This window comes from Myxococcus sp. XM-1-1-1 (genome assembly GCF_020037095.1).
Lineage (GTDB): Bacteria > Myxococcota > Myxococcia > Myxococcales > Myxococcaceae > Myxococcus > Myxococcus fulvus.
The window spans coordinates 113206-228548 of record NZ_JAIQDH010000002.1 but is presented as its reverse complement, the minus strand read 5'-3'; the positions used below and the strand labels follow the sequence as shown (position 1 = coordinate 228548).

Annotated in this window: 89 protein-coding genes (1 of these 89 running past the window's edge); 51 read left to right on the top strand and 38 right to left on the bottom strand. The window is 71.2% G+C overall.

The window, feature by feature from the left end; genetic code table 11:
* Positions 1 to 456 precede the first annotated feature (456 nt).
* On the top strand, positions 457 to 1479 hold the full coding sequence (locus tag K8640_RS05045; protein WP_223746031.1) for a heparin lyase I family protein: 1023 nt from the start codon (positions 457 to 459) through the stop codon (positions 1477 to 1479).
* A 145-nt stretch (positions 1480 to 1624) separates the two neighbouring features.
* Here K8640_RS05045 and K8640_RS05040 read toward each other — a convergent pair whose 3' ends face one another.
* The 3 genes from K8640_RS05040 to K8640_RS05025 all read right to left on the bottom strand — a co-directional run bounded on the left by K8640_RS05040 (position 1625) and on the right by K8640_RS05025 (position 5050).
* The gene (locus K8640_RS05040) at positions 1625 to 3166 is read right to left on the bottom strand and encodes a DHA2 family efflux MFS transporter permease subunit (protein WP_223746030.1); all 1542 of its coding nucleotides are present in this window, start codon (positions 3164 to 3166) and stop codon (positions 1625 to 1627) included.
* A 2-nt stretch (positions 3167 to 3168) separates the two neighbouring features.
* On the bottom strand, positions 3169 to 4419 hold the full coding sequence (locus K8640_RS42825; protein ID WP_305070640.1) for an HlyD family secretion protein: 1251 nt from the start codon (positions 4417 to 4419) through the stop codon (positions 3169 to 3171).
* 109 nt (positions 4420 to 4528) lie between these two features.
* Positions 4529 to 5050, bottom strand: a complete 522-nt coding sequence (locus K8640_RS05025; RefSeq protein ID WP_223746029.1) for a MarR family winged helix-turn-helix transcriptional regulator — start codon at positions 5048 to 5050, stop codon at positions 4529 to 4531.
* A gap of 114 nt (positions 5051 to 5164) precedes the next feature.
* Between K8640_RS05025 and K8640_RS05020 the strand changes: the two genes are divergently transcribed.
* The 6 genes from K8640_RS05020 to K8640_RS04995 all read left to right on the top strand — a co-directional run bounded on the left by K8640_RS05020 (position 5165) and on the right by K8640_RS04995 (position 9977).
* Entirely contained in the window at positions 5165 to 5398 is a 234-nt protein-coding gene (locus K8640_RS05020; RefSeq protein ID WP_223746028.1) for a hypothetical protein, read from the top strand.
* Positions 5399 to 5432: 34 nt separating this feature from the next.
* On the top strand, positions 5433 to 5978 hold the full coding sequence (locus tag K8640_RS05015) for a metal-dependent hydrolase (protein ID WP_223746027.1): 546 nt from the start codon (positions 5433 to 5435) through the stop codon (positions 5976 to 5978).
* A gap of 141 nt (positions 5979 to 6119) precedes the next feature.
* Positions 6120 to 7181: a nicotinate-nucleotide--dimethylbenzimidazole phosphoribosyltransferase gene (gene cobT, locus K8640_RS05010; protein ID WP_223746026.1), complete on the top strand. Its 1062-nt coding sequence runs from the start codon at positions 6120 to 6122 to the stop codon at positions 7179 to 7181.
* A 54-nt stretch (positions 7182 to 7235) separates the two neighbouring features.
* Positions 7236 to 7976, top strand: a complete 741-nt coding sequence (gene cobS / locus K8640_RS05005; protein WP_223746025.1) for an adenosylcobinamide-GDP ribazoletransferase — start codon at positions 7236 to 7238, stop codon at positions 7974 to 7976.
* Positions 7977 to 8002: 26 nt separating this feature from the next.
* Positions 8003 to 8623 carry a histidine phosphatase family protein gene (locus K8640_RS05000; protein WP_223746024.1) on the top strand — a complete coding sequence of 207 codons (621 nt, stop codon included), beginning with the start codon at positions 8003 to 8005 and terminating at the stop codon, positions 8621 to 8623.
* A 100-nt stretch (positions 8624 to 8723) separates the two neighbouring features.
* Complete coding sequence (locus K8640_RS04995) at positions 8724 to 9977, top strand: cytochrome P450 (RefSeq protein ID WP_223746023.1); 1254 nt, start codon at positions 8724 to 8726, stop codon at positions 9975 to 9977.
* Between the two features lie 519 nt (positions 9978 to 10496).
* Here the strand turns inward: K8640_RS04995 and K8640_RS04990 are convergent.
* From K8640_RS04990 to K8640_RS04980, 3 genes are read right to left on the bottom strand one after another with little or no spacing between them, the layout of a single operon-like run.
* Positions 10497 to 11438: an iron ABC transporter permease gene (locus K8640_RS04990; protein ID WP_223746022.1), complete on the bottom strand. Its 942-nt coding sequence runs from the start codon at positions 11436 to 11438 to the stop codon at positions 10497 to 10499.
* Positions 11435 to 12229 (bottom strand): ABC transporter ATP-binding protein, encoded by a 795-nt coding sequence (locus K8640_RS04985; protein ID WP_223746021.1) that lies wholly within the window; start codon positions 12227 to 12229, stop codon positions 11435 to 11437. Before K8640_RS04985 ends, K8640_RS04990 begins: the two co-directional genes overlap by 4 nt.
* Positions 12226 to 13095, bottom strand: a complete 870-nt coding sequence (locus tag K8640_RS04980; RefSeq protein ID WP_223746020.1) for an ABC transporter substrate-binding protein — start codon at positions 13093 to 13095, stop codon at positions 12226 to 12228. Before K8640_RS04980 ends, K8640_RS04985 begins: the two co-directional genes overlap by 4 nt.
* Before the next feature lie 69 nt (positions 13096 to 13164).
* On the opposite strand from K8640_RS04980, the gene K8640_RS04975 reads away from it, so the two are divergent.
* The 7 genes from K8640_RS04975 (at position 13165) to K8640_RS04945 (ending at position 24801) form a co-directional block, all read left to right on the top strand.
* Positions 13165 to 14637 (top strand): cobyric acid synthase, encoded by a 1473-nt coding sequence (locus K8640_RS04975; RefSeq protein WP_223746019.1) that lies wholly within the window; start codon positions 13165 to 13167, stop codon positions 14635 to 14637.
* 69 nt (positions 14638 to 14706) lie between these two features.
* Positions 14707 to 15939: a hypothetical protein gene (locus K8640_RS04970; protein WP_223746018.1), complete on the top strand. Its 1233-nt coding sequence runs from the start codon at positions 14707 to 14709 to the stop codon at positions 15937 to 15939.
* 8 nt (positions 15940 to 15947) lie between these two features.
* Positions 15948 to 18041 (top strand): carbamoyltransferase C-terminal domain-containing protein, encoded by a 2094-nt coding sequence (locus tag K8640_RS04965; protein WP_223746017.1) that lies wholly within the window; start codon positions 15948 to 15950, stop codon positions 18039 to 18041.
* Entirely contained in the window at positions 18038 to 20017 is a 1980-nt protein-coding gene (locus K8640_RS04960) for a TonB-dependent receptor domain-containing protein (protein ID WP_223746016.1), read from the top strand. The genes K8640_RS04965 and K8640_RS04960 overlap by 4 nt, the downstream gene beginning before the upstream one ends.
* Entirely contained in the window at positions 20014 to 21597 is a 1584-nt protein-coding gene (locus K8640_RS04955; RefSeq protein WP_223746015.1) for an MXAN_6577-like cysteine-rich protein, read from the top strand. Before K8640_RS04960 ends, K8640_RS04955 begins: the two co-directional genes overlap by 4 nt.
* Before the next feature lie 370 nt (positions 21598 to 21967).
* Positions 21968 to 23449, top strand: coding sequence for a sensor histidine kinase (locus K8640_RS04950; protein WP_223746014.1), 1482 nt, complete (start codon positions 21968 to 21970; stop codon positions 23447 to 23449).
* Positions 23431 to 24801: a sigma-54 dependent transcriptional regulator gene (locus K8640_RS04945; protein ID WP_223746013.1), complete on the top strand. Its 1371-nt coding sequence runs from the start codon at positions 23431 to 23433 to the stop codon at positions 24799 to 24801. Before K8640_RS04950 ends, K8640_RS04945 begins: the two co-directional genes overlap by 19 nt.
* On the opposite strand, the gene K8640_RS04940 is transcribed toward K8640_RS04945, so the two are convergent.
* The 6 genes from K8640_RS04940 to K8640_RS04915 all read right to left on the bottom strand — a co-directional run bounded on the left by K8640_RS04940 (position 24798) and on the right by K8640_RS04915 (position 29861).
* Positions 24798 to 25574, bottom strand: a complete 777-nt coding sequence (locus tag K8640_RS04940; RefSeq protein WP_223746012.1) for a glutaminyl-peptide cyclotransferase — start codon at positions 25572 to 25574, stop codon at positions 24798 to 24800. The genes K8640_RS04945 and K8640_RS04940 overlap by 4 nt on opposite strands.
* A gap of 120 nt (positions 25575 to 25694) precedes the next feature.
* Positions 25695 to 26195 carry a peptidylprolyl isomerase gene (locus K8640_RS04935; protein ID WP_141326829.1) on the bottom strand — a complete coding sequence of 167 codons (501 nt, stop codon included), beginning with the start codon at positions 26193 to 26195 and terminating at the stop codon, positions 25695 to 25697.
* Between the two features lie 153 nt (positions 26196 to 26348).
* The gene (locus K8640_RS04930; RefSeq protein WP_407940283.1) at positions 26349 to 26834 is read right to left on the bottom strand and encodes an imm11 family protein; all 486 of its coding nucleotides are present in this window, start codon (positions 26832 to 26834) and stop codon (positions 26349 to 26351) included.
* Between the two features lie 100 nt (positions 26835 to 26934).
* Positions 26935 to 28233, bottom strand: a complete 1299-nt coding sequence (locus tag K8640_RS04925) for an AHH domain-containing protein (protein ID WP_223746010.1) — start codon at positions 28231 to 28233, stop codon at positions 26935 to 26937.
* A 149-nt stretch (positions 28234 to 28382) separates the two neighbouring features.
* On the bottom strand, positions 28383 to 29333 hold the full coding sequence (locus K8640_RS04920; RefSeq protein ID WP_223746009.1) for a lysylphosphatidylglycerol synthase domain-containing protein: 951 nt from the start codon (positions 29331 to 29333) through the stop codon (positions 28383 to 28385).
* Positions 29334 to 29405: 72 nt separating this feature from the next.
* Positions 29406 to 29861, bottom strand: a complete 456-nt coding sequence (locus K8640_RS04915) for a response regulator transcription factor (protein WP_141333523.1) — start codon at positions 29859 to 29861, stop codon at positions 29406 to 29408.
* A gap of 440 nt (positions 29862 to 30301) precedes the next feature.
* On the opposite strand from K8640_RS04915, the gene K8640_RS04910 reads away from it, so the two are divergent.
* Positions 30302 to 31795, top strand: coding sequence for a Do family serine endopeptidase (locus tag K8640_RS04910; RefSeq protein WP_223746008.1), 1494 nt, complete (start codon positions 30302 to 30304; stop codon positions 31793 to 31795).
* Positions 31796 to 31872: 77 nt separating this feature from the next.
* Here the strand turns inward: K8640_RS04910 and K8640_RS04905 are convergent, their stop codons facing one another.
* Complete coding sequence (locus K8640_RS04905; RefSeq protein WP_223746007.1) at positions 31873 to 32226, bottom strand: DUF1428 domain-containing protein; 354 nt, start codon at positions 32224 to 32226, stop codon at positions 31873 to 31875.
* A gap of 50 nt (positions 32227 to 32276) precedes the next feature.
* Positions 32277 to 32411: a hypothetical protein gene (locus tag K8640_RS42450; protein WP_255652667.1), complete on the bottom strand. Its 135-nt coding sequence runs from the start codon at positions 32409 to 32411 to the stop codon at positions 32277 to 32279.
* Between the two features lie 131 nt (positions 32412 to 32542).
* Here K8640_RS42450 and K8640_RS04900 point away from each other — a divergent pair, with 131 nt between their 5' ends.
* Complete coding sequence (locus tag K8640_RS04900; protein WP_223746006.1) at positions 32543 to 36571, top strand: serine/threonine-protein kinase; 4029 nt, start codon at positions 32543 to 32545, stop codon at positions 36569 to 36571.
* A 105-nt stretch (positions 36572 to 36676) separates the two neighbouring features.
* Here the strand turns inward: K8640_RS04900 and K8640_RS04895 are convergent, their stop codons facing one another.
* Both K8640_RS04895 and K8640_RS04890 read right to left on the bottom strand, forming a co-directional pair.
* Positions 36677 to 38452, bottom strand: a complete 1776-nt coding sequence (locus tag K8640_RS04895; protein WP_223746005.1) for an OPT family oligopeptide transporter — start codon at positions 38450 to 38452, stop codon at positions 36677 to 36679.
* Positions 38453 to 38472: 20 nt separating this feature from the next.
* Positions 38473 to 40734: a PAS domain S-box protein gene (locus K8640_RS04890; RefSeq protein ID WP_194869594.1), complete on the bottom strand. Its 2262-nt coding sequence runs from the start codon at positions 40732 to 40734 to the stop codon at positions 38473 to 38475.
* Between the two features lie 282 nt (positions 40735 to 41016).
* Between K8640_RS04890 and K8640_RS04885 the strand changes: the two genes are divergently transcribed.
* The 4 genes from K8640_RS04885 (at position 41017) to K8640_RS04870 (ending at position 46170) form a co-directional block, all read left to right on the top strand.
* Positions 41017 to 42420, top strand: coding sequence for a serine/threonine-protein kinase (locus K8640_RS04885; protein ID WP_223746004.1), 1404 nt, complete (start codon positions 41017 to 41019; stop codon positions 42418 to 42420).
* 244 nt (positions 42421 to 42664) lie between these two features.
* Positions 42665 to 43654 carry a hypothetical protein gene (locus K8640_RS04880; RefSeq protein ID WP_223746003.1) on the top strand — a complete coding sequence of 330 codons (990 nt, stop codon included), beginning with the start codon at positions 42665 to 42667 and terminating at the stop codon, positions 43652 to 43654.
* Between the two features lie 134 nt (positions 43655 to 43788).
* Positions 43789 to 44970 carry a serine/threonine-protein kinase gene (locus K8640_RS04875; RefSeq protein ID WP_223746002.1) on the top strand — a complete coding sequence of 394 codons (1182 nt, stop codon included), beginning with the start codon at positions 43789 to 43791 and terminating at the stop codon, positions 44968 to 44970.
* A gap of 207 nt (positions 44971 to 45177) precedes the next feature.
* On the top strand, positions 45178 to 46170 hold the full coding sequence (locus tag K8640_RS04870) for a sensor histidine kinase (protein ID WP_046711070.1): 993 nt from the start codon (positions 45178 to 45180) through the stop codon (positions 46168 to 46170).
* Here K8640_RS04870 and K8640_RS04865 read toward each other — a convergent pair.
* Positions 46109 to 46681 (bottom strand): cysteine dioxygenase family protein, encoded by a 573-nt coding sequence (locus K8640_RS04865; RefSeq protein WP_223746001.1) that lies wholly within the window; start codon positions 46679 to 46681, stop codon positions 46109 to 46111. The genes K8640_RS04870 and K8640_RS04865 overlap by 62 nt on opposite strands.
* A 124-nt stretch (positions 46682 to 46805) precedes the next feature.
* On the opposite strand from K8640_RS04865, the gene K8640_RS04860 reads away from it, so the two are divergent.
* From K8640_RS04860 to K8640_RS04850, 3 genes are all read left to right on the top strand, one after another.
* Entirely contained in the window at positions 46806 to 48287 is a 1482-nt protein-coding gene (locus K8640_RS04860) for an FAD/NAD(P)-binding protein (protein WP_223746000.1), read from the top strand.
* 118 nt (positions 48288 to 48405) lie between these two features.
* Positions 48406 to 49695 (top strand): hypothetical protein, encoded by a 1290-nt coding sequence (locus K8640_RS04855; protein WP_223745999.1) that lies wholly within the window; start codon positions 48406 to 48408, stop codon positions 49693 to 49695.
* A 266-nt stretch (positions 49696 to 49961) separates the two neighbouring features.
* Complete coding sequence (locus tag K8640_RS04850) at positions 49962 to 51416, top strand: hypothetical protein (RefSeq protein WP_223745998.1); 1455 nt, start codon at positions 49962 to 49964, stop codon at positions 51414 to 51416.
* Between the two features lie 4 nt (positions 51417 to 51420).
* Here K8640_RS04850 and K8640_RS04845 read toward each other — a convergent pair whose 3' ends face one another.
* Positions 51421 to 52206 (bottom strand): 2-keto-4-pentenoate hydratase, encoded by a 786-nt coding sequence (locus K8640_RS04845; protein WP_223745997.1) that lies wholly within the window; start codon positions 52204 to 52206, stop codon positions 51421 to 51423.
* A gap of 233 nt (positions 52207 to 52439) precedes the next feature.
* On the opposite strand from K8640_RS04845, the gene K8640_RS04840 reads away from it, so the two are divergent.
* Positions 52440 to 53048: a hypothetical protein gene (locus K8640_RS04840; RefSeq protein WP_223745996.1), complete on the top strand. Its 609-nt coding sequence runs from the start codon at positions 52440 to 52442 to the stop codon at positions 53046 to 53048.
* 71 nt (positions 53049 to 53119) lie between these two features.
* On the opposite strand, the gene K8640_RS04835 is transcribed toward K8640_RS04840, so the two are convergent.
* Positions 53120 to 53902: an SDR family oxidoreductase gene (locus tag K8640_RS04835; protein ID WP_223745995.1), complete on the bottom strand. Its 783-nt coding sequence runs from the start codon at positions 53900 to 53902 to the stop codon at positions 53120 to 53122.
* A gap of 48 nt (positions 53903 to 53950) precedes the next feature.
* Entirely contained in the window at positions 53951 to 55687 is a 1737-nt protein-coding gene (locus K8640_RS04830; protein WP_223745994.1) for a HAMP domain-containing sensor histidine kinase, read from the bottom strand.
* Positions 55688 to 55969: 282 nt separating this feature from the next.
* On the opposite strand from K8640_RS04830, the gene K8640_RS04825 reads away from it, so the two are divergent.
* The 7 genes from K8640_RS04825 to K8640_RS04795 are packed head-to-tail and all read left to right on the top strand — an operon-like array spanning position 55970 to position 62773.
* On the top strand, positions 55970 to 57412 hold the full coding sequence (locus K8640_RS04825; protein ID WP_223745993.1) for an aldehyde dehydrogenase: 1443 nt from the start codon (positions 55970 to 55972) through the stop codon (positions 57410 to 57412).
* Between the two features lie 21 nt (positions 57413 to 57433).
* Positions 57434 to 57862, top strand: coding sequence for a RidA family protein (locus K8640_RS04820; protein WP_141324887.1), 429 nt, complete (start codon positions 57434 to 57436; stop codon positions 57860 to 57862).
* Positions 57863 to 58387: a 3-hydroxyanthranilate 3,4-dioxygenase gene (nbaC, locus tag K8640_RS04815; protein ID WP_223745992.1), complete on the top strand. Its 525-nt coding sequence runs from the start codon at positions 57863 to 57865 to the stop codon at positions 58385 to 58387.
* The gene (locus tag K8640_RS04810; RefSeq protein WP_223745991.1) at positions 58384 to 59400 is read left to right on the top strand and encodes an amidohydrolase family protein; all 1017 of its coding nucleotides are present in this window, start codon (positions 58384 to 58386) and stop codon (positions 59398 to 59400) included. Before nbaC ends, K8640_RS04810 begins: the two co-directional genes overlap by 4 nt.
* Complete coding sequence (gene kynU / locus K8640_RS04805) at positions 59397 to 60674, top strand: kynureninase (RefSeq protein WP_223745990.1); 1278 nt, start codon at positions 59397 to 59399, stop codon at positions 60672 to 60674. The genes K8640_RS04810 and kynU overlap by 4 nt, the downstream gene beginning before the upstream one ends.
* The gene (locus tag K8640_RS04800) at positions 60667 to 62058 is read left to right on the top strand and encodes an NAD(P)/FAD-dependent oxidoreductase (protein WP_223745989.1); all 1392 of its coding nucleotides are present in this window, start codon (positions 60667 to 60669) and stop codon (positions 62056 to 62058) included. The genes kynU and K8640_RS04800 overlap by 8 nt, the downstream gene beginning before the upstream one ends.
* Entirely contained in the window at positions 62036 to 62773 is a 738-nt protein-coding gene (locus K8640_RS04795) for an SDR family oxidoreductase (RefSeq protein ID WP_223745988.1), read from the top strand. Before K8640_RS04800 ends, K8640_RS04795 begins: the two co-directional genes overlap by 23 nt.
* A 54-nt stretch (positions 62774 to 62827) precedes the next feature.
* On the opposite strand, the gene K8640_RS04790 is transcribed toward K8640_RS04795, so the two are convergent.
* Positions 62828 to 63307, bottom strand: a complete 480-nt coding sequence (locus K8640_RS04790; RefSeq protein WP_223745987.1) for an SRPBCC family protein — start codon at positions 63305 to 63307, stop codon at positions 62828 to 62830.
* Entirely contained in the window at positions 63304 to 63642 is a 339-nt protein-coding gene (locus K8640_RS04785) for a helix-turn-helix transcriptional regulator (RefSeq protein WP_223745986.1), read from the bottom strand. The genes K8640_RS04790 and K8640_RS04785 overlap by 4 nt, the downstream gene beginning before the upstream one ends.
* 227 nt (positions 63643 to 63869) lie before the next feature.
* Between K8640_RS04785 and K8640_RS04780 the strand changes: the two genes are divergently transcribed.
* The gene (locus K8640_RS04780; protein WP_223745985.1) at positions 63870 to 65924 is read left to right on the top strand and encodes a thaumatin family protein; all 2055 of its coding nucleotides are present in this window, start codon (positions 63870 to 63872) and stop codon (positions 65922 to 65924) included.
* 10 nt (positions 65925 to 65934) lie between these two features.
* On the opposite strand, the gene K8640_RS04775 is transcribed toward K8640_RS04780, so the two are convergent.
* On the bottom strand, positions 65935 to 66741 hold the full coding sequence (locus K8640_RS04775; protein ID WP_223745984.1) for a S9 family peptidase: 807 nt from the start codon (positions 66739 to 66741) through the stop codon (positions 65935 to 65937).
* Between the two features lie 289 nt (positions 66742 to 67030).
* Here K8640_RS04775 and K8640_RS04770 point away from each other — a divergent pair, with 289 nt between their 5' ends.
* On the top strand, positions 67031 to 68470 hold the full coding sequence (locus K8640_RS04770; RefSeq protein WP_223745983.1) for a glutamine synthetase family protein: 1440 nt from the start codon (positions 67031 to 67033) through the stop codon (positions 68468 to 68470).
* Here K8640_RS04770 and K8640_RS04765 read toward each other — a convergent pair.
* A complete protein-coding gene (locus tag K8640_RS04765; protein ID WP_223745982.1) occupies positions 68467 to 69711 on the bottom strand; it encodes an APC family permease in 1245 nt (414 codons plus the stop codon). The two genes, K8640_RS04770 and K8640_RS04765, sit on opposite strands and share 4 nt — an antisense overlap.
* A 350-nt stretch (positions 69712 to 70061) precedes the next feature.
* Between K8640_RS04765 and K8640_RS04760 the strand changes: the two genes are divergently transcribed.
* The 7 genes from K8640_RS04760 (at position 70062) to K8640_RS04730 (ending at position 82468) form a co-directional block, all read left to right on the top strand.
* Entirely contained in the window at positions 70062 to 71594 is a 1533-nt protein-coding gene (locus K8640_RS04760; protein ID WP_223745981.1) for a hypothetical protein, read from the top strand.
* A 263-nt stretch (positions 71595 to 71857) separates the two neighbouring features.
* On the top strand, positions 71858 to 72349 hold the full coding sequence (locus tag K8640_RS04755; RefSeq protein ID WP_223745980.1) for a hypothetical protein: 492 nt from the start codon (positions 71858 to 71860) through the stop codon (positions 72347 to 72349).
* A gap of 5 nt (positions 72350 to 72354) precedes the next feature.
* Complete coding sequence (locus tag K8640_RS04750; RefSeq protein ID WP_223745979.1) at positions 72355 to 73035, top strand: hypothetical protein; 681 nt, start codon at positions 72355 to 72357, stop codon at positions 73033 to 73035.
* A gap of 80 nt (positions 73036 to 73115) precedes the next feature.
* Entirely contained in the window at positions 73116 to 74948 is a 1833-nt protein-coding gene (locus tag K8640_RS04745) for a sigma 54-interacting transcriptional regulator (RefSeq protein WP_223745978.1), read from the top strand.
* Complete coding sequence (locus tag K8640_RS04740; RefSeq protein ID WP_223745977.1) at positions 74945 to 79705, top strand: protein kinase domain-containing protein; 4761 nt, start codon at positions 74945 to 74947, stop codon at positions 79703 to 79705. Before K8640_RS04745 ends, K8640_RS04740 begins: the two co-directional genes overlap by 4 nt.
* Positions 79706 to 79865: 160 nt before the next feature.
* Positions 79866 to 81356: an ADYC domain-containing protein gene (locus tag K8640_RS04735; RefSeq protein ID WP_223745976.1), complete on the top strand. Its 1491-nt coding sequence runs from the start codon at positions 79866 to 79868 to the stop codon at positions 81354 to 81356.
* A 35-nt stretch (positions 81357 to 81391) separates the two neighbouring features.
* The gene (locus tag K8640_RS04730; protein ID WP_223745975.1) at positions 81392 to 82468 is read left to right on the top strand and encodes an oxidoreductase; all 1077 of its coding nucleotides are present in this window, start codon (positions 81392 to 81394) and stop codon (positions 82466 to 82468) included.
* On the opposite strand, the gene K8640_RS04725 is transcribed toward K8640_RS04730, so the two are convergent.
* The 11 genes from K8640_RS04725 to K8640_RS04675 all read right to left on the bottom strand — a co-directional run bounded on the left by K8640_RS04725 (position 82431) and on the right by K8640_RS04675 (position 93044).
* Entirely contained in the window at positions 82431 to 83330 is a 900-nt protein-coding gene (locus K8640_RS04725) for a MerR family transcriptional regulator (protein ID WP_223745974.1), read from the bottom strand. The genes K8640_RS04730 and K8640_RS04725 overlap by 38 nt on opposite strands.
* Before the next feature lie 13 nt (positions 83331 to 83343).
* Positions 83344 to 84210: a MerR family transcriptional regulator gene (locus K8640_RS04720; RefSeq protein ID WP_223745973.1), complete on the bottom strand. Its 867-nt coding sequence runs from the start codon at positions 84208 to 84210 to the stop codon at positions 83344 to 83346.
* Complete coding sequence (locus tag K8640_RS04715) at positions 84207 to 84884, bottom strand: lysophospholipid acyltransferase family protein (RefSeq protein WP_223745972.1); 678 nt, start codon at positions 84882 to 84884, stop codon at positions 84207 to 84209. The genes K8640_RS04720 and K8640_RS04715 overlap by 4 nt, the downstream gene beginning before the upstream one ends.
* Entirely contained in the window at positions 84881 to 85237 is a 357-nt protein-coding gene (locus K8640_RS04710; RefSeq protein WP_046711043.1) for a lycopene cyclase domain-containing protein, read from the bottom strand. The genes K8640_RS04715 and K8640_RS04710 overlap by 4 nt, the downstream gene beginning before the upstream one ends.
* The gene (locus K8640_RS04705; RefSeq protein WP_223745971.1) at positions 85234 to 85614 is read right to left on the bottom strand and encodes a lycopene cyclase domain-containing protein; all 381 of its coding nucleotides are present in this window, start codon (positions 85612 to 85614) and stop codon (positions 85234 to 85236) included. Before K8640_RS04705 ends, K8640_RS04710 begins: the two co-directional genes overlap by 4 nt.
* Positions 85611 to 86738 carry a glycosyltransferase gene (locus K8640_RS04700; protein WP_141330947.1) on the bottom strand — a complete coding sequence of 376 codons (1128 nt, stop codon included), beginning with the start codon at positions 86736 to 86738 and terminating at the stop codon, positions 85611 to 85613. Before K8640_RS04700 ends, K8640_RS04705 begins: the two co-directional genes overlap by 4 nt.
* An 82-nt stretch (positions 86739 to 86820) precedes the next feature.
* Positions 86821 to 87744, bottom strand: a complete 924-nt coding sequence (locus K8640_RS04695; RefSeq protein WP_141330961.1) for a carotenoid 1,2-hydratase — start codon at positions 87742 to 87744, stop codon at positions 86821 to 86823.
* Complete coding sequence (locus K8640_RS04690) at positions 87744 to 89201, bottom strand: NAD(P)/FAD-dependent oxidoreductase (RefSeq protein ID WP_223745970.1); 1458 nt, start codon at positions 89199 to 89201, stop codon at positions 87744 to 87746. The genes K8640_RS04695 and K8640_RS04690 overlap by 1 nt, the downstream gene beginning before the upstream one ends.
* A 180-nt stretch (positions 89202 to 89381) precedes the next feature.
* Positions 89382 to 90398: a phytoene/squalene synthase family protein gene (locus tag K8640_RS04685; protein WP_141330951.1), complete on the bottom strand. Its 1017-nt coding sequence runs from the start codon at positions 90396 to 90398 to the stop codon at positions 89382 to 89384.
* A complete protein-coding gene (locus K8640_RS04680; RefSeq protein ID WP_223745969.1) occupies positions 90395 to 91951 on the bottom strand; it encodes an NAD(P)/FAD-dependent oxidoreductase in 1557 nt (518 codons plus the stop codon). The genes K8640_RS04685 and K8640_RS04680 overlap by 4 nt, the downstream gene beginning before the upstream one ends.
* Before the next feature lie 7 nt (positions 91952 to 91958).
* On the bottom strand, positions 91959 to 93044 hold the full coding sequence (locus K8640_RS04675) for a polyprenyl synthetase family protein (RefSeq protein ID WP_141330955.1): 1086 nt from the start codon (positions 93042 to 93044) through the stop codon (positions 91959 to 91961).
* 112 nt (positions 93045 to 93156) lie between these two features.
* Between K8640_RS04675 and K8640_RS04670 the strand changes: the two genes are divergently transcribed.
* From K8640_RS04670 to K8640_RS04655, 4 genes are all read left to right on the top strand, one after another.
* Positions 93157 to 93732, top strand: coding sequence for a peroxiredoxin (locus K8640_RS04670; protein ID WP_141330957.1), 576 nt, complete (start codon positions 93157 to 93159; stop codon positions 93730 to 93732).
* Positions 93729 to 94637 (top strand): TIGR01777 family oxidoreductase, encoded by a 909-nt coding sequence (locus K8640_RS04665; RefSeq protein ID WP_223745968.1) that lies wholly within the window; start codon positions 93729 to 93731, stop codon positions 94635 to 94637. Before K8640_RS04670 ends, K8640_RS04665 begins: the two co-directional genes overlap by 4 nt.
* Before the next feature lie 75 nt (positions 94638 to 94712).
* A complete protein-coding gene (locus K8640_RS04660; protein WP_223745967.1) occupies positions 94713 to 95777 on the top strand; it encodes an alpha/beta hydrolase-fold protein in 1065 nt (354 codons plus the stop codon).
* A 167-nt stretch (positions 95778 to 95944) separates the two neighbouring features.
* Positions 95945 to 96565, top strand: coding sequence for a hypothetical protein (locus tag K8640_RS04655; protein ID WP_223745966.1), 621 nt, complete (start codon positions 95945 to 95947; stop codon positions 96563 to 96565).
* 137 nt (positions 96566 to 96702) lie between these two features.
* On the opposite strand, the gene K8640_RS04650 is transcribed toward K8640_RS04655, so the two are convergent.
* Positions 96703 to 97335, bottom strand: a complete 633-nt coding sequence (locus tag K8640_RS04650) for a hypothetical protein (RefSeq protein ID WP_223745965.1) — start codon at positions 97333 to 97335, stop codon at positions 96703 to 96705.
* 37 nt (positions 97336 to 97372) lie between these two features.
* Between K8640_RS04650 and K8640_RS04645 the strand changes: the two genes are divergently transcribed.
* The 3 genes from K8640_RS04645 (at position 97373) to K8640_RS04635 (ending at position 103314) form a co-directional block, all read left to right on the top strand.
* Entirely contained in the window at positions 97373 to 100720 is a 3348-nt protein-coding gene (locus tag K8640_RS04645; RefSeq protein WP_223745964.1) for a HEAT repeat domain-containing protein, read from the top strand.
* 210 nt (positions 100721 to 100930) lie between these two features.
* Positions 100931 to 102343, top strand: coding sequence for a reverse transcriptase family protein (locus K8640_RS04640; protein ID WP_223745963.1), 1413 nt, complete (start codon positions 100931 to 100933; stop codon positions 102341 to 102343).
* Complete coding sequence (locus K8640_RS04635) at positions 102340 to 103314, top strand: TIGR02996 domain-containing protein (RefSeq protein ID WP_223745962.1); 975 nt, start codon at positions 102340 to 102342, stop codon at positions 103312 to 103314. The genes K8640_RS04640 and K8640_RS04635 overlap by 4 nt, the downstream gene beginning before the upstream one ends.
* A 61-nt stretch (positions 103315 to 103375) precedes the next feature.
* Here the strand turns inward: K8640_RS04635 and K8640_RS04630 are convergent, their stop codons facing one another.
* On the bottom strand, positions 103376 to 107731 hold the full coding sequence (locus K8640_RS04630; RefSeq protein WP_223745961.1) for an RCC1 domain-containing protein: 4356 nt from the start codon (positions 107729 to 107731) through the stop codon (positions 103376 to 103378).
* A 240-nt stretch (positions 107732 to 107971) separates the two neighbouring features.
* On the opposite strand from K8640_RS04630, the gene K8640_RS04625 reads away from it, so the two are divergent.
* From K8640_RS04625 to K8640_RS04610, 4 genes are all read left to right on the top strand, one after another.
* The gene (locus tag K8640_RS04625) at positions 107972 to 109228 is read left to right on the top strand and encodes a metallophosphoesterase (RefSeq protein ID WP_223745960.1); all 1257 of its coding nucleotides are present in this window, start codon (positions 107972 to 107974) and stop codon (positions 109226 to 109228) included.
* Between the two features lie 38 nt (positions 109229 to 109266).
* Positions 109267 to 109938: a TIGR02269 family lipoprotein gene (locus tag K8640_RS04620; protein ID WP_223745959.1), complete on the top strand. Its 672-nt coding sequence runs from the start codon at positions 109267 to 109269 to the stop codon at positions 109936 to 109938.
* 13 nt (positions 109939 to 109951) lie between these two features.
* Positions 109952 to 110665 (top strand): double-CXXCG motif protein, encoded by a 714-nt coding sequence (locus K8640_RS04615; protein WP_223745958.1) that lies wholly within the window; start codon positions 109952 to 109954, stop codon positions 110663 to 110665.
* Between the two features lie 67 nt (positions 110666 to 110732).
* A complete protein-coding gene (locus K8640_RS04610) occupies positions 110733 to 111374 on the top strand; it encodes a TetR/AcrR family transcriptional regulator (RefSeq protein WP_223745957.1) in 642 nt (213 codons plus the stop codon).
* A 65-nt stretch (positions 111375 to 111439) separates the two neighbouring features.
* Here the strand turns inward: K8640_RS04610 and K8640_RS04605 are convergent, their stop codons facing one another.
* Positions 111440 to 115343: the 3' portion of an amidohydrolase family protein gene (locus K8640_RS04605; RefSeq protein ID WP_223745956.1), read on the bottom strand. The gene runs 611 nt beyond the window's last position; the window shows 3904 of its 4515 coding nt (coding positions 612-4515); the start codon falls outside the window, past its right edge — the gene reads right to left on this strand; its stop codon occupies positions 111440 to 111442.

Below are 115343 nucleotides of genomic sequence, written 5' to 3'. Positions count from 1 at the left end.
CCCCCTCGGGTGCTGTCTCCCCCAGACAGGCGCCCACCGGTCGGGTTCTACACCAACCCTCCGGCTGGCGACGACTCCAGGCCCACACCGGACCTGTCGCCTCTGTACGAACGCACATCCCACCGGGTCCTTGGGCGCCGGCATTTCTTGGGCGAATTTCCCGCGTGGGCGCAGGCACGGAAGAAGACGCCGCGTCCCCGGGCCGCACAGCGGGCGAGCGCCGCGGGAGCCCAAGGTGCCGCGCGCTCCCACTTCCGGCGCGTCGCTTCATCCTCCGGGAATCATTGCGGTGGACGGCAAGCGACGAGCGGGGCCGAGGGCGCCCCGACTCCTCGTGCCCCACCGGGCGGCGGAGCGGGGGCTGGGACCTCAGGGGCTTGGCGGGCGAGCGGGAGCGGGAAGTAGCACGGCCGGCCGGATGTCCCAATGCGCCAACCCGGAATGAAAGGACCTCGTTTGACCGCATTCCTTCGACTCGCCGCCCTGGTGTTGCTGGTTCCCCCCCTCGCGTCCGCGGAGGTGGTGTGGAAGGGCGACTTCGAGACCGGAAACATTTCGCAGTGGACGCGCTCGCAGAGCGTCGCGAACAGCCGCCTGCAGGTGGTGTCGGACGTGGTCCGTGAGGGCCGCTATGCGTTGAAGGCCACGGTGCGTCAGGGCGATGACCCCATCGGCGCCAGCGGCAACCGCAACGAGCTGCTCTACATCAGCGAGGAGAAGGCGGGCTCCACGTACTTCTACAAGTGGAGCACGATGTTCCCGTCGAACTACCCCATCTCGGATGGGTGGCAGGTCTTCGCGCAGTGGCACCAGGAGGGCTGCTGTGGCTCGCCGCCGCTGGAGTTCTTCGTGAAGGGGGACCAGATGCACCTGCGCGTGGGTGGCGCGGACGGTGACATCCCCTGGAAGGGGCCCCTCAACAAGGGCCAGTGGCACGACTTCATCCTGCAGGTGAAGTGGTCGTCCAACGCGAAGGTCGGCTTCGTGCAGCTGTGGCACAACGGCAAGCTGGTGTTGCCGAAGACGATGGGGGCGACGCAGTTCGGCAAGGAGATGAACTACCTGAAGCTCGGGCTGTACCGCGAGGACAGCATCCGTCCCGAGGCGAGCGTGTACCACGATGGCTTCACCATGAGCACCGCGCTGGAGGACGTCCTGCCGCCTCCGCCCGCGCCGGAGCCCACCCCGGAGCCGACGCCCGAGCCCACGCCCACCCCGGAGCCGACGCCCGAGCCCACGCCGACGCCCACCACGCCGCCCATCGTCAACGTGCCCACGCTGCCGGGCACGGGCACGCCGCGCGTGGGTGTCATCGACACGGATGACGGCACGGACAATCCGCAGGCGGCGCAGGGCTGCGGTGCGACGGCGACGGGCGGGGCTCCGTTCATCGCCGCCACGGGCCTGCTCGCGTTCGCGGCGCTGCTGAGCCGTCGGCGCAAGCCGGCGACGGTGCGTGCTCGCGGCGCGCGTCGCTGAGCCACCGCGACACCGTGAAGGTCCACAGCGGGTCCGTCCTCCAGCAGGGCGGGCCCGCTTCGTCTTTTCAGGAAGGCGCCCACGAAGAAGCGGGTCCACCCCAGGAGGGAGGACCCGCTTCATCGACCCAGCCAGCGCCCAGCCCTCAGTGCGCGCCCTCGACCTTCACGTTGGGGTCGGCGCGGCGCAGCATGAACACCAGCACCAGTGAGCACGCGAAGATGGCCGTGAGCACGGTGAAGTTGGCGTTGAAGGCCCGCACCAGGGCCTGCAGGTTGATGCGCTGGCTGAACAGGCCATAGGCCGCGGCCAGGGGGTCCGTCACCCGCGAGGCCACCGTGGCCTGCATCGCGGCGAGCTGCTCCTGCGTCACCTGGCTGTACGCATCCACATGCGACGCCAGCGCCGTGTTGTTCACCTGCGTCAGCCGGTTGAGCGCGCTGCTCATCCACGCCGTGCCAATGGACCCACCCAATTCACGCGTCAGGTTGAACAGCCCCGCCGCGTTGCCTCGCTGGTCCGGACGCAGGTTGCTCAGCGCCATCACCGACAGCGGCACGAAGATGAACCCCATCGAACACGCCCGGATGAACACCGGCGCAATCAGCGCCGCCTCGTCCGCCGTGCTGCTCAAGTGCCCGTTCGTCCACAAGGACAGGCACATCCCGAGGATGCCCACCCCCACCAGCATCCGCCCGTCCACCTTGCCACCGAACTTCCCGATGAGCGGCATCAACAACACCTGGATGAAGCTGCCCTTCAAGAACACCAGCCCGATGTCGAGCGCCGAGTAGCGCATCACCGTTCCGCAGAAGAGGCTGAACAGGAACGACCCGCCGAACAGCGCCGTGCCGATGAGGAAGTTCACCCCCGTCGCCGCCGCGTACGAGCGGTTCGCGAACACCCTCAAGTCCACCACCGGCTGCGGGGTCTCCAGCTCGTGCACGATGAACGTGATGAGCGCCACCCCCGCCACCACCGCGAGCACGGTGATCTTCATGCTGTCGAACCAGTCCTCGCGCGTGCCCTCCTCCAGCACGAACTGCAGCGCGGCCATGCCCACCGCCAACAGGCCGATGCCCCAGCGGTCCACCCGCTCGTGGGACACCTCGAAGTCCTTCTGCTCGATGTGACGCCACGCCATGTACGCGGCGAACAGGCCCACCGGCAGGTTGATGAGGAATATCCAGTGCCAGCTCGCCACCTCGATGAGCATCCCGCCCACCGTCGGGCCCAGGAGCGGCCCCGTCACCGCGCCCAGCCCGAAGAGCGCGCCGGCCATGCCGTGCTCCTTCTGCGGATAGCGCGCGAAGAGGATGGCCTGCGACGTGGGGATGATGGCGCCGCCCCCCACGCCCTGGAGGATTCGGAAGACCACGAGCGACGGCAGGTTCCACGCGAGCCCACACAACAGGCTGGCCGCCGTGAAGATGAGGATGGACGCGGTGAAGTAGCGCCGGAACCCGAACCGACGCTGCAGCCAGCCCGTCATCGGGATGACCACCACGTTGGCCATCATGTAGCCGGTGGAGACCCACGCAATCTGGTCCATCGGCGTGCCGAAGCTCGCGCGGATGTCGCTGAGCGCGACATTCACAATCGAGATGTCCAGCACGGACATCAACGCCGCCGCCATCGCGGCGATGGTGATACCGGCCTTCGAGCCGGTGATGACGTCGCCCTTCACGACTACTCGCCCCTCGTGTTCACCGTGACGACGGCGCTCATGCCCGGCTTGAGGGCCACGTCCTTCGCGTCACCGTCGAAGCGGATGAGCACGGGGATGCGCTGCACCACCTTCACGAAGTTGCCGGACGCGTTGTCCGGAGGCAGCAGCGCGAAGCGCGCCCCGCTGGCCCCCGCCAGGCTGTCCACGTGGCCCTTGAAGTGATGACCGCTGAAGGCATCCACCTCCACGTCCACCGCCTGCCCCGCCTTCATCTCGCCGACCTGGTCCTCCTTGAAGTTCGCCACCACCCACACGTCGTCCTGCGGCACCACCGCCATCAGCGGACGCTCCGGCCCCACCATGTGGCCCACCTCCACCGTGCGGCGGCTCACCACGCCATTCGTCGGCGCGCGGACCTTCGTGTACGACACCGCCAGCTCCGCCAGGTGCAACGCCGCCTGGGCCTGCTTGAGCTTCGCGTCCGCCAGCTTCACCGCCGCCTGCGCGGCCTGCACCTGCACCGGCCCCGTCTCCGCGGCGGCCAGCTTGCCCTGCGCCGTCTCCAGGCCACCGGAGGAGCCCTGCACGCCCGCCTCCGTGGACGTCAGCCGCGCCTTGGCCACGTCCAGCGCCGCCTTCGCCTGGTCATGCGTGGACTGCCGCGTGTCCAGGTCCGCCTGCGTCACCGCGCCCTCGGCCTTCAGCGTCTTCACCCGCGTCAGGTCCGTGTCCGCCAGCTTGAAGCGCGCCTCCGCCGCCACCACGTCCGCGCGCGCCTGGTCCAGCGCCGCCTTGGACGAGCTGATGCCGCTATTCGCCTGCACCACGCCGCCGCGCGCCTGACGCAGGTTGGCCCCCGCGTTCACCTCGGTGAGCGCCAGCTGCGCCTGCGCGTTCGCCGACTGCGCCTCCGCGCTCGACACGTCCGCGCGGGCCACCTCCAGCTTCGCCTCCAGGTCCGTGGCGTCCAGCTCCACCAGCACGTCGCCCGCCTTCACCTGCTGGTTGTCCGTCACCAGCACCCGGGCCACCTGCCCCGAGATTCGCGGCGACACGTTGGCGATGCGGCCCTCCACCTGCGCGTCATCGGTGGACTCCTCGCCCCGGGTCAGCACCCAGCGCGCGGCGCCGCCCAACAGCGCAATCCCCAACAGCGCGGGCAACACCCGCTTCGCCCTGGAGCGCGGCGCCGCCGGCTCCTTCACGAGCGCGGGGCTCTTCTTCGGTACGTCGGTGTCCGGGGCATCCAGGGAGGGTGATGCAGTGCTCATGGGTGTTCTCGAAGGTTCAACGGGTCGATGATAAGGGGCCTAACCATGTGGCCGTGACAAGACGTCCGTCGGGCAGCGCCCGAGGGGAATCGAGGGTTCGAGGGGAAGCTCAGGGCTCTCGGAAGGCAGGCAGTCCGGAGGAGACCTTGGTCAACAGCTCGCGCAGGGTGGCGCGCTCCGGCTCGCTCAGCGTGGACATCAGCGCGGCGACGCGGCGGAAGTGGACGGGCAAAAGCTCCTCCAACAGCGCGCTCGCCTTCGGCGTGAGGTGCACGGTGTACATGCGCCGGTCATCGGGGTGGTCGGCGCGGGAGATGAGGCCGTCCTTCTCCAGCGTGTCGAGCAGCCCCGTCATCGTGGCCCGGCTCACACAGGAGCTCTCCGCCAGCTCGGCCGGGGTGAGGCCCTTGCCCTCCTCGCTCTCGCTGTAGGAGAGCAGGCGGGCCAGGACGGTGAAGCGGCCCGTGGATAGGCCGTGACGCGCGAGGTTCGCCTCGTAGGCGCTCGACAGGTCGTTCGACATGCGCAGCAAGAGGACGCAGGTCTCGATGGCGCTCGCGTCCAGTTGAGGGAAGCGCTGCGACAGTCGCTGCAGCCGCTCGAAGCGGGTGATGGGAGGCGTGACGCTCATGGTGAGGCGCGGCGAAGACCCCGCCGCCCCCTGAGTCGTAAGGCTCCTAACTACCGCGCGCAACGAAATAGTGGAGGCGGTGGGAGGAAACGGACGCGCTGTTATGACGGGGAGGTGCTGGATGTGAAAGACCCCACCGTGCAGGCGGCGCTGCGGCAGGCGAGCGACGAGGCCGGTCTGCCGGATTATCTGCGCAGCTGCGTGTACCCCCTGCTGCGCGAGCCGGAGGGCGAGTGGCCGAGCTGCTGTGGAGGCGGCTGCCAGCCCTGCTCGGCCACGCTGGTGGACGTGGCGGCGCGGACGCTGGCGCTCCTGGGAACGCCGCGCGAGGCGCCCCTGCCCCTGTGAGCGCGGGCCGGGGGCGCCGTAAGCTCGTGGGGACATGAACCCCATCGTCCATGCGGAGCTGGCGTGGCTCACGGCCCAGGGGCTGCGTGAGCGGAGGGACCGCATCCTCGTCACGTGCGCGGGGCTGGCGCCGGACCTGGATGGGCTGACGCTGCTGGGTGGCGAGGAGTGGTACGCGCGCTACCACCACGTGCTCTTCCACGGCTATGTGGGCGCGCTCGTCACCACGGCGGTGTGCGTGGCCTTGGCGAGGCAGCGCGCCCGGGTGGCGGTGCTCGCGATGGTGGCGTTCCACCTGCACCTCGTCTGCGACCTGGCGGGAAGCGGGCCCGGCTGGCCCATCCACTACTCCTGGCCCACGAGCATGCGGGAGTGGTTCTGGCAGGGGCAGTGGGACCTGTCGTCGTGGCAGAACTCGGTCATCGGGCTGTTCACCACGCTGGCCGTCCTCGCGTGCGCGCTGGGTCCCGGGCGTCGAACCTTCGTCGAGGTGTTCTCCGCGCGCTGGGACGCGGTCGTCACGCAGACGCTGCGCAAGCGCTTCAAGGGCGAGGAGCCCGCCGCGAAGCCCAACGGCTGAAGGCCCTCACCTGTCCCACGAGACAACCGCGCTGTAGGGGCCGTGACATATCTCGAGCACGGGGACCCGCGGGCGCGGTGCGGGGTTGTGTCCCCGGACGCGCAGCGCCTAGCTTGAAGCCCTTCCCGCGAAGGGGGCCCGATGCCCGCATACCGTGACGTGCTCGGCAGGATTCCCGAACCTGACGTCGAGGCCGGCAGGCAGTGCCAGGGCCTGTTGGACATGAAGACCAAGCCTCAGGGCAGCCTCGGCCGCCTGGAGGAGCTGGCGTGTCAGTGGGCCGCGCTGCGGGGAGAGCCCGCTCCGGCGATGCCTCGCAAGGGCATGGTGGTGATGGCGGCGGACCACGGGGTGACGGAGGAGGGCGTGAGCGCCTATCCCGCCGAGGTCACCGCGCAGATGGTCGCCAACTTCTCCCGGGGCGGCGCGGCCATCAACGTGCTGTCACGGCAGCACGACGTGCGCGTGGAGGTCGTCGACATGGGCGTGCGGGTGCCCGTGGAGGGGCTCACGGGCGTGCGCCACCACCGCATGGGCCCCGGCACGGGGAACCTGGCGAAGGGGCCGGCGATGTCGCGCAAGACGGCCGAGGAGGCGCTGAGCGTGGGCGCGCTGCTGGCCATCGAGCTGGCGGAGTCGGGCGTGACGCTGCTCGGACTGGGTGACATGGGCATCGGCAACACCACCGCGTCGTCGGCGCTGACGTGTGTGCTCGCGGGTGTGTCGCCGGACATGGCCACCGGGCGCGGCACGGGCGTGGATGACGCGGGCCTGACGCGCAAGGTGGACGTGGTGCGGCGGGCGTTGGTGGTGAACCAGCCGGACGCGGCGGACCCGCTGGACGTGCTCGCCAAGGTGGGCGGGTTCGAAATCGCGGGGCTCGCGGGCGCGGCGCTCGGCGCGGCGTCCAAGCGCGTGCCGGTGATGCTGGATGGCTTCATCTCCTCGGTCGCCGGGCTGGTGGCGGCGCGCCTGTGTCCCCGGGTGATGCCCTTCCTCATGGCCAGCCACATGTCGCGCGAGGCGGGCCACCGGCGGGTGCTGGAGGCGCTGCGGCTGCGGCCCCTGTTGGATTTGGGGCTGAGGCTGGGCGAGGGCACCGGCGCGGTGCTCGCGATGGGGCTGGTGGACAGCAGCCTGCACGTGCTGCACGAGATGGCGACCTTCGCCTCGGCCGGCGTCGCGGAGAAGTCACAGCGCTGAAGCGCGTGTCCCCGGCTGGAAACCCGGCGGGAGTCGCGCCATACCTGGGCTCCCATGAAGCGACTTCTCGCCGGCATCGCGTTCCTCAGTCGCATCCCCGTCCCCGGGGCGGCCACGTTCGACGCTGGCGACGTGGGCCGCGCCACGCTGTGCTTCCCGCTCGTCGGCGCGCTGCTCGCGGCCATCCTGGTGGGCGTGCGCCACGCGCTCTTCCCCCTGCTGCCCGCCACGGTGACGGCGTTCATCCTGCTCATCGTCTACGCGCTGCTCACCGGCGCGCTGCACCTGGACGGGCTGGCGGACATGGCGGACGGCTTCGGCGGCGGGCGCACGAAGGAGGACGTGCTGCGCATCATGCGCGACCACGTCATCGGCGCGTATGGCGGCACGGCCCTGCTGTTGAACGTGGGGCTGAAGTCGAGCGCGCTGGCGGCCCTGCTCGAGCGGGGACAGGCGGACGTGGCACTGGTGGTGGCACTGAGCCTGGGCCGGTGGGGCTCGGTGCCCCAGGGGTGGCTGTTCCCCTATGCGCGCCGCTCCGGCGGCATCGGCATGGCCATCACGGATTATGTCGGGCGCGTCGAGGTGGCGGGGGCCACGGTGCTGGGGCTCGGCATCGCCGTGGGGCTCATGGGCTGGAAGGGGGGTGTCATCATGGCGGCCGTGGCCTTGGTGTCGATGCTCCAGGCCCTGTGGTGCCGGAAGAAGATTGACGGAATCACGGGCGATACGATGGGCGCCAACACCGAGGTGTGCGAGGCGGTGGTGCTCGTGCTCGCGCTGGCGCTCGGCTGACCTTGCTCACGAAAGGAAACGGACGCGTGGACTGGCGACTGCCGAGCGGCGTGACGCGCATGATTCTGGTGAGGCACGGCAAGCCCTCCGAGGAGATGAAGGGCCGCTGCTACGGGAGGCTCGACGTGGGCCTCGCGCCCGAGGGACACGTCCAGGCCGAGCGCGCCGCGCGCCTGCTCGCGCCGGTGGAGCTGCACGGCCTGTATTCGAGTCCCCGGCTCCGCGCGCTCGACACGGCGAAGCGATTCACGGAGGGCCGGGGGCTGGAGCTTCGAGTGGAGGAGGCCTTCCGGGAGATCGACTTCGGGCACTTCGAGGGGCTCACCTACGAGGAGGCCGAGCGCCGCTTCCCCGCGGTGTACGCGGAGTGGATGACACACCCCGCACAGGTGCGCTTCCCCGAGGGAGAGACGTTCTCCGAAATGCGCGAGCGCGTGCGCGCAGGAGGTCGGGCGCTGCGAGCACGTCATCCCGGCCAGTGTTTCGCGCTGGTGTCCCACGGCGGCGTCAATCGCACCCTGCTCTGCGAGGCACTCGGGATGTCGGATGAGCACCTGTTCCGACTGGACCAGGTGCACGCGGCGGTGAATGTCATCGACTTCTATGGCGATGAGCCCGTGGTGAAGTTGATGAACGCGGAGCCGTGACGCACCACGCCTCGGCTTGACGGTGTTTCCGTGCGAGGCGTAGCCTTTGGTGGCTTGTCTGGGATTGAAGTTCCGTCGTGCACAAGGGGGCGTCACGCGCATGGAGACCCAACCGCCAGGCGAGGCCAGCGGACGTCCCGTCATCCGCGCCCCCGGCAAGACGCCCGACCCCTTCTCCGCGCAGGCGCTCAACAACCCCTACGCCGTCTACGCGCGGCTCCTCGAGCAGCCCGCGTGCTGGAGCGCCGAGTCCCAGCTGTGGCTGTTCTCGCGGCACGCGGACTGCCTGGAGGTGCTCGCCAATCCCCGCTTCAGTCGGAACATCGCCAGCGCGAGGAAACGCCGCCCCCAGGACTACCCGCCTCCACCCGAGGCGCTCGCGGCGCTGTCCGCCATGCACAACCAGTGGTTCCTGCTGATGGACCCGCCGGACCACACGCGCCTGCGCGCGGTGACGAAGCGGGCCCTGGGCCCGCGCATGAAGGAGCTGGCCATCCACATCCAGGCCCTGGCGGAGTCGCTGGTCTTCCAGGCGCGTCAGCGTGGAGGAATGGATGTCATCTCCGAGTTCGCCATGCCCCTGGCCCGCAGCACGCTGCGCCAGCTGGTGGGCGCGGATGATCTGGATGAGGGGCTCTATCAGCACTGGGCGCTGTGCCTCGCACGGTGCGCGGATGCCTCCGCTCCGCTGGGTGTTCGCGAGGCCGCGAGCGCCGCCACGCGTGAGGTGCACCAGTCCCTCCAGGCCGCCGTCACCCGGCGCCGACAGTCGCGACGCACGGATGTCCTCGGACTGTTGGTGGCCGCGCAGGAGGACGAACAGGCGCTGAGCGAGGAGGAGCTGCTGCCCACGTGCATGCTGCTGCTCTTCGGCGGCTACGACACCTCCGTCAACCTCATCGGCAACGGGGTGCTCGCGCTGATGGAGCACCGCGCGCAGTGGGAGGCCTTGTGCGCCGAGCCCTCGCGAACCAAGGGCGCGGTGGAGGAGGTGCTGCGCTTCGACACGCCCCTGCAGCTCGTCTCGCGCATGGCACAGGAGGACGTGGACGTGGGAGGGACTCACGTCCGCGCGGGTGAGTGGGCGTGGGTGCTGCTCGGCGCGGCGAATCGGGACCCCAGGCGCTTCGAGAACCCCGACGCGCTGGACATCCAGCGCACGGACCTCCAGCACCTCGCCTTCGGCCACGGCATCCACCAATGCGTCGGCGCGGCGCTCGGGCGCATCGAGGCACAGAGCGCGTTCGGGACGCTGGCGCGCGAGCTGCCGCAGCTTCGGCTCGTGCCCGGTGCGTGGAAGCGACGCGACACCGCCGTGTTCCGTGGCCTCACCACCCTGCCCTGCCAGCTCTGAACCTGAAGCTCAGCCGGGCCTGCGCGCCATCAAGTGCACGAGCAGCGCGGTCCCTGGCGCTGCCATCACCCTGTCGTGCCAGCGCTGAGCCCGAGGCTCAGCGCGACTTTCACGCCACCAGGTACACGAGCAGCGCTGCGCCCAGCGCCATCGCCACCCTGTCAGCGCTGGGAATGAAGCTCCGCACGACTTGCGCGCCACCAAGTACACAAGCAGCGCTGACCGTGGCTCCGCCGCCACCCTGCAGGCTCTCGACATGAAGCTCAGCGCGACTTGCACGCCACCAGGCACACGACGCATCCGCGTGCCTATCGCCACCATCACTCTGCCGGCTGTGAGATTGAAGCTCGGCGCCACTTGCACGCGACCAGATACACGCCGCATCCGCGTGACTATCGCCACCGTCACCCTGCTGGCTGTGAGCCCGACGCTCAGCGCGGCTTGCGCGACACCAGGTCCACGAGCAGCGCGGTCCCTGGCGCCGATGTCACCCTGCCCGACCAGCGCAGAGCCCGAGGCTCAGCGCGACTTTCGCGCCACCAGGTACACGAGCAGCGGTGTGCCCAGCGCCGCCGTCACCAGCCCCACGGGCGGCTCTCGCCCCGGCAGGATGACTCGCGAGGCGGCGTCACAGAGCGCCAGGAAGCTCGCGCCCACGATGACCGAGCACGGCAGCAGTACCCGCCGACTCACCCCCAGCACGCGCCGGACGATGTGCGGGACGATGAGCTCCACGAACGCGATGGGGCCACACCACGCGACACAGCCCGCCACGCCGAGCGCCCCCAGGCCAATCGAGGCCATGCGCACCACACGCACGTTGACGCCCTGCGACTCGGCATGCTCCTCGCCGGAGATGAACACCTCCAGCGCTCGCGTCAGCGACAACAGCCCCACCACCGACACGGCCGCGATGGGCACGAGCGCGATGATTCCCTGGTAGCCCACCTGTGGCAGGTGCCCCATCGTCCACCGCGTGGCCGCCAGCAGCTCCGCCGAGTCCGCCGAGAACTGCACGCCCGTGGAGATGGCGCCCGCCGCCATCGAGAAGGCAATGCCCGCGAGCACCAAATCGTTCATCCGCACGCCCCGCCCCGCGGCGATGGCGGCCACCAGCAGGCTGACGCCCAGCGCCCCGGCGAAGGCCGACGCGGTGATGAGCGGCAGCCCCCACAGCGCCGAGCGGGCTCCCAGCACGATGGCCACCAGCGCTCCCAGCGTGGCCCCGGCCGTGGTGCCCACCGTGCTCGGCGCGGCGAGCGGATTGGCGAAGAGCGACTGGTACACCGCCCCCACCAGCGACAGCGTGCCGCCCACCAGCAGCGCCATCAGCGTCCGGGGGATGCGCAGCTGCCAGAGGATGAAGTCCCGCGCGTCCGGCGGCATCGGAGGCCCGATGAACGGCGCGGCGACGACCACCAGCCCGCACAACAGCAACATCACCACCAGCCGGGCCTTCATTCGCCACCCTCCAGCGGCAGGCCCACGAAGACTCTCCGGCCCTCGACCTCCACGCCACGCATCCGCACGGAGAACACCTGCCCCAGGTGCTCACCCAGCTCCGGCGCGTCGTAGTGCGACTCGAACGCCACCCGGCCCCGCGACAACCCCAGCACCCGAATCCGTCCCTCGCCCCCGTGCTGCACCGCGTGAGCAAGCACGTTGATGTCATGCGTGATGCACAGCACCCCCAGCCCCGAGCGCCACAGCCGCCCCACCAGCGCGTACAGCTCCAACTGCTGCGCGGGGTCCAGGAAGTTCGCGGGCTCGTCCAGCATCACCAGCGGCGACTCCTGCGCCAGCAGCGCCGCCACCGCGACGCGCTGCTGCTCCCCGCCGGACAGCTCCGTGATTCGCCGCGAGGCGAGCCCCTCCGCCTGCACCCGCTCCAGCGCCGCCCGCGCCTGCTCCTCCGAGCGGCGATGCGACTCCCGGAAGCGATAGCGCGCCGCGGCCACGTGCTCCAGCGCGGTGATGGGCTCGGAGACCTGCACACGCTGGGGCAGCCACGCGACATGGGCCGCGCGCTCCCGGGGCGACAGCGCCGCCACGTCGCGCCCGTCCACCGTGACGCGCCCCGCGTCCGGACGCTCCAGCCCGAGCGCCACGCGCATCAACGTCGTCTTGCCCGCCCCATTGGGGCCCACCACCGCCACGAAGTCTCCAGCCCCGAGCCGAAGGGACACGTCCGCCAGCAGCGTCCGCTCCCCCTTGCGCACCGTCGCCCCGGAGACCTCCAGCGTGGACGTCATGGCGTCTTCGCGTCGAAGCGCAGCGCGACCTTCAGTCGCTCCACCAGGTCCAGGATGCGCGGACCGGTGGACTGCACTCCCGGCCCCGCCACCAGCTTCACGCGCCCCTCCTTCACCGCGCGCAGCACCGACAGCTGCTTCCACGCGGCCAGCTGCCGCGCCTCCTCCTCGGGCGTCGGCACGGGCCCCTCCAGCAACACCAGGATGATGTCCGGGTCCAACGTCATCAACTGCTCGACGGAGATGTTCGGCGGACCACCCGGGTCCTCGGCCACGGCGTTGCGCGCGCCCGCGGCCTCCAGCGCCGCGCCGTGCAGCGAGCCCTTGCGGATGTACCAGATGCTGGAGAGCCCGGCCTCCGCGTCGCCAATCACCAGCAGCACCCGGGGCGCGTCCTTCGGAGGTGCCCGCTTCAGCGTGCTCTCCACCTTCGCGGCCAGCTCGTTCGCCTGCGCCTCGCGGCCCGTCTGCCGCCCCAGCTCGCGGACCCCGTTCGCCACGTCATCCACCGTGAGCCAGGGCAGCACCTTCACCGGCGCGACGGCGGCCAGCGAGCCCGCGGGAGCCTGCTTCACCTGCTCATCCAGGATGAGCGTGGGCTTGAGCCGGGCGATGGCCTCGTAGTTGGGCGCCAGCGTGGAGCCGACCTTGGGCACGCCCTCTGCCTCGGGGGGCCAGGACGAATAGTCCGAGCGCCCCACCACCTGCGGCCCCGCACCCAGCGCGTAGAGCGTCTCCGTGATTCCGGGGGACAGCGAGACGAGCCGCCGCGCGCCCGGCTCCTGGGCCGGAGGCGAGGAGCGCTGGCAGCCCGCGAGGAGCAGGAGCGCGAGACCGAGGAGCCGAAAGGAGCGCGAAGGGGACATGGGAGGACATCTCGCACCGAGGAGTGCGTGACGAGCGCCTTATAGTGCACCCGCCAGAGGAGGCCCGCCATGTCGAAGCACCCCCACCTCATGATTCAGGGCACGGGTTCCCACGTGGGGAAGACCACGCTGGTGGCCGGGCTGTGCCGCCTGTACGCCAACCGGGGCCTGCGCGTGGCCCCGTTCAAGTCGCAGAACATGTCCCTCAACTCCTTCGTCACCGAGGAGAACGAGGAGATTGCCCGCGCCACCGCGGTGCAGTCCTTCGCGGCGAGGCAGCGGCCCATCGTCCACATGAACCCGCTGCTGCTCAAGCCCAAGTCGGACAGCGTCAGCCAGCTCATCATCCACGGCAGGCCCCACCGGGACGTCGACGCGCGCGAGTACTTCCTGGCCGACACGCACCGTGCGCTCAAGCTCGCCGCCATCCAGGAGTCCATCGACCACCTGAACCGCCACTACGACCTGGTCATCGCCGAGGGCGCGGGGAGCTGCGCGGAGCCCAACCTGCGCCCGTTCGACGTGGTGAACATGGAGGTGGCCCACCGCCTGGACGCCCGCGTCTTCGTGGCGGCGGACATCGACAAGGGCGGCGTGGTGGCGGAGCTGCTCGGCACGCTGCGCGTCCTGGAGCTGGTCGCCCCCGAGGACGTCGCGCGCATCTGTGGCTTCATCATCAACAAGTTCCGGGGAGACCGGCAGGTCCTCCAGCCCGCCGTGGACTTCATCGAGCAGCACGCGAAGAAGCCCGTCGTCGGGGTGCTGCCCTACCTGTCCCTCGCGCTGGAAGAAGAGGACCGCGTCCAGCCCCGCATGCACGGCACACCCGAGGTCGACATCGCCGTCCTCTACCTGCCCCACATCTCCAACAGCACCGACTTCGACTACCTCCAGGAGGAGCCCCACGTGCGCGTGCGCTTCGTGCGCTCCGTGGACCAGTTGGGCGCGCCCGACGCCATCATCCTGCCCGGCACCAAGAACACGGTGGGGGACCTGGTCCACCTGCGGCGCATCGGCTTCGAGCGCGTGCTCCAGGAGCTGAGCGCCACCACGCCCATCGTCGGCATCTGCGGCGGCTTCCAGATGCTGGGGCGCCACCTGCTCGACGAGCACCGCCGCGAGTCCGAGCACGGCAGCACCACCGGCCTGGGCCTGCTGGACATCGACGTGGAGTTCCTGCCGGGCAAGACGGTCTTCAACCGCCACTACACCCCGACGAAGGACAATCCCTTGCGGGATGCGGGCGAGGTGTCCGGGTATGAGATTCATTCCGGGCTCATCCGGTACGACAGCGCGCGGCCGATGTATGCCCACCCCGGCGGCTTCGATGGCGCGGTGCACGAGCGACTGCCCATCTTCGGCACCTTCATCCATGACCTGTTCAAGAATCCTCGTCTGAGCCGCGCCTTCGTCGACACGCTGCGCCAGCGCAAGGGATTGCCAGTCCTGACAGCGCCCCTGTGCAACCACGACACCCGTCGGGAGGACAGCTATAATCGGCTCGCTGCCGCCCTGGCCGAGCACATGACATCCATCGACTGACTCTTCATCCCGCCAAAGGGGGCGCTCGGGGATTCCCGACGACAGGCGAATGTAAGGAGGAGGCTCAACGTGAAGCTCGATGGATTCGCTCGTGTCCTTCCGCGCGTGGTGCTGCTCTTGGCCATGGCTTGCCAGCACAGCGCGCTCGCGCAGGACCAGCTCGACACCGCCCCGAAGACACTCACCCAGCAGGTCCTCACGCCCGTTGGCACGACGTACCCCTACACCCAGCAATTGCAGTGGTTGGACGCGGGGCGGTTCATCGTGGGACGGCTGGATGGCTCGATGACGCTCTTCCGCCCGCCTGGACCCACCGAGTGGGGTCCCATGCTCACAGACGTGCTGCGCACGCCCGCCAACCGGGGCGTGGAGATGATGGCCGTGCGGGATGAGCGGACGTTCGTGACATCCAACGACAGCACCACCATCACCTTGTGGCGCGAGCGGGACCTCTCCGTCGCGGAGGACGCCGAGCCCGCGCTGCTGGACCGGCTGCCGCGCGCGTTCCGCTACCAGAACTTCGCCTACGACGCGGACGTGGGCACGGCCAACAGCGCCGTCTTCGTCACTCATGGGAACCGGGAGTACCTCGTCACCGGCCACGAGAACGGCTTCGTCCTCATCTGGAGCGTCACGCGCAACGGCCGGCAGCTGGCGGTGCTGAAGAAAATCGACGTGCGCTCGCCCGACCCCATCCCCAGCCCGTTCCAGCTGTGGAACGTGCGGGACATCGTCTCGTGGCGCGACGGCGTGGTCATCACCGGCTCCGAGGACGGAGACCTGGTGATGCTCCAGCTCCCCCAGGGCAACGTGCTGGCCCGCAAGCGCTACAACCCGGCGGCCCAGCGCGGCATCAACGGCCTGGCCATCCTGGATGACCACCTGGTGGCAGTGGCCTGCTCGGTGGGCCCGTCGGACAAGAACACGTGGCTGTTCCGCGTGCGCCCCGCGGAGCTCCAGTCGCAGGGCTCGGTGGACCTGAAGCAGAACCTGTCCCTGCCGCAGTCCTTCGCGTTCCGCGCCGCGATGGCCAGCGTGGGCGGGCAGCCCCACGTCTTCGCCACCACGCAGGAGGGTCTGCTGTGGACGGTGCTCGTCACGCCGGACGGACAGCTCCAGGTCCAGGCCGTCAGCTCGGTGGATTTCCCCATCGGTGAGGCCATCGACTACAACCCGGCCACCTCGCAGCTCGCCGCCGTGGGCGTGCTCGTCAACCTCTTCAACGTCGCTCCGCCCGCGCCCGCGCAACGCCAGCAGGCGCCCAAGGCCGCGCCGCCTCAAGCGCCGTCGCTGGTCCACTGAGCACGGCGATGTCCCGGGACAGCGCTCCGTGGGTGCTGGGCATCGGCGCGTCGAATCACAACGGCGCCGCGTGCCTCCTGCGTGGTGACGAGCTGGTCGTCGCCGTGCAGGAGGAGCGACTCCTCCGCCGCAAGCGGGCGTGGCTCCCTGGCGGGGCCGTGTCCTTCGCGGTGCGCTACTGCCTGGAGACGGCGGGCATCCGCGCGGACGAGCTCAGTCTCGTCTCGTGCTGCTCGCTGATGGGGCCTCGCGGGCCGCTGTACGACGTGCGCGCCAACCCGGACCTCGCTCCGGGTGTCCCGGTGCGCTACCTCTCGCACCACCTGGGCCACGCGGTGGGCGCGTTCGCGACGTCCGGCTTCGACGAGTCGCTGGTGCTCGTCGTGGACGGGTTCGGCTCCAACGTCCAGGACCTGTCCCCCGAGGAGCTGTCGGCGGTCGTCACCGAGCGACGCGGAGAGGAGACGCTGTCCGTCTACCACGCGTCGCGCGAGGGCTTCGTGCCGGTGGAGAAGCACCTGGGCACGTTCCTGGAGGTGACGTCCTCCGTGGACCTGGAGCGCTTCCGGGGCATGCCTCGCTTCGGCAGCCTGGGCGGGCTGTACTCCGCCGTCGGACGGCAGCTCTTCTCGGATGTCCTGGAGGGGCCGGGCAAGGTCATGGGCCTGGCGCCTCACGGCGTGGCGGACACCCCCGTGTCGGACTTCTTCGACATCGTCGACGGGCGCTTCGTGTTCCACGACACCGTGCCTCGCCGCTTCACGCATGACGAGCGCTGGCCCGCGCGACAGGTGGAGTATCGGAACCTCGCGGCCTCGGCGCAGGCGGCGCTGGAGGACGGGCTCTTGCGGCTGGTGCGTCGACTGCGCGCGAGCACGTCCTGCGACGCGCTCTGCTACGCCGGGGGCGTCGCGCTCAACAGCGTGGCGAACGAGCGGCTCTTCACCGAGAGCGGCTTCAAGGACCTCTACGTGATGCCCGCCGCGGAGGACAGCGGCACCGCCATCGGCGCGGCGTACCACGGGCTTTGGCAGCTCACGGGGCGGCGCTCCACGCGGCGACTGGGCCATGACAGCACGGGCAGGACGTACTCCGCCGAGGACTGCGACACCGCGCTGCGCACCGTGCCCGCGGTGGTGTCGCGCAGGCTGCCGCGACTCGTCCCCGAGGTGGCCGATCTGCTCGCCGAGGGGAAGATGCTCGGCTGGTTCCAGGGCGGCTCCGAGCTGGGTCCACGCTCCCTGGGCCAGCGGAGCATCCTCTGCGACCCGCGGCCTCGCGACATGAAGGACACCCTCAACGCGCGGGTGAAGTTCCGCGAGGGCTTCCGTCCCTTCGCCCCCATCATCCTCGCGGAGAAGGTGCGCGAGTGGTTCGACGTCGACACGGCCTCCACGGACAGCCCCTTCATGCTCCGCGTGTGGCGCTTCCGTGAGGAGCAGCGCGAGCGCGTCCCCGCCGTCGCCCACGTCAACGGCACCGGCCGCGTGCAGACGGTGACGAGGGAGCACACGCCCCTGCTGCACGCGCTGCTCACCGCGTTCGATGAACGCACCGGCGTCCCCGTCCTGCTCAACACCTCGTTCAACATCGCCGGGGAGCCCATCGTCGAGACGCCCGAGGACGCGCTGTGGGGCCTGCTGTCCACGGGGCTGGAGGGCTGCGTGCTGCTGGACCGCTTCGTGTCCAAGCACGAGGCGCTGCATTCACTGCTGGACCTGGAGGTGCTCGTCCTCGGAGAGCGAATCGCGCCCCTGTCCTCGGAAAGCGCGGAGGACACGCTGGACCTGCGTCCCCTCTTGAAGGAGCCGCTGGGCTTTGGCCTGGACGCCTCGGGACGCAACCTGGAGGATGCGCGCCGGATGCTGGGCAGCGGGCAACAAGGTGGCGCGTTCAAGGTGCGGACGCCGTGGGGCGCGGCCGTGCAGCTCGTGTCGAGCGAGCTGTCGAGGCTCGTGGACCAGGTGGAGCGCGGGATGACCGGCTGGAAGCTCCTGGAGCGGGTGTCTCGCGAGGACTCGAGCATTGATGAGCAGAAGCTGACGCGGATGCTCGGCACGCTGCGGCGCGCCCGCGTCCTCCAGTTCGGTCCGGGAGTGTGAGGACGACGCTCGCCAGGGGACTGCTGGGCCTGGTGCTGCTGGCGTGCGCCCCCGTGCGGGCCCAGTCCACCGAGGACGCCGGCACTCCGCCCATGTCCGAGGTCATCGACGTGGTGGGCGAGGTGCCCGACCCGGAGCCGATGGACCGCGCCGCTCGTCGCGACCCGAGCAGCGTCGTCACCGTCATCTCCGTGGAGGAGCGCGGCGGCACCGCGCGCGACACCGCGGAGGTGCTGTCCACCGCGCCCGGCGTCTCCATCCAGGACTCGGGCGGATACGGCCAGGGAAAGAGCCTGGTGGTGCGCGGCGCCTCGTCGAACGGGACGTTGGTGCTGCTCGACGGCATCCCCCTCAACGGCGCGGGCGGGAGCCTGGACCTGTCGCGCGTCCCGCTCGCGCTCGCCCGTGAGCTGGAGGTGATGCGCGGGAGCGCGGGCTCGAGCCACGGCAGCGGCGCGCTCGGCGGCGTGGTGAACATCATCACCCGCGCCCCCGGTGACACGTTGAGCCTCGCGGGCGAGCTGAGCCACGGGAGCTGGAACACCACCACCGGGTGGCTGTCGCTCACCGGGCCCGTGCTGGACAGCGAGCTGCTCCTGCTGCTCCACGGCGGCACGTCGTCCGGGCGCTTCTTCTATCCGTTCGATGCCACGCCCACGCTGCCGGGTGACGCGCCCGAGCTGCGACGTCGCGAGAACAACGACGCGCGCGGCGCCGGGGCGCTCGTGCGACTGCGCCGCCGCCTCTCCCAGGGCGTGGTGCTGGACGCGATGGGCGAAGGGACCCTGGAAGGACGAGGGCTCGCGGGCACGGCGCAGAACCCGCTCGCGGACGCGCGTCAGTCCAACCGTCGCGGCATCCTGAGCCTGCGCGTGCTGGGCGACCTGGGCCACCACGTCCACGTGTCCGCTCGCGCGCACTATCGCCAGGAGCGACTGGAGCTGTCGGGCGGTCCGCTGCCACAGCAGGGCGTGCAGACCCTGCGCACGGGCGGCGTGGAGGCCGAGGGCAGCCTGCCGCTGGGAAGCTGGAACGTCGTCTCCGCGCTGGCGAGCCTCGGCGGGGAAGGCGTGGCCACCGCTGGCGCGCCCGTGACTTCGGACGGACGCACATCGTGGCTGCGCGCCAGCGTCCGCGTCATGGATGACCTGGCGCTGCTCGACGGCCGGCTCCACGTGACGCCCTCGCTGCGCGTGGAGCGCGTGGGCGCGTTCACGCTGCTGTCCCCCAAGCTGGGCGCGCGCGTGACGCTGCCCGCGCGCCTGGAGCTGCGCGCCAACGTGGGACAGGCGCACCGGGCCCCCTCGCTGGTGGAGCTGTACGTGCGCCAGGGCACGCTGCTGCCCAACCCGGACCTGCGCCCCGAGCGCGCCGTGTCCGCGGACGTGGCGCTGGCGCACCGCACGGAGCGCTCGCTCGTGTCGGTGGGAGGTTTCTTCGCGAGCTACGAGGACCTCATCACCTACGAGGCGTATCCGCCGTTCGCCGCGAAGCCGAGCAACTTCGCCTCCGCGCGCGTCGCCGGCCTGGAGGTGGACGCGGAGGCGCGCCCCTTCTCCTTCCTGTCCGGCTCGCTGGCGTACACGTTCCTCGTCTCCCGCAACCTCCGGGACGACCCGCGCTACTACCTGAAGGACATCCCGCTCCGGCCGCGCCACACCCTCGCCGCGCGAGTGACGGCGGGCCCCTCGTGGCTCACGGGCCGCGTGGAAGTGCGCGCCCAGTCCTCACAGCTTCGCAACCGCACCGGCGAGCTGGTGCTCCCGGGCCGCACGCTCCTGCACGCGGGCCTGTCCACCACGGTGGGCCAGCGCCCCGCCTTCACCTTCTCCGTCGACCTCAAGAACGTGCTCGACGTCCACGTCGACGACTTCGACGGCTATCCCCTGCCGGGCCGCGCGGTGCTCGCCTCCGTGGCCCTGGCGCTCGACGTCCCACCCTCCCCCTCCACTGCCAAAAAGGCGGACACCCCATGAAGCCCTCGCCTCCTCCAGGACGCCACCTGGCGCTCCTCTGCTCCCTGCTCTCCTGCCTGCTGCTCACCGGCTGTCCCGACGAGGGCGTCGTCTGCAGCGAGGGCCTCTCCCGCTGCGGCGACACCTGCGCGGACCTCACCAGCGAGTCCGCGAACTGTGGCGCCTGCGGCAACGCCTGTGGCGAAGGCCAGCTCTGCGCCGAGGGCGCGTGTCGCTGTCTGACGGGGACCACGGCCTGTGACGGCGCCTGCGTCGACACCCGGTCCTCGCCCCAGCACTGCGGCGCCTGCGGCACGACGTGCGACAGCAGCGAGGTGTGCGAGCAGGGCACGTGCCAGCTGAACTGCACCGCGGGCCTGCTCCGCTGCGGCAACGCGTGCGTGGACGGGGACTCGAGCAACCTGAACTGCGGCGCCTGCGGCAACGTCTGCGGCGACGCGCGGACGTGCCGGGGCGGCGTGTGCACGTACGACATCGTGGCCACGTGCTTCAACACCGGCCAGGTGGTGGGCATCCAGTCCGGCGTGGACCTCAAGGGCCCCGGCACGCTCGTGGCGTCGTCGCCGCAGAGCGCCGCGCGGATGAGCGACGTGCTGCTGGTGCTCGACTCCACGCGCAAGCTCATCCAGGCGCGGCTGGACGACTACGGCGTGCTGCCTCCGCGCCACGACACGGGCCGCGCGCCCAACCAGGTCCTCGTCGAGGGGCCGTTCATCTACATCCTCAACTCCACCGACAACACGCTCCAGGTGCTGCGGAGCACCGAGCCGCTCCCGCCCGGCAAGCGCCACCCCGAGGGCATCTCGCTCCAGAACGTGGCCAGCGTGAGCTTCGGCGCCAACACCAACCCCTTCGGCATGGCGCGCGTGGGCAACGAGCTGTGGGTCACCCTCTACGGCAACCTCGTGGGCGACCCGAGCGCCGGAGGCCGCGTGGCGCGCGTCTCGCTGGCGTCTCCCTCCGAGCCGAGGGTGACGGCCACCATCGACCTGCCCACCGGCGCCGCGCTGCGGCCCTTCCCGGACAACACCACGCTGTCGACGCCCGCGGGCATCACCGAGCACCGCGGCAAGGTGTACGTGGCCCTCAACAACCTCAACCCCGCCACCTACGCCCCCGGCGGCCCGGGCCTGCTCGCGCGCATCGAGCCGGCGACGGGCGCGGTGAGCCTCGTCGGCCTGGGCGACGACTGCCTCAACCCCAACGCGGTGGCCTCCGTGGGCGAGCACCTGGTGGTGAGCTGCGGCGGCAAGTCCACCTATGACGCCGAGTTCAAGCTGGTGTCCGTGGAGCGCACGGGCCTGGTGATGCTGGACGCGCAGGACACCGTGGTGGCCTCGGAGCCCATCGCCTGCTCGCCGGGCATCGGCTCCTGCCCCATCCCCGCCGCCGGCCGATTCGCCGTGGTGGGCCCGCGCATCTACACCGGCGACACCAACGGCGGCCGCGTCTTCGTCCACGAAATCGTGGGCAACACCCTGGTCGAGCGTCGGGGCCTGAAGGACACCTCCGAGCCCGCCATCGCCGCCTGCCCCGCCAGCGGCTTCTCGCTGGTCAGCGACGTGGTGGCCCTGCCCTGATTCCAGGGCACCTCGGGGGCACTTCGCCCCGATGGGGCAATGTGCCCCGGCCCCGGCGGGACATTCCACCCCGTCCGGGGCCCTCCTCCGAGGGAGCCGCCCCGAGCCAGACGCTGGCACAAAGGATGCTCTAGAGCTTCCGCGTGCCCCGGCCACATCGCGGGGCGGAAACCGGAGGAGGCGTCACGCAGCGCACGTCGGTCCTCGTGCACCCACGCCGAGCTTCGGGCGATTGCTCGCCCGCCGAGGAGCCCGACGCGACGTCCTGACGCCTTCTCACGGCAGTCGCGGTAGTTTCTGAGTACTTCCTTCCGGTCCATGCATTCTCGACCCCTCCCACGTGCATGGACCGGAATAGCCTCGACCCACCGTGAGACTCGCACGCAAGTTCACCCTCGCCCTCGTCCTGCTCGCCGTGGCCGTCATCGCCGCGCTGCAGGTCATCCAGGTCCGCCGCGAGCTGGAGCGCTCGGCGCTGGACATGCAGCATGACCATCGGCTGCTCGGCCACACGCTCGCGGGCACCATCGGCAAGGCGTGGCAGCTTGCGGGTGAGCGCGAGGCGCTCAATCTCCTCAACCAGTCCAACAACTACCAGGAGCAGGTCCACCTGCGCTGGGTCTGGCTGGATGGCGGTCCCGGGACGCCGTCCCTCGCGGGCTTCCCGCCCCGGCTGATGGCCACGCTGCGCCAGGGCAGGGACGGCTCCATGGTGGACCCGGACCCGGCGCCGGGCCTCTTGCACTCGTACACGCCGGTGAAGATTGGCCCGCGCTTCGGCGCCATCGAAATCACCGAGTCGCTGGGCGAGGAGCGCCAGCACGTCTTCGTCACGGTGGTGGGCACCATCGTCGCCACGGGCACCATCACCTTCGCGTTCCTCATCGTCGCCATGGCCATGGGCCGCAGGCTCGTCGGTGAGCCGGTGGACCAGCTGGTCCAGCTGGCGGAGCGCTTCGGCCATGGGGATTTGTCCGCGCGCGTGCGGCTGCCACCGCAGCGGCGGGGGGACGAGCTGACGACGCTGGCCAACGCGATGAACCGCATGGGCGAGCAGTTGGAGGAGACGCGCTCGCGGCTGTCCGCGGAGACGGCCGCGCGCCTGTCCGCGGTGGAGCACCTGCGGCACGCGGACCGGCTCACCACGGTGGGCAAGCTGGCGTCGGGCGTGGCGCACGAGCTGGGCACGCCGCTCAACGTGGTGATGGGCCGCGCGAAGATGATTTCGTCGGGCGAGGCGGAGGGCGAGGAGGTGGGCGAGAGCGCCCGCATCATCAGCCAGCAGGCGCAGCACATGACGCGCATCATCCGGCAACTGCTCGACTTCGCGCGGCGCCGCGCGCCCCACCGGGCCCCGGAGGACGTGCGGGAGCTCGTCTCGCGCTCGCTGTCCCTGCTCAAGCCCATGGCCGCCAAGAAGAGCATCACCCTGGTGGAGGACATCCCCCCCGGCGTCACGGTGGAGGCGGATGGAGGCCAGGTGCAGCAGGTGTTGACCAACCTGGTGATGAACGCGTTGCAGGCCATGAACCAGCCGGGGACGGTGCGCGTGCACGCGGCCCACTCCCGGACCACGCCACCCCAGGACGTGGGCGGCCCCGAGGGGAGCTACGTGCGCGTGGACGTGGAGGACGAGGGCAGCGGGATTGCCCCGGACGTGCTGGCGCACGTGTTCGAGCCGTTCTTCACCACGAAGGACGTGGGCGAGGGCACGGGGCTGGGGCTGTCCGTGTCCTATGGTCTGGTGAGGGACCATGGCGGCTGGATTGCCGTGCGAAGCGAGCTGGGACGCGGTAGCTGCTTCTCCATCTATCTGCCGAGCGGAGGGGACACATGCCAGGCCGCGTCCTGATGGTCGAGGACGAGCGCGAGATGCGCGCCATGTTGGAGAAGGGGTTGACCCGCCGGGGCTACACGCCCGTGGCCATGGGGGCCGCCGACGAGGCGCTGGCGAAGCTCGCCGGCGAGGACTTCGACGTGGTGCTCACGGACCTGCGCATGCCGGGCATGGACGGGCTGGCCCTGTGCGAGCGAATCGTCCTCAACCGGCCGGACATCCCCGTCGTGGTGATGACGGCGTTCGGCAGCATGGAGACGGCGGTGGCCGCCATCCGCGCGGGGGCGTACGACTTCGTCACCAAGCCCATCGACATCGACGCGCTGGTGCTGGTGCTGGAGCGCGCGGTGCAGCACCGCGCCCTGCGAGACGAGGTGCGCCGGCTGCGACAGGAGCTGGGCAGACGGCAGCAGGACAGCGGCGCGGTGGTGGGCGAGAGCCCCGCCATGCAGCAGGCCTACGCGCTCATCGACCGGGTGGCGGACCTGGACTCGACGGTGCTCATTACCGGCGAGAGCGGCACGGGCAAGGAGGTGGCCGCGCGGGCGGTGCACACCCGTGGACGCAGGGCCCAGGGGGCCTTCGTGGCCATCAACTGCGCGGCCATGCCGGAGGCGCTGCTGGAGAGCGAGCTGTTCGGCCACGCCAAGGGCGCCTTCACGGACGCGAAGGCGGCGCGCGCGGGGCTCTTCATCCAGGCGCACGGCGGCACCCTGTTCCTGGATGAGGTGGGCGAGTTGCCGCTCACGCTCCAGCCGAAGCTGCTGCGCGCGCTGCAGGAGCGGGTGGTGCGGCCGGTGGGCGGGGACACGGAGGTGCCGTTCGACGCGCGCATCGTCGCGGCGACGAACCGGGACTTGGAGCTGGCGGTGGAGGAGGGCCGCTTCCGCGAGGACCTGTACTACCGGCTCAACGTCATCGGCGTGGAGCTGCCGCCCCTGCGGGCGCGGGGCAACGACGTGCTGCTGTTGTCGCAGCGGTTCATCGAGCAGTTCGCCGCGCGCAACAACAAGCGGGTGGTGGGGCTGTCACCGGCGGCGGCGCAGCGGCTGCTGGCGTATGGGTGGCCGGGCAACGTGCGCGAGCTGCAGAACAGCATGGAGCGCGCGGTGGCGCTGACGTCGTTCGAGCAGATCACCGTGGATGACCTGCCCGAGCGCATCCGGAACTACAGCCAGCCGAAGGTGGTGCCGGAGAACACGGACCCCTCGGAGCTGGTGACGCTGGAGGAGCTGGAGCGGCGCTACATCCACCGCGTGCTGGAGACGGTGGGCGGCAGCCGCACGCTGGCGGCGCGAATCCTCGGCGTGGACCGCAAGACGCTGTACCGGAAGCTGGAGCGCGACGACGAGGCGAAGAAGCCCTAGTCGAGCGTCTCCAGCTTCACCTCGAAGAGCTTGGGCCAGAGCTTGCCCGTCATGAGCATGCGGCCGGTGCCGGGCTCCACGGCGATGCCGTTGAGGACGGCGTCGGTGATGCCTCGGACCTGGGAGGCCACGGAGCGCGCGAGGGCGGACGCGTCGATGACGGCGGTGACCCGGCCGGTGGACGGGTCGATTTCGAGCACGTCCGTGGAGTGCCAGACGTTGGCGTAGATGACGCCGTTGGCGCACTCCAGCTCGTTGAGCTGCTCCTGGGGCTGGCCCTGGAGGGTGACCTCGACGGAGTCCAGGGGCTGGAAGGTGTCGGGGTCGTGGAACGTCAGCGTGGAGCTGCCGTCGCTGCGGACCAGCCGGCCCTGCCAGTAGCACAGGCCCCAGCCGTCGCCTTCGTACGGGGTGGTGCGCTCGCGGGTGGGGGGCAGGCCGCTCCAGGTGAAGAGCAGGCCCTCGGTCCAGGTGAGCTGGTAGAGGCGCTCGCCGTCGCTGGCGAGGCCCTCGGTGAAGACGTCACCCAGGCGCTCGATCCAGAGGGGCGTGGCGGACTCGAGCGAGATTTCGCGCAGCGAGCCCTTCTGGCCGGTGCTCTCGAACAGGCGTCCCTGGTGGAAGACGAGGCCCTGGGTGAAGGCCTCGGTGGAGTGCGGATACTCCTGGACGATGCGGGCCACCTTCCGTGTGGGGCCGCCCTCCGTCGGTCGACGATGGACAGGTCCACAGCTACAGCCCACGCCCAGCCCCAGCACACAGATGGCCGACATCCACGCTCGCTGATTCAAGTGCATCGAGTCGCGCACGGAAGCAGGAAACGCGGACCGGCACAACACACTCCCGGCCCGGGAGGACCGGGACGTGTCACGGCGTGGACGACGCCTTCCGCCTCAGACGACCTTGGCGCTCTGGATGACCACGTCCTCGAGGGGCACGTCGCTGTGACCGCTCTTGTTGCCGGTGCGCACCTTCTTGATCTTGTCCACGACCTCCTGCCCCTTCACCACCTTGCCGAACACGGCGTAGCCCCAGCCCTGCACCGTGGGCGCGGTGTGGTTCAGGAACGAGTTGTTGACCGTGTTGATGAAGAACTGCGCGGAGGCGGAGTGCGGGTCGTTGGTGCGGGCCATCGCGACGGTGTACTGCTCGTTCTTCAGGCCGTTGTTGGCCTCGTTCTGGATCTGCGCGGTCGGGACCGGCTTCTGCCTCATTCCCGGCTCGAACCCGCCGCCCTGAATCATGAAGTTCTCGATGACACGGTGGAAGACGGTGCCGTCGTAGTGGCCCTTCCCGACGAGCTCGAGGAAGTTGCTGACGGACTTGGGCGCCTTGGCCTCGTCCAGCTCGATGGTGATGTTGCCGAAGTTCGTCGTCAGTTCGACCGTGGGCATGGAAGGTTCCCTGGAGGTAGAGGGTGGAAGGCGCACACCACTACCTCTTCGGTGCCGCTGTCCGCAATGAACACGTGAGGCGCTGCGTCCCGGGAGCCGGCGGAGGATTGCACTGGCGAACGATTCCGCCGTCCGCCGAGGGGCGACTTCCCATCAAGCGCCCGGGTTCCCCGTGACGCGCTTGAACATGACGCCCAGGTTGCCGATTCGCTCGAGCGCCTCCTTGACCTCCTCCGCGACGATGATGGGGTGCTTGAAGCGCTTCAGCATGAAGGCACGCGCACCCTCCGTCTTCTCGGGGAGGATTCGCAGACCCGAGATCCACCGGAACTCTCCCGCACGCTCGGGGAATGGGTCGTCCTCGGCGTAGTGCTGGACTCCCGTTGAACCCGCTTCGTCGATGCAGTCGACGACCCTGACCACATTCACGATGAAGAAGCGCTCGTCCACATCCTCGACGGACACCGGGAACAGCTGCACATCGCCGGGCGCGAGGGTCTTCAAGGCCTGGCCCACCTCCTCGCTGACGACAGGAACTCGCTGCACGCCGGCGAACACGAACGCACGTGGGCTGCCCCGATGACGCACTCGCGCCAGGATGGGTCCAGGGTCGGAGAGCAGACGCCCGTCGGTGAACATCCCTGGGTCCTCGAACCTCCCCCCCGAGGCCGGCGCGGGAGTCGTGAGGTACCACTGTGGGACATCGGCGATTTCGACCCAATAGAAGTGACGGTCCACCTCACTCCCCTGCCTTCACGATGTAGCCGCGCAGCTCCGAGCCCGGCGTGAGCAACTCGTTCGCAATCCTCGCCAGCTCGTTCACCAGTCGCACGCGGCAATCCTCGGTTCCCCTACAGTCCTTGACGGCTCGCTGCAATCGGGGCACCACCTGGGAATGGTACAGCTCGGGATGTGGCCCCTCGTGCCCTTTGAGGCGCACTTTATTGGCCGCGTCCTCCAAGCTCATCCCCGCCATCTCGAACACCTCCTCGCACAGCGGCGTCCACGGCCCACCGCGCAATGTCGAGACGGTGTTCTTGTTCGTGCAGATGTGATGGACCGGGCCCTCGGCGTCCCCGGGAATGCGCCCGGTGGAGTACGACGCAATCACCGCCACGGCGCCGGGAGCCAGGGCCACGTTGAGCACTCCCGCCGCGGGCAGCGCGATGGACCCCACTCCCGCGCCGAGCGCCGCCTCGAGCTTGAACCCTCCCTCGACCTGAGCGCGCAGCGCCGCCTGGGAGAACCCTGGCAACGTCGGCCCCTGTGCCGCCATCGCGGCGCGGCCCCCGAGTGCCGACGTGAGCAGCAGCACCAACACGCGGGTCCCATTCGTCCCGAGCACCTTGCCGAAGCGATGACCGATGTCTTGCAGCTCGACGATGCTCGTCGCCCGCTCGGAGGCCTCCCACAGTCGGAGGAACCCCTGCCCCATCTCCCACACCGGGACGACCCCGAGATAAGCAATGAGGGAGGCCGTCAGGGCGACCGCGATGGTCTTGGTGACGGGCTCGGGCAAGGTCATCGTCAGGAGCAACGCCAGCGCGGCCGAGCTGATCATCGCCTTGAGTACGACGGGGTTGAGCATGTGCCCCACTTCGTCCTCGACGCTCTCCCAGACAGTATCCAAGGCGAAGGACAGGGCCATCAACGTGCGGTCCTTGCGTGAGAAGGACAGGCCCGTCCCACCTATCAGCGTCAGGCAGGAATCCCGCACAGGGCAGATGCGCGAGTAGAGCGACGCAGGGGAGTTCTCCACGCTGGAGTCGACAATGCCCTTCGAGGACGCAAGCAGCGCTCCTGACCGGACCCAACCTTGCTGGTCCGCCGCGTCCGCCTCGCGAAAAGCGACCTCCAGCTTCAGGCCGAGGATGAGCTCGGAGAGTGCCCGCTGGAAGTCGTCCTCCTCCACCTCGACGGGCGCGACCTCCATCGGCGTGTAGGTGATTCTCTTGCCGTGCCCCGCGTCGAGGTTGACGACGCGCGTGGTGGCACAGCCCGTGAGCAGACACAGCAAGACGATTCCAGACCCGCGCAAGACATCCCCCAGGAAGGCGCCATGAAGACGCGCGCATCCTGGGTGAGGGGCTCAATCCCTCTCAACCTCACGACCTACCACCGCAGGGGTAGACCCGCGGCGAACACATGCCTTGACAAAGGCAGTCACGAGGAAGCGACACCACATCCCTAGGCCGACTGCCGCCGCCGGCCCCACCACCGGTGCTCCACCAGCTCATGCCCCAGCAGCATCAGCGCGGCCACCGTGAACGGCAGCAGGTAGTAGACGATGCGGTACACCACCAGCGTGCCAATCACGACCGACGTCGGTACCGAGGGCGTCAGCGCCGCCAGGATGACCGAGTCGAACACCCCCAACCCTCCCGGCACCTGACTGGCAATCCCCAACAGCTGCGCCACCGCGAACAGCGCCACCATCGTCAGCGGCGAAATCCCCGCACCCGACGGCAGCAACACCCACAGCACCATCGCCCCCAGCGTCCAGTCCATGCACGACACCGCGAGCTGCTCCAGCGCCTGCCGCCCCGTCGGCAGCGACACCTCCAGATGCAGCCTGGGCACCCTCAACACCCGCCGCATCCATGCGCACGCCGCGAAGTAGACGCCCAACACCCCCAACAACCCCCACCCCAGTCCCCGCGCCACCCACGGCGACAGCGACAGCGCGGACATCGCCCCCTGTCCCGCGTCCACCACCAGCGCCACGCCCGCCACCGCCAACAGCCCCACCCAGAACGTCAGCGCGTTGAACGTCCCCACCTGCGCCACGTCCAGCGCCGTCAGCCCACGCGCCGAATACAGCCGGTAGCGCACGCCGCCGCCCGTGAGGAACGACATGCCGATGTTGTGGCCGAACGCGTAGCCCACGAAGGACGTGAAGCCCACCTGCCGGTAGGGCAGCCGCTTCCCCAGGTGACGCAGCGACAACACGTCATACAGCGTCAACGCCAGGTAGTTGCACGCCGCGCACACCACCGCCAACGCGATGCGCTCGCGCGGAATGGACGCGAGCCCCCGGGCCACGTCCTCACCGTGCAGTTGGCGCAGCTCGTGCCGCAGCACCACGAACGCCAACGCCAGCAACCCCAGGGGAAGCAAGGCGAGGAGCGCCCGCTTCATCAGGTTCCTCGAGAACACCCCCGTACGGTGCTCACCCGCCCGCGCCAGGGCACTCGAAGGGCACCCAGGCCCTCAACGCGACGGCGGCACGAGCGCCTCCGCCGTGGCGCACAAGTCCTCCATGGCGAAGGGCTTGTCCAACACACACGCCGCCCCCAGCTGCGCCGCGTCCCGGTGCAGCTGCGCATCTCCAAACGCGGTGATGAGGATGACCGGCGTCGTCCACCCCTCCCGCCGCAGCCGCGCCACCACCTCCAGCCCCGAGTACCCCGGCATGCGCACGTCCGTGATGATGAGGTCCGGCACCAGCGTCTGGTCCGCCAGCAACCCATCGATGATGGCCTTCACCAACCCAGGCCCGTCCGCCGCCTCCACCACCTCATAGCCCCGGCGCTTGAGCGCCCGATGCAGCAGCGCGCGCATCTCCGGTTGATCCTCCGCCACCAACACCCGAGGCGCCTGCTCGCGCCCCGTGCTCGGGAGCGGCCACGGCTGGACTCCGACTCCCTGCTCCTCGTCTGGCCCCATCAAGACGTCCTCCTCCTGGCGTGGTGGGATGCCCGCCCGCGTGCCCCCCGACGAGGGCGCCCACAGGGCGAGGCGTGCCCGGGCCAGAGCATTCGACGTGCCACGCCCTTCCCCGGGAGGGCGAGGCAAACCGCCCCGGGGAGATTTGCCCCGACCGGGGCACTTTGCCCCGCGCCCCCTGCCCCAACGCCCCCACCCTCCGAGGGAATCCCTCACACGAAGCGCTGGCCCGGCATCTGCAATGGAGCCCGACGTCGGTTCGGAAGTGGGGACTCGCGGAACGAGCCCCGAGCCAGGAAGCCGTCGGGAGTCGGGGGACGACCAGCGGCAGACCTTTCCACCTCCAGGAGGAGCTTCTCCACGGGCTCCCCATTTCCGGACCGACTCCTGACACCCCTTTCCCAGCCGGACTCACCTCCGGCCTCTTCGGAGAACGAACGATGGCCTGCTCGCTCCCCTCTCGCCGTTTCCTCGGTGCCCTGGCCCTCCTTCCCGCCGCGACGCTGGGCTTCGCGTGCGGACAGGCCCAGGCACTCGGCTCGCCCAACACCTCCAACGCGGCGTCCACCGTGCCCGCGGCCGTCGCCGCCGCCGCGACGCCCTCCGGCGCGCCCGTGCAGCCCGCGCGCTTCAACCCGGCGACGGCCGGCACCGTCACCTCGCTGGCCCCGCTCGTCGAGTCCGTGAAGGGCGCCGTCGTCTACGTCGAGGTGCAGGCCCGCCCGCGCCGCATGTCCGGCATGCAGGGCCTTCCTCCCGGCTTCGCGGAGCGCTTCGGCCTGCCGCCCGGGATGCAGGGCAACGCGCCGCCGCGGCAGGGGCTGGGCTCGGGCTTCATCATCGATGCCTCCGGCACCGTGCTCACCAACAACCACGTGGTGGACGGCGCGGACCTGGTGCGCGTGAAGCTGGAGGGCGGCCGCTCGTACGAGGCGGAGGTGCTCGGGAGAGATCCGCTCACCGACGTGGCGCTGCTCAAGCTCAAGGGCGTGGCGGGCAACCTGCCGTTCGTGCCGCTGGGTGACTCGGACGCGCTGCGCGTGGGCGACCCGGTGATGGCCATCGGCAACCCGTTCGGCCTGGACTCGAGCGTCAGCGCGGGCATCCTCTCCGCCCGGGCGCGGGACATCCACTCGGGCCCCTACGACGACTTCCTCCAGACGGACGCGGCCATCAACCCCGGCAACTCCGGCGGCCCGCTGTTCAACATGCAGGGTGAAGTGGTGGGCATGAACACCGCCATCATCGGCGGCGCCAGCGGCATCGGCTTCGCGGTGCCCAGCAACCTCATCCGCGCGCTGTTGCCCCAGCTGCAGGAGACGGGCGTGGTGCGCCGCGGCTTCCTCGGCCTGTCCATCCAGGACCTCACGCCGGAGCTGGCGCGGGCCCTCAAGGTGGACGCGAACAAGGGCGCGGTGGTGGCGGGCGTCAGCCGGGGCGGCCCCGGTGACCGCGCGGGCCTCAAGGAGGAGGACATCATCACCTCCGTCGGCGGCCGCGCGGTGGACTCCGCCGGAGCCCTCACCCGCGCCGTCGCGCTGCTCAAGCCCGACAGCAGCGTGAAGGTGGACCTGGTGCGCGGCGGCAAGCCGATGACGGTGAACGTGACGCTCGGCACCCGCCCGGCCCAGCGCGGCGAGGAGGAGCTCACGCCGCGCAACAGCACCGCGCCCTCCACGCGCAAGCTGGGCATCGGCCTGCGTGACGCGCCCGACGGCGGCGCGCAAATCACCGAGGTGGAGCCCGGCGGCCCCGCCGAGCGCGCGGGTCTGCAGCCCGGGATGATCCTGGTGCAGGTCGGCGACGACAAGGTGTCCAGCGCCTCCGACGCCGTGCGCAGCCTGACGGGCGCGAAGTCCGGCGCCGCCCTGCTCCTGCGCGTGCGCGCCCCGGAGTCCGAGAACACCGTGCTGCGCGCGCTCGAAGTTCCCTGAGTCGCTCACGACGTCCGGCGGGACGTCTTCCCCTCCCACCCGCCGGACGTCGTCGAGTCCTCAGCCACGGGGCGCGGCTACAGCGAGACAATCGACTTGAAGCCGCCCCAGATCATCCGCTTGCTGTCGAAGGGCACGTCCTCGGGCGAGCCCAGCCGCGGGTCGGCCATCACCTTCTTGTTGACCCGGTTCCGGTCCGCCTTCGACTTGTAGACGATGAAGGCGAACACCACGGCCTCGTCCGGCTTGAGCTTCACGCCCCGGGCGAACGAGACGCGGGTGAGGCTCTCGGGGATGTCATCCTCGATGGACTCGATGTACTGGAGCGCGCCGTGCTCGCGCCAGAGCTTGCCCGCCTTGCGCGACATCTTGCGATAGGCGGCCACGTTCTTCTTCGGCAGCGGCAGCAGGAAACCATCGACGTAGGGCATTGCCGTCCTCCCTCCACGAGAAGGGCGGCACCCTACCCCGTTTCCACGCGTCACTTCGCCGGACGGAAGCGCAGCGCGCTCCACACGTCGTCCACGGAGACCTGACGCACGCTGTCGATGCCCTCCTTCGCCAGCCGCTTCCAGAGGATGTCCCGGTTGAGGAGGGAGGGCCGGCATGACAGCACCGACGCTTGACTGGGGCAACCAACGCGCCGCGCTGGGCAGGCGGCCCCCGGGTCCAGGTGATGCGAAAGCGACCCCAGGGGTTTCCCACGGGTGTCCTGAATCCCCAGGGCGTTTGGCGTAGAGTGTCGCCGTGCCGCGCTGCCAGACATGTGGGCGGCGCTGGGAAGGCTCCCATGCGCCGTGCCCGCCGAGTCCATCCCCAGACGGGGCGGGACGAGCGACGTCCGTGGAGCCGACGCCGCCGCGCATCCCCGGCTACCAGGTGGAGGGCGTGCTGGCGCAGGGCGGCTTCGGCGTGCTGCTCGGCGCTCGGCGGGAGACGGACCACCAGCGCGTGGCCATCAAGCTGGCCCGCACGGGCAATGCCCTGGCGCGCGCCCAGCTCATCCGCGAGTCGGAGGCGCTGCGCCAGTTGGGCCCGCCCACCGTGCCCGCGCTGTACGAGGAGGGCGTGCTCGCCGGCGGCGTGCGCTTCCTCGTCATGGAGCACGTGCCGCTGCCCACGCTGGCGGAGCGGCTGGCGCGCGCCTCCGGGCCCGTGCCCGCGCAGGAGCTGCCCCAGCTGGCGTTGTCCGTGGCGGACACGGTGGCCCGCGTGCACGCGCTCGGGCTGGCGCACTGCGACCTGAAGCCCGAGCACCTGTTCCTCAACGAGGACGGCGGCGGACAGGTGCGCGTGTTCGACTTCGGCCTGGTGCGAGGCACCACACCCCAGGAGGGCACCGCGCTGCCCGGCGAGGGCGCGACGACGAGCGACACCTCGGGCTTCGCCGGCACCGCCGAGTACATGGCCCCCGAGCAGTGCGCGGGCAACGCCAACGTGGACGCGCGCACGGACGTGTACGCGCTGGGCGTGCTGCTCTACGAGATGCTCACCGGCCGGCCGCCCTTCTTCGGCACGACGCCCGACGTGCTCCAGGCCCACCTGGCGCTGCGGCCGCCGCCGCCGTCGGACTTCGCGCCGGTGCCGCCCGCGCTGGAGGAGGTGGTGCTGCGGTGTCTGGCCAAGGAGCGCTCGCGCCGGCCCGAGGACGCCGCCGCGCTGGCCACCGCGCTGCGCGAGGCCTTCTCGCACGCGCACCGCCCCCTCGAGCCCGTCACGCCCCGCCCCACCGCGCCCGGCGAGCCCCGGCCCGCGCAGGTGCGCCGCTCCGTCGCCGTGCTCTTCCTCACCTCGCGCTCCAACCCGGTCAGCGTGCAGAAGGGGCTGGGCTCCTACGGCGGGCACCTGGCGCATACGGACGGGCCTCGCATCGCGGCGGTGTTCGACCCGGACGTCGGAGAGAACCCCGTGCGCCGCGCCATGCGCGCCGCGGAGGGGATGGCCGAGCGGGGCCTGGCCGCGAGCGCGCTCGTGGACGTGTCCGCCGTCACCGTGCAGCGCCGTCCCACCGGAGCGCCGCGCTACCTGGGCGCCATCTTCGCCCGCGCGGACCGCTACCCCACGGGCCCGGACGCGCACGGGCTCCTGTTGTCCCCCGCCGCCGCGGAGGCCGTGCCGGAGGTGCCGTGCACGGAGGTGCCCAACCATCCGGGCCTGCTGCGTCCGGCGTCACCGGGGGCCGCGCCCCGGCCGGACATCACCGTGCTGCAATTGGGCAGCGAGGTGCTGGTGGGCCGCGACGCGGAGCTGGCCTCGCTGGTGGACAGCGCGCGCGCGGCGGTGGGTGAGGCGGCGCCCACGCTCGTCACGGTGCTGGGCGAGCGAGGGCTGGGCAAGAGCCACCTGTCCGCGGCCCTGGTGCGGGAGCTCCAGTTGCAGCTGCCGCTGGCGCGGATGTACAGCACGCGCTCGCGCGAGCCGGTGCAGGGCGACCCGGACGGTACGCTGCGCACGCTGCTGCGCTGCGCGCTCAACGCCTTCGAGAGCGACGACACGGACACCGAGGAGCAGGGCCGCGCATCCATCATGCAGCGGCTGGGGCCCACGCTGGGCTCGGAGCTGTGGCCGGGCGTGGCCGCGACGCTGGGCTGGTACGCGCCGGGCGGGCCGGAGCTGCAGAGCTGGGCGGCGGCGCCGGGCGCCCTGCGCTCCCTGGCCATGCGCGCCACCGGTGAGCTGCTCGCGTCCACCGCCCGTGAGCGGCCGCTGTGCCTCATCATCGACGACGCGCACTTCGCGGAGGAGACGGCGCTGGACGCGCTGGAGTACGCGTGCCTCGCCGAGGCGAGCGTGCCCATCTGGGTGTGCGTGCTGGCGCGGCCCGGGTTCGAGAAGAGCCGGCCGTTGTGGGGCGCTCGCGCCGCGCGGCAGGTCACCGTGTCGCTGCGGGCGCTCGCGGCGGAGCCGTCGCAGGAGCTGTGCCGCATGCTCCTCAAGCCGGTGGAGAACGTGCCCGCGCAGGCGGTGGAGCGCATCGTCGAGCGCGCCCAGCACGTGCCCCTGTACCTGGTGGAGCTGGTGCGCGGCCTCAAGCGCCAGGGGCTGGTGCGTCAGCGCGCGCCGGGTGGAAGCTGGTACCTGGTCACCGACGGCGTGGAGAAGGTCCCCGAGCTGCGGCTGGTGGAGTGGCTGGCGGACCGGGAGCTGGGCGCGCTGCCTTCGACGCTCGCCGCGCACGCGCGGCTGTGTGCCTTGTTGGGCACGGACTTCACCGCCGCGACGGCGGAGGGCGTGGTGCGGGAGCTGGAGCGGGATGGCGCGGCGGGTGGGTTCCCGTTGGATGCGGGCCACGCGACGCGGCGGCTGTTGGACTCCGGGTTGCTCGTGTCGCATCGGCAGGAGGGGTTGAGCTTCCGTAACGAGCTGCTCCGTGACGCGGTGGCCGCCACGCTGCCGGCCGCCGAGCGACAGCGCATCCACCGCGCGGCGTACCGGTATTACCTGGGGCCCGCGGGCGCCAGCGAGCGACAGCGCTTGCCTCGACTGGCCTTGCACGCGGCCGCGGCGGACCTGCGCGAGGAGGCCGCCGCGCTCTCCATCGACCTGGCGGAGTCCGCGCGGGGACGTCATGCGTTCCTCGACGCGGAGGCCATGTACACGCGCGCGCTGGAGCTGCTGGACCCGGAGGATGAGCTGCGCTGCCTCACCGCGCTGCGGGGACGGGGGCTGATGCGCATCCGCATCGGTCGGTATGACGATTCGCTGGCGGACTTCGCGGCGGCGCGGGAGCGGGCTCGCAGGCTGGGGGATGTGCGCTCCGAGGTGGAGCTGCTGCTGGACGAGGCGATGGCGCTGGACTGGGTGAACGACTACGCGGCCAGCGAGGAGCGCGCGCTGGAAGCCCAGGCGATGGCGATGCAGGTGCGGTCGGCGTACGTGCAGAGCCGGCTGCTCCTGGCCCTGGGCCGCGCGCTGTTCCGCAAGGGTGAGTGGCAGGAGGCCCGCGAGCCATTGGAGGCCGCGGCGGTCTTCGCGAAGCGGCTGGGGGACGCGGGCTACGAGACGCAGGTGGTGTCGCAGCTGCTGCTGGCCGTCATCCTCCCCAACCTGGGCGACATCGACGAGACGGACCGGGTGCTGGCGGAGGTGGTCGCCGCGTGCACGGAGCGCGGAGACCTGTTCCACCTGGGCAGCGCCATCAACAACCGCCGCAACCTGTGGGTGGCGCGCAGGGATTTGGCGAGCGCGCTGAAGGACCAGCAGCGCTTCATGCACCTGGGTCGCGAGCTGGGCATGGTGGGCTGGGAGTACTTCGCGGAGCACAACCTGGGCGAGCTGCACTACCAGGCGGGTGACGTGGACGCCGCCGCGCCGCACATCGCGCGGGCGATTGCGTTGGAGCGCCGGCACCCGGAGGTGGCGCCGCGCCCGTGGGCGCTGCTGCTCCAGGCTCGCACCATGGCGTGGACGGGACGACAGGCGCGGGCGCGAGAGCTGCTCGCGCAGGTGAAGCAGGTGCTCTCCGAGAACCGCAATGGCGTGGAGCTGAGTCCCCCCGAGGAGGTGCTGTTCTCCATGGTGGAGCTGTCCACACGGGATGCGTCGGCGAAGGAGTGGGCGGCGCTGCGCGAGCGCTCCAGCCAGGTGTCCGTGGAGCAGGAGCCGCTGGAGGTGCTGGAGATGATGGGCCTGGCGGCGCTGCGGCGGGACGAGACACATGAAGCGGTGCGCATCCTCACGGAGGCACTCCAGCTCGCCTCTCGGATGCCCAACCTCATGGAGGTTCGCATCCGCCGTTCACTCGAACGCGCACGGGATGGCCAATTGCCCGTGTAGTCAGCGTCGCCCGCCGAGCACGCTCCCGAGGTTCACGCGACGAGGCGGCGAGAGTACGAGGGCACCGCGACGGTCGTCGTTTCTTCGTTGCCCCTGCGCGTCTCGCTACGCCATGAAGCCCAAGAGCTTGAGCGCGCCGAGCGCTACGCCCACGAGAGACTCCGCGGCAATCGCCCCGGCAGCCAGCGCGGGCACGTTGCGTCCCGTCGAGGCCGGCCAGCGCCACCGCGCCACCGCCGCCAGCACGCCACCCAGGCACAGCGTCACCGCGAAGTAGGCCGGCAGGATGAAGCCGATTCCCATCGCCACCGGCGAGGGCACCCACCGCGCCGCGCGCCCTCGCGCCAGCAACGTCAGAAGCGCGCCCACGCCCGCGGCCACGCTCCCCGCGAACAGCGCGTTCGGCGGCAAGCCATCCAGCCCTCTCGACGCCAGCTCCGCCACCGCGCGGAACTGCTGCGCGAACGGCGCGGGCAGCGCCTCCGAACCCAAGCCATACGCCCGCGTCAGCAACAGGTACGCCGGCACGCTCACCAACGAACCCGCGAGCACGCCCAACAGCTGCGCCCCCAGCATCCGCCCCGGCGACGCACCCAACAGGTGCCCCGCCTTCAATGCCCACAGGCTCACGCCCGTCTGCGCCGCCGCCCCGGACACCACGCCTCCCACCGCCACGTTGGGCCCCACGCCTCCAGGCAGCAGCACGCCCGCCGCCACCTGCGACAACTGGCCCACCTGCGACACCGGCGACACGTCGAGCTGCCCCGCCCCTCGCGCGCACACCGCGCACAGTGGCAACACCAACACCAACGCCAGCACCCCCTGCGCCGCGCTCATCCCATACACGCCCACGCCCAGGCCCAACGCCAACACACAGGCCACGCCCCCGCTCAGCCACGCCCACCGGGGCACCCCCCCGCCGCTCCGCAGCGAGCCCAGGTCCTTCGCCACCCGCCAGAAGTCCCGCGCCTGCGCCGTGAGCGACACCGCCGCCGAGCCCACCAGCAGCCCCACGCCTGGCCACGTGAGCCAGGTCTGGAGCGCATCGAAGCCCGCCTCCTTCACCGCCCCCGTCGACACCAGCCACGGCGACAGCACACCCCACCCCACGAGCGCGCCCAGCAGCATGCTCAGCCCCAGGTGCAGCCCCGCCATCATCCCCACCGCCACCAGCATGGGGCTCCACGCCAACCCCCACGTCAGCGACGCGGCCGACGCGCCGCCCACCGTGCCCGGCGCCGCCACCATCCCCGGCACCTTCTGGAACGCATCCCGCAACACCGTGAAGCCCGTGGACAGCGCCGCCGCCGCCGCGAGCCACCAGCCCCGCCCCCGGTTCTCCTCGGGCGCCGACGCGTGCATCGCCGTGATGAGCTCCGCCGTGGCGATGCCCGTCGGGAACGCGAGCTTCTCCTCCTCCATCAACCGCCGCCGCAGCAGGTGCGCCGCCAGCACGCCCAACACCCCGAGCGCCACGCTCCAGGCCGCCACCGCCACGCCCGGCACCTCCAGCCCCAGCAACATCAGCGCCGGCAGCGGCCCCAACAGCCCCGCCGCCGCGGGCATCGCGCCCACCGCCACCGCCGACACCTGCGTGAGGTTGTTCTCCAGCGTCGTGTACGGAGCCCCGCGTCGGCGAGACACCGCCGAAAGCCCGCCGAACCCCAGCACCGCCGCCATCACCGAGCCGCTCTCCCACCAGCCCAGCTTCAACCCCATGGACACGTTGGTGACCGCCAACAGCGAGCCCACCAGCAGCCCCATGCCCACCGCGCGCGGCGTCCACTCGCGCGCCTCGGGCGAAGGGGCCGCGGGGGCCAGGGCCACCGCGCTCAAGCTCACGTCACCGGCGGAGTCAGGTGCGGTCGTCGAGGAAGACACAGCGCGCTCCGCCGAGCCCGTCATCGGCTCGCCTCCGCCGAGCGGCCCACCAACTCGCGGAGCTGGGTGAGGTCCAGCGGCTTGGAAATCTTCAGGTTGGGGACCTCGCGCAGGAACGACACCGTGCGCGGCGTGAAGGCGCCCCCCGTCATGAACACCATGCGGCCCGCCTGCTCCGGCGCGCTGCGGCCCAGCTCGTTGTACAGGTCCATGCCCGTCATCCCCGGCATCATCACGTCACAGAGGATGAGGTCGAAGCGGCTGCCCTCGTTGAGCAGCCGCAGCGCCGCCTGCGCGCTGTTCGCCGTCGCCACCTCGTGGTCCGCCGCCAGCGAGCGCTGCAGCGCCAGCGTCACGTTCGGCTCGTCGTCCACCACCAGGATGCGCGCCCGCGCGTTCGTCGGCACCACCGTCTGGAGCCTGGGCAACAGCTCCAGCTCCCGCGTGGCCGCGCGCAGCACGACGCGGAACGTGCTGCCCTTGCCCGGCTCGCTCTCCGCGTGGATGGAGCCGCCCATGGACTCGATGATGCCGTGGCAGATGGACAGCCCCAGCCCCGTGCCCACGCCCACGGGCTTCGTGGTGAAGAACGGGTCGAAGATGCGGTCCATCACCTCCGCCGTCATGCCCATGCCCGTGTCGCGCACCTCCACCAGCACCCGGCCCCGGTCCCCGGCGCGGATGACCACCCGGATTTCGTGCTCGTGCTCGGGCGAGCGGTCCTCCGGAATCGCCTGCGCCGCGTTGAGCAGCAGGTTCAGGAACACCTGGCACAGCCGCGACTCGCTGGCCTCCACCGGCGCCACCGGCTCGAACTCCGTCACCAGCCGCGCGCGGTGACGGATGACGTTGTCCGCCATCTTGCACGCCAGCTCCACCGCGCGCCGCACGTCCACCGGCATCAGCCGCACCTCCTGCTCGCCGCGCGCGAAGACCTTCAAGTCGCGCACGATGGTGGCGATGCGCTCGGCGCCCTCCGTCGTCTCCCGCACCAGTTGCTGCAGCGAGGCGATGGCCGCCGCGGGCACCTGGCTCTCCATCCGCTCCAGGCCCTCGCGCACCAGGTGCAGGTTGACCAGCATGTACGCCAGCGGGTTGTTGATTTCGTGCGCCACGCCCGCGCCCAGCGTACCCACCGACGCCAGCCGGTCCGCCACGACGAGGTGCGCCTGGAGCTGCTTTCGCTCCGACGTGTCGCGGTGGACCATGATGTTGGCAATGGTGCGCCCCTCGCTGTCGCGCAGCGGGACGACGACGGACTCACACCAGCAGGTGGTGCCATCGCGGCGCTTGAACTCCAGCTCCCCCGACCACCGGCCCTGCTTCTCCAGCCCCGCGAGCACCATGCCCGTCATCCGGTCCGGCTCGTCCGGGTGCAGCACGCGGAAGAGCGTCTGCCCCAGCGCCTCCGTCTTGTTGCGCCCGAACATCCGCTCCGCGCTGGCGTTCCAGTCGATGATGCCGCCGCCCAAATCGGTGATCACCACGCCGTCGTAGATGCTCTCGAAGATGAGCGCCTGGCGCGCCAGCTCCTGCTCGGCCTGCTTGCGGGCGGTGATGTCCATCACCGTGCCCGTCACGCGCGCGGGCATCCCCGCCGCGTCGCACAGCACGTCGCCCTTGCACGAAATCCAGCGCCACCCGCTGCCCTGCGGCTCGATGCGGTACTCCACGTCCACCTGCGTCTTCTTCTCCAACGCGATGGACAAGGACTCCCGCACACGCGGGAGGTCCGCGGGGTGCACCACCTCCTCGAGCTCCATGGCGCGGCCGGACAGCTTGCCCACGGGCAGCCCCAACAGCCGGTCCACCTGCTCGCTCCACGTCACCCGGCCGCTCTGCGCGTTCCAATCCCAGATGCCCACGCGCGCGGCGGACAGCGCCTGGCGCAGGGCCTCCTCGCGCTGCTCGAGCAGCTCCCGCTTGGAGAAGCGGAACACCGTGACGGTGCCAATCTGGAGCCTGTCGCCCTCCTGGAGCTCCGCCGTGGCGATGGGCGTGCCGTTGAGCAGGGTGCCGTTGGTGGACTCCAGATCCGTGACGTGGCAGCCCCCGTCCGGCAGGCGGACGATGCGGGCATGCTTGCGCGACACGCCATGGTCGTCGATGCGCACCGTGGCCTCGGAGCCCCGGCCGATGATGTGCTCGCCGGGCTCCAGCCGGTACGCCTTGCCGATGGCCGCGGGCGTCGTGGTGCTGATGAGGATGAGGCAGGCTCCCGTCGAGGACGGCGGAGCCAGCGCCAGACCGGCGCAGGTCGTGAGGTCATCCAATGTCGTCATCAAGCAGCCCCCCGGCACCCCGCGCCGCGTCCGTCCACTCCACCTGCCCCAGCTTGCACGCGTGGTGTCACGTCCCGAGAATCCAGCAGTCCCCGGGCCCAGCGTCCAACCACCCGGGGTGATGGGGCCCTGGAGCATACGCCAGGCAACATCTGCCCCTGCCTCCGCCACCCGCTGTGATGGGTGGTGAACGCCCAGGTAGGATTGCCGCGTCGCGGCGGACGCTTCGGGCCCAGGCCATGCAGCAGGCGTCCCGGGCGCGGTGCTAGGGTACGACGCCACATGGCGGCCGACTCCGAGAGCACGTTCCGCATCCAGGCACGCGCGGATCTCCATGGCACCGAGCGGACAAGAGGCGATGCGGGCCGAGGCCCGGGAACACTTGCGGGCGAGTACGTCCTCAAGGCCCTGCTGGCCTCCGGCGGACATGGCAGCGTCTATGAAGCCGAGCACCGCATCCTGGGCCGACGGGCCGCGGTGAAGGTGCTCCACCCCCACCTGGCGGATCAGGGCGAGATGCTCAAGCGCTTCGTGCGCGAGGCCCGGGTGGTGAACCAGATACGCCACCCCAACATCGTGGACGTCTATGACTTCGGGCTGATGCCGGACGGCAGCCCCTACTACGTCATGGAGCTGCTCGCCGGGCGCACCCTGGGCCAGGTGGTGCAGGAGCGCGGGCGGCTGTCGGCGTCCCGCGCGCGCGCCTACCTGGAGCCGGTGTGCGGCGCGCTGGAGGCGGCGCACCGCGCGGGCGTCGTCCACCGCGACCTGAAGGCCAGCAACATCCTCGTCGTGGAGGAGGGCGAGAAGCCGCGGGTGAAGCTGCTCGACTTCGGCATCGCCAAGCTGTTGTCCGCCGAGGCCACCCAGGAGGGGCTCACCATCGCCGGCCAGCGGCTGGGCACCGCCCACGCCATGGCGCCCGAGCAGTTCCGCGGGGGCGCCATCGGCCCGCACACGGACATCTACGCGCTGGGCGTGCTCCTGCACCAGCTGCTCACCGGCCGCTACCCCTTCCTCTGCGAGGACCGGATGGAGCTGGAGCGGCTGCACCTGGAGGCCCCCGCGCCCAGGCCCAGCGCCATCGCCCCGGTGTCCCCGGCCGTGGACCAGGTGGTGCTGCGCTGTCTGGAGAAGGACGCCAGCCGCCGCTTCGGCAGCGTGGGCGCGTTCCTGGCCGCGCTCGCCGACGCCGCCGAGGAGCCCGTGCAGCCCACCCACCGCACCCGGCTGGCGCTCGCCGTCCACGCGGAGGTGGTGCTGTCGACGGCGGCCGCCCAGGACGACGACGCGATGTACGCGGTGCTCGCGGACGTGCTGGACGGGCTGGAGCAGGGCCTGCGCGGCGGGGGCTTCCTGCTGGCGCTGCAGTCCGGCACCACGCTGCTCGCCGTGCGCCCCCTGGAGAACGGCGCGCCCACCCCCGAGCGCACCACCTACCTGCGCGAGGCGGAGCGCTCGCTGCGCATCCTCCAGCAGGCCGCGCAGAAGCTCGCCGACCCCGTGGATGCCAAGGTCCACCTGTGCCTGCACCTGGGCCAGGCCGAGACGCGCGGGGACACCGGCGAATCCGAAATCGTCGGCGGCCCCGTCACCGACGTGAGCGCCTGGAGGCTGCGCGGGCCGGAGGGTTTCGCCCTCACCCCCGCCGCCGCGCTGAGCCTGGAGTTCCCAGAGCCTCTCTAGTTTTTCCTGAAATACAAATTCTACGTTGAATCCAGTCCATCCAGACCTGACTGGGTCTAGGACTTTACAACCCTGCTGTTATTGATTCGACGGGAAAAGAAAATTCCTCCATAGCAGCATGCGCGCAGGGAAATCCCCTACGAATCTTGTCGAGCCCATCAGTTTTCAGCGCGATTGGGAGCGCTGAAGCGGGTGGACGACAAGGTGGTCAGCCCTCGCTGACCACCACACACGGGGGAAACGCATGCACCGCATTCCAGCTTCGCAGTCGCTTCGCCACACCCGCTCCATCCGCCGTTGGGCTCGCGGAGGCGTGGTGGGGCTCCTGGGTTGGGGACTCGGGATGGGGGCGGCGGGTTGCGGGGTGGAGTTGGAGCCGGTGGGGGAGGAGCTGGGGCAGCTGCGCGTGCATGCGCTGTCCGTCAACGGGCTCTCCACCAACGGCCTGTCCACCAACGGCCTGTCCACCAACGGGCTCTCCACCAATGGCCTGTCCACCAACGGCCTGTCGACCAATGGCTTCAAGGACTGGTTCAACCAGGACCCGAGCACGGCGGACGCGGTGATGTCCTACGTGGTGACGTGCGCGGTGGCGGCGGGGCAGACGCGCACCTTCACCAACCCGGTGACGGGGGTGCAGTACACGTGGCTGGGCTCGTTGGGGCTGGCGACGAGCTGGGCGAACGGGGCGGCGGCGACGGAGGCGGAGCAGCAGGTGGTGTCCGCGTGCCTGGCGGCGCACGCGAACAAGTACGGCCTGCACGTGCCCATCTCCGTGCTGGGCCGCGTCGCGGCGACCAGCGATTCCACGCCTCCAGCCATCCCCTACACGCAGGCGGAGCTGGACCTCTACAGCGAGAAGGAGGCCTGCTACTTCGGCAACCTCTTCGACGGCACGGGCGTGTTCGCGGCCAATGACCAGCCGTACCTCACCGCGGAGCGGAGCACGCCTCGCACGTGTGGGCTGGTCTCGGGCACCACGCAGCAGTGCCCGCCCATCACCCACCTGGGCATGTGCGCCTCGCTGTGCACGGTGGCCAGGGACGCCGGCAACAACCCCCTGCCCTACTACGCGTCGTGCACGCACAACGCGAAGACCTACCAGCCCATCACCGCGCGCATCCGCCCCGCGGAAATCTATCGGTGCGGGGATGGCGTCTGCCAGTTCACCGAGCGCTGCGGCACGGGCACCACCGCGACGAGCTGCAACGCCGACTGCGGCGCCTGCCCCTGAGGGCAGCGCGCCATCCGCTGCCGCACACTCGCGGCCGGGGCGTGTGGGCCCCTCCCCGCTGTCGGGGGGGACATCCTCGGAGGTGGTGCTAGCCTCACCCCATTCCCGAGGTCGTGTCCGACTGGGGAGGTGGCATGGACAAGCATCACGTCCTGGACGCGCCCGAGGGCGCGGACATCGCGGGCTACCGGGTGGAGGCGTTGCTGGGCGCGGGAGGGTGCGGCGTGGTGTACCGCGCCTCTCGCGACGGGGCCCCCGTGGCGCTCAAGCTGCAGTCGCTGGAGCAGTTGGGGGGCTGGGCCCTGCGCGAGGTGGCCATCCTCACGCGGCTGGCGCATCGCAACGTGGTGGGCTTCCGCGCGGGCGGGCTCTTTCCTTCCGAGTCTCCCGCGTGGCTCTACCTGGCGATGGAGTACGTGAGGGGGCGTCCGCTGGCGCAGTGGGTGGAGGAGGAGAACCCGTCCGCGAGAGGGGCCGCGACGCTGGCGCTGGGCATGGCGCGGGGGCTGGAGGCGGCGCACACGGCGGACGTGCTCCACCGCGACATCAAGGAGGACAACGTCGTCGTGCGCGAGGAGGACGGCACGCCGGTGTTGATGGACTTCGGCGTGGGGGACTACTCGGGGGCGCCCCGGCTGCCGCGCGGGGTGCTGCCGCCGGGCACGCCGCGCTACCGCAGCCCGGAGGCGCTGGCGTTCCGACGCGCGCATCCCGACGGGGTGTATCCGCCCACGTCCGCGGATGACCTGTACGCGCTGGGTGTGGTGCTCTACTGGATGCTCACCGCGCGCCACCCGTTCGTGGACGTGGAGACGCCCGAGGGCGAGCTGGCCGTCATCCACCACCCTCCGGTGTCGCCGCACGTGCTCAACCCGCGGGTGCCGTGGGCGTTGAGCGAGCTGTGCTCGCGGCTGTTGTCCAAGCAGCCCTGGCGGCGCGGCACCGCGAGCACGTGGTGCTCGGCGCTGGAGGCGGAGCTCGCGTCGGCGGACGGTGCGTGGGACGCGCCGCTGTTCCCCGATGTGGCGGACGTGCCCGCCTCCACCGAGGGGACTCGGCCACCATCGAGAGGGCGGCGCGGCGCGGCCAGCTCGGGTGGACTGCCCGCGTACCGGCCGGCGTCCGAGCCCGAGGTGCCCCGGCTCGTGGTCCGGGCACGGCCCGCGACGGGGACGGCGCGGCTCAAGGGCGTGTCGAGCCTCCTGCTCGCGGTGGTCATGGGTGCGTGTCTGGTGGGTGGCGCGTGCTGGGCCCGGCGCGCGCAGCCCTCGGTGGCGTCGGACCGCCACGCCTCCGAGTCTCCGCGCGCGCGGTGACACACCCCGCGCCCAAGCTTCCACCGCCCAACGCTGGCTCCGACAGGGGGGCGCGCCGCCGTCGACTACCCACCTGGAAGTGCTTTCGCCGCCTCGCCAGACGACATCGGCTCCTTGCCCGGGCCGTCCTGGCGGTGTTGACTGGCGCTGTCCACCCGTCCCCGCGCGTTCCACGGGATGGACACCTGACGCTGGGATTGCGACGTGATGACGCTACGAGCCAGGGTGCTGTTGATGTCGGCGGTGGCGCAGCGGCGAGGCACGCTGCGACGCGCCTTCCTGGCACGTCAGGGGATACCGTCCGGCCCGGAAGCTTCCAGCACGACCAGCGCGCGCGAGGCCTCGGAGGCGCTGGAGGAGACGGTGCGCGAGCGCACCGCGGAGCTCGAGGCCGCCAACGCCAAGCTGTCGCGCAGCCTGGAGCAGCTCCACGCCACCCAGGCCCAGCTGCTCTTCGCCGACCGGCTCATCGCCCTGGGCCGCATCGCCGCGGGCGTGGGCCACGAAATCAACAACCCCCTCGCCTTCATCCTCAGCAACCTGGAGTACATCCACCAGGAGCTCCAGCAGAAGGAGCAGTTGCCGGAGCGCGAGCGCCAGGAGGTGCTGGAGGCGCTCGCCGAGACGCGCGACGGCGCCGAGCGCATCCGCCTCATCGTGCGGGACTTGCAGACGCTCTCGCGCTCCGAGGACGTGGGCAGCGGCCCGTCGGACGTGGGCGCGGTGGTGCGCACCGCGGCGAAGATGGCCATGCACGAGCTGCGGCACCGCGCGCGCCTGGTGGTCGAGTGCGACGGCGTGCCCCCGGTGCAGGGCAACGGCGCCCGGCTGGGTCAGGTGTTCCTGAACCTGCTGCTCAACGCGGCGCAGGCCATCGTCCCCGGACAGGTGGAGCTCAACGAGGTGCGCGTCGTCGCGAGCGAGGCGATGCCCGGGCGCGTCGTCGCGGTGGAGGTGCGCGACACCGGCTGCGGCATCTCCCCCGAGCACCGCGAGCGCATCTTCGACCCGTTCTTCACCACCAAGCCCCTGGGCGTGGGCACCGGCCTGGGGCTCGCCGTCTGCCACGGCATCGTCACGTCGCTGGGCGGCACCCTCACGCTGGAGAGCGCGCCCGGCCGGGGCAGCATCTTCCGCGTCACCCTGCCCGTGGCCGGCGCCTTCGCCCAGCCCCCACGGCAACTGGACGCGGCGCTCTGACCACCTGGCTGTCGTAGGGCGTCATGCCCTCCATCGGCGGCGCGTACAGGTGCAGCGACACCGCGCCCCGACGCGACGAGTTGTGCACGTGGTGGATGGTGTCCGACGCCTCGATCAACAAGTCGCCCTCCCGCGCGCGCTCGACGACGGCCGGCAGCAGCCTGTCTCCCGCCCAGTCGTAACGCGTCTCGTCCAGGCTCCCCTGCACGAGCAGCGACACGCCGGCGGAGCCGCCATGGTCATGCACGAGCGAGCCCTGCCCCGGCATCCAGCACACGAGCAGGAGCTCACACGCGTCCGTCTTCGCCAGCGTCCTGCGCACGTAGCGCGCGTCGTCGAACCGGACGAGCGAGCCCAGCAGCCCCCAGTCGGGGCGGCTGTGACGAAGCCGCTCCACCAGCCACGTCAGCGATGGGACGGCGTCCCGACCCTCTGGCAGAGACCAGCCGAGCAGGCTCTTCGTGTCCGGGACCTCACGGTCCCACTCTCCTGTGGTGGAGCGCTCTCGCATGGGTCCTCCCGGGATGTGCGTGGGAGTGTGGACACGCCCTCGGACCCTGACCAGGGGTTGCCATCCGATTGTCCACACCGCCAGCGTGGATGCCGTCACGCGCAGGCGGACATAGGATTGCGGCGTGCAAGGACACAGCAGCCCATGGGATGTGGCCATCGTCGGGGGCGGGGCCAGCGGAACATTGTTGGCCATCCACCTCCTGAAGCAGGCACGCGCGCCCCTGCGGGTGCTGCTGCTGGAGCGAGGCCGGAGCGTGGGCCAGGGGCTCGCCTACTCGACCCGCAGCCAGCGTCACCTGCTCAACGTCCCCGCCGGGCGCATGGGCGCCTTCATGGAGGACCCGGAGCACTTCCTGCGCGCCGTGCGGCGACAGGCGCCCGACACGGCGCCCGGAGACTTCGTCCCCCGGCAGCGCTATGGCCAATACCTGGCGGAGGTGCTGGAGGAGACCCGCGCGCGCGCGGCCCCGGGGGTGCGGCTGGAGACGCGGTCCGCGCAGGTGGTCTCGATGCGCGAGCACGGCGGCCTGGTGACGCTGACGACCGGGGACGGCGCGGAGCACGTCGCGCGCCGCGCGGTGCTGGCGCTGGGCAACGCGGACCCCGCGGACCTCCGGGTGGAGGACGGCGGGCTGTACGCGAGCCCCCACTACCACCGCTCGCCGTGGGTCCCTGACGCGCTCGCCGGCATCGGCGCGAAGGACGCGGTGCTGCTCATCGGCACGGGGCTCACCATGGTGGACGCCGTGCTGTCGCTGGAGGAGCAGGGCCACACGGGCCCCTTGTACGCGCTGTCGCGGCACGGGCTGCTGCCCCACCGGCACGTGCGGGCCGCCGCGGGCACGTACGACTCGCCCGGCATCCGCGACGTGCTGCGCGCGCTGCGACGCGAGGGCTTGCGGCCCCAGGACGACACCACCCTGCACCCCATCCCCGTGCGCGTGCGCGCGCTGCTCCGGGTGCTGCGGCGCGAGGTGCGCCGGGCCACGGACGCGGGGGCCAGCTGGCGCGCGGTGGTGGATGCGTTGAGGCCGGTGACGGTGCCCCTGTGGCAGCGGCTGTCGGACGTGGAGCGACGGCGCTTCCTGCGCCACCTGCGCTCCTACTGGGACGTCCACCGCCACCGGATGGCGCCCGGCGTCGCCGATGGGCTCGAGCAGCTGATGGAAACAGGACGACTGACGGTGCGCGCGGCCCGGGTGCGCGGCTTCCGGCTGGACGACACCGGCACGGTCCACGCGCGAATCCTCCCGCGAGGCGAGGGCCGCGAGGAGCACCTCCAGGTCCGCCACGTGGTGAACTGCACCGGCCCCGAGGGCACCGTCACCCGACACGGCCACCCGCTGCTCAAGCGCCTGGCGGACGAGGGGCGGCTGCGGCCGGACACGCTCGGCATGGGCCTGGACACCGACAGCCACGGCGCCCTGCTGGACGCGAGCGGGCGGACAGGAGGGCTCCTCTACACCCTGGGCCCCCTGCGCAGGGGGGAGCTGTGGGAGACCACGGCCGTGCCGGAGATTCGCGCCCAGGCCCGCGCGCTCGCGGACCACCTGCTGGCCCGGCTGAACCATGGCCTCCTGCCTCCCCGCCGCAGTGCCGGCTGACCCTCGGGCCGGACGCTGGCCCCCAGGCCCAGACGGCGAGTGAAGTCACGGAAGGATGACGCGGCGAGTCCCCGGAGCGGGGGTTTCATGCGAGGCTCCGCCCGCCGGACTCCCCCTCATGGCCCTCCACCGTCCCCTCTACACCCTCGCTGGCGGCGCACTCGCCGTCCTCCTCGCCTGCGGGGGCGGGTGGGCGTACGTGAAGCTGCGCACGGGGCCCCTGGAGGAGCGGCTGGTGCGGGAGGTGGGGGAGCTGTCGCGCACGAGCTACGCGCGGCCCTCGCACGTGAATCCCTCGGTCCCGGGCAGCTTCGCGCGCCACCTGGAGCCGCTGCTCGAGTCCGTGCTGCAGCTGTATCAGGAGCAACAGAAGCCACAGGGGAACTCGGCGCAGGGGCAGCCCTGTCGGGACGTGGCGGACGGGAAGCTGCCCACGTCGGCGCTGACGCAGGGTTGTGAGCAGGCGCTGGAGCGGGCCCGGCCGTTGCTCGCGCGGGTGCTGCTGGCGACACACGCGGAGGTGGGGGGGCTGCCCGAGCGATTGGGGGCGCTGGCGCCCCTCACGCCCGCCCGCGCCAATGGCCGGTTCGCGCTGATGTACGTGGTGCACCTGGCGGCGTTGGAGACGCGGGTGCGGCTGTCCCACGGGCAGGCCTCGGCGGCGCTGGATGTGTGTCTGGACGCGCTGGCGCTCAGCCGGGAGCTGGAGCTGGGGGGAGGCATGGAGGGGCAGCTGCTCTCCGCCACGGGCCACGGCGTGCTCTATCACCCCTGCGCGGACGCGCTGGACGCCGCGCCGCTGGAGCGCAAGCGCCTGGCGATTTCGCAGCTGGCGCGCCTGGCGGATGGGTACGCGCCCTTCTCCGTCACGCTGCGGCAGGAGTCGGTGCTGCTGCAGCTGGTCCACTTCCGGCCGCTGCTCTCCGAAGAGACGCTGGCGCGGCTGCCGGCGGGGAGCCAGGACATCGTCCCGCCGGAGCTGCTGGGACTCGCGCCTCCGGACGACAACGCGCTGACGGCGCGGCGCGCGTGGTGGCAGCTGGTGGAGGGCTTCGACGCGCTGACGGCCGCCGCGGACCTGCCCACGGGGGCGCGCCGGCGCGCGTTCGCGCTGCTGGAGCTGGGCACGCTCAGCCTCCACGGTCCGGACGTCGTCACGTATGGCGAGTACGCGGAGCGGCTGGACTTGCGCCGGCTGCAGCACGACGCGCTCATCACGCTGGCGGAGGTGGACCTGGCGCGCGCCGAGCGGGGGCACTGGCCGGACTCGCCGCCCCGCCACAAGGACTCCTCCTTCGTGCTGGAGCCGATGGGGCCCACCGAGGCCCGGCTGCGTCCCTGCTCACGCGCGTACGCGGCCCAGGGGCTGCGCGTGACGGCGGACCTGGCGCGACAGCCGGGGCCCTGACGCACGGCGTCCACCCGCGCCTCCCGGGACTGCAGGCGAGCAGGCCACGGTCAGCGGCCTGCCCGGCAGGTGCGCCAGGGCTACCTTGCCTGAGGACGCCGAGCCACAGCCCTGGAGGGGGAGATGAATCCACCACACGCACGTCGTGCGGCGTCGGACGCGTACGGGGTTCGTCGCGAGGAGTCGGCACGCGAGGCATGGTGCTCGCCCGATGCCCGTCGTGCGGCGTTGAACCCGCACGAGGCTCATCGCGCGGAGCTGGCGCCATGATGGCGCGCCGCTTCGTCGCGGACCTCGACTCTTCGGCCGCGCTGCTGCGGGCGCTCGCGGCCTTCCTGCACGGCCGGGACGCTCCCGCGCTGGGCGCCCACCGCCACACGCATCCGCTGTTCGAAGCACTGGCGCCCGCCGTCAACCGCCTGTCGGTGCCGCTGCGCGAGAGCGCGTGGGTGCGCGGCGCGCTGGCGGAGGCCCTGACGCCGAAGGCCCTCGCGCGCTTCGACGCGGAGTCCCTCGCACGCTGGGTCGTGGGCCGCTACCCGAGACGCCGCTACCCGGCGGCCGTGGTGGGCGCCACCAACGGCGCGCTCGTCCACCTGTGCGCGGCACTCGGAATCCCGTGGCTGCCGCAGACGCATCTGCTGTCCGTGCGCCATGACGGACGGGTGCCCGTGGACGAGCCGATGAAGACACTCGGCTTCGCGCGCGAGCCCGCACGCCGTCTGCTGGAATCCCATCCGGACCTGCAGCTCCACCACACCCACGACGCCAACCACGACCGGCTCCTCCTCCAGGGGCTGACGCACTTCCGGGTGAAGCGACGCGGACTGAGCCCCGCGTACGTCCGCTTCCTGGAAGAAGCGCTGGAGCCCGGCGCCACCCTCTTCGTGTCCGAGTGCGAGCTGCGCTGGCCCACGCTCCAACAGGGCGAGCGACATGTCTTCCAGCAAGGCTCGCTCGGCGGCGCGAGCCCGGACGAGTACTACCTGGGCGGCCCTCGCGTGGAGGCCTACCTGCGCCAGCAGGGCTCCTCCCTGACGCGCTGGCCGTCACCACCGCCGGACAGCGACAGCCCGGAGGCGGAGTGGGGCTTCGAGCCCGCCCTGCGCGAGGACCTGCTGCGGCTCGCACGCAAGCGGCGCTGGAGACTCAAGCGCATCGTCTACCCGGAGCCGGAGGCGCTCAGCCCGCTGGTGGCGGACCTGTACCGGCACTGGTACCGCGAGCGGAAGATGCCCTCGGGCAAGCTGCTGGCGGAGTGCTCCATCCTGCTGGAGCCCTGGTGGACGCTGCGCACCGGCGCGGTGCCGTTCTGGATGGTGCTCAACACGCGGGCCTCGGCGCGCGCGCTCGAGCGCTACCTGGACCGCTCCACGCCGTGGGACGCGATGTACCTGACGCTCTGCTCACGCGGGGTGGAGTCCATCGGCCTCGCCACGATGGAGCACTGGCGCGAGCTGCTGTCCCGAGGCCGCACCCGGGGCCAGCTGCTCGGCGTGGACGCGCGGGAGTACCCGCGCGACTTCGCGTCCTTCGTGCGCTACCACCCGGCGATGCGGCGCGCGCTGTCCGCGCATCACTCCACCCGCGAGCGCTTGAGGCCGGAGCGCCTGGACGCGTTCCTGAAGCAGCACGGCGAGCGGTACGCGGTGCAATGGCTGGAGACGGACGTGCGCCCGCGCCACCAGAGCGCGGACGTGGCCTCCTCCTGGTTCCAGTAAGGACTCAGGCGGCCGACACCGCCACCGAGCCGAGTCCCTCGACGACGAGCTTCACCCGGTCTCCCGGCTGGAACATGTGCGCGATGGTCGCCGCGCCCGCCAGCACGATGCTCCCCGCGGGCAGCACCTGTCCGCGCTTGGCGAGCAGCTCACACAGCTGCACCAACGACAACACGGGGTCCCCGGAGATGGCGTCCGAGCGGGCCGAGTGCGCCAGCGCGTCGTTCACGAACATCTTCATCTCCAGCCGCGTCAAATCCATGGCGCGCGGCGGGTGCTCCTGGGTCCCCAGGACGAACAGGGACGAGGACGCGTTGTCCGCCACCACGTCCGGCAGGGAGAAGTACTTGAAGTCGCGGTAGCGCGAGTCGAGGATCTCCATCGCCGCGAACACGGACTCACACGCATCCAGCGCCTCGTCGCGCGTCACGGTGCCCTTGAGCTCGCGCGCGGTGCGGAAGGCAATCTCGGGCTCGATCTTCGGGTGGATGCCCTGGGCGAGCGACACCACGCCGTCCGCCTGCACGCGCATCTTGTCCGTGAGGACGCCGTATACGGGCGAGTCCAGGTTCATCTGCCGGCGCTTGGCCTCGGACGTCAGGCCCATCTTCAATCCCACCAGGCGCTCACCGGCCGCGAGCCGCAGCTTCAGCCCCTCCTCCTGGATGGCGTACGCGTCCGGCACGGACAGCGCGGGCAGCTCGTTGGTGAGGGGCGGCACCTCCCGCCGCTCCCGCCTCGCGTCGTCCAGTCGTCGGGCCAGCTCCGCGGGGTTCACAGTCCCAGTCATCGCATCCCTCTTCTGAGTCCGCGGCGCGGAAAGCCGGCGCCGGGGGGCGCGCAGCAGAGCAGCTTTCGCGGTGTCGGGCGAGGGTTGCTCGCATCGGCCGTCACCGGGGTATAAGCCCGAGGACCCGGGATTGGGGGTGTCTCCCGGGCTGGCATCGAGCGGTCGCCATGCGGCATCACCCCGACGAGACCTCCCGGCCGGGGCGGGCTCCACCGAAGCAAGGACTCGACTTCATGCGCTACTCTTGGCTCTTCGCGGCAGTGCTGCTTCCCTCCTCCATCGCGCTGGCGGATGACCGCGGCCGACACACCCACGATGGCTTCTACCTGCGCGGTCAGCTCGGCCTGGGCTACACGCACTCGGCCGCCGTGGGACAAGGCGTGGACCTGGCCCTCAAGGGCGGCGCGGGCACGCTCAACCTGGAGCTGGGCTTCGCGCCCATCAACAACTTCATCCTCTACGGAAAGCTGTTCGGCACCTCCACCCCCAACCCGGACATCAAGGTGGAGGGCGTCACCATCGAGGGGGACGAGGACGACGACGTGGCCAGCAACTACGCCGCCATCGGCGTGGGCCTCGCGTACTACTTCATGCCCGTCAACTTCTACCTCTCCGGCGCGGTGGTGGCCAACCAGCTCAGCGCCTCGTACGAGGGCGAGACGGAGGCGGAGACCGACACCGGCGTGGGCCTGCACCTGGGCCTGGGCAAGGAGTGGTGGGTGAGCGACAACTGGGGCGTGGGCATCGGCGCGGAGCTGGCGCTGGGCCGCATCCGCGGCGAGGGCAACGACGACTGGAACGTCACCCACTTCTCGCTGCTGTTCACCGCGACCTTCAACTGAAGTGAGGTCGCGCGCCGGGCCGTGACGCCGCCTCGAGCCGAGGAGCTCACGGCCCGGTCCGCATCAGGCGCTCAGCCCTGCTGGTTGAGCCCGGCGACCATGGCGCGCACGGCGGCGCGCGGGCTCAGGCGCACCATGAAGGCCCCCACCGCGTTGGCCACGCCGTGGATGGCCAGCACGCGCCCGCGCATCATCTTCGCGTACGCGTGCTCCACCACGTCCGGGGCCTTGGCCACGCCGGTGCGCTGGAACAGGCGGGTCTTGTCGTTGCCCGCGCGCTGGGCGAACTCGGTGTGCGTCGCGCCGGGGCAGTGGCACGTCACCGTCACGCCCGTGCCCTTCAGCTCGTAGGAGAGCGCCTCCGACAGCGACACGACGAAGGCCTTGGTCGCGTAGTACGTGGCCATGTAGGGCCCCGGCTGGAAGCCGGCGGTGGAGGCGACGTTGAGGATGCGGCCGTGGCCGCGCTCGCGCATGGGCCGGGCGAACAGGTGCGTGAGCTTCAACAGCGCGGTGCAGTTGACCTCCACCATCTCCCCCTCGCGCTTCACGTCCTGGTCCAGGAAGGGGCCCGCGGAGCCGAAGCCCGCGTTGTTGACGAGGAACTCCACCACGAGGCCGCGCTCGGCCACCTGCGCGAAGAGCTGCTCGGGCGCCTCCGGCCGCGTCAAATCCGCGGGCAGCACGTGGGCCGTCACCCCGTGCTCCTTCTGGAGCATCGCGGCGAGCGCCTCCAGGCGCTCGGCACTGCGGGCGACGAGGATGACGTCGTGTCCGTCCCGAGCGAAGCGCCGCGCGAACTGCTCACCCAACCCCGCCGATGCACCGGTGATGAGGGCCACCTTGCGTGACATGTTGTTTCCTCCCGGGGCGTTTATAGCCGAGCGGGAGCGGGACGCACGTCAGGTGCTCTCGCGTCGGGGCAGGGTCACCTCGAAGTGGCTGCCCTTCTCCGGCTCGCTCGCCACCTGGATGGTGCCGCCGTGGGCCTCGACGATCTGCCGGGTGACGTAGAGCCCCAGGCCCAGGCCGCCGTAGTGACGCTCGCTGACGGCGCGGCCGAAGCGCTCGAAGATGTGGGACTGGTACTCGCGCGCGATGCCGATGCCCGCGTCCTCCACGCGCACCACCACGTCGTCCCCCGCGTCCTCCAGCTCCAGGCGCACCGGCTGGCCCGCGCCGTACTTCAGCGCGTTGGCGAGCAGGTGCGTCAACACCTGCTCCAGCCGGCAGCGGTCCCAGTGCCCCTTCACGTCCCCGTGCGTGGTGAGCGACACCTCGCTGCCAGCCTGGCTCGCCGCGAGCGCCAGGCGCGTCTTCACCTCGCGCGCCAGCACCTCCAGGTCCACGTCCTCACGGTGCAAGGACAGCCGTCCGCTGGACATGCGCGAGACATCGAGCAGGCCGTGCACCAGCCCCGACAGCTTGTCCACCTGGCGCTGCACCACGTCCAGCTGCGAGAGCACCAGCGACGTGGGCAGGTAGGGCCTGTCCTTGGGCGTCTGCTGCCGCAGCCACTGCAGGCGCAGCTGCAACGGCGTGAGCGGCGTCTTGAGCTCGTGGCTGGCCACGGCGAGGAACTCGTCGCGCAAGAGCACCGAGCGGCGCGCCTCGCGGTAGAGCCGGGCGTTGTCCAGGAACAGCGCCGCGCGGCGGGCCAGGTCCTGCGCCGTCTCCAGGTCCGCCTGGCTGTAGTGGCGCGAGGGGCGCACCGCCAGGAACGTGAGGGCGCCCAGCGAGCGTCCCCGCGCGACGAGCGGCACGGACATGATGCCGTGGAAGCCCACCTCGCGCATCGTCTGGTAGTGCGCCTCGCTCACCGACACCCGATGCAGCCACGCGTCGTCGACGTCATCGACGAGCAGGGACTCGGCGTGGCGGGCCACTCGCGTGGTGGGGTGGATGCTGCCCTCGGGCCCGGGAGGGAACTCGCGCACGCGCAGGGCGAGCGGCGCATCGCGCGCGTCGGCGTGCGCCACGGACGTGCGCTGCACGGCGCCCCCCTCGTCGATGATGTCGACGAAGCACCAGTCCGCCATGACGGGCACGCTGAGGCGGGCCAGCGTGTCGAGCGTCACCTTGGGGTCGAGCGACGACGAGGCCAGCAGGCGGCTGGCGTCGGAGAGGAAGGCCGCGCGGTGCTCGGCGTCCTCGGCCTCCGTGCGCGCCTGTTGCTCCTCTCGCAGCAGGCGGGCGGACTCCAGCGCCAGGCCCGCGAGGCGGGCGAGCCGGGAGAGGGCCACCTCATCCTCGTGGCTGAAGTCCCCCACCTCCCGGTCGAAGAGGTAGAGCACCCCCGCGTTCGAGGGCAGCGCCACCGCCAGCCGACCCCGGGGCTCCGCGCCCCGCGTGGCGGCGCGGCGCTCCCGCCGGGCTCGACCGCCTGCCGAGGGCACGGCGTAGCCGCCCCAGACCTCGTAGGCGCGCGAGAGCGAGGTGACGCTCGCCCCCCGCGTCCTGCCGGGAGCAGGCGTCAGCACCACGGTCGCCTGGTGCGCGCGCGTCAGCCGGCGGGCGACCTCCACGAGCACCGTGAGCGCCTCCTCGACGGTGGCCGCCGATAGGAGCTGCCGTGAATCCGCATCCGCCGCCGCGCGCGCCTCTTCCTCGGACATCGGCGCGACAGGTTCCATGGGCATGTCTGACTCCCTTTACACACAACCCGGTCCGGCCCCTCGCGCCTCCAGTGCTCTGTATTCCCCCGCCGCTCGCCCACCCTCCGGGCAGCCGGAGTCGTCACCCGTTTGACGCGAGAGGACGACGCTCCGAGGCGCGCTTTCCGTGATGCTGGTGACGGCTGGCTCGGTTGCGTACATTGCGCCCCGTTCGACCCGGGCCCCCGCGCTCCCCCTGTCTCCCGGCACCCGAGGGACCAGGCGCTCGCGAGCCATCCCGGGGACGGGCGCACGGAGGGCTCGGACATGCAGAAGGTGCTCAACTACATCGGCGGAGAGCTCATCCCCGCGCGCGGCGGCCAGTGGCTGGACAAGCCCGAGCCCGCGACGGGCAAGGGCTACGCGCAGGTGCCGGACTCGGACGCCACCGACCTCCAGCACGCGGTGGAGGCCGCCCAGCGCGCCTTCCCGGCCTGGGCCGCCACGCCCGCCGCCGAGCGCTCGCGCCTCCTGCGCAAGGTGGCGGACACGATTCGCGAGCGTCTGGACGCGTTCGCCCGCGCGGAGTCCATCGACTCCGGCAAGCCGCTGTCGGTGGCGTCCAGCGTGGACATCCCGCGCAGCATCCTCAACTTCGAGTTCTTCGCGGACGCGGTGACGCAGTTCTCCAGCGAGGCGCACGCCACGGACGGCGTCGCGCTCAACTACACGCTGCGCTCGCCGCTGGGCGTGGTGGGCTGCATCTCGCCGTGGAACCTGCCCTTGTACCTGCTGACGTGGAAGCTCGCGCCCGCGCTGGCCATCGGCAACTGCGTGGTGGCCAAGCCCTCCGAAGTCACCCCGATGACGGCGTTCCTCCTGTCGCAGGTGTGCCGCGACGTGGGCCTGCCGCCCGGCGTGCTCAACATCGTCCACGGCCTGGGCCCCAAGGTGGGCGCGGCCATGAGCGAGCACCCGGACATCCCGGCCATCTCCTTCACCGGCAGCACCCGCGTGGGCGCGGAGATTGCCCGCGTGGCCGCGCCGAGCTTCAAGAAGCTGTCGCTGGAGATGGGCGGGAAGAACCCCAACGTCATCTTCGAGGACTGCGACTTCGAGGAGGCGCTGGCGACGACGGTGCGCTCGTCGTTCTCCAACCAGGGGCAGATCTGCCTCTGCGGCCCGCGCATCTTCGTGCAGCGCCCCATCTATGAGCGCTTCCGCGACGCGCTGGTGGCGCGCACGCAGGCGCTCAAGGTCGGTGACCCGCTGGAGGCCGGCACCGAGCAGGGCGCGCTGGTGTCGCAGCAGCACTTCGACAAGGTGATGGGCTACATCGACCTGGCGAAGCAGGAGGGCGGGCGCGTGCTCGCGGGTGGCAAGCGCGCGAGCCTGACGGGCCGCTGCCGCGAGGGCTGGTTCGTGGAGCCCACGCTCATCGAGGGCCTGGACGCAAGCTGCCGCACCAACCAGGAGGAGATCTTCGGCCCGGTGGCCACGCTCATCCCGTTCGACACCGAGGACGAGGTGCTCGCGTGGGCGAACTCGACGAAGTACGGCCTGGCGGCGAGCGTGTGGACGCGGGACGTGAAGCGGGCGCACCGCTTCGCCTCGCGGCTGCACAGCGGAATCGTCTGGGTGAACTGCTGGATGCTGCGTGACTTGCGCACGCCGTTCGGCGGGGTGAAGGACTCGGGGGTGGGGCGCGAGGGCGGCTGGGAGGCGCTGCGCTTCTTCACCGAGCCGAAGAACGTGTGCATCAAGCTGTGACGCGCTGGACGGAGACGCGACGTGAGCACCAGTGAGCGAGTCGATTCCCAGAAGGCCCCGGAGCCGGTGGGCCTGTATCCCCACGCACGGCGTGTGGGCAACTTGTTGTTCCTGTCGGGCGTGGGCCCGCGCGAGCGCGGGACGAAGAAGATCCCCGGCGTGGAGCTGGACGCCGAGGGCAACATCACCTCGTACGACATCGAGGCGCAGTGCCACTCGGTGTTCCGCAACGTCCGCTACATCCTGGAGGACGCGGGCTCCTCCTGGGACAAGCTGGTGGACGTCACGGTGTACCTGACGGACATGAAGAAGGACTTCCCCACGTACAACCGCCTGTGGGCCGAGTACTTCAAGGACAACCCGCCGTGCAGGACGACGCTCGAGATCAACCGGCTGCCCACGCCAATCGCCATCGAGCTCAAGTGCATCGCCACCATCGGAGATGAATGAATGGGCCGGCTGACCCCCATCAACTTCAAGAAGTGGATCGACGAGCACCGCCACCTGCTCAAGCCGCCCGTCGGCAACCAGCAGGTGTGGGCGGACCGTGAGTTCATGGTCACCGTCGTCGGCGGCCCCAACGCGCGCACGGACTTCCACATCAACGAGGGCGAGGAGTTCTTCTACCAGTTGGAGGGCACGATGAACCTGCGCGTGCTCGACGACGGCAAGCCCGTGGACATCCCCATCTCCGAGGGGGAGATCTTCCTGCTGCCGCCCAAGGTGCCGCACTCGCCCCAGCGCCCCGCGGGCACGGTGGGGCTGGTGCTGGAGCGCCGCCGCCTGCCGCATGAGCTGGATGGCTTCATGTGGATGTGCCCGTCCTGCGGCGAGAAGCTCTACGAGGAGTTCGTGCACGTCACGAATCTGGTGACGCAGCTGCCGCCCATCTTCGAGCACTTCTACGGCAACGACGCGAACTGCACCTGCAAGAAGTGCGGGACGAAGGTGACCAAGGGAGGGCCTTCTCGTTGAAGGTCGACATCCACACGCACCTGCTGCCCGAGAAGCTGCCGCGCTTCGCCGAGCGCTACGGGTACGGCGGCTTCATCACGCTGGACCACCACGCGCCGTGCCGCGCGCGGATGCTGCGCGACGACGGGAAGTTCTTCCGGGAGGTCGAGAGCAACTGCTGGGACCCGGTGAAGCGCATCGAGGAGTGCGACGACGTGGGCGTCCACGTGCAGGTCATCTCCACCGTGCCGGTGATGTTCAGCTACTGGACGCAGCCGGAGCACGGGCTGGACCTGTCGCGCTTCCTGAACGACCACGTGGCCTCGGTGGTGCGCGAGCACCCCAAGCGCTTCGTGGGGCTGGGCACGGTGCCGCTGCAGTCGCCGGAGCTGGCGGTGCGGGAGCTGGAGCGGTGCGTGAAGGAGCTGGGCCTGGCGGGCGTGCAGATTGGCAGCCACGTCAACGACTGGAACCTCTCCGACGAGAAGCTCTTCCCGTTCTTCCAGGCGGCGAGCGAGCTGGGCGCGTCCATCTTCGTCCACCCGTGGGACATGATGGGCGAGGCGAAGATGCAGAAGTACTGGCTGCCGTGGCTGGTGGGCATGCCCGCGGAGATGTCGCTGGCCATGTGCTCGCTCATCTTCGGCGGCGTGCTGGAGCGGCTGCCCAGGCTGCGCTTCGCCTTCGCGCACGGCGGCGGCGCGTTCCCCGGGACGCTGGGGAGAATCGAGCACGGCTTCGAGGCGCGGCCGGACCTGGTGGCGGTGGACAACAAGGTGCCGCCGCGCGAGTACCTGGGCCGCTTCTGGGTGGACTCGCTGGTGCATGACGCGGACACGCTGCGCTTCATCGTGAAGCTGTTCGGCCAGGACAAGGTGGCGCTGGGCAGTGACTATCCGTTCCCCCTGGGCGAGCTGCGCCCGGGCACCCTCATCGAATCGCTGACGGAGCTTTCATCCGACGCGCGCGAGCAGCTCCTGTGGAAGAACGCCCTGGCGTGGCTGGGGCGCTCGCGCGAGGACTTCGCCCCATGACGACGTACACCTTCGAGGACTCCCAGGACTTCGCGCGCAAGGCCGACGCCGAGGATGCGCTGCGCTCCTTCCGCGAGCAGTTCCACTTCCCGCCCGGCCCGGATGGCAAGCCGGTGGTGTACCTGGCGGGCAACTCGCTGGGGCTCCAGCCGAAGAACGCCGCGCGCTACGTGCAGGAGGAAATGGAGGACTGGGCCCGCTTCGGCGTGGAAGGGCACCACCACGGGCGCCACCCGTGGCTGCACTACCACGAGCTCGTCACCGAGCAGGCCGCGCGGCTGGTGGGCGCGAAGCCGCAGGAAGTGGTGGTGATGAACACCCTGACGGTGAACCTGCACCTGATGATGGTGTCGTTCTACCGACCCACGAAGGAGCGCTTCAAGATTCTCGTCGAGGGCGGCGCGTTCCCGTCGGACCAGTACGCGGTGGCCTCGCAGGCGCGCTTCCACGGGTTCGACCCTCGCGAGGCGGTGCTGGAGCTCAAGCCGCGAGCCGGTGAGGAGACGCTGCGCACCGAGGACATCCTGGCGACGCTGGAGCAGCACGGCCACGAGGTGTCGCTGGTGCTGCTGGGCAGCGTGAACTACCTCACGGGCCAGGCGTTCGACATTCCGGCGATTACGCGCGCGGCGCACGCGAAGGGCTGCTTCGTCGGGTTCGACCTGGCGCACGGCGCGGGGAACCTGAAGCTGTCGCTGCACGACGACGGGCCGGACTTCGCGGTGTGGTGCTCTTACAAGTACCTCAACGGCGGACCTGGGAGCCTGGGCGGTGTGTTCGTGCACGAGCGGCATGCGCGCTCCAAGGACATCCCCCGGTTCGAGGGCTGGTGGGGGCACGACAAGGCCACGCGCTTCCAGATGGGGCCGCACTTCGACGCGCTGCCGGGCGCGGAAGGGTGGCAGCTGTCGAACCCGCCCATCCTGCAGTTGGCGGCGCTGCGCGCGTCGTTCGAGCTGTTCGACCAGGCTGGCATGGCGGCGCTGCGCGCCAAGAGCGAGCGGCTCACGGGGTATCTGGAGTTCCTGCTGGACAAGCTGCCGCCGGGCTACGTGCGCATCACCACGCCGCGCGACGTGAAGCAGCGCGGGGCGCAGCTGTCCCTGCGGTTCCAGGGTGACGCACCGAGCATGCTCAAGCGGCTGTCGGACGCGGGCATCATCTGTGACTTCCGCAAGCCGGACATCATCCGCGCGGCGCCCGCGCCGCTGTATTGCTCGTTCACGGATGTGTACCGCTTCGTGAAGACGCTGGAGGGACACGCCCGTGGGTGAGCGGAACGAGGCCGTCACGGTGGTGGGCGCGGGCCTGGTGGGCTCGCTGCTGTCCGTGTTCCTGGCGCGGCGTGGGCACACCGTGGAGGTGCTGGAGCGTCGGCCGGACATGCGGCGCGAGGTCATCGACGCGGGGCGCTCCATCAACCTGGCCATCTCCACGCGGGGGTTGTACGCACTGAGGCAGGTGGGGCTGGAGGAGGAGGCGCTGCGCCACGCGATTCCGATGCGGGGACGGATGATTCATCCCCCGAAGGGCGCGCTGATGTACCAGCCCTATGGGAAGGATGACTCGCAGCACATCAACTCGCTGTCGCGCGCGTGGCTGAACAAGTTCCTGATGAGCGCGGCGGAGGCCACGGGCAAGGTGCGCATCCGCTTCAGGCAGCGGGTGTCGGGCGCGGACCTGGACCAGGGCGTGCTCACGGTGGTGGACGAGGCCACGGGTGAGGAGCGCCGCGAGGAGGGCCGCGTGGTGTTCGGCACGGACGGCTCCGGCTCGGCGGTGCGGCAGGCGCTGGAGAAGGTGCCGGGGTTCGAGTCGACGGCGGAGACGCTGGGGCACGGGTACAAGGAGCTGACGATTCCTCCCGGGCCGGGCGGCGCGTTCCAGATGGAGAAGCACGCGCTGCACATCTGGCCGCGCGGGACGTACATGCTGATTGCGCTGCCGAACGAGGATGGCAGCTTCACGTGTACGTTGTTCCTGCCGTGGAAGGGGCCGGTGAGCTTCGAGTCATTGGGCTCCCCTGCCCGGCTGGAGGCGTTCTTCGAGGAGCAGTTCCCGGACGCGAAGGCGCTCATCCCGGATTTGACGCAGGCGTTCTTCGCGCGGCCCACGGGCAGCATGGTGACGGTGAAGTGCGCGCCGTGGAACGTGGGCGGCAAGGCCGTGGTGCTGGGGGACGCGGCGCACGCCATCGTCCCGTTCTTCGGCCAGGGGATGAACTGCGGCTTCGAGGACTGCACGGTGCTCGAGGGGCTGCTCGGCAAGGGCGGGGACTGGGAGACGCTGTTCGGGGAGCTGGCGCGGCTGCGCAAGACGAACGCGGATGCCATCGCGGACATGGCGGTGGAGAACTTCGTGGAGATGCGCGACAGCACGGGCAACCCGCGCTTCCTGTTGGAGAAGGCGGTGGAGAAGGTGTTGCTCAACACCTTCCCGGGCGAGTTCGTCAGTCGGTATTCGATGGTGAGCTTCAGCCGGGTGCCGTACCGGCTGGCGTACGAGGTGGGGGCGATTGCCGGCGGCATCGTCTCGGAGCTGTCCGAGGGGCTGACGCGCGCCGAGGACGTGGACCTGGAGCGGGCGAAGCGGCTCATCCACGAGCGGCTGGTGCCATTCATGAAGGAGCACGCGGATGGATTTCGGACTGAAGGGTAAGCGCGCGCTCGTGATGGGCGCGTCGGCGGGGTTGGGATACGCGACGGCCGAGGCGCTGGTGAAGGAAGGCGCCACGGTGGCCATCTGCTCTCGCGGTGGGGAGAAGCTGGAGAAGGCGGCGAAGTCGCTGGGCGCGGCGCTCGCTGTGCCAGCGGACTTGAACCAGCCGGGGGCGGCGAAGCGGTTGGTGGATGAGGTGGTGGCGAAGCTGGGCGGCGTGGACGTGCTCGTGGTGAACACGGGCGGGCCCCCGGCGGGAGGCTTCGAGTCTCTGACCGCGGAGCAGTGGCAGTTGGGGTTCCAGAGCCTGTGGATGGCGGCGGTGGATGGAATCCAGGCGGCGCTGCCGGGGATGAAGGAGCGCAAGTGGGGCCGAATCACGCTGGTGACGTCGCTGGCGGCGCGTGAGGCGATGCCGAACCTGACCATCTCCAACGGGCTGCGCGCGGGGTTGCTCGGGTTGGTGAAGACGGTGAGCAACGAGGTGGCGCAGCACGGCGTCACGCTCAACGCGGTGCTGCCGGGCTTCCACGCCACGGAGCGGATGACGCAGTTGGGCCTCACGGACGAGAAGGTGGCCCCGCAGATTCCCGCGCGGCGACTGGGGCGGCCGGACGAGTTGGCCTCGCTGGTGGCGTTCCTGTCCTCCGAGCAGTCCTCATACATCACCGGTCAGTCGATCGCCGTCGACGGCGGCGCGGCGCGCGGGTTCTGACGTACCTCCGTGACGCCGAGCCCATTCGGGCCCGGCGCCACGAAGCTCTCTCGGCTACGGCTCGCGGGCCAGCAGCGCGTCGAGCGCGCGGTAACTCTGGTTGAGGCCGTCCGCCATGCCGGAGGCAGCCATGCCGTCGCGCTCCTCCGTCGTGAAGAAGAACGACACCGCCACCACCTTCGTGCGCCCGTCGCCCAGGTCCTCCAACGTCGTCGTGTTGAGGATGACGTAGCCGGGCATGCCGTCCCATTCGAAGGTCTGCACCAGCCGCTCGACGGGCGTCACCTCGCGGAAGCGCCCCTCGAAGCCGTGCTCCTGTCCATCCGCGTGCTCGACGAAGCGCCAGTGGCCACCCCGCTCCACCTCCAGGCGCTCCACCACGAGCTTGTTGCCCCGCCCCCACCACTGCGCCACCTGCTTCGGATCCGTCATCGCCTTCCAGACCCGCTCGCGCTTCGCATCGAAGATGCGCTCGACGCGAATCTCGCGGTCCGTCGGCTGAGTGACGAGTGCTTCCCTGAGTGCCGTGTTCATTCCTCTTCCCCTTTCGTTCGCGCGAGGAACTCGCCGAGCCGGTCGAGCCGCGCTTCCACCAGACGCCGATAGCCATTCATCCACGCCACCTCGTCCTCGAGGCGACATGGCCCTAGCCGGCAGGTCCTCACCCGCCCCTGCTTCTGCGTGATGACCAACCCTGCTTCCTCGAGCACGTGCACGTGCTTCTTCATGCCCGTCAGGGTCATGTCGAAGCGCTCCGCCAGCTCCGTGATGGACGCCTCGCCCTGGCCCAACCGCTCCAGGACTCCCCTGCGCGTCACATCCGCCAGTGCTCCAAACGTCGCATCGAGTCGGGCTTGATACTGAACCATACAGTTCAGTTTAGCAATGGCTCTTTCTCGCGCAAGTCCTGGGGCGCGAAATCCCACGACGGGCAGTGCGTCGGGCCGGACTCGGCCATGAGGGTGGGGCCCATGCCCCCGGGAATCACGGGCCTTGGGTTCGTTCGCGCGCGTGCGAGCAGCCGACGCCCCGAATCCTTGGGCTGGAGGCGGCCGCTCACTACCGTCGCTCGGCAGACCTGATTGAGAGGCCCGTCATGGCATCACGTCGTCTGCTCATCCCCGCGGTGTCACTCGGACTGGCTGTCGCGCTCGTGGTGTTCGGCACGCTTCAGGGCCGCGCGCCCTCGGACACACCGGCTCCGGGCGACGCGGGCTCGTCGACCTGCCCGCCCGGCTTCCGTCCCTTCACGCTGACGAACCAGGCGAGCCAGACGGTCTGGATTGGCCAGACCGCGGGCGCGGCGCCTCCGCCCTTCACGTGCACCACGGACAGCGACTGTGGTCCGAACCAGGCCTGCCTGAACCCCGGTTGCACCAGCAGCGCGGATTGCAACGCGGGCAATATGTGCGACACGAACACGGGACAGTGCATGGTGGCCCCGAGCACGACGTGCAACGGCGGTGCTCCCATCGTCACCGTCAATCTCCCCACCGCGCTTTGCACGGGTGCGACGCAGGTGCCCGCGTGCGCCAACTGCGGCTCCGAGGGTTGTGACTCCACCACGGGCCTGTGCAAGTGCGCCGACGGAGGGCAGGCCGCGTGCCCCGGCAGCACGACCTGCTCCACCACGGTGCAGGAGTGCAGCCTCGCCAATGGCGGGACGTGCTACTTCCAGTCCGTCGTCCCCGGTGAGAACCAGGCGTGCAGCTCCGGGAGTTCGCCGTGTCCGAGCGGACAGTCCTGCACGGTGGCGCTGGGGCTCTGCCAGTACCCGAGGACGGATGGCGGGGTTCCGCTCGACGCACTGAAGTTGACGGCCCAGGAGTCGACGACGCTGTGCATGCCCTCGTCGCTGCCTCCCGCGTTCGCGAGCCTCCAGCCCGGGATGACGGCGTGCACGCAGAACGCCCAGTGCCAGAGTGGCCGCTGCCTGCTCGCGGACGGAGTCAACCTCGCGAATCCGCCGACGCAGTGCCCGGAGGATGGCGGCGTCGCGTGCCTGTGCCGTTCTCCCATCGGCTGGAGCGGCGGTCTGTTCGGACGGCTGGGCTGTCAGTCCGATGGGACGGGCTGCCTGAGCGCGGACTGCGGCAACGCGGCCGGCATGCCCTGCCCGCTCGGAAAGGGCGGAACAAACCCCTTCACGGCCGCGGAGTTCACGATCCAGCCGGACACGGTCGACTTCTACGACGTCACCGTCATCAACGGCGCGAACGTGAGCCTCCAGATGGGCCCCAGCGGTGACGGAGGCTTCGCGGCGGCGAACCCACCCTCGCCGTACTCGTGCGGCACGGCGGGCTCCACGAGCGTCCAGGGGAACAGCACCGTGGGCATGCTGGAGGCGTGCTCGTGGAGCTTCACGCCCGACACGAGCGCGGGCCTCCCCGCCGACTACACCACCCTGCTCCGGGCCGTCGTGCTGCCGGCCTGCGGACAGGACAGCGACTGCGGCGCGGGAACGACGTGCACCGGCGGCGTGTGTCAGCCGACGTGGACGAAGTGCGGCCCCACGTGTGCGAACGGCGCGGTGTGCGGCAACCCCAACAACCCGGACGCGGGCTACTGCGGCACGTGCACGTCGGACAGCGACTGCGCGGGGGGCGCCGTGTGCGGAACGGCGTTCCTGCCAGGAGTCGGCGGTACGTCTCCGCTCGTCCAGACGTGTGGCCAGTCCATCGGCTGGTGGTCCTATGAAGACCTGTGCTCGGCGAGCACCAGCTTCGGCTACGGGCCCCTGGACTGCAGCCAGGTGATGACCGTGCAGGTTCAGGGCGGCACCGTGCAGGACACGCTGAGCAACCTCTTCCAGTGCGCCGGCAACTTCGGTTCATCCTGCTACAACAGCAACGGGAACACGCCGGCCTGCTGCGGCTGCGCGACGTACCCAGGCAACGACGCGGGGAGCTTCTGGCCCACGCTGCTGGAGCCCGGCAACAACCCGAGCCAGCAGGCCCAGGGGCAGTGCTACGCGAACAACCCGGCGTGGGCGCAGAGCGTCCAGCCGTGGCTCGCGTTCCTGAAGAAGGCGTGTCCCACGGCGTACACGTACGCCTACGACGACGTGACCAGCACCTTCACGTGCATGAGCGGGGGCACGGGCGGCACGAACACGGTGGGCTACGACATCGTCTTCGGTGACGTGAACTGAAGCGCTCGCGTCACAGCAGCGAGCGCACGGCGTCGACGACCTGGGCCCACTCGCGCGAGCGTGGGTCCACGACCTCGAAGTGGCCCGCGCCGGGGAGCACGACGCAGCGAACCTCATCCCCGTGCGCGCGGCCCCGCGAGCAGAAGTCCGCGCTCATCGACACGGGGACGGTGTCGTCCTCGGAGCCATGCAGGAGGACCTGGGGGACGCCGAGCGGCTGGAGCGCGGCGGGAGACGCGCGCTGGTAGCGCAAGGGCACCTCCAGGGGCGAGCCCCCGAGGAACTGTCCCGCCGCGTTGTCACTGAGGCCCAGCTCATAGGCACGCGTCACATCGGCCACGCCCGCGAGCGAGACGACGCCGAGCGGACGCAGCGGCGACTGACTGTAGAGCGAACTGCCCGAGGGCAGCCGGGGCCTCGCGGCGAGCCACAGCGCGAGATGACCTCCCGCCGAGTGGCCGAGGAACACGACGCGCGACAGGTCCAGGGGATGCGATTCCGCGAGGGTGCGCAGGAAGTCCGCGCCAAGGGCGACATCCTCCAGGGTGCCGGGATAGCCGCCGCCCTCATGGCCGACGCGTCGGAACTCCAGACTCCACGTGGCGAAGCCGCTCGCGGTGAGCGCCGCGCACGCGTGGCCCAGGTGGGCCAGGTCGTACTTCGCGCGCCAGAAACCGCCGTGGATGGCGACGACGACGGGATGCGGCCCCGGCCCCGAGGGAAGCCGCAGCTCTCCGAAGTGATGCGTCCCCGGTCCATAGGGGATGCGCGCATCCGGCGCCGGAGGTGCCTCGTCCAGAATCCACATCGAGCTCATCCCGGCATCTTCGAAAACCACCCCGACGCCCACAAGAAACTACCCCGTCGTTCCTGGACCAGGCAGGCAGGCTCCCGAGGCGCCCAAGTGTCCACCGGGCGTCATCCCAGGCCCTCCAGCCCCCCTCCAGAGTGTTGCCCACCGTGCTCTAAAGCTTTTTGGACCAATCTTTTAAGCTTCGTGGCGCGGAATTTAGGCTTGATTTCCCGTCCCCAAATGTAAATACCTGCGCCCACGGATTCGAAATCACCGCGCTGACGGTGACGACCGGCCTGGAGGCACGGCAAGCATGGACACGAAGGGGCTGCGGACGTTCCTGGAGATTCCCTACGACGAGCTGGAAGAGCGCAACCTCAAGGTGAAGGAGCAGCGCCTCCAGCACGTGTCGGCCGACAAGGTCCGCGAGGAGCGCATCAAGTACCTCACCGACGAGCGCAGCCTGAAGGCCGTCACCGTGTGCTTCACCGACCTCGAGGGTCGGCTGCACATGCTGGACTACGACAAGAAGTTCCTCCTCAAGAGCGCCGACAACCTCACCTTCGACGGCTCCTCCATCCGCGGCTTCTCCCAGCAGGCGGAGAGCGACCTGCGCCTCAACATCGACTGGGGCTCGTTCTACTGGCTGCCCTCGGACATCTTCGGGCCCGGCAAGGTGCTGGTGTTCAGCGAGGTCCTCGAGCGCGACGGCTCGCCCTACCACGCCGACATGCGCGGCCAGCTCAAGCGCGTCACCGAGGCCCTGTACCAGAAGGACGGCACCGTCTTCCACGCCGCGCCCGAGGTCGAGGGCTTCCTCTTCAAGGGCCGCGACGCCGAGCGCCACTACCACGAGACGGGCAAGTTCGACTTCATCTCCACCGGCGGCTACTACCACTCGCTGCCCGGTGACCCGCTGCGCGCCTTCATCGACAAGGCCGCCGAGGCCCAGCGCGCCATGGGCTTCCAGAACGAGAAGGACCACCCCGAGGTGGCCCCCAGCCAGTTCGAGATGAACTTCACGTACAGCGAGGCCCTCATCTCCGCGGACCAGATCCAGCTCTACAAGCTGCTGTGTCGCCAGGTCGCCGCGCAGATGGACACCACCGCCAGCTTCCTCCCGAAGCCGGTGACGGGCGTCAATGGCAACGGCATGCACATGAACATGTCGCTGTCGAAGAACAACAAGAACCTGTTCTACGACAAGGCCGGCCAGGACAACCTGAGCCAGATGGGCTGGGACTTCATCGACCGGCTGCTCACCAACGCCAACGACATCTGCCTGGTCCTCAACTCCAGCGTCAACGCGTACCGCCGCCTGGACCCGCACTTCGAGGCGCCGAACCAGATCAAGGCCAGCGCCAACAACCGCGGCGCCATGGTGCGCATCCCCTATGGCAACGAGCGCTCGGCCCGCGTCGAGTGCCGCTCGGTGGGCCCGGACGCCAACCCGTACCTGGTGCTCTACACCCTGCTGCGCACCGGCCTGGAGGGCCCGCAGCCGCAGGAGGACGCCGAGTCCAAGCGCAGCCGCACCCGCTTCCTGCCCGACAACATCTTCGACGCCATCCGCCTCTTCAAGGGCAGCTCGTTCGTCGCCAACATCCTGGGCGAGAACGTGCAGAGCAAGTTCGCGGAGCTGAAGACGGCCTCCGCCGAGCGTTGCCCCAAGCAGCTGGGCACGCGCGTGAAGACGTCCGAAATCCAGTTCCACCACGAAATCACCAACCAGTACCTCTGGAGCCAGTTCTAGGCCCTCGGCCGGGACAGGCCTCGCAGCACCAGGCCCGCCACCACCGCCACACCGGTGGTGGCGGCCTCCCGCAGGCTCGCGCCGAACGCCACCAGCGTCAGGCCGAGCCCCAGCGTGGGCACCGCCAGCACCGCATGCCACGGCGTCAGCGCGCGCTCCCGCTTGAAGGAGAGCCACGCCAGCGCCGCCGCCGTGACGCCGTACTGCATCAGCACGGCGATGCTGGAGAGCGCGAACAGCTCCGACAGGTTCCCCAGGTTCACGAACACCAGCACCACCGCCCACGTCACCCCCAACGCCCGCACGGGCACGCCCCTGGGTGACATGCGCTCCAATCCCAAGAGCGTCCTGTCCCCCGACGCGAGCGCGGACAGGTAGCGCGGCGTCGTCACCATCATCCCCACGCAGATGCCCAGCGCGGACACGCTGGTGCCCATCGCCACCACGCGCGACAGCCCCGCCCCTCCCCACACGCCCGCCGCCGAGGCCAAAGGCGCGCTGGAGGACGCCAGCTCCGGCAGCGCCGTCACGCACGCCCACACCAGGCCCACGTAGAGGAGCACCGCGCCCAGCAGCGAGCCCACCGTGGCCCACGGCACGCTCCGCTCCGACGAGCGCACCTGCCCGGCAATCACCGGCACGATTTCGAAGCCCTGGTACGCGAACATCACCGTCAGCCCCGCGGGCAGCCACGCCCCCGCCGTCCACGCCACGGGGCTCGCCGCGACGGGCAGCGGCCCCGACAGCGCCACCGCCGCGAAGGCCACGAGCAGCGCCCCGAGCGGCAGCAGCTTGAGCACCGTGAGCGCCGTCCACGCCCTCGCCGACACTCGGATGCCCGAGGCCACAATCGCCCCCAGCACCGTCACGAGCGCCGAGGCCAGCGCCCGCTGCCCCCACGCACCCTCCCAGCCCAGCGACGGGGCCACCGCCTGCGACAGCCCCGCCACCACCGCGGACGTGCTCAGGAACGCGCTGACGTAGGCCACCCAGCCCACCAGGAAGGCCACCCGCTCACCGAAGGCCGCGCGCGCGAAGACGACGGGCCCGCCATCCGCGTCGAAGCGCCGGCCCAGCACCGCGAACGCCAGCGCCACCGGCACCAGCGCCAGGCCCGTCACCGCGAACGCGAGCACCGCGCCCAGGCCCGGCGTGCGCGCGGCCACCTCCGCGGGCGCGAAGAAGATGCCCACGCCGACGATGCCGTTGACGCCCAATGCAAGCAGCTGGAGCGGACCCACGGTCCGTTCCTGCGCCACGGAGGAGACAGCGGGAGAGGCAGGCACGGCCGAGAAGTTCACTACAGCCGGGGGCCCGACACCAACCCACCGCGTCAAGGAGGGCCCGCCGAACGCTCGCTCTGCGTGCATGGGGCCGCTGGCCACCGGACGGGCGCCGGTTCGTCCCCGTCGACGGGTGCACAGGCCTGGCCCCCTCCGAGCGGCCGCGTGTCCCCCACCGCACGGCCCGTCCCCACCGGCTGGGGAGGTGACGCTCCTCGCGATATACTCCCCGTGTCCCCGCCGTTCCCGCCGCGGTTCCAGCTCGAGACACCGCGGCCCGGATGCGCCTGGGCTGCACGGAGGAAGTGATGCGTCGAATCGGCTTGCTGATGGGCGTCCTGGGGTGTGCGGGGTGTGCCACCCTCACCCGGGGGCTCGACACCCAGTTGAACCCCGAGACGGGGGAGTACGAGACGCCCACGCACGAGACCGTGTACCTGGCGCCCCCCGAGGACGCGATGATGATGGCGCGGCGCGTGCTCGAGGAGCAGCGCTACGACGTGATGGAGAAGGAGGGCGGCCTGGAGCTGTTCTCCTCCGCGCACGAGCCCGGCAAGAACCGCAACGGCCTGCGCAACCACGAGCGCTACTACGTGAAGGGCGAGCGGCTGGGGCCCCGCCAGACGCTCATCCGGGTGTTCCGCCTCAGCTATTCCGAGATGGAGAACCTCATCGAGGAGACGCCCAAGCAGATTGGCGACATGACGAGCCGCGACAGCCAGCTGTCGCTCGAGGAGACCGAGCACGCGTTCGACGCACGGTCCGAGGCCCACCTGAGCGCGCCCCCCGCGCGGCACAACGCCCTGCGCACCATCGCCATGCGCAACCCCTTCCCCAACGCGCCCGGCCTGGAGCGCTTCCGCTACGTGCGCGGCTACCGGGACCTGGACGTCGAGCAGACGCTGCTGGCCCGGATGGAGATGGTGCCCGCGCTGGAGCTGGTGGGTGGCAACGCGCCGGTGTCCATGCGCTCGGTGATGATGGAGGGCTGGGGCGAGGCCGGTGACGCGTCCGCCGCCACCCCCGACTGCGGCGAGCCGGTGGAGGGCGCCACGTCGCTCTTGTCGGCCGGTGGGGTGGTGCTGATGGCAGACCCGCTGGGCACGCAGGAGCTGCCCTCCGCGGCGCTGCGCATGCTGTGCGAGGCCACCGCCCAGGGGCTGCCGGTGACGCTGGCCCTGTCGGTGCCCGCCTCCGAGCAGCCGCTGCTGACGCGCTACCTCGCAAGCGCGGGCACGTCGCAGGACGCGCAGGAGCTGCTCCGGGAGAGCGCCTTCTGGCGCCGCGCGCACCAGGACGGGCGCAGCAGCCGCGCCATGCTGTGGCTCGTGGAGCAGGCCCGCCGCCTGCGCGCCTCCGGCAAGGACGTGGCGCTGGCCGCCATCGACGCGGACAAGGCGCAGGGCAACGAGCGCGAGGCGCAGCTGGCCGCCAACCTCCTCTCCTTCCAGGCCCAGCGCGCCCAGGCGTGGACGCTGGTGCTCACCGGCAGCGTGCACGCGCGCACCACCAAGGTGGACTGGGACGGCGACCTGGAGCCCATGGGCGCCCGCGTGGCGAAGGCGCTGCCCTCCGTGCGCGCGCTGGACGTGGGCTTCCAGCGCGGCACCCAGTTCGCCTGCCGCTACAGCGTCTGGGACGACGTGGAGTGCAACGTCTTCGGCATCAGCCCCACGCTCCAGGCGCGGCAGTCCTCGAAGCAGCGCCCCGGCGTGGCGCTCGCCAGCGAGGCGCGCGCGGATGGCTTCCACGGGCGGCTGTACCTGGGCACGCTGAACGCCTCGCCCCCGGCGCTCCAGTCGCAGAGCCACGTCGCGCACAGCGCGCCCGCGCGCAAGTAGTCCCCCCAGCGTCGTGAGTCCCGAAGCCCCGGCGCCAGCACCTGGCCGGGGCTTCGTCGTTCCCACCGGCAAGGTTCGCCGGCCGAAGGCAAGGCTTGCCGGCCGACGCGCGCGGGAGTCCGGCAAGACTTGCCGTGCTCGCGGGCCGCTCCGGGCCAAGACTGTCTGGCACTCGCGTTGCTCTTCCTCCCGGTCAGCACGTCACCCCAGGTTGCGCATGACGCGACAGCTCGAGGGGGACGCGCTCGACGAGGAAGACCTCCATGACGAAGAACCTGTTCAAGCAGTCCGTGGCCGCGCTCGCGGTGCTCGGTGCGATGCCGACGTTCGCGGGTCCGGCGACCTACGCGGGCGCGCTGTGCACCTCCGTGTCGGGCTTCAGCGCGCCCAGCATGTTCCGCAGCGGCCGGCTCATCAACCAGACGGGCAGCGCGCTCGAGGTGGTGTGCCCGGTGCAGCGCAACGTCTCCATCCCCAGCTTCAACGAGGCGGTGTCCTTCCTCGTCACCGCCAGGGACCCCCACCTCACCGAGAACGTGTGCTGCACCGCCACGGTGACGGAGCCCGACGGCAGCGCCATCGCCTCCGACTCGGGTTGCACGTCGGGCGCCGACACCGCGAACCCGAAGACCATCAGCCTGAGCGTGCCGACGACGTTCGCGTCCTCGAACGGCTTCATCGCCCTGCGCTGTGAGCTGCCGGCGCCCTACTCCGGCTACAACTCCGCGCTCTCCAGCTTCTACATCTCGGAGTAGCCGCCATGTCCAAGGTCCGCTGGGGAGTGATGGGGTTGGCGGGAGCCGTCGTGCTCACCGCGGGAGTCTGGAGCTGGAAGGAGGAGGCGCCTGGGGGAGGCGCCGCGCCCGTGGAGGCCGCCGGGGCTTCCGCCAACACCCCAGCGGACCTGGAGCGGGAGGTGCGCGCGCTGCGCGCGGAGCTGGAGTCCTTGCGTCAACGACAGGGGCGTCTGGAGCAGCCGCCCTCCGCGGGCGCGTTGGAGCAGGGAGCCCCCCAGACGCGCGAGGACGCGCCAGCAGCGGAGGACTCCGCGCCCTCGCGGGAGGCGGCGATGGTGGTTCACGAGCAGCGGCGCCAGGAGCGGGTGCTGGAGCTGGAGGCGGAGCTGGAGGTGGCGATGAACACCGAGCCTCGGGACACGGCGTGGGCGGGGAGCACCGAGTCGCTCGTCACGGAGTCCTTCCGGGGGAAGGACTTCGCCGGCTCGCGGCTCACCCGCGTGGAGTGCCGCACCCACCTGTGCACGCTGGAGGTGGAGCACGAGGGCAGCGATGCCCAGGCGGAGCTGCTCATGTCGCTCTCCCGCGTGCCGGGCCTGCGCGGACAGACGGTGGTCCGCCCGCACAACGAAGGGGGCCGCGTGACGTCGCGCGTCTACCTGTCGCGCGCCGGTGAACGCCTGCCCATGACGCTGCGCCGGTGAGCAGGCTCCGGTTGGGTTTCATGTGGCTCCAGATTTCCAGGACGCACACGAGTTGCCCGAATCGACACGGGCGTGCCAGCATGGACGCCCGCTCGATGTCGTCCGCTCCGCCTCCCAGCGCCCGAGACACCCGTCCCCTCGGCTCCGGCCTGGAGTCCGCCGAGACGAGCGCCGCGTACCTGCTGGTGCTGGAGGGCGAGTCGTCGTGGCGCTTCCCCCTGCCCGCGGAGGGCGTGGTGCTGGTGGGGCGCGACGACAAGGCGGACCTGCGACTGAAGGACGAGAGCGTCTCGCGCCGACATGCGCGCATCCTCGTCACGGACGAGGGGCCGAGGGTGGTGGACCTGGGCAGCCAGAACGGGACGAGCCTCAACGGCCGGCCCATCGACGATGCCCGGCCGCTGTTGTCCGGGGACGTGGTCGCCTTCGGGGCGGTGGTGGCGGTGGTGCGCGCGCGGCATCGGCCCATGCCGGCGCGGCGCGCGTTGGACTCGGAGCGGTTGATGGGGCGGCTGCGCGAGGAGGTGGAGCGCGCGCTGCGGTATGGCCGGCCGCTGACGGTGCTGGCGCTCGCGCTCGGCGAGCCGGGGGGGCGCGAGCTGGTGGAGGCGGTGCTGACGTCGGAGGCGGGCCCGGCGGAGGCGGCGGGCTGGCTCGACGCGGGGCACCTGCTGTGGCTGTTGCCCGAGGTGGCCGGAGAGCCGGGTGAGGAGGGGTTGGGGGAGCGCGTGGAGGCGCTGCTGTCCGCGAGCCCTCGCGCTCGGCTGGGCGCGGCGACGTGTCCGTCGGATGGGTGTGACGCGGAGACGCTGGTGGCCGCGGCGCGCACGGCCGCGCAGACGGCGGCGCCGGGAGGCTTCGCGTCGGCGGCGGAGGGCGTCACGCGGCTGGCGCTGGCGGAGCGCGTGGTGCTGGTGGCGGACCCGGCGATGGCGCAGCTGTATGCGCTGCTGCGGAGGCTGGCGGCGAGCGAGCTGCCGGTGCTCATCCGCGGTGAGACGGGCGTGGGCAAGGAGAACGCCGCGTTCGCCGTGCACCATTGGTCCCGGCGTGCGGGTGGGCCCTTCGTTCCGGTCAACTGCGCGGCGCTGCCGGAGGGGCTGGTGGAGAGCGAGCTGTTCGGCCACGAGCGCGGCGCGTTCACCGGGGCGACCCATGCGCGCGTGGGGTTGTTGGAGAGCGCGCAGGGCGGCACGGTGTTCCTGGACGAGGTGGGCGAGCTGCCCGCGTCCGCGCAGGCCAAGCTGCTGCGCGCGCTGGAGGTGCGTCGCATCACCCGCGTGGGAGAGACGCGGGAGCGGCCCATCAACATCCGCGTGGTGGCGGCGACGCATCGGGATTTGGAGGCGGAGGTGGCGCAGGGGCGTTTCCGACAGGATTTGTACTTCCGGCTGGGCGCGGCCACGGTGCTGCTGCCGTCGCTGCGGGAGCGGCCTCGCGAGGTGCCGATGCTCGCGCGGGACTTCCTGGAGCGGGCGTGCGCGGCGCTCGGGCGCCCCGGGTTGGAGCTGGCGTCGGGGACGATGCATGCGCTGTCGCGGCATGGGTGGCCGGGCAACGTGCGCGAGCTGCGCAACCTGATGGACTACGTGGCCGCGGCGGTGACGGGGAACGTCGTGGAGCCGCACCATCTTCCGGCGCGCATGCTCGGCGGCGGACGGGGGGCGCCGGTGGGTGAGCCCGTGGCTCCCGAGGCGGCGCCCGTGGAGCTGTCCCGACGCGCGCGGTTGCCGCTGGCGCAGGAGATTCGCGAGCTGGAGCGTCGGCGGATGCAGGAGGCGCTGGAGGAGGCGGAGGGTGTGCAGACGCGCGCGGCGGCGCTGATTGGGATGCCCATCCGGACGTTCTCGTTCAAGTTGAAGCAGCTCGGACTCCAACCGCGGGCCCCGCGCCGGGGCCCACCGACGGAATGAGCACTCCGCCCGGGCTGCTGGAGCCGCCCCGCGAGTTCGAGGAGTACCAGGTGCTCCGGCCGCTCGGACGCGGGGCGATGGGACAGGTGTTCCTGGCGCGCGACACCCTGCTGGACCGGCTGGTGGCGGTGAAGTTCATCGCGACGCCGGCGGGGCGGTTGCCGGACGCGGGGGCCCGGGCGCGCTTCTTCCAGGAGGCCCGGGCGATTGCGCGCCTGCAGCACCCCAACGTGGTGGCCATCCACCGCGTGGGCGAGGTGCGCGGACAGCCCTATCTCGTGTCCGAGCTCATCCGGGGCGAGACGCTGGACACGCTGAGTCTGCCGGTCGAGGGGAGACGGCTGCTGGCGCTCGCCATCGGACTGGCGCGCGGGCTCGCGGCCGCGCATCGCCGAGGCGTCCTGCATCGGGACCTCAAGCCCGCCAATGCCATCCTCTCCGAGGACGGTGAGGTGAAGCTGCTCGACTTCGGGCTGGCGGAGGCCTGGTCGGGGGACAGGCGTTCGCACAGCGTGGCGCAGGAGGGGCCGCGCGCGACGCCGGATACGGACCGGGGAACAGGCTCCGAGCAGGGCACGCGCGTCGAGTCGACACGGGACGAGCGCCGTCACCTCGACTCGGACCGCGCTGTGCGCAAGCCGGAGGTGGAGACACGGCCGATGGCTCCGGCGGAGCCTCACGAGGGAGTACCGGCGTCGGTGATGGAGACGCGGGCTCCGGGCCTCGACTCGCCCGGGCAGCCCGCGATGAGTCCTGGCTTCGTCGAGCCGGAGCATCCTGGGAAGACGCGGGACCTCGGCACGCCAGCACATCCGTCGATGACGGTGGGACTCGATGCGCCGGCAGTATCTGCTCGCCCCTCGGAGCGCGAGACAGCTCCGGGACGCGGAGGGTTCGAGCATCCGCCAGCGGCGTTCGGCGTTGCGCCAGGCTTCGGCGAGCGAGTCGCTGAGTCACCGCGTCGCGTGATGAGCCCGGGCCTCGGCGCGCCAATGCAGCCCGCGAGCCCTGGCGACGACTCGGCGCCTGGAGGAGCCAGGGACGGGGTCGCTCCCGTGCATCGCGCGCCGCAGCTCACCGTGCCCGGTACGCCGCTCTATCTCGCGCCCGAGCTCTGGCGCGGCGAGCCCGCCAGTCGCGCCACCGACATCTACGCGATGGGCGTCATGCTGCACGAGCTGTGTACAGGCAGCGCACCCCATCAACACGTGCCCCTCGCGGAGCTGGGCCGCGCCGTGACAGCCGAGCGCCCACCGCTGCTCGAGGGACAACGGCTCGACCTGCCGGCGGGGTTTGCCTCCGTCGTGGACCGATGTCTCGCGCTGGAAGCAGACCAGCGCTTCGACTCCGGCGATGCGCTCCGGGAGGCCCTCGAAGCCCTGTCCCTTCCCGTGCAGGCGACGCCCCTGCCCTCCGGCAATCCCTATCGCGGACTGCGCGCCTTCGAGGCCGAGCACCGCGCGGTCTTCTTCGGCCGCGAAGCGGAGCTGCGTGAGGTGATGGACCGCCTGCGTGGCGAGCGCTTCGTATTGCTCGCGGGTGACTCCGGCGTCGGCAAGTCCTCACTGTGTCGCGCGGGCGTCCTCCCCGCGCTCACCGACCCCGGGAGTGACACGTCGTGGGACATCGTCTCGTGGACACCTGGACGGCGCCCCCTGGAGTCATTGGCGGTCGCGCTCGCGCCGATACTCGATGAGAGCCCGGATGCGCTGCTGTCACAGGTGGCCGACGAGGAGCCGGGCGCCCTGGCTCGCGCGCTGCGCAGACGCCGCAGGAGCTCCCATCCGGTGCTCCTGTTCATCGACCAGCTCGAGGAGCTCGTCACCTTCTCCGAGCTGACGCAGGCCACCCGACTCGCCGAGGAGCTGGCGCTCGCGCTGCACCGGGTGCCTCGCATCCGGGTGCTGGCCACCGCGCGGAGCGACTGTCTCACCCGACTGGTGGCCCTGCCGGGACTGGGCGACGAGCTGCCTCGCGCGCTCTACCTCGTTCGCGCACTGACGGAGCGCGGACTGCGCGACGCTGTCGAAGGGCCCGCGCGTGCGCTCGGCGTGGCCTTCGAGTCCACCGAGCTGGTCGATGCGCTCGTCACCTCCGCCACGCGCGCCGAGGGTGGGCTGCCTTCATTGCAGTTCGTCCTGGAGGCCCTGTGGGAGGCGCGCGACGTCTCGCGCGGCATCATCCCGATGGCGGCGCTGACCGCGCTCGGCGGCGTGGAGGGCGCGCTGGCCCGGCACGCGGACGCGGTGGTGGACCGGCTGAGACCCGAGCAGCGACCTCGGGCGCGGGAGCTGCTCCTCGAGCTGGTCACCTCCGAGGGGACCCGGCTGCGTCGCACCCGCGACGAGCTGCTTCGCGGGCCCGACGATGACACCGGTCGCGCGGTGCTGGACGGGCTCGTGCGCGGTCGACTGCTCACGGCGAGCGAGGCGGAGAGTGGCGAGGGCGTTTATACGCTCGCGCACGAGAGCCTGCTGACCCACTGGGACACGCTGCGCGGATGGCTGGGACAGGACGAACAGCATCGCGCCGTCCGCCACCGGCTCGCGCGCGCGGCGGCGGAGTGGGAGCGACTGGGACGTCCCTCGGAGTTGCTCTACGCGGAGCGACAGCTCTCCGAGGCCGCTGCCGCGAACATCCTTCCCGGAGCCGCCCTCCAGCAGGACTTCCTCGCGCGCTCCAGGCAGGTGGTGCGCCACCGCCGCGTCGCCCGCTGGGCGGTGGCCATCGTCGCGCCGCTCGCCCTGCTGGCGGTGGTGGCCGTCACCCGGGTCCAGTCGCGCGCGCAGCTCGACGCACGCATCTCCCAACACCTGAGCGAAGCACGGCGACATCACGACGAAGCACGCGCGAAGGATGCGCGAGCCCAGCAGATGAGACAGGACGCCTTCACCCTGTTCGACACGCCGGGCCCCCAGAATCGCGAGGCCGCCGAGGCGCTGTGGACACAGGTCCAGGAGGAAGAGCAGGCAGTGGAGACGCTCAGCCTCCGAGCGCAGGCCGCGCTCGAGACGGCGTGGGGACTGGACCCGGGAAGCACCCGGTTGAACGAGCTGCTCGCGGACCTGCTCGCGGAGCGCGTGGAGCGTGCGGACCGTCAGCGCCAGCCCGAGGTGCGTGCGCAGCTCCTCGCACGGCTCGCCGCCTATGACACCGGAGGACAGCGACAGCGGCGGCTCGATGCGCCCGCGCGAATCTCCCTCATCACGTCGCCTCCAGGCGCACGGGTGACCTTGCTGGATGCACGCGCTGGCTCCACATCGACACCGAGTGCGGAGCCCGCGAGCGAAGCGAACATCGCTCCAGTCAGCACGCGGTCAACGGCAGACAACGCGAACCTCGCGCCTCCTGCCTCGACACCGAGCATGGAGAGCCCGCGGCAGGCTTCCGCGAGTGATACGAACATCACTCCAGTCGGCACGCGGCCGACAGCAGACAACGCGGACCTCGCGCCTCCTGCCTCGACACTGAGCATGCAAAGCCCGCGGCAGGCCTCCGCGAGCGATACGAACATCGCGCCAGTCGGCACGCGGCCGACGGCAGACAAGGCGCACCTCGCGCCTCCTGCTTCGACGCCAAGCACGGGGAGCCCGCGGCAGGCTTCCGCGAGCGATACGAACATCGCTCCGGTCGGCACGCAGCCAACGGCAGACAACGCGGACCTCGCGCCTCCTGCTTCGACGCCAGGCACGGAGAGCCAGGCGCAGGGCTCCGCGAGCGAGTCGAACATCGCCGCGCGGTCTGGCCCCGCGGGCGCACCGCCGAATCAGTCCGCCACCACACTCCTCGGCCAGACACCGCTGAGAGACCTCTCGCTCCCCGCGGGCTCGCACCTGCTCCTCATCGAAGCGCCCGGCCGCGTCCCCGTGCGCGTCCCCGTCCTCCTGCGCCCGGGTGAATCCTTCTCCCAGGAACTCGCCCTGCCGGAGCCCCCCCAGGTCCCCGAGGGCTTCGTCTACATCCCGCCCGGCCGCTTCCTGCAAGGCGCGTCCGAGAGCGAATACCTGCGCCGCGCCTTCTTCTTCGCCCCACCCCTCCACGAAGTCGAGACCGGCGCGTACCTCATCGCCCGTCACGAGGTGACCTTCGGCGACTACATCGCCTTCCTCGAGACCCTCTCCCCCGAGGAGCGCGCCGCGCGCATGCCGGGCTCCCGGCGCCGGCTCACCGTGGTGGACCTGACCCGCGAACCCGATGGCCGCTGGCGCCTCAACCTGCGCCCCGCCTCCGCCAGCTACAGCGTCCTCGACGGCGAGCCCCTCCGCTATGGCAAGCGCACCCGCCGCGCCGAGCAGGACTGGCTGCGCTTTCCCGTGTCCGCCATCTCCTTCGAGGACGCCCTCGCCTACGTCGCCTGGCTGGACCACACCGGCCGCGTCCCCGGCGCCCGCGTCTGCACCGAGCACGAATGGGAGCGCGCCGCCCGAGGCGCCGACGGCCGCCGCTACCCCTCCGGCGACTGGCTCTCCCCCGACGACGCCAACCACGACGTCACCTACGGCCGCGAGCCCTGGGGCTTCGGCCCCGACGAAGTGGGGAGCCACCCCGGTTCTCGCAGTCCCTTCGGCGTGGATGACCTCGCCGGCAACGTCTGGGAATGGACCCGCTCCAGCGTGGACCCCACCAAGCCCTCCGCCCAGGGCGGCAGCTGGTACCAGAGCGACCTCACCGCCCACTCCGCCAACCGGGACCGCGTCGAGCCCACCCAACGCGAGGCCCTCACCGGCCTGCGCGTGTGCGCCACCCCTCGGCCCTGAGGCCCGGACGGCAAGCCTCGCCCGACCCCGGCAAGTCTTGCCGGCAGCCCTTGCCACCCCGACCCCGTGACGCACCGTGTGTCCCCTGCCCCGTCCATGGCATGCCGGATGCTCCACCGCGCCGCGTCTGGATGGATTGAACGAACCCGAGGTCCCTCGCATGAGCGCCGTCTCGCGATTGCTGTCATCCGCGCTGTGTCTGTGTCTGCTCGCCGCCTGCGAGCCCCTGTCCCCCCAGGAAGCCTCCCCCCAGCTCGCCGTCCAGGACTTCCGCGCCGACGGCGACGACTCCCACTCCCAGGGGACCCAGCTCCACGGCACGAGCATCGGCTCGTTCTTCTACGACCCCGCCACCGTCCTCTTCGAGAACGTCCGCCGCCCCGCGCTGCTGCGAGTCTTCCGCGGAGAGCTCGCGGCGAAGATGCCGCTCGCCGTCTCGGGCACCACCGCCAGCCTCAGCCCCTGCTTCCTGCGCGCCGAGTCGGGAGCGGCGCGCACCTGCGGCTTCACCGTGAAGGGCCAGGGCGTGTGCACTCCGGACACCGTCGTCACGCTCGACAGCGGCGAGTGCGCGGGCACCACCGGGAGCTGCACCGGTCGCCCCGTCCTGCGCGTCTGCGCGGGGGAGAAGCCCTGTGAGCACGCGCGCCAGGGCTACCTCGGCTCGTCCGAGGGCATCGTGAAGCCCGACCCCAGCTGTCCCCTCGAATGTCCCTCGGTGCGCTTCACCTGTCCCAAGAGCGGCATCTTCACCGTGCTCGCGGGGCCCTACCTCCCGGGGCAGCCCTGGAGCGCCTCGCCGAGGGCCAGCGGCGGCCGCTTCCCCGCGGAGCACAAGGAGCTGCGCGGCAAGCAGCTCATCGGCACGCAGCTGCGCAGCCTCTCGACGGCGCACTACAACTCCACGATTGAAGTCGTGGACGCCGTCAACGCCAACCAGGTCACCATCCCCGAGTCCCCCGGCATCTGGGACGCCACCGGCGCCACCTTCCTCTACCGCGTGCAGGTGACGCCCCCGTCCGGAACCACCGTCGACCTGTGCACGACGGGCGCGAATCCCGCCGTGGGCTGGGCCTGGGCCGTGCCCCTGGAGGGCTACTTCAACGCGAGCGGCGCGCGCCAGGAGACTCCCAACAGCTTCACCCTCGGCTGCGACCCGGGCGTGCTCGCCAAGTGCTACCGCTGGGGCTACAAGCCCTGGCTCGACGGCGCCTCGCCGGGCGCGGTGACGAAGGCCCACTGGGCCTGCACCCGCATGGCCCGCGCGGACTACTGCGGCAACGGCACGCCCTTCACCCAGGACGGCACCCCCATCCAGCCATGGGACGCCCTGACGCCCAACATCATCACCGCGCCAGAGGCGGGCGGCAGCTCCGACATGAAGTTCGAGGCGGGGTGGGACACGAACGGCCCCGCGTGCCTGAGCCACTGGCGCTGGAAGCACCTGCAGGCCGGGTGCGTGGAGCTGCAGCCCCCCATCGAGGACTCCGAGGGCAACGTCATCAACGACTGCCGCGACCCCAACAACGTCTCGACCACGTCCAAGTGCTCGCCCATCTGCGACAACGCGCAGGAGGCGGCCCAGCGCTACCAGAGCGTCGTCTTCAACAACTCCCAATCCAACGAATCGCTGGCCCCGCCCCAGCCGTGAGCTAGCCTCCCGTCCTCACGAGGAGGACTTCAGGGATGATGACGGGAGCCATCTTTCTGGCCGCGATGCTGTCGGTGGGGAGCGCGGGCATGCGGTGGGAGACCCAGCCGAGCCTCACCTCCGTGAGGCTGCGCGGCGTCAGCGCCGTCGACGCCCGCGTGGCCTGGGCCAGCGGAGACCAGGGCACCTTCGTGCGCACCACGGATGGAGGCCAGACGTGGAGGCCGGGCAAGGTGCCGGGCGCGGAGGCGCTGGACTTCCGGGACGTGGACGCCTTCAGCGCCACCACCGCGTACCTGCTCTCCATCGGCGAGGGCGACAAGTCCCGCATCTACAAGACGGAGGACGGCGGCGAGACGTGGCGGCTGCAGTTCACCAACACCACGCCCGGCGCCTTCTTCGACGGCATGGCCTTCTGGGACGAGCGCCACGGCGTGGCCTTCAGCGACCCGGTGCAGGGCCGCTTCCTCGTCATCACCACCTCCGATGGCGGCGCCACCTGGACCCCCTTCCCCGCGGAGGCCCTCCCGCCCGCGCTGCCGGGCGAGGCGGGCTTCGCGGCCAGCGGCACCAGCATCACCGTGCGAGCCCCCCGGCAGGCGTGGTTCGGCCTGGGCGGCAAGGCGGCCCGCGTGGTGCGCACCGCCGACGGCGGCAAGACCTGGAGCGTGGCGACCACGCCCCTGGCCACGGGCGACGGCGGCGGCATCTTCTCGCTGCTCTTCTGGAGCGAGCACGAGGGCATCGCCGTGGGCGGCAACCACCAGCGTCCCACGGACGCCACCGGCAACCTGGCCCTCACGAAGGACGGGGGCAGGACGTGGACGGTGCCCCCGGGAACACGGCCCGCGGGCTATCGCTCGTGCGTCGCGCAGGTGCACGGCGCGCCGGGCCCCACGCTCGTCACCGTGGGCCCGTCCGGCTCGGAGCTGTCCGTGGACGGCGCGCGCACGTGGATGCCCCTGGGCACCACCGGCTTCCACGCCGTCTCCACCTCGCGCTCGGGCAACCGCGTCTGGGCCGTGGGGGAGGCGGGCCTCATCGCCACGCTCCAACGCGCGCGGCCGTCCCGGGCTAACCCACCAGCCGCGCCCAGTCGCCCTCGGCGCTGAACAGCCGGGCGCCCAGCCGGTCCACCAGGCCCGCGTGGGCCACCGCCGCGGCGCCGCCCACCCAGACGGGGATGCCCGGGGGCAGCTCGCGCAGGACCTGGGTGAGCGTGGCCTCGAACACGGCCTCGCCGGGGTTGTTCACCGCCGACAGCCCCACCACGTCCGGACGCAGCCGCGTCACCGCGCGGCCCAGGTCCACGGCGGGCACGCGCTGGCCCAGCAGCGTCACCCGGTGGCCCGCGTGGCGCAGGCGCAGGGCCACGGCGAGCAGGCCCAGTTCGTGCTCCTCCTCCGGGAGGCACGCGAGCAGCGCGTGCTTGCGCCCCCCCTGCGGCGCCGCGTGCAGCAGGCTCACCAGCCGCGCGCGCACCACCTGCGTCACCAGGTGCTCCTGCGCCACCGTCAGCGTGCCCCGGTGCCAGCGCTCGCCCACCTCGCGCTGGAGGGGGGCCAGCACGCCCTCGAAGGCCTTGAGGGGGGGCAGCGCGGACAGCACCTCGTCCACCACCGCGGACACGCCGACCTGGTCATACGCCTCGGCCGCCAGCAGGGCCGCGTCGCGCCAGAAGTCCAGCCCCGAGCCCGAGGTCAGCGGGTCCTCCCCGGAGGCCACGCCCGCCGCGTCCAGCTCGGCGAGCAGTTGCGGCAGCATCTTCGCCGCCTCGCTGATGGCCACGCCCTCGTCGGTGAGCTTCTTCAGGCGCTTGAGCAGCGCCACGTCCCGCTCCGTGTAGACGCGGTAGCCGGCGGGCGTGCGCAGCGGCTGGAGCACCCCGTAGCGCCGCTCCCAGGCGCGGATGAGCTCCACCCGAACCCCGGACAGCTCGGCCGCGACGTGGATTCGGTAGGTGCGCTCGGCCATGGGGGCGGACGGTTCAGGGGCGATTCTGCGCGGTCCGCACCTGGTTCCAGAGGGCTATCAACTCCTGCGACGACTCGGCGAACTGCGCCCCGAGCGTGAAGACGGTCTTCAGGTGCTCGCGCGCGCCGGGCCCTCCTACCACGACCGACGAGAGGGCGCAGGCCTGCAGCGCCTCGGACAGCACCGTGAGGAACTCCTCCGGCGACCGCCCGTGGACGAAGGACAGCGCCACCAGGTCCGGCCGCACCTGCTCGCACGCCACGCGCAGGGCCTCGGCGGGGGTGTCCGCGCCCAGGAACGTGGTGCGCCAGCCCTTGCGCTTGAGCTGCACGGCCAGGCCCAACAGCCCCCCCTCGTGCGAGTCCCCCCGGGGACACGCCAGCAGCACCCGGGGCCCGCCGGCCGTGGTCTCCAGGCTGGAGAGCACCTGGCGCAGCCGCTGGCGGAGGTAGCCCGAGGCCAGGTGCTCGCGCGCCACGTCCACCCGCGTGGCCATCTCGCGCAACAGCGGCATGAGGAAGCCGTCGCAGTACGTGTCCACGTCCATGGAGCGCTGGGCCTCGTCCAGCACGCGCGACAGCTCGTCCTCGTCCAGCAGCATCGCGGCGCTCCAGAAGCGCTCCTGCAGCCGCTCCGCGCCGGGCATCGTCTTGAGCGGCGAGGACACCACCTGGGCGATGGCCTCGCTCACCGCCAGACCGTCCAGCTGGATGAGGCGGACGACGCGGCGGACGGCCTCCACCTCCTCGCGCGAGTACACGCGGTAGTTGTTGCCCTCGCTGCGAAGCGGCCGGGGGAAGCCGTAGCGGCGCTCCCACGCGCGCAGCGTCGCCTCGCGGACGCCCGTCAGGCGGGAGATGGTGCGGATGCGCAACATCATGCTTGGACTCCCCGGGCCGCGTCCCACCGCTCGGCCACGCCCCGCGCGCCGGACACCTTGCGCGTGAAGCCCTCCAGGCTCGTCGTCGTCATGAGCCGCTTCACCACCGTCTCCAGGCCTGTCTGGAAGACGGACAGCGGTCCGGGTGGATGCGGCGTGCCCACCTCCAACAACACGTCCGGCAGCTCGTGCTCGAAGAAGGCGTAGCGCACGCCGATGGGCACGCACTCCACCTTCGCCACCCGGGCCAGCATCTCCACGCCGCGCTCCAGCCGCAGGGGCAGCTCGCCGAAGGGACGGTGCTCGCCTTCGGGGAAGACATACAGCGCCGCGCGCGGGCGGCGCAGCAGCGCCTTGGCGTAGCGCAGCGACTCGATGGAGGACATCGCGTCCTTGCGGCGGATGCTGAAGGCGCCGATGCGCGCGAGGAAGCGGTAGCGCCGCAGGTTCTCCTCGTCCATGAGGCAGTACGCGTCCCACCCCGCCACGCGCGACAGCTGGTGCAGCATGAAGCCGTCCCACCAGTTGGTGTGGTTCAGGTACACCAGCCGCCCCGGCCCGGACGCCGGCAGCTCGCCGCGCACCCACAGCCCCCGGAACGCCGAGCGGAACTTCCACCCGATGTACCGGTCGAGCGCCCACCCGAAGGGGCCTCCCTTGGCCGCGGGAATCACGGCGAGCGCGCCTCCTTCTTCCAGACGAGCTCCGCCAGCCCCGTGAACAGGGCCAGCCCCAGCGACACCAGGACGCTGGTGATGACGAAGAAGAGCACCTCTTCCAGCGGGACGAGGCCCAGGTAGATGCCCAGGTGCTTGCCCTCGCCGAAGTTCCAGATGCCGGTGGAGATGGCCAGGTGGTCGGCCACCGCCAGGTACAGGCCCAGGATGAAGGCCGGCGGCAGCACCGCGCGCAGCACCGCGCCCGAGCGCTCCTTGTAGTGGCGCACGAGCACCACCAGCTGGAACGCGATGAGGGGCAGCGTCCACGCGAGCAGGTGGATGAGGTAGGCCCAGCGAGACTCCATCATGGCGACACCTCGCTCGGGGACAGCGCGCGCTCGGACGGCGCCGCGGCGGGGGCCTTCGTCTCGGCGGACGGAGCCTCCAGCGCGCGGGCCAGGCGGGCGCGGGCCCACAGGCCCACCAGCAGCGTCTGGAGGCCGAAGAAGAGGTACTCCTCCAGGGGCAGGTAGCCCAGCTTGATGCCCCAGATGCGCTCGGCGTCGAAGCCCCACAGGCCCCACTTCACGGCCAGGTTGTCCCACGGGGACGTGGCCGCGTAGACGACGATGAGGAGCATCCCCATGGGCGCCAGCGACCTGGCGGAGAAGGTCCGCCGGTAGCGCCAGAGTTGGATGAGGATGGGCAGTACGACGAACAGCCCGAGGAAACGTGCGTAGGTCATCCGGGTCCTCCCGTCAGCTCTGGCGACACGCGGACCATGCGGCCACCGCGCAAGAGGGTGTACGTCCGTCCGCGCCACGTCACCGTCCCCTGCCGGCCCAGTGAAACGGCGAAGGCCGCCAGGAGCAAGACTTCTCCCAGCAGCCAGTCCGTCCAGGCGCGGCCGCGTCCTGGGACGGGCCCCTGGGGCGCTCCGAGCACCCCGAGCCGGTGCGCCAGCGCCGCGCGCACGGCGACCAGCAGCGCCACGGCGGCGGACAACGCGGGCGAGCCCAGCAGCGCCGCGCACAGCACCAGCGGCACGGTGGGCGTGAAGAGCAGCGGCACGGTGGGGTACAGGCCGGGCCGGTGGCTCGCGAGCACGCGCATCCATCGCGTGAAGCGGGACAGGGGGATGTCCCACGAGCCCACCTCGCCCAGCGGCACCACGGCGGGAGCGGCGCTCAGCGCCACGTCGAGCCCGCGCGCGTGCAGGCGCTTGGACAACTCCAGGTCCTCGCCGATGTGGTCGGCCAGGGACTCGAGCGAGGCCCGGGCCTCGGCGGACAGGCCCAGGGCCTTGCCGCACACGGCCGGGGCGCCGGCGCTCATCGCGTGCAGCGCGAGGAAGCTGTGGTGCGTGTAGCGCAGCAGGCCCGCCATCGCGCGGCCCGCGCCGTCGCGCGCATCCACGGGGGTGGGCGCGGCGGTGCTCAGCGCGGCGCCGGCGAGCAGCGGAGCCACCAGCCCCTCCACCAGCGCGCCCGTCACCGCGACATCCGCGTCCACGGCGAGCACCACGCGCCCCTCGATGGGGAGGACCGAGAGCGCGTAGAGGAGGTGGCCCACCTTGCGGTTCGGGGTGAGCGGGTCGCTCGGCAGCCAGCGCACGTCCGGGCCGAGGCGCGGACGGTAGGGCGAGACGACCACCTGCTCCAGCTCACCCGCGAAGTCGATGGGGAGCGCGAGATTCTCCAGCTCGCGCGGAGTCGGCGCGTCGACGGGACGAAGCAGGAGCACGCGGGCCGTCGAGGGGGCTCGCGCCGCGCGACCTGTCCGCATGCGCAGGAGCCGCACGAGCGTCACCGCGCTGAAGCCCGTGGCGAGCACCGTCCACCCCAGGACCAGGAGCACCGGCACACTCATGCCGCCCTCCCGGAGCACGCGTGGCGCGTGGGCGTCATCGCGCTGAAGGCCGAGGCGAGCCTCATCCACCCCATCGGCACACTCATGCCGCCCTCCCCAGGCGCGTGCGGAAGTGGGCCATCCACCGGATGAAGGGCGAGTGGAACCGGCGGAAGTCCGCCACCTCGCCCATGCAGTCCAGCGCGCCCTTGCGAGCCTCCAGTCGCGCATAGAAGGGCGAGGACTCCAACAGCCGCGCCTGCCCCACCACCGTGTTGCCCGACTCCAGGCGCGAGGGCACGCGAAGGCCCCAGCCGGTGATGACCGTGGGCCGGGCTTGAGGCTCCTCGCCACGCTCGCAGCGCACACCGCTGGAACAGGCCGTCATCCGCAGCGGGGCCACGCCATCCGGCAGGTGGTAGTCCACCACCGTCGTGTCCTCGCGGTGCGTGCGCGCCCAGTGCCAGCCGGCGAGCCGCGCGCCCAGCAACTCCTCACCGTGATTCGTGTCGTGGTACCCCAGCCCCTCCGCCGTCACGCCGAGCGAGGACACCTCCAGCTTCGCCTTGGCGCGCGGCGCCAGGGCCTGCCAGTAGTGCGGCAGCTCGGGCATCAACCGCACCACCTCGCCCATGGGCGTCAGCGGCTCCAACGTGAGGCGCGCGCTGACAGGCCGTCCCCACGGCGCCGTCCAGTCGTCCACCTCCATCCGCACCGCGCCGTCCTCGCCGTACGTCAGCGTCGAGCGGCCGATGCGCAGCCGCCCCGGCGACTCCATCTGCGCGTGCGGGTACTCGCTGAGCACCCACAGACGACGCACGCCCTCGTGGTACAGCGCGAAGTTCACCGCGCTGTACTCCATCGGCCGTCCACCGCGACGCGCCGCCACCGAGTAGCGGGGCGAGAAGAGCGAGCCCAGCATGAAGATGCACACCGCGCTGAACGGACCCGCCGTCACGTCCGCGTAGAACCAGCGATAGGCCCCCGCCTCGCCGGGCAGCGCCGGAATGTCTCGCAAGGTGTTCATCATCCGCCCCTCCGCAGATGCGCGGAGGCCATCTCCGCGGCGAAGCGGCCGGACAGCATCACCAGGGGCACCCCACCGCCCGGGTGCGTGCCGCCGCCCGCGAAGAACAGGCCTGGCGTGTTGCCCCGGATGCGAGGACGCCGGAAGGGCCCCAGCTTGCCGTGGGGCAGGAAGCCGTAGATGGAGCCCCCCGGAGCCCCCTGCGCCGCCAGGTCCACCGGCGAGCGCTGGCCGATGACTCGCACCCGCCCCCGGAGCTCCGGGTGGTGCGCGAACAGCTTCTCGAACATCTGCGCCTTCACCCGCTCGCCGTGCTGCTCCCACTCGCGCGCGCTGGTCTCCAGCGCCCCAGGGCCGCCTGACAACGGCGGCGCGTTCACCATGACGAACAGACCCGTGCGGCCCACGGGGGCCATCGTGGGGTCCGTCGCGGACGGGTTGCAGAAGTACACCGTCGGGTCCGACGCGAGCTGCCCGCTGAACAACTCCCTGAACTCGCGCGGGTAGTCGCTGCCGAAGAGCACCGCGTGGTGCGGCAGCGGGAGTCGTCCCTCCACGTCCAGCAGCAGCACGAAGCCGGAGAGCGCCAGCGCCTCGCCCTCGCGCCGCAGCGACTCCAGCGGGTCCGCGTTCACCACCACGCCGTCGAACAGCGCGCCGTCCTCCTCCGGGCCCACGCGGTAGCCCTCGTGCGTGCGCTCGAAGCGGGCCCGCGTCCGCAGGTGCACCGTGACGCCCAGCCTGCGCACCGCGCGTCCCAGCGCGTCCACGAGCGCGCCCACGCCACCGCGCGCATGGTGGACACCGTAGGCGTGCTCGATGTGAGGAATCAGCGCGAAGGCCGCGCTCGCCTCGTACGGCGACGCGCCCGCGTAGGTGGCGAAGCGCCCCACGTACTGTTGCAGGTGCTCGGTGCGCAGGTGCTTCACCGCCAGGGCGTGCAGCGACGACAGCTGCATGCCCGCGAGCACCGCGCCGATGCCCCGCTTCGCCACGCGGCCCATGAAGCCGGCCATGCCCTCGAAGGGCGCCTCCAGGTAGGGCTCACCCGCGGCGGCCCAGATGGCGGCGGCCTCCGCGTAGAAGCCGCGGATGCCTCGACGCTCCGAGGGCTTCACGTCCCCCGCGCTGTCCGCGGTGCGCTCCACGTCCTTGTACGCGGTGAACGAGCACCCATCCGAGAAGCGATAGGAGCACTGCGGCTCCAGCTCCGTGAGCGGAGGCAGGAGGTCCATCGCGCCCAGCTGCTCGAAGGTGCCACGCACCAGGTCCGGCAGCGTCAACAGCGTGGGCCCGGTGTCCAGCGTCACGCCGTCCACGGTGACCGCCTGCGCCTTGCCGCCCAGTGACGCGCTGCCCTCGAACAGCGTCACCGCGTGGCCCTCCTTCGCCAGGAGCCCCGCGGCGGTGAGCCCGCCGATGCCTCCACCGATGACGGCGACCCGGGAGGCCCTCATGACCGCGCCTCCGGGCACTCGCGAACGCACGGGGTCTCCGCGGCGTCACCACCCTGCATCGCGCGGAGGCCATGCCCCCCTCGCCGCGGCTCCAAACGTCCGCGAGCACGTACGTCCCCCATGGCGTCATCGCCCCGCTTCGCGTGGAAGCCGGGGCACCCCCGCCTCCGAACACACGCATCAGCCATGGTGTCGGCCCCCCGCCTCGCTCGGCAGCAACGGCACGCGCGCCTCGCCGAGGGGCGCGGGCAGCACACTCATGGGACGCAGGAACGTCGCGGCGGCCAGTGACAGCTTGCGGCCCGTCGGCACGAAGGCGCGCGAGCTGAACACGTCGTAGTCGCGCACCTCAATCTCCCGGAGGATGTCGCCATAGATGGCGCCCATCAGCCGCACCATGCGCTGACTGCCGAACCCGGTGAGCGAGGGCACACCCTGCGCCGCGCGCGCGTAGTACACGCGGGCCCGCGCCACCTGGAAGCGCATGAAGTCCCGCCACCGCGCGTCCACCTTCCCGCGGTGCAGGTCCTCCTCGGACAGCCCGAAGTGCGCCAGCTCCCGCGCGGGCAGGTACACGCGGCCGCGCTCCAGGTCCTCGCGCACGTCGCGCAGGATGTTGGTGAGCTGCATGCCCCGGCCCAGGTCCGCCGCCGGCTGCAGCGCCGACACGTCCGAGCACCCGAGCACCGGCGTCAACATCAACCCCACCACGCCCGCCACGCGGTAGCAGTAGAGGTCCAGCTCCTCCCACGTCTCGTAGCGGTTCTTCGTCAGGTCCATCTCCATGCCGGAGATGAGGTCCTGGAACGGCTGCTCCGGAATCCGGTAGAGCCGCACCGTGTGCGCCAGCGCCGCGAACTCCCCTGCGTCCCACGGCGAGCGCGCCGCCACACCCGCCACCCGGTCATTCGGGGGCCCCAGCTCGCGCGAGGCCAGCTCCGGCATGGGCACGTACAGCTCCGCCACCATGCGTCGGGCCCGGTCCAACCGCACCGCGAGCTCCTCGCCGTCGGGCCCCGCCTCATCCACCAGGTCATCCAGCCGCCGGCAGAACGCATACAGCGCGAACGCCGCCTTCCGGCGCTGACCGAACAACAGATACGAGGCGAAGAAGAAGCTCTTGGCGTGATGCCGCGTCACCCGCCGGGCCAGCCAGTATCCCCGACGCACCAGCGCCTTCTCGTCGGTCGTGCTCATGCCGCCACCTCCGCCGCCACCGACTTCGCCGGGTCCGCGCGCGGGGACAACTTCACCCCGCGGTCACGAGCCCACGACATCAGCCGCTCGGTGACGAGCCGCGCGGAGATGAGCACCGTGGGCAGCCCCGTGCCCGGCTGCGTGGACGCACCGACGAAGAAGAGGTTCTTCACCCGCGCGTCCTGGTTGGACGGCCGGAACGGACCAATCTGCAGGAAGTTCTGCGCCAGTCCGAACGCGCTGCCCTTGGCCAGGTTGAACGTGCCCGCCCAGTCGTCGGGAGTGAAGACACGCTCCACCTCGATGTCCGACTCCAGGTCCGGATGGCCCAGCTCGGCCAGGCGCGCGAACACCTTGGCGCGCACCTTGGGGCCCTCCACCTTCCAGTCGAGCGACGGGTGCTGGTGCGGCACGGGCACCAGGACATAGAGCGAGTCCTTGCCCTCGGGCGCGAGCGACGAATCCGTGCGCGTGGGCGCGTTGACGTAGAAGCTCGGGTCGTCCGGCACGCGGAAGCGCTGGAAGATGTCGTCGAACGAGCCCTTGTAGTCGTGGCCGAAGACCACGTTGTGGTGCCCCAGCTCCGGGTACTTCCGGCGCATCCCCAGGTAGAGCATGTAGCCACTGGACGTGTAGCGCAGCGACTCGCGGCGCTTGAGCGTGGTGGCCTCCGGGTCCAGCAGCTTCTCGTACGCGTAGGGCAGGTCCGCGTTGCACAGCACCGCGTCCGCCTCCAGCACCTCGCCACCCTCCAGCCTCACGCCGGTGGTGCGGCCGCCCTCCGTGAGGATGCGCTCCACGGGGGTGCCGTAGTGGAAGCGCACGCCCTCCTCGAGCGCCAGCTTCTCCAGCGCCTGCGGAATCGCATACAGGCCCCCCTTGGGGAACCAGATGCCCACGCCCAGCTCGGTGAAGGGCAGCAGTCCATACACCGCGGGCGACTCGAAGGGAGACACGCCCAGGTACATGGTCTGGAAGGTCATCGCCGCGCGCAGCCGGTCGTCCTTGAAGTAGCGGCTGACGTCCGGGTACATGCGCCGATGCGCGCGCACCTGGAGGATGCGGGCGAGCACGCGCGGGGACAGGTAGTCGGTGATGCCCTCGTAGTTGCGGCCCACCAGGTGGTCCAGGCTCGTGCGGTACTGGACACGCCCCTGGGCGAGGAAGGCGAGGTAGCGCGCGTAGCTGCCCGGCTCCACCCGCTCCAGCTCGCGCCCCATGGCGCACAGCTCGGAGGTGAAGGTGACGTCCGAGCCGTCGCGGAAGTGCACCCGGTAGTTGGGCTCGCACTTGAGCAGCGTCAGGTAGTCCTCGATTCGGCGGCCGAGCGCGCGGAAGGTCTCCTCGAACACCTCCGGCATCAGCACGATGGTGGGACCGATGTCCCAGGTGAACCCCTCCACCCGCAGCCGGTTGCAGCGACCTCCCGGCCCCACCGTCTTCTCGACGACGCGCACGTCGAAGCCCTGGTGCGCCAGCCGCGCCGCCGCGGCCAGTCCTCCGACTCCGGCGCCCACCACCACCACGCGTCTGCCCTGGATTCGCGAGCTCATGAGGTCCTCAGGCGATGCGATGGGCCAGCCGCGCGATGAGCGCGTCCAACAGGTCCCGGGCCCCGTTGGGGTTGGGCAGCGAGTGCAAGGCGCGCCGGGCCGCGTGGGAGCCGCGCGTCACCAACCGCTCGCACGCCTCACGGCCGCCGTACTCCTCCACCAGCGTCCGGGCACGCGCCAGGGCGCGCGCGTCCTTGAGCGACTCGGGCAGCGACCAGAGCAGCTCCAACTCCTCGCGGGCCCTCGGCGGGGCGCGCACGTAGGCCGCCAGCACCGGGAAGGTGCGCTTGCCCTGCATGAAGTCGCCGTCCGCCGCCTTGCCCGCGACGCTCGAGTCACCGAAGAGCCCGATGAGGTCGTCCTTCAGCTGGTAGGCCAGGCCCACCTGACGGCCCACGCGCTCGAGCCCCGCCACCAGCTCGGGGCTGGCGCCGCCCAGCATGGCGCCGCAGACGAGCGGCGCGCAGAAGCCGTAGCGCGCCGTCTTGAGGTAGGCCACGCGCAGCGTCTGGAACAGCGACACCTGCGACAGCGGCGCGCCGCCCAGCGCCAGGTCCAGGTACTGGCCCGCCGCCGTGTGACGGCACACCGACAGGTAGTAGCGCACCACCCTCGCCACGCCCGGCAGGCCCGACTCCAGCATGGCCTCCAGCGAGCGCGCGAAGAGGTGGTCGCCCACCACCACCGCCAGGTCCTCGCCGCCGCGCCCCGGCGCCAGGAGGTGGTGCAGCGCCGCGCCGCCCCGCCGCAGGTGCGCCCGGTCCGCCACGTCATCATGGATGAGCAGGAAGGTGTGCAGCAGCTCCAGCCCCGCCGCGAAGCGCCACAGCTCGCCCGGCACCACCGGCGTGCCCTTCGCCAGACAGTGCCCCGCCATCACCAGCGCCGGCCGCACCCGCTTGGCCGGCCTGAGGGCGTACGTGCGCGCCTGCGCCATGGCCCACGTCCAGCGCGCGTCCAGGCGGGCCTCGTCCGGCAGGTCGAACAGCTCGCCCAACGACGTCTCCACCTGTGCCTGCACGAGCTTCAGCCAGGCCTGCTCCAGGGGAAGCTCGCCCGACATCGGCTGTACAGCGGGACGGGGAAGGGCCATCGGTTGATCCTCCGGATTCAGGCGGCTGCCGCTGAGAGGTAACGTTTGCGTCCAGGCCTTGTCAAGGCTATGTCCATGGTTTGTATCAACCTTGTCCACCAGGGGTCACCTCATGAAGACGTGGATCACCGGCACACTGGCGGCCGCCCTGCTTTCCCAGGGAGCCCTCGCGTCCAACCTTCCGGACGGTCCGCAGGACGCGACGTTACGAACCTCGAGCGGAGAAGAGGTGCGTCTCTCTCGCTGGCGTGGAAAACCGGTAATTCTCTTCTATGAGGACAAGGACTCCACGAAGCTCAACGCCGGGCTGAAGGAGGAGCTCTTCGCGCGGGGCAAGGAGCGCAACCTGTTGGGGGCGGCCACGGTGGTGGCGGTGGCCAACCTCATGAAGTTCGACTTCTTTCCCGCTCGGCAGATTGCCCTCTCCTACGTCCGGGACGAGGAGAAGAAGGTGGGCGTGCCCATCCTGGTGGACCTGAAAGGAGCCATGGGCGAGGCGCCGTGGACGCTGCCGCTGAAGACCTCCAACGTGCTGCTGCTGGATGCACAGGGAGTGTTGGTCTACCGACACTCGGGGAAGATGAAGCCGGAGGAGCAGACGGCCTTCTTCGAGTCGCTCAGCAAGCTGGTGGGGGTGGACCTGACGACGCCGGTGGCCGCGCCGGCCGCCCCGGGAGCCACCCCATGAAGGTGGCGGTGACGGGGGCCACGGGGTTCCTGGGCCCGGGACTTGTCCAGGGTTTGTTGAGTCATGGCCATCAGGTCCAGGTGCTCACGCGGGACGTGGCCCGGGCGCTGGAGCGGCTGCCCGCGGGGGTGACGGGGGCGGTGTTCGACGGGCGGACGGCGATGGCGCCCGAGGCGCTCGCGGGCGTGGACGCGGTGGTGCACCTGGCGGGCGAGCCGGTGGCGCAGCGGTGGACGAAGGACGCGAAGCAGCGCATCCACGACAGCCGGGTGCAGGGCACGCGGGTGCTGGTGGACGCGATGAAGGCCGCGGGCACGGTGAGGCGCTTCGTGTCCACGTCGGCCATCGGCTACTACGGCGGCGCTCGCGAGGCGCAGGCCCTGACGGAGGACAGCGCCCCCGGCGACGACTTCCTCGCGCGGGTGTGCGTGGCGTGGGAGGCCCAGGCGCTCCGGGCGCGCGAGGAGGCGGGGATTCCCACGGCGGTGGTGCGCATGGGCATGGTGCTGCATCCGGACGGCGGCGCGCTGCACAAGATGCTGCCGCCGTTCCGCTTGGGCGCCGGAGGGCCGGTGGGCAGCGGCAAGCAGTACGTGAGCTGGATTCACCTGGACGACGCGCGGGCGCTCCTCCAGTTCGCGCTGGCGCACCCGGAGCTGGAGGGGCCGGTGAACGCCACCGCGCCGGAGCCGGTGACGAACACGGCCTTCGCTCACGCGCTGGGCCACGCGCTGGGGCGCCCCAGCGTGATGCATGTCCCGGCCTTCATGGTGAAGGCGGCGCTGGGGGAGATGTCCAAGGTGGTGCTCGAGGGCCAGCGGGTGTTGCCCGCGCGAGCCCGGGCGGCGGGCTTCGCGTTCGGCTTCCCGGAGCTGGAAGGCGCGCTGAAGCAGCTGCTCGGCTGAGCGACGAAGCCCGGGCGCTCGCGTGGGTGACTCGGGCTAGAAACAGCGGCGGGAACTGCCCAGGAGCGACGCGGGATGGATGCCAGGGAGCTGGAAGCGCGAGCGCGAGCGGAAGGGACACCCGTCATCATCGGCGACACCGCCACCTTCGTGTGGCGCGGGCGCGGGCCCGTCTTCGTCCAGGGGGACTTCCAGGACTGGAAGGGCGAGCCGCTGCCGCTGGAGCGCGCGGGCCCTGGCCTCTGGACGCGCTCGCTGGCGCTGCCCCGGGACGCCTATGTGGAGTACGCGCTGTTCGACGCGAAGGGCCGTCGGGTGCGGGACGACTTCAACGCGCGCGTCTGTGACAACGGCTTCGGTGAGAGCAACCACGTCTTCTACATGCCCGACGGCGGGCCCGCCCTCCCCTCGCGCAGGCCCCGAGGTCTTCCCCGAGGCCGCGTCACCCGGCACCGCGTGGACATGTCCGACACGGGCCTGACGGGCCAGCGCACCGTGCACCTGTATGCCCCGCCGACGAAGGGGCCCGTGCCGCTGGTGGTGGTGCTCGACGGCGAGGAGTACCTGCGCCGCGTGCGGCTGCCGGAGCTGGTGGACACGCTCATCGCCGATGGCCGCATGAGCCCCGTCGCCCTCGCGCTCGTCTCCCATGGCGGCCCCATGCGCGACGTGGAGTACGCGTGCAGCGAGTACACGGTGGGCCTGTTGGTGTGGAAGGTGCTGCCCCTGGCCCGCGAGCACCTGTCCCTGGTGGACGAGCGCCACCACCCGGGCGCCCATGGGGTGCTGGGCTCGTCCCTGGGCGGACTGATGTCGCTCTTCATCGGCCTGCGCGCGCCGGAGACCTTCGGGCGGGTGCTGTCCCAGTCGGGCGCCTTCGTGGTGGAAAACCACGAGTTCGTCGTCTTCGACCTGGCGCGGCAGGTGCCCCGCCGCCCGCTGGAGGTGTGGATGAGCTGCGGCCGGTTCGAGGGGCTGCTGGAGGGAAACCAGCGCATCGCCCCCCTGCTGAGGGCCAGCGGCCACCGGGTGGAGGACCGGGAGTACAGCGGAGGTCACAACTACACGGCCTGGCGGGATGACGTGGTGCGTGGGCTGGAGTGCCTGTTCCCTCCCACCCCCGCCGCCAAACGCCGGTAGTTGCTGAACGAATTGGATTGTCTACCGGTGGTCATTCGACTCGCGCACAGTCGACGGAGGATCCACCTTCGGGCTGGACGCAACTGGCGCCGGGGGCGTCCGATAACTTCCCTGAGACTTCCCGGAGCCATGTCAGCACCGGCTCGCAGTCTTCCTGGAGCGCACGCATGTCGCGCATTGATGGTGGAAACCGTTCGTCGTCGCCGAAGAGCTCCGTGCCGGAGCGCTCCAGCACGGAGCGGGCGGATTCCGCCGCCAACAAGGGCGCGCAGCAGAACCCCGGAAAGAAGGACGCCCAGGCAACTCGCGCGGTGAGTCCGTTCCAGGGGCGCAGCGACTTCGAGCCGGACCGCCGTCCGACGCCTCGCGCCACGCCGGCGGTGGCACTGGGGGGTGGCCCGCTGACGCCCGCCTCCTCCGAGGCCTCGGCCATCGCCGGTGCGGACGCGGAGCTGGAGCTGCTCTCGGAGTTCTCCGACGCGGACGCGCAGGGCGGCATGGCCTCCGCGATGCTGCACGCGCACGCGGACGAGCCCGCCTCGCAGGCCCGCATCGTCGAGCGGCTGAAGCAGGATGGCCGGCTGGAGTCGCTCTTCGGCGAGGTGTTCCGCGAGGGCAACCCGTACGTCGAGCAGCCGCACCGGGCCGCGGTCGTCCGCGCGCTCGACACCGCGATGGCGCGGGGCACCGTGACGAGCGACGACCTGCGCTCGTTCACCCGCGGCGCCTACGCGCAGGAGTGGCGGCAGATCGGCTCCGAGCTGTCCGCTCCGGACGCGAAGCCGTAGTCCCACGGGCGAGGGGCCATCGCCCCTCCGAGCCGCGACGGTGGCGATGAGCGCACGCCGAGCGGCGGGGCATGCCCGGCGGACCGCGGCGCTCCTCGAGAATCAGCGCTGGGCGCGGACGAAGCGCCAGCCCCGACTCAGGCCCCGAGCCGTCCGACGAGCGCGCCGCGAACCGCGTTGGACACCGCGCGCGCCTGCTTCGTGAGCTCCTCGGGCAGCCAGTAGTAGAGCAGCCTGCCGCCCGTCTCGACCTGGGCGCGGACGAAGCGCATGCCCTGGGCCTGCGCGTGCTCCTGGCTCGCGGGCAGGCACTGCTTGCACAGGCACGGCAGGGCCGAGCCCTCCTGGTGCGCGGTGAGATTGAGGGGGCCTGCGCCCGCGCTGGAGAGGAGCAGCTCCACGTCTCCGGAGGTGAGCGTGCGCGGCGTCTGGAGCGACATGCCCAGCGCGCCCTTCGCGGCCTGGATTCCCTTGCCGGACTCGAAGCGCAGCTTGGGGATGGCGGTGGTGACGTCGGTGATGGGCACGCGGTTCTTGCGGCCCACCCAGCCGTCGTCATCCAGGGACAGCCCTTCGAGCACGGCGACGAGCCACAGGGCCTCGTCCGGGGGCCGCACGGTGACGAGGAAGAGGCGACCGCCATTCTCGAGCGGCGCCAGGTGCTTGCTCTGACTGCGATAGCGGTCCGTGGGCAGCACCTTGCCGGGAGACAGACCGACGGCCTCCTTCTCGAAAATCGCCTTGCTGATGATGGCCAGCATGTCGGGCATGTCCGCAGTGTACCAGGGCGCATAGAGTCCGCGGGCGATGCTCGACTGGGACCTGGCCACCGTGCGGTTGCTCGACGAGGACGTCACGGTGCGGCGCGAGGCGGCGGGCACCGTCGACGGCTCGCGGCTCGACGGGCGCTACGCGCTGAGGCAGGCGCTGCTCACGGACGAGGACGCGCAGGTGCGCGCCATCGCCGCGCGGCGACTGGGGGACGCGCGGGACGGACGCTTCGCGCCCGCGCTCCTGGAGTCACTCGGAGACGCCATGCCGATGGTGCGGGACAGGGCGTGGCGCGCGCTCGCGCGACTGGGGGCGAAGGACCTGCTCGCGCCCGCGACACGGGCCGTGCGGCAGGAGCCCGTGTGGTGGGTGCGGCGGGCCGCGGTGCGCGCCTCGGCCTCCGTCGCTGGGGCGGACGCCGTGGAGGTGTTGCTGTCGGCGCTGGAGGACCCGTTCTGGCGCGTGCGCCACGCGTCGGTGCAGGCCCTGGCGTGGCTGGGCGCGGAGGACGAAGCCCTGCGGCAAGAGGTCCGGCAGGCCGCGACGAGACACACCCAAGGCCCCGTGCGCGCGGCGGTGGCGTGGCTGGAGTCCGAGTGGAACACCGGTGCTCGGGACGACGTCCCGCTCCCCGCGCCGCTCGCGGCTCTCGCGGTGGCGCCCGGAGCCGAGCCTCTCTCCAGCGAGGACCCGGCGGTGACCACCGCGCGGCTGGAGGCACGCTCCGCCGAGTCCGTCTCCGCGCGTGAGCTGGTGGAGTGGCTGGGAGATCCACACGAGCCGCTGCGTGCGCTCGCGCGTCGGCGACTGCGGGAGCGCAAGGACGTCGAGGCCATCCGTCTCGCGATGCGCTGGCTGGACGAGCCGCGTGTCCCGCATGCGCGCGATGAGGCGCAGGCGCTGCTCGACCGGCCACCCGTGGATGAGGTCGCGCTCGCGAAGCGGGTCCTCGAGTCCCTTCCGAAGCCCAGGCCCGGCGCGTTGGCGTGGGCCGGGCGCATCGCGGTGAAGCACGGTCTCCAGGACCCCGTGTCCCAGCTCCGTGCCTGGATGGCGCATCCGGACGCCGCGTACCGCCGCGCGGCGCTCGGTGCGCTCGTGCATGCTCCGACGCATCGTCGCGACGTGTTGAATGCACTCGGCGACGGGGACGAGACGGTGCGCGAGGAGGTCATCGCGGCGTGGGAGCAACGGCCCAAGGCCCGCGCCGCGTTCGACGACTTCGTCGAGGCGCTGATGGCCTTCGCGCCCAAGGCACGGACGGCGAGAGAGCGCAGGGCTGTCACCTCCGCCGCGGCACATCAGCAGGACCTCGACGTGCTCCGACAGTTCGCATGGGACGAGGACCCCGCGACGAGCGCGACGGCCCTGGCCGCATTGTCCGCGCTGGGTGGACTCAGCGACGCGGAGCGACAGCAAGCCCGTGCCCACGAAGACCCGTGGCTGCGAGCCGCCGTGCTGGACGTGGACGACGCCGCACACGTCTGTCTCCACGACGCGGACGCCACCGTGCGACGCCAGGCGCTGGAGTGGGTGCTCACACACGCACGCGAGTTCGCTGACGAAGGCCCCGCAACCGAGATGCTCTCACGCGGCGACTCACCCGGCGCTGGGATGCGCACCCGAGCCACGGGCCATCCCTCGTCCGAGGACAACGACGCCCCAGCGCCCCAGTCCACCGAAGAGTTCGCACGCAACGGTTCGCGTGCGCCAGGGAAGAGAGCCCACTCCAGGGAGCCGCTCTCCACCGAGAGCGATGAGGCCCTTGCGCCAGAGGCGCTCACACGCAGCGGTCCGCCTGCTCCAGCGATGCGGACTCACCCCGCTGCGAGAAATGAGACTTCAGCGCCCAAGGCGCTCACACGCAGCGGTCCGCCTGCTCCAGCGATGCGGACTCACCCCGCTGAGAGCGATGAGACCTCAGCGCCCGAGGCGCTCACACGCAGTGGCCCGCCTGGCGCGTGGATGCAATCCCGCCCCGCCGAGCGGCTCTCGCCCGAGAGCGCTGAAGCCCCCGCTCTCGATACCGTCGTGGCCCTCGCCTGCTGCGGCTCACCGGACCCGTGGATACGTGCCCGCGCCGCGGAGCACCTCTCGCCCGAGGGCGGAGACACGGAGCTGCGCGCGCTCCTGCGCCTGTCACGCGACACCGAGCTCATGGTCCGCACGGCGGCGGCCTCGCCCCTGGAGTCCTGTGAGACGCTCGACGCCCGCCTCGACGCGCTCCTGCGCCAGCCCACCACGGACGACACCGTGGACCTGCGCATCGCCGCGTGGACGTGGCGTCTGCGCCGCGCGGATGACGACGCCTTCGCCCGACTCCGTGAGTCCCTCGGCGGCACCACCGAGTCCCCCCGCGTCGTCCCCCATCTGCGAGCCCTCGCGCTCACCTTCCCCGAGCCTCTCTTCGCCGACGAACCCGAGCTGGCACGTCAGCGCCCCACCACCTCCTCGCGCCCCCGGGAGCGCCCCGCGCCCCGCCCATTCATCCCACGCGCCAGCGCACGGCCACTCGGGCGCACGGGCCTGACGGTCTCTCCCCTCGTCCTCTCCGGCGCGCACCTCACCACGCGCGAGCCCTTCTTCGAGGCCCGCGACGCCGGCATCGACACGTTCTTCTGGGAGCCCCGCTACGCCGCGCTGACGCAGTTCCTCCGCGGAGGCCGGAACACCCGCGAGCAGTCCGTCATCATCGCGGGCACCTACCACTCGGGCGCCGCCGCCATCCGTCGTGACGTGGAGTCCGCGCTGCGCCGTCTGCGCACCACCTGGCTCGATGTCTTCCTGCTCTTCTGGGTCCGCGCACCCGAGCGCCTCTCCGACGAGAACCACGCCGTGCTGGAGCAGCTCCGCGCGGAGGGCAAGCTGCGCGCCTTCGGCTTCTCCACGCACCTGAGAGACCTCGCGCGAGACGCCCTGGACCGACACGACTGGCCCGTGGTGATGACCCGCCACAGCGCCGCGCACCCGGGCGCAGAGGCCGCCTTCCTCCCCGAGGCCCGACGTCGTGGCACCGGTGTCCTCACCTTCACCACCACCTGCTACGGCCGGCTGCTCAAGCCCGTCCCCGGCGGGCCCCAGGACACGCCCCTCCCGACCGCGGTGGACTGCTACCGCTACTCTCTCTCCCAGCCGGGCGTCAGCGCGAGCCTCACCGCGCCGCGCAACCGACGCGAGCTGCTCCACAACCTCGACGTGCTGTCCCGCCCGGACATGGAACCCGACGCGCTGGAGGCCATGCGCGCCCACGGTGAGCGCGTGCGCGACCAGGGACGACTCCTCGATTCCCTGGTGCGCCGGGCTCCCGGAGGCCCTCGCGAAGCGCTGCTCGCCCTGATGGACGAAGAGGGCCCGGCCGAGCTGGACGACCTTCCTTCATCGTGAAGGATGTGGTCAGCTTCGCTCCGCTCCTGGGGTCGCGTGCAGCCAGCCTTCCGTCCGCGATGTCACGTCGCGGCTGCCCATGACACCCATTGAAGGACGACGCGGTACGAGGTCCGCCTGGCGGGCTTCCCCGACCTCGTCCGCCTCTGCCGTGCAGGTGGCGGCGTCCCCAGGAGCGCGCAGTCTCATCGGTGGTCCCGGAGCACGTGAATGGACCTGGTCTCACTCCTCCTCGAGCTCAAGCCGTTGATGGAGGACCCCGAGGGGAACTTCAGCCGCATCACCGGTCTGCTCGAGCGCCACCAGGGTCTCGCCGAGTACGAGGTCGCCCGCTTCTACGTCAGCCGCCACTGGAGCCAGGCCGTCTCCCGTCGCCTCAACAGCCAGGACCCGCGCGAGCGCCTGGAGGCCGTGCGCCTCATCCCCCTGCTCTTCCCGCGCCTCATCGCCGCCGGGCACCTGCGTCGCCGCGTGAAGGACGCAGACACCCGCGTGGCCACCGCCGCGCGCGCCGCCGTGCGCAAGCTGGGCCTCGCGGACGTGTCCCTGCCCGACACGCGCATCGCGCCGCCGCGACGTCCCCGCCCCATGGCCCTGGGCGGCTGGAATCCCACCGGCTGGTTCTACGGCCTGTATCCCCACTCGCGCGGCAAGGTGAAGCAGAAGCCCGACCTCCCCACCCTGCCGAAGCTCGAGAGCCGACAGGACGTGGCGCGCCTCGTGGGCGTGGAGGAGTCGGAGCTGGAAGCGCTGATGCGCCCCGGCTCCGGCCCTGGCTCCGGCTACGTGGAGTTCGAGGCCCCCAAGCGCTCCGGTGGCGTGCGTCGCATCTGCGCGCCCCGCGAGAAGCTCAAGTCCGCGCAGCGTGCCCTGCTCGAGGGGCTGCTCGCGCACCTGCCCACGCATGACGCCGTGCACGGCTTCGTGCCGGGCCGCTCCACGGTGACGAACGCGAACGCCCACGTGGGAGCGAACGTGGTGGTGCGCGTGGACCTGGAGGACTTCTTCCCCACCGTGCACTACCGGCGCGTGAAGGGCCTCTTCGAGGCGTACGGTTACAACGACGAGGTGGCCTCCACGCTCGCGGGGCTCACCACCTGGCGCCCCCGGCTGTCGGACGGCACCGTGGTGTGGCCGGGCGTGCTGCCGCAGGGCGCGCCGACCTCGCCCGCCATCGCCAACCTCGTCTGTCGCCGCATGGACGCGCGCCTGCACGCGCTGGCGACGAAGGCCGGCGCCGCGTACACGCGCTACGCGGACGACCTGTCCTTCTCCTTCGCGAAGCCGCCGGAGAAGCTGGGCCGCTTCTTCTGGTGGGTGAACGCCATCCTCCAGCAGGAGGGCTTCACGGAGAACGCCCCCAAGCGCCGCGTCATGCGACAGGCGGGACGCCAGCGGGTGACGGGGCTCACCGTCAACCAGCGCGTGGCCATTCCCCGCGAGGAGCGCCGCCGCTTCAAGGCCATCCTCGCCAACTGCCGCAAGCACGGCGTGGAGTCGCAGGCGCGCGGCCGTCCGGACTTCCCGGCGTATCTGGAGGGCTATGCCGCCTACGTGCGCATGGTGCACCCGGAGCTGGGCGCACGCTGGCAGGCCGAGGTAAAGGAGCTGCTGGGGCGATGAGCGACTTCGACACGCTGCTCTCGAAGGTGGTGCGGGCGCCCGACGACGACGCGGCGAGGCTCGCCTGCGCGGACGCGCTTCAAGCGCTGGACCCCGCGCGCGCCGAGTTCATCCGCGTGCAGCTCGCGCTGCCCGGACGCATGGACCCGGCCCGACGCAGGTCGCTCCAGCTGCGTCAGCGCGCGCTGCTCGACGAGCATGGCGCGGCCTGGCTCAAGCCCCTGCGCGACGCGCGCGTGCACGAGCCCACCTACCACCGGGGATTCATCGAGGAGCTGGACCTCGCCGAGGACAAGCTGGCCCTGCACGGGCACGAGCTGTTCGCGCGGGAGCCGGTGTCGCGACTGTGCGTGGCGGTCCGGGACGGTGTGGGTCTGGGGCTCGCCGCCGAGCAGCCCTGGTTCTCCCAGGTGCGCTGGCTGCGGCTGAAGGGCTCGGGGGTCGACGCCGCGGTCCGGGCCCTGGTGTCCGCGCCTCGCACGGAGCGACTGTCGGGACTGGTGCTCGCGGGCGCCACGGACGCGTCCCTGCGCGCGCTCACGCAGAAGCCGGTGCTGCCCGCGCTGCGCTCGGTGAGCTTCTCCAGCAGCGCGCTGTCGGACGAGGGCGCGGCGGTGCTCGCGAAGGCGACCGTCCCCTGGGAGCGGCTGTACCTGTCCGGGAGCGGCCTGTCCGACGACGGCGTGGCGACGCTCGCCCGCGCCAAGGGCCTGGAGACGCTCCAGTGGCTGGCGCTCAACCGCAATGACTTGAGCGATGAAGCGGCGGTGGCGCTCTCGAAGAGCACGGGACTGCCCCGCCTGGAGCGACTGGAGCTGTCGCGCAACGAGGTCACCGAGGAGGGCGCGCTGGCGTTCCGCTCGCCCAAGTCCCTGCCGTCGCTGCGCCGCCTGGAGCTGCTCGACATCGGCCTGGACCCGGACGCGCTGGCTCCGCTCATCAAGCGGCTGGGCCCCGGGCTGCGGTTCTGAGCTTCGGACACGGCGCCCGGAGCGGTGGGACCACGCCCGCTCCGGACGACGAGGACTCGACTCAGGGCAGGGACACGACGCCCGGCACGGCCCGCTGACCGGGGAGCCCCACGCCCAGCGTGCCGTGGAAGTTCGTGCCCCAGCTGCGCGCCTGTCCCTCCATGTCGAGGGCCACGGAGAACTCGCCGCCGCCCGACACCATCATCGCGCCGGCGAGCCCCTTCACCGGCGTCGCCTCCAGCCGGTTGTCGCAGTCGTCCGTGCCCAGCTGCCCGTGCGAGTTGCGTCCCCACGTCCACACCTCGTCGCCCACGGCGAAGGAGTGGTAGGCGCCCGCGCCCAGGCGCTTCACCGCCGAGAGGCCCGGAACGGGCTCCGGGTAGATGCGCGTCGACAGGCTCCCATCGCCCAGCTGACCGTGGCTGTTGTCGCCCCAGGACCACACCGTCCCGTCGGAGCGCAGCGCCAGCGAGTGGTAGCCCCCCGCCTGCACGGCGCTCACGCCCTCCAGGTCCATCACCTTCATGGGGGTCATCCGGTTGGTGGACGTCCCCTCGCCGAGCTGCCCGTAGGCATTGTGGCCGCAGGCCCAGAGCGTCCCGTCGCCGCGCAGCACCAGCGAGTGATGGTCTCCGCCCGACACGGCCACCGCGCCGTCGATGTCCACCATGCGCGTGGGCAACGCGCGCGCCTCGGCCGTGCCGTCGCCGAGCTGTCCGAAGACGTTGTAGCCCCAGCTCCACACGGCGCCGTCCGCGTCCACCGCGAGCGAGTGGTAGCTGCCCGCGGCGATGGCCACGACATTCAGGAGGCCGAGCACCTGCACCGGCCGCGTGCGGTTCGTCGTGGTGCCGTCGCCGAGCTGTCCGAAGACGTTGTTGCCCCACGCCCACACCGTGCCGTCCTCGGCCAGCGCCAGCGTGTGCCACGCGCCCGGAGCGACGTCGCGCATCTTCGTCAGGCCCTCCACCGTCGTGGGCATGGACCGGCTCTCCGTGGTGCCATCCCCGAGCTGCCCGTGGGAGTTGATGCCCCACGTCTGCACGGAGCCGTCGGCCAGCACCGCCGCGGCATGCTGATGCCAGGCGCGCACGGTGACCACGGGCGCGAAGTCCTTCGACGTCGGCAGCTTCACGTCCACGGGCATCGTCCGCGGGCCGGACTCCGCGTCACCCAGCTGGCCATACTCGTGGCTGCCCCAGGAGCGCACGCTCTCGTCGCCCAGCAGCGCCAGCGTGTGCTGCTCACCGGCGACGACCTCCGCCACGTTGGACAGCTCCACCACCGGCACCGGCTTGAAGCGCAGGAAGTGCGTGCCGTCCCCCAACTGCCCGTAGCCGTTGTCGCCCCACCCCCACACCGAGCCGTCCTGGCTCAGCGCCATCACGTGATGCGCGCCCGCGGCCACCGCCTTGATGCCCGCGAGCAGCGGTACGGGCTTCGGTGTGCCGCGCGACTCGTTGGTGCCGTCGCCGAGCTGACCGCTGATGTTCGCGCCCCACGCCCACACCGTGCCGTCACTCAGCACCGCCAGCGAGTAGGACAGCCCCGCGCTCACACCCGTCGCCGCCTCCAGGCCCTTCACCCGCATCGGCGTGGCACTGGACACCGTGCTCCCATCGCCGAGCTGCCCGCTGTCATTCGTCCCCCACGCCCACACCGCGCCGTCCGTGCCCACCGCGAGCGCATGCCCGACGCCCATCACCATCGAGGCGATGTTCGACGGACTCTTCAACGGCGCGGGTGTGGTGCGGTCCAGATGGGTGCCATCGCCCAGCTGTCCGCGCTCGTTGGCTCCCCACGTCCACAGCGAGCCATCCGCGCGCAACGCCATCGACGCGTCACCGCCCGCGGCCACGGCCACCACACCCTGCAGGCCACTGACGGGGACCGGCGTGACACGCGGCTCGAGCGAGCCCTCACCGAGCTGTCCACGCGCGTTCGCGCCCCACGCCCACACGGAGCCATCACACGCGAGCGCCAGCGAGTGCCGCGCCCCCGTCGCCACCGAGCGCGTGCACGGCAAGCCCTGCACGGCGATGGGCGCCGCGCGGTGCGTGGTGGTGCCATCACCCAGCTGTCCGGACGTGTTCTGTCCCCACGCCAGCACCCCACCATCGGAGCGCACCAGCATCGAGTGCGAGCTGCCCGCCGACAGCCGCCGTCCCTGTCCCAGCCCCAGCACCAGGACGGGCTGCGCGCTCCACCCCACCGCGCCGAGGCCGAGCTGGCCGAAGCGGTTGTAGCCCCACGCCAGGAGCCGCCCGTCGCGGCGCACCGCGAGCACGTGCATGTAGTTGGCGCCGAGCACCTTCACCTGCGACATACCGGGCACTCCACCGGGCACCACGCGCGACGCGATGCTTCCATCGCCGAGCTGGCCGTACGTGTTCGCGCCCCAGGAGCGAAGCGTCCCATCCTTCATCACCGCCATCGAGTGGTACTGGCCGCCGGACACCGACTCGACGCCCGTGAGCCCCGCCGTCTGCACCGGGCGGAAGCGGTCCGTCCACGAGCCGTCACCGAGCTGTCCGTCCGCGTTGTCGCCCCAGGCCCACACGGTGCCGTCGTCGCGGACCGCCAGCCCATGCGCCCCGCCCGCCGCGAGCTTCACCACGCGCGTCAGCCCCACCACCTGCACCGGCGCGACGCGCTGGGCTCCGGTCCCATCCCCGAGCTGCCCCTCGAAGCCGTCGCCCCACGCCCACACGGTGCCGTCCGAGCGCAGCGCCAGCGAGAAGTACGTGCCCGCGGCCACGGCCACCATGCCGGACAGGCCGGGCACCTGTATCGGAGTGAGGCGGTCCTTCGTCGTGCCGTCGCCGAGCTGCCCCACGCCGTTGTAGCCCCACGCCCAGACGGTGCCGTCCGCGCGCAGCGCCAGCACATGCCCGCCCCCCGCGGCCAGCGACGTCACCCCCTGGAGCCCCGCCACGGGCGCGGGGATGGCGCGGTCCCTCGTGGAGCCGTCGCCGAGCTGCCCGTTGGCGTTGCGCCCCCAGCTCCACACCGTGCCGTCCGAGCGCAGCGCGAGCGAGTGATGCCCGGACGCGGCGACGGAGACCATGGCGGTGAGGTTCGTCACCCGGACCGGCGCGATGCGCTCGGTGGTGGTGCCGTCGCCGAGCTGCCCGTTGGCGTTGCGGCCCCAGCTCCACACCGAGCCATCCGACAGCGTGGCCAGGGAGTGGAAGCTGCCGGACGCGGCGGCGGTGACACCGGACAGGCGCGTGACGACCTCGGGTGACAGCAGGCGCTCCGCGCCACCATGGCCGAGCTGACCGGAGGCGCCGCCACCCCACGTCCACAGCGTGCCGTCGGCGCGCAGCACCAGCGCGTGCTGGGTTCCCGCGGACAGCTCCGTCACCGAGCCCAGCCCCTTCGTCTTCACCGGGAAGTTGCTGTCGTTCGTGGTGCCGTCGCCGAGCTGCCCCTGCGTGTTGCGGCCCCATGCGGCCACGGTGCCGTCCTGGAGCAGCACCAGCGAGCCGGCCTCCTGCGCGCTCACGGACCGGACGTGCTTCACGTCGAGCACCTGCATCGGCGTGGAGCGGTCCGCCCACGACCCGTCGCCGAGCTGCCCGGAGCCATTGCTGCCCCAGCTCCACACCGTGCCGTCCTTGCGCAGCGCGAGCGCGTGATAGAGGCCCGCGGCCACGGAGGTGACGCCGTCGAGCGAGAGCACCTGCTTGGGCAACAGGCGCTGGGTGGTGGTGCCATCGCCGAGCTGACCGGAGGCGTTCGCGCCCCACGCCCACACGGTGCCGTCCGAGCGCACGGCCAGGGAGAAGTCGAAGCCCGCCGCGAGCGCCACCACGTCCGTCAGGCCCACCACCTGCGCGGGCGAGGGGCCCTGCTGCGTGTGGCCCCGGCCGAGCTGTCCGTAGAAGTTGCTGCCCCACGCCCACACGGTGCCGTCCGAGCGCAGCGCGAGCGAGTGGAACTCGCCGGTGGCCACCGACACCACCTCGGAGAGGCCGGGCACCGGACGGGGCGTGGCGCGGTCGACGAGGGTGCCATCGCCGAGCTGCCCGGAGGTGTTGCCGCCCCAGGACCACACGGTGCGGTCCGAGCGCAGCGCGAGCGAGTGGAGGTTGCCGGCCGAGACGGCGAGGACGTCCTTCAGTCCCGGCACCTGTCGGGCGAGGACGCGCTGGAAGGACATGCTGCCGGAGCCGAGCTGTCCGGACGCGTTGCCACCCCAGGCCCACACGGTGCCGAGCGGGGTGACGTAGAGCGAGTGCTGGCCACCAGCGGCGACCCGGGACGACGCGGCCTCCAGGGCCTGGGAGCGGGAGGTCCGCGCTTCGGGGAGGGCCTCGGGAGAGGGTGTACCGTCACATCCCGTTGCGAGCAGCAGGCCCAGCACCAGGAACAGTGGGAGACCCGCGCCCACCCTCAGGTTGTCCATCCGCATCACTCAGCCTCCAGCGAGAAGCGGCCGTCCATACATCGTGTCCTTGGGGAATGAGAAGCACGGAGCGTGAGCTTGCTCGCCCGGGCGTGCACGTGACGTCGCGTCATCGGCCCGCGTCAGGAGGGACCCTGGTGCCTCCCGGGCGGGCAGGCGGGCCATGGGCGCACACGCGGGGTGATTCACGTTTCTTCACGGAGGAGCGCCTTGCGGCGCGTGGGGCTCGGGGGAGTATTGGGGGACATGGATTCACCGGCGCGCTTCATCGTCTTCGCGGTGCTCACGGGGCTCATCACCGTGGCCGTCCACATCTACCTGTATCGGCGCCTGTTCGCGGACACGCTGGAGGACGCGCGATGGCGGCGGGTGGGGATGGGGGTGCTGACGGCGCTGGGCACGTTGTTGGTGTTGTCCTGGTCCGTGACGCGCTTGCTGCCGATGGACGCGTTGTTCGCGGTGGCCACGGGCGTGTGGATGTGGATGGGCGCGGCGCTGTACCTGCTGCTCGCGCTGTGGGGCATCGGCGGTGCACGGGCGCTGGGTCGACGGCTGACGCGTGCGCGCGTGCCGGAGGCGGACACGGGGAGCGTGGTGGCGGGCGGGTTGATGGCCGTGGTGGAGGGCGCGGGGAGCGGGCTGGAGGTGGAGGTGGCGCCCGCCGAGGTGAACGTGGAGCGGCGGCGGTTCCTGGCGCGGGCCACAGCGGGCGGGGCGTTGCTCGCGTCGGGAGGGCTGACGGGCTACGGGGCGTGGCGGGCGTTCCATCCGCCGGTGGTGAACGAGGTGGCGGTGAAGCTGCCGGGGCTGCCGAAGGCGTTGGATGGGTTCACCATCGTCCACCTGAGTGACATCCACGTGGGTCCGGTCATCCAGCGGCGGTTCATGGATGAGCTGGTGGCCCGGTGCAATGACTTGCGTCCGGACCTGGTGGCCATCACCGGAGATCTGGTGGACGGGAAGGTGGCATCACTGGGGCCCGCGGTGGCGGCGCTGCGGGAGCTCCGGGCGGGGCACGGGACGTACTTCGTGACGGGGAACCACGAGTACTACTGGGACCAGGACGCGTGGGCGCAGGCGCTGGAGGGAATGGACATCCAGGTGCTGCGCAATCGGCATGTGAGGATTGGCGATGCGGGGGCGTCGTTCGACCTGGTGGGCGTGGATGACTGGTCCGGCGGGCATACGGGCGTGCGAGGGTATGACTTGGAGGCGGCGGTGAAGGGGCGCGAGCCGGAGCGGGCGGCGGTGTTGCTGGCGCATCAGCCCTCGAACTGGCGGGTGGCGGCGCAGGCGGGGATGGGATTGCAGTTGTCGGGGCACACGCATGGAGGACAGTTCTTCCCCTTCACGCTCGCGGTGTCGGCCATCTGGGAGCACGACGCGGGACACTTCCAGGAGGACGGCAAGCACCTGTATGTCAGCCGTGGAACGGGCTTCTGGGGGCCTCCGCTGCGCGTCGGCGCGCCGCCCGAAATCGTGAAGGTGACGCTGCTGGCCTGACAAGTCATGACAGACCTGGATGCTAGGTCTGTCTGACCATGCGAACCCGACTCGCCGTCTGCCTTTCGCTGTTCGCCGTCTCCTGGCTGGGCTGCGCCAGCGTCGCGCCCTCCGTGGCACAGCAGGCCTGGGAGGAGGCGGAGACCGAGTGCGACGCCTCGAGCGAGGACCAGTGCGTCACCCTGCTGTGTCTGGGAGACACCTGTGGGTTCTATCCCTGCGAGAGCACGCCCGGCGCCATCGAGCTGACGCGGTTTCCTCCCTCGCGGCCACCTGCCGCCGCCGCGGCTCCGGGCAGTGGACCGAGGAGGAACTGGGGAGGCGCGCAGCAACTTCCCAAGGGTTGGGTGATGACGTTCCCCAACTGGAACGGCGCGCCCTCCCAGGTCATCCCGCCCTCACATCAGCTCCCGAAGGGACGTTGGGAGAAGCACCACATCTTTCCGCAATCACCGGAGCTTGCCATGTGGTTCGACCGACAGGGAGTGAAGATCCACCACTACACCATGCCCATTCCGCTCCACGTCCACCGACGCATCCACGATGGGAACGGCAAGGGCGGGGCGTGGAATGATGCGTGGCGCGAGTTCAGGGACAACAACTCAGCCGCAACCCCCATGGAGATCTATCGTTTTGCTGGAGAGCTGATTCACCGGTTCGAACTGATGGGCGGCCCGATTCAGCCCTACTACCAGCGTCCAGGGACATGAGAGCCTCCGGCACATGACCCGGTACTTTCGGCTGCTCAAGGACAAAGTCACCGTCACGGCGGTCATCGACGCCTGTCACAAGTGGGGGCTTCCCGGGGTGCATTGCCCCACGTGCGGCAACACCTGGGCAGGCGCGGGGCATGAATACCCCGCCGTGGATCTGTCCCAACTGCCGGAACGCCGCGAGTTCGAGCGAGCACGCCCCGAGCCCTTCGCCGAATTCGCACGGCTTCGCGAGCTGGTACGTCCCCTCGCGCCACCCCATGCCGAGTTACCCCCCGGAGCTCTCTTCGGACCTCTCGTAGGAACGGCGTCCGGGAAGTTCGGTCCGTTCACCGCCCAAGCGAGCTCGATGTGGCTCATTCGCCGGGACTCCCTCGAGAGCCTTCAAGAGGAAGGGATACGGGGTCTCCTCGGCTGCCCCACCGAGCTGCGCATCCGCCAGAAGAACCCACCGGAGCTCCTGGAACTCCAACTCGAACCCCATGGCCAACTGCACCCGGACTGCATCCCTCCGGATGTGCCCCCACGGTGCGAGATGTGTGGCCGCAGAGGCTTCAGCCTCCCGGATGAGCCCATCCTGGATGCCGCCTCGTTGCCCCCGGACCTGGACCTGTTCCGCGTGGGCAACTTCGCGACCGTGATTGTCGGCACCGAGCGCTTCATGGACGCAGTGCAGCGCCTGGAGCTCTCTGGAATCATCTTCCGCGAGCTGCCCACCCGTTAGCGTTCCGCCCGAAATCCACACGGTGACGCTGGTGACCCGAGACCCTCGGGGTATGGTTTTCGCCGCCATGGGCAAGGAACCAGCGAAACGAGAGCTCAAGCAGGAACGCTCCGCGCGAACCCGCGTGGACATCCTCGAAGCCGCCATCACCCTGTTCGCCAAGCGTGGCTTCCTCGCCACCACCATGGCCGACCTCGCCCGCGCCATCCACATGACGCCCGGCGCCCTGTACTGGCACTTCCCCGCGAAGGAAGACCTGCTCCTCGCCGCCATCGACGAGCTCCACCAACGCTACGTCATCGCCTTCGAACCCCTCTTCGCCCACTACCGCTCCCTCTCCGCCCGCGAGCAGCTCCTCGCCTTCACCCGCCGCACCCACGAGTTCCTCGGGGAGCATCGCGAGTGCGGCATCTTCTTCGGCATGCTCGCCGCCGAGGCCGCCGACTCCAACGAGCGCGTCGCCGAGGCCATCCGCGAGAAGCTCGGCCTGTACTCCCACATCCTCGGCGGCATCCTCCGCCACGGCCAGAAGACCGGTGAGTTCCGCCAGGACTTCGACCCCCACGTCGCCGCCCAGGGCATCTTCGGCGGCTACATGGGCGCGCTCATGTACCAGAACCTCTTCCGCACCACCCTCGACTACGACCCGATGGCCGCCGCCCTCGACGGCCTGCTGGCCAACGGCGCCCTCGCGCGCAAGGACGGCTGACTCCAACAACGACTCGGGCGGCCCCCAGACACCGGGAGCCGCCCGAACCTCAACCCCGACTCATGTCAGGGCGCGACGAGCACGTTCGGCGCCCCCGGCGTCAGCTGCGTGGTGAACCGGAAGTCCTCCACGTTGTCGTCCGTGTCCGAGCCGTTCGGAATCCGCGACAGCGAGCCCTCCACCGTGTCGATGTCCACCAGACCCACGGTGCTCCGCGGCCCCTCCTGCAGGTCGAACCGCTTCTGCGAACCGCTGATGGTGGCCTGCATCACCGGGCCCTCGTACGACAGCGAGTCCACAATCGCGTCCTGGAGGCTGTCGTAGAGGGCCACCGCGTCCGCCGAGGGGCTGCTCGCCGTGCCACCATTCTGGATGGCCGTCGTCGACAGCAGCACCTTCACGCCCGGCTGGTCACGAAGCACGCCAATCACCGCCTCCGGTCCCACGACCAGGTACTCCCCAGGCCCCAGCGTGCCCACGCTCTTCAGGTCGATCTTCGCGTAGCTCGCCGGCTGCGCCACGCCGCCGTTCACGTAGACCAGGAACAACCCATCCAGCGAGACGGCGGCCGGCGTCGGGTTGAAGAGCTCCACGAACTCCCGCGTGTCCGTGCTGCGCTGGTCGTAGTCGACCTCGTTGACCAACAGGTGATTCAGCTCGGGGCGCTCCGCCGTGGAGACCTGCGCCGTCAGCGTCACCCCCGCGTACGTCGCGCTCAAGGTCCCCGTCGCCGCCTCGGTGCCCGCGGTGAAGAGGGCCTGCGCGGTCCGCTGCCCCTCCGCCACCGTCACCGTGGCGGACTCCAGCGTCCCCAGGCCCGTCTCCGGCGTCAGCGCCACCGCGACGACGGCGCCACCCGCCTGCGCCGCGCGGTCCAACGTCACCGTGAAGCCCTGCTTCGCCCCGAAGAACACCGTCGCCGTCGAGGGCGTCAGCGAGGCGAGCTTCGCCGGAGGCGGCGTCACCGTGACGGTCGCCGCGCGGCTCACGCCGAGCAGCGACGCCGTCACCGTGCCCGTCCCCTCACCCTCCGCGTCCGCGGTGAACAGGAACGTGGCCTCCGTACTCCCCGCCGGCACCGTCACCGTGGCGGGCACCGAGCCGTAGCGCGTCACCCCCGTCCCCGGCGCCGCCCCCAACGTCACCGCCAGGTCCTGCGCGGGCGCCGAGGACAACGTCACCCGGAACTCCTGCGTCTCGCCGTACCGCACGGACACCGGCCCCGCCGGCGACAGCGACACGAGCCTGGGCGACGACAGGTCCACCGTCACCGTGGAGCTGGCCTGGCTGGTCCCCACCACCGCCGCCACCGTGCCCGAGGGCCCCGCCGCCGCCTCGTCGAGCGTGAAGGTGAACGTGGTCTGCAGCGCGTTCTTCGCCACCGGCACGGAGACCGCCGGCGTGAAGGTGCCGAACCCCGTCTCCGGCACCGCGAACAGCGCCACGGACGCGTTGTCCGCCGCGGGCCGGTCCAACGACACCGTGTACGTCACCGAGCCGCCCGGCACCATCGTCACCTCCGCGGGCGACAATCGCGCCACCAGCGCCTGCTCGTCCTGGCCCAGCACGCGCACCGTGGCCTGCCGCGACACCCCGCGCAGCGTGGCCGTCAGCACCACGCTCTCCGCGGGCGCCAGGGCCTCCACCTTCACCTCCACCGAGCTCTGGTTGCGCGGCACGCGCACCACGTCGTTGACCACGCGCAGCGCGGCGCTGTTGCTGGAGGTGACGGCCACGTCGATGGCCTCCGTGTACGTGCCCGACAGCGTCAGCGTGAGGACCTGCGGGAAGGTGCTCACCGCGCCCGTCCCGCCCAGGCGGACGTACGCCCCCGGCCCGAAGCTCGCCAGCGTCGGCATGGGCGGCATCAGGTCCGCCGAGCTGCGCGGCAACACCTTCGAGTCGCTGAACATGTACGTCAGCACCCCGCGCAGCGCGCCGTACTTCGTCCCCACCGCCGGGTCCCGGTAGCTGTAGGCGAAGTCATCCACCATCAACCCCGCCTGCCCCGGGTCCCCGCTCTCGTTGACGAGGAACTGCGAGAAGGAGTCGACGCCGCTGGAGACCGTCACGTCGAACACGTCCACCAGCACGCCCTCCAGCGCCTTCGCCCGAGGCCCACCGGTCCGCACGTCCGCCGTGGTGACGGCCACCGGCGTCGGCAGCGCGCTGCCCGCGCCGCGCTTGCGGTACTTCACGTCCACCAGCTCCGGCAGCCCCTGGTAGATGGTCAGCGTCGCCGTGACGATGTCCAGCCGGTCCCCCACCACCAGGTCGTCCTTGGGCGCGTACACGTAGATGCCCGAGTTCTCCACGCCCAGCCCCGGCGGCAGCGGGTGCACCTGGACCCAGAAGCCCATCTCCGTCAGCGCGCCGCGCACCAGCGCCGTGACGACGACGTCGTTGAACGTCACCGTCTTGCCCACCCACGGATAGCGCCCATCCCCGTCCTGCGTCTTCAGCTCGTGGACCGAGGCGGCCGAGCAGCCCAGGTGGCCCGGGTTCGGGTCGGAGGCACACGCGTCGCACGCATCGCCCTTGCCGTCGCCGTCCTGGTCCGCCTGGTCCGGGTTGGCCACGTAGGGGCAGTTGTCCTGCCACGTGGGGTGGCCGTCATGGTCGTCGTCGCCCGCGGTGTACGTCGTGCATGTGGTCGTGTTCGCGTTCAGCGGGCACACGTCGCACGCGTCGCCCACGCCGTCGCCGTCCGAGTCCGCCTGCTTGCCGCCGTCCATCGGACGGATGGGGTTGAAGACGAACGGGCAGTTGTCGGCGTTGCCCTTCAGGCCGTCGCCGTCCGGGTCATCCGAGCGGCTCTCGCCGGAGTACACGTTCGAGCGCTTCACCGACGCGGGGAAGCTGGGGTTGTTGGAGATGCGGCGGGGCACGCACACCGGCTCGCCCTCGGGCACGCCGCAGGCAAACAGCTTGTAGGCCTCCGGGTTCGCCGCCTCCAGCGTGGCCAGCGTCTTCTTCAGCTCCGACTGCACGCACACCGTCTTGCCGCTGCCGCACACGTCCAGCGCGTCACACGGCTCCGCGCCGGACACGAGCGCGCCCACCAGCGCCTGGTCTCCGTAGAGCGCCTTGCCGCCGCGCATCGTCAGCACCACGTCCGCGGCCTCCGCGCTGATGACCGCGCGGTGCGGAGAGGCGGCGTGCGTGCGCAGCGAGTAGATGGCCAGGTCGCCCAGCTTGCCCGGGGCGATGCGGCCCACCCCGGCCTGCATCTCCACCGCCTCCGCGGCCTGGCTGGTCACCATCCGCCACAGGTCCACGTCGCTGAAGGCCCGGTCGAACTGCACGGTGTTGAGCGTGTCCGCGCACTTCAGCTCGCGCAGCAGGTTCATGGAGCCCGACTGCACCCAGTCGGTGCCCAGCGCGATGTTCACCCCCAGCCGCTTGTACGCCGTCACCATCGCCGTGTCGCCGTACAGCGCGACGTTGGAGCGCGGCGACCAGATGAGGCCCGTGCCCCGCTCCGCCATCAGCGCAATCTCCTTCGCCGTCACGCCCACCGCGCTGATGAGGGACGTGCGCGGCTGGATGACGTCGTTGATGCCCGTCGACAGGCAGCGGAACTCGTTGAGCGCCTCCTCGCCGATGCCCTCGGCCAGGTGCGGCAGGTACGTGCCGTGGTTCGGCAGGCCCGAGGTGCGCGGCATGCTGACGTAGTCACACGTGTTGGTCTTGATGTCCGTCTCGCGGCTGCCCAGCGGGAAGTCCACGGACGCGGTGCTCCACTGGTCCAGGCCCTCCAGACGGCTGATCGGCTGGTCCACGTTGCGCAAGAGGCCCGCGGCGCCGCCCAGGCCCGCGATGGACGTGGTGCCCGCCAGCAGGTGGCGCAGCTCGATGTAGCTCACCGCGTCCACCGCCGAGCGCGTGCTGTTGGCGATGCGCGTGTGGTTGCCCAGGCCGACGACCCAGTCCAGCCGGTGCTCGTAGCGCTCGTCCGTCATGGCGAAC

Bases quoted from the DNA above. Each gene is read 5' to 3' on its own strand.
- K8640_RS42825 (WP_305070640.1), bottom strand. From the start codon at position 4,419: ATGAGCACTGCATCACCCTCCCTGGATGCCCCGGACACCGACGTACCG.
- K8640_RS05025 (WP_223746029.1), bottom strand. From the start codon at position 5,050: ATGAGCGTCACGCCTCCCATCACCCGCTTCGAGCGGCTGCAGCGACTG.
- K8640_RS05015 (WP_223746027.1), top strand. From the start codon at position 5,433: ATGAACCCCATCGTCCATGCGGAGCTGGCGTGGCTCACGGCCCAGGGG.
- cobT (WP_223746026.1), top strand. From the start codon at position 6,120: ATGCCCGCATACCGTGACGTGCTCGGCAGGATTCCCGAACCTGACGTC.
- cobS (WP_223746025.1), top strand. From the start codon at position 7,236: ATGAAGCGACTTCTCGCCGGCATCGCGTTCCTCAGTCGCATCCCCGTC.
- K8640_RS04995 (WP_223746023.1), top strand. From the start codon at position 8,724: ATGGAGACCCAACCGCCAGGCGAGGCCAGCGGACGTCCCGTCATCCGC.
- K8640_RS04990 (WP_223746022.1), bottom strand. From the start codon at position 11,438: ATGAAGGCCCGGCTGGTGGTGATGTTGCTGTTGTGCGGGCTGGTGGTC.
- K8640_RS04985 (WP_223746021.1), bottom strand. From the start codon at position 12,229: ATGACGTCCACGCTGGAGGTCTCCGGGGCGACGGTGCGCAAGGGGGAG.
- K8640_RS04980 (WP_223746020.1), bottom strand. From the start codon at position 13,095: ATGTCCCCTTCGCGCTCCTTTCGGCTCCTCGGTCTCGCGCTCCTGCTC.
- K8640_RS04975 (WP_223746019.1), top strand. From the start codon at position 13,165: ATGTCGAAGCACCCCCACCTCATGATTCAGGGCACGGGTTCCCACGTG.
- K8640_RS04965 (WP_223746017.1), top strand. From the start codon at position 15,948: ATGTCCCGGGACAGCGCTCCGTGGGTGCTGGGCATCGGCGCGTCGAAT.
- K8640_RS04955 (WP_223746015.1), top strand. From the start codon at position 20,014: ATGAAGCCCTCGCCTCCTCCAGGACGCCACCTGGCGCTCCTCTGCTCC.
- K8640_RS04945 (WP_223746013.1), top strand. From the start codon at position 23,431: ATGCCAGGCCGCGTCCTGATGGTCGAGGACGAGCGCGAGATGCGCGCC.
- K8640_RS04940 (WP_223746012.1), bottom strand. From the start codon at position 25,574: ATGTCGGCCATCTGTGTGCTGGGGCTGGGCGTGGGCTGTAGCTGTGGA.
- K8640_RS04935 (WP_141326829.1), bottom strand. From the start codon at position 26,195: ATGCCCACGGTCGAACTGACGACGAACTTCGGCAACATCACCATCGAG.
- K8640_RS04930 (WP_407940283.1), bottom strand. From the start codon at position 26,834: ATGTTCACCGACGGGCGTCTGCTCTCCGACCCTGGACCCATCCTGGCG.
- K8640_RS04920 (WP_223746009.1), bottom strand. From the start codon at position 29,333: ATGAAGCGGGCGCTCCTCGCCTTGCTTCCCCTGGGGTTGCTGGCGTTG.
- K8640_RS04915 (WP_141333523.1), bottom strand. From the start codon at position 29,861: ATGGGGCCAGACGAGGAGCAGGGAGTCGGAGTCCAGCCGTGGCCGCTC.
- K8640_RS04910 (WP_223746008.1), top strand. From the start codon at position 30,302: ATGGCCTGCTCGCTCCCCTCTCGCCGTTTCCTCGGTGCCCTGGCCCTC.
- K8640_RS04905 (WP_223746007.1), bottom strand. From the start codon at position 32,226: ATGCCCTACGTCGATGGTTTCCTGCTGCCGCTGCCGAAGAAGAACGTG.
- K8640_RS04890 (WP_194869594.1), bottom strand. From the start codon at position 40,734: ATGACGACATTGGATGACCTCACGACCTGCGCCGGTCTGGCGCTGGCT.
- K8640_RS04885 (WP_223746004.1), top strand. From the start codon at position 41,017: ATGGCGGCCGACTCCGAGAGCACGTTCCGCATCCAGGCACGCGCGGAT.
- K8640_RS04880 (WP_223746003.1), top strand. From the start codon at position 42,665: ATGCACCGCATTCCAGCTTCGCAGTCGCTTCGCCACACCCGCTCCATC.
- K8640_RS04875 (WP_223746002.1), top strand. From the start codon at position 43,789: ATGGACAAGCATCACGTCCTGGACGCGCCCGAGGGCGCGGACATCGCG.
- K8640_RS04870 (WP_046711070.1), top strand. From the start codon at position 45,178: ATGACGCTACGAGCCAGGGTGCTGTTGATGTCGGCGGTGGCGCAGCGG.
- K8640_RS04865 (WP_223746001.1), bottom strand. From the start codon at position 46,681: ATGCGAGAGCGCTCCACCACAGGAGAGTGGGACCGTGAGGTCCCGGAC.
- K8640_RS04855 (WP_223745999.1), top strand. From the start codon at position 48,406: ATGGCCCTCCACCGTCCCCTCTACACCCTCGCTGGCGGCGCACTCGCC.
- K8640_RS04850 (WP_223745998.1), top strand. From the start codon at position 49,962: ATGATGGCGCGCCGCTTCGTCGCGGACCTCGACTCTTCGGCCGCGCTG.
- K8640_RS04845 (WP_223745997.1), bottom strand. From the start codon at position 52,206: ATGACTGGGACTGTGAACCCCGCGGAGCTGGCCCGACGACTGGACGAC.
- K8640_RS04840 (WP_223745996.1), top strand. From the start codon at position 52,440: ATGCGCTACTCTTGGCTCTTCGCGGCAGTGCTGCTTCCCTCCTCCATC.
- K8640_RS04835 (WP_223745995.1), bottom strand. From the start codon at position 53,902: ATGTCACGCAAGGTGGCCCTCATCACCGGTGCATCGGCGGGGTTGGGT.
- K8640_RS04830 (WP_223745994.1), bottom strand. From the start codon at position 55,687: ATGCCCATGGAACCTGTCGCGCCGATGTCCGAGGAAGAGGCGCGCGCG.
- K8640_RS04825 (WP_223745993.1), top strand. From the start codon at position 55,970: ATGCAGAAGGTGCTCAACTACATCGGCGGAGAGCTCATCCCCGCGCGC.
- nbaC (WP_223745992.1), top strand. From the start codon at position 57,863: ATGGGCCGGCTGACCCCCATCAACTTCAAGAAGTGGATCGACGAGCAC.
- kynU (WP_223745990.1), top strand. From the start codon at position 59,397: ATGACGACGTACACCTTCGAGGACTCCCAGGACTTCGCGCGCAAGGCC.
- K8640_RS04795 (WP_223745988.1), top strand. From the start codon at position 62,036: ATGGATTTCGGACTGAAGGGTAAGCGCGCGCTCGTGATGGGCGCGTCG.
- K8640_RS04790 (WP_223745987.1), bottom strand. From the start codon at position 63,307: ATGAACACGGCACTCAGGGAAGCACTCGTCACTCAGCCGACGGACCGC.
- K8640_RS04785 (WP_223745986.1), bottom strand. From the start codon at position 63,642: ATGGTTCAGTATCAAGCCCGACTCGATGCGACGTTTGGAGCACTGGCG.
- K8640_RS04780 (WP_223745985.1), top strand. From the start codon at position 63,870: ATGGCATCACGTCGTCTGCTCATCCCCGCGGTGTCACTCGGACTGGCT.
- K8640_RS04775 (WP_223745984.1), bottom strand. From the start codon at position 66,741: ATGAGCTCGATGTGGATTCTGGACGAGGCACCTCCGGCGCCGGATGCG.
- K8640_RS04770 (WP_223745983.1), top strand. From the start codon at position 67,031: ATGGACACGAAGGGGCTGCGGACGTTCCTGGAGATTCCCTACGACGAG.
- K8640_RS04760 (WP_223745981.1), top strand. From the start codon at position 70,062: ATGCGTCGAATCGGCTTGCTGATGGGCGTCCTGGGGTGTGCGGGGTGT.
- K8640_RS04755 (WP_223745980.1), top strand. From the start codon at position 71,858: ATGACGAAGAACCTGTTCAAGCAGTCCGTGGCCGCGCTCGCGGTGCTC.
- K8640_RS04750 (WP_223745979.1), top strand. From the start codon at position 72,355: ATGTCCAAGGTCCGCTGGGGAGTGATGGGGTTGGCGGGAGCCGTCGTG.
- K8640_RS04745 (WP_223745978.1), top strand. From the start codon at position 73,116: ATGGACGCCCGCTCGATGTCGTCCGCTCCGCCTCCCAGCGCCCGAGAC.
- K8640_RS04740 (WP_223745977.1), top strand. From the start codon at position 74,945: ATGAGCACTCCGCCCGGGCTGCTGGAGCCGCCCCGCGAGTTCGAGGAG.
- K8640_RS04735 (WP_223745976.1), top strand. From the start codon at position 79,866: ATGAGCGCCGTCTCGCGATTGCTGTCATCCGCGCTGTGTCTGTGTCTG.
- K8640_RS04730 (WP_223745975.1), top strand. From the start codon at position 81,392: ATGATGACGGGAGCCATCTTTCTGGCCGCGATGCTGTCGGTGGGGAGC.
- K8640_RS04725 (WP_223745974.1), bottom strand. From the start codon at position 83,330: ATGGCCGAGCGCACCTACCGAATCCACGTCGCGGCCGAGCTGTCCGGG.
- K8640_RS04720 (WP_223745973.1), bottom strand. From the start codon at position 84,210: ATGATGTTGCGCATCCGCACCATCTCCCGCCTGACGGGCGTCCGCGAG.
- K8640_RS04710 (WP_046711043.1), bottom strand. From the start codon at position 85,237: ATGATGGAGTCTCGCTGGGCCTACCTCATCCACCTGCTCGCGTGGACG.
- K8640_RS04705 (WP_223745971.1), bottom strand. From the start codon at position 85,614: ATGACCTACGCACGTTTCCTCGGGCTGTTCGTCGTACTGCCCATCCTC.
- K8640_RS04700 (WP_141330947.1), bottom strand. From the start codon at position 86,738: ATGAGTGTGCCGGTGCTCCTGGTCCTGGGGTGGACGGTGCTCGCCACG.
- K8640_RS04695 (WP_141330961.1), bottom strand. From the start codon at position 87,744: ATGAACACCTTGCGAGACATTCCGGCGCTGCCCGGCGAGGCGGGGGCC.
- K8640_RS04690 (WP_223745970.1), bottom strand. From the start codon at position 89,201: ATGAGGGCCTCCCGGGTCGCCGTCATCGGTGGAGGCATCGGCGGGCTC.
- K8640_RS04685 (WP_141330951.1), bottom strand. From the start codon at position 90,398: ATGAGCACGACCGACGAGAAGGCGCTGGTGCGTCGGGGATACTGGCTG.
- K8640_RS04680 (WP_223745969.1), bottom strand. From the start codon at position 91,951: ATGAGCTCGCGAATCCAGGGCAGACGCGTGGTGGTGGTGGGCGCCGGA.
- K8640_RS04675 (WP_141330955.1), bottom strand. From the start codon at position 93,044: ATGGCCCTTCCCCGTCCCGCTGTACAGCCGATGTCGGGCGAGCTTCCC.
- K8640_RS04670 (WP_141330957.1), top strand. From the start codon at position 93,157: ATGAAGACGTGGATCACCGGCACACTGGCGGCCGCCCTGCTTTCCCAG.
- K8640_RS04665 (WP_223745968.1), top strand. From the start codon at position 93,729: ATGAAGGTGGCGGTGACGGGGGCCACGGGGTTCCTGGGCCCGGGACTT.
- K8640_RS04660 (WP_223745967.1), top strand. From the start codon at position 94,713: ATGGATGCCAGGGAGCTGGAAGCGCGAGCGCGAGCGGAAGGGACACCC.
- K8640_RS04655 (WP_223745966.1), top strand. From the start codon at position 95,945: ATGTCGCGCATTGATGGTGGAAACCGTTCGTCGTCGCCGAAGAGCTCC.
- K8640_RS04650 (WP_223745965.1), bottom strand. From the start codon at position 97,335: ATGCCCGACATGCTGGCCATCATCAGCAAGGCGATTTTCGAGAAGGAG.
- K8640_RS04645 (WP_223745964.1), top strand. From the start codon at position 97,373: ATGCTCGACTGGGACCTGGCCACCGTGCGGTTGCTCGACGAGGACGTC.
- K8640_RS04640 (WP_223745963.1), top strand. From the start codon at position 100,931: ATGGACCTGGTCTCACTCCTCCTCGAGCTCAAGCCGTTGATGGAGGAC.
- K8640_RS04635 (WP_223745962.1), top strand. From the start codon at position 102,340: ATGAGCGACTTCGACACGCTGCTCTCGAAGGTGGTGCGGGCGCCCGAC.
- K8640_RS04630 (WP_223745961.1), bottom strand. From the start codon at position 107,731: ATGCGGATGGACAACCTGAGGGTGGGCGCGGGTCTCCCACTGTTCCTG.
- K8640_RS04625 (WP_223745960.1), top strand. From the start codon at position 107,972: ATGGATTCACCGGCGCGCTTCATCGTCTTCGCGGTGCTCACGGGGCTC.
- K8640_RS04620 (WP_223745959.1), top strand. From the start codon at position 109,267: ATGCGAACCCGACTCGCCGTCTGCCTTTCGCTGTTCGCCGTCTCCTGG.
- K8640_RS04615 (WP_223745958.1), top strand. From the start codon at position 109,952: ATGACCCGGTACTTTCGGCTGCTCAAGGACAAAGTCACCGTCACGGCG.
- K8640_RS04610 (WP_223745957.1), top strand. From the start codon at position 110,733: ATGGGCAAGGAACCAGCGAAACGAGAGCTCAAGCAGGAACGCTCCGCG.